Here is a 112741-nt window from a genome sequence, read left to right on the forward strand (position 1 = left end):
GTGATGCTCGGGGACCCGAAGCACAAGATCGCGCCGGGCGACACCGTGCATCTGACGCTGAAGTTCTCGGACGGCGAAACAGTGAGCGCGCCGTTCGCGGTCAAGTCGCCGGGCCAGACCAAGTAAGCGGCAGCCGAGCCGCCGCCGCAGCACGCGCCATCGCCATGAACCTGCTCTACTGGCTCGATCCCTGGGAGTTTTCGCCGACCGTCGTGATCGCGTTGCTGATCCCCGCGATCCTGTTCGTGCGCGGCGCGCGCAAGGCGCGGCTGTCGTTCGCGCGGCGTCTGTCGTTCTGGTTCGGGCTCGTCGCGCTGTATGTCGTGCTGCATACGCGGCTCGATTACTTCTTCGAGCATGAGTTCTTCATGCATCGCTTGCAGCATCTGGTGCTGCATCATCTCGGGCCGTTCTTCATTGCGCTGTCGTATCCGGGCGCGGCGTTGCGGGCGGGGATTCCGTTGCGCTGGCGACAGCGCTTCGTGCGACCCGCGCTGCAAGCAACGCTCGTGCGCCGGGTGCTCGACGTCGTCATGCACCCGGTCGTGGCGGTCACACTCTTCGTCGGGTTGATCTATTTCTGGCTGCTGTCGCCGATTCATTTCGTCGCGATGCTCGACTGGCGGCTTTATCGCGTGATGAACTGGAGCATGGCGATCGACGGCCTGCTGTTCTGGTGGCTCGTGCTCGATCCGCGTCCGGCGCCGCCCGCGCGTCTGTCGCCGGGCAAGCGCGTGCTGGTCGTGATCGCGGCGATTCCGCCGCAGATCGTTCTCGGCGCGTTCATCTTTTTTACGACGCACGAACTGTATCCGATCTACTCGATCTGCGGCCGCGCGTTCACGTGGCTGAGCCCGATGCGCGATCAGCAGATCGGCGGGCTCCTGCTATGGATTCCGGGTTCGATGATGAGCGTGATCGGCGCGCTGATCGCGCTGCGTCATTGGATGCGGCTATCGTCGCGCGGACGCCTGCGCGCCGAGCGGCGCGCCAAAGCGGCGCGCGGGCTCACGCATGCGGCGTCGACGACCACGAACGTGCCCCGCTGATCCGTTCGCGTTCACAGCGAACGCATCCACACATGCGGGATGCCGTCTTCGTCGTGAATCTCCGAGACCGGCCTGAAGCCGAACGCGCCGTAAAAACCTTGCAGATGCGCCTGCGCGTGCAGACGGATCGGCGTATCGGGCCACTGTGCATGGATTTGCGCGAGCGAGCGTTCGAGCATCGCATTGCCGAGACCTATGCCGCGAAACGGCGCGGTCGTCAACACCCGGCCGATGCGCACATCGGCATCCGCCGCATCCGGCAACAACACGCGCAGATAGCCGGCCAAGGGCGGCAGCGCCGTATCGTCACCAGTGCCATACGCGAGCAGATGCCAGGCTTCGATGTCGAGCCCATCGATATCGCCATACACGCAGTTCTGTTCGACGACGAACACCGCGCTGCGGGCGGCCAGCATCTCATAGACTTCGACGCCGGTGAGGTCCACGAACGGCTTCCAGCGCCATTCGAGTCGGGCGAGCCGCGCGGCGGCGGTGTACTGCGAATCAGTCATGGGTAGCTTTCAGGGTCAATGCGCGACAGCGCGGGCAACGATCCGCAATTATGCCGCGCGTGCCCGTCTCGGACTATCGCGCGGGTCGGGTGGCGGATTAGCTGTGTACGGTCGCGAAATCCACGCACGCGCTTAGAACATCGCTTGCACGGGTCGCGTGAGACAGTCGGGCAGATTGCCGGGGCCGCACAGATGCAGCGCGCCGACGACCACCAGCGTGCGCTCGCGCGCGTCCGGCAATTCGTTCAGCCGCGCGGCCCACGCGCGGTTGCGCACGTCGAGGATCGCCTGACGGATGCCGGGCAGATTGAACATCGGCGATTCGACGGCGATTTGCTGTATCGCGTATAGATCGCCGTCCAGCCACGCCGCGTGCATCCGTTCGAGCGTGCGCTGCGGCTCGCCGCGGTCGGCCATCAGCATGTCGAGCGCAGCGGCGATGGCTTCGAGCGGAATCGATTCGAGCGCGACCGCCACGTCCTGCGCGGATTCGAGATAGCGATACGGCTTCGCCTGCGCGATCGCCGAGCGCAGCATGCGCGGCTCGACACCCTCGCCGACCTGCTGCAACAGCGTCGGCGCGACGATCAGCGCGGCCCACGGACGCAGTGTTTCAAGCGGCGCGAGCAGATCATCGGTCGGCCAGAGCGCCTGCAACTGCGTCCAGGCTTCGTCGCGCATCAGGGGCCGCAATTGCGCGGCGTCAGGATGCGCGTCGGCTTTGAGAAACGGCAGGATTGTCGCTGCGTCGGACTCGAATACGAGCGCGTCGGCCCAGTCATAAGCTTCGGCGACCCATGGCGGCGTTCGACGGCTCGTTGCGGGAAACAGATGCATCGAGCCGAGCAGGCGGACCCGGGTGCCGGTGAGTTGGAAATACATGCGGCTTGAATGAAAACAGGCGATGACGATGCAGCGATTCTATCGCCCGATCTGGATGCGTCGCGCCGGCGCGCGTTGGGCATGTCATCTGCTCGTGCCGGACGCACCGTTCATCCGAATGCGCTGTGCTCCCGCGCGAGCCAAAATCAACAGCGACAAATAACGATAGAGCAATAAATGCGGCGACATCTCACACGTTTGAATGCCGATTATTGGCCGCCTTTTTTGAACGACTCGAGTCCGGTCGTATAGCGCTCGTTTCTCACACCATTGCTGCCGTAATACTCTTCCACTGATTTCGCGCAACGCCCGACTTCCGGCACATACCAGAACGCCTTGTACGTGCGTCCGGTCGCTTGAACAGGGCCGATTTTCTGCGCATGCGTGATCATCGCGGTGTCGCCCTGCTCGACCTGCGTGGCTTGCGTGACCATCTGCCGCGGCTCGAGCTGCGCGACCCAGTCGCCTTCGGATTCGATCTTGATCGCCTGGAATTTGCCGGCGGGCACTTCGACGGTTTCCGTTCCGAGCACCCGATACTGCGAGTTCCACTTCTGCGAAGCGAATACCCGGTTCGGATGCTGCTCGGAGTATTCGACGTTCCAGGTCTTGCCCGGCGACAACGGAAACGCGAACGGCCGGTTCACGACCGTACCGGTGCCATTCACGCTGCGCTCGCGGCTCCAGTCCGCCTCAGCAATCACCTCGCGCGGCGCTTGCGTCGAGCCCGCAGCCTTTGATTCGAAATAGATGTGCGACGACGTCGCGCGCAGCACTGTCACCTGCTCGTGCGTCTGGTTCCAGCCCGACGGTCCTCTTTCGCTCGTCGACGTGTATGTCCACGTGTCCCCGGCCTTGACCTCGGGGGCCGGCGCCGATTGCGCGATCGCCGACAACGGCAAACCGAGACTCAGCAGAATGGCGGCGGCTCTGATTTTTTGATAGGTCGAATATAGGTTTTATGTGCAACGAACAACATCGCCGACCACTTTACATCAACGTCGCTGGAACGGTGCCATCCCACGGCGAATTGACCGCACTGGTAATCACAATGCAAATTCGAAAGAAAACAAAATGCTACTGAAAGACAACAAAAAACGAATGATAACCAGACCTGCCATTCGGGCGGCATCGAGCGCGTTGATATCGTCCGCATGCGGCGGAGGGTTCTTCCAGCAATTTTGCGATTGACGGCAAGCACGTCGAGTCTAAGCGATGCGCACAGAAACGATGACAGCTTTGCGCTCACGTCGAACGGTGGACTGCATTGTGTCGAGGGAAGCTCTCGTTCAACGCGAATTCGGCGGGCGCTCTGTCGGTCAGCTCGAGCAGCACCTGTGACCACCGTCGGACGAAAAAAGGTACGGAAAAAGAAAAGCCCCGACGAGTCGGGGCTTTTACTTTACATCAAAGACTGGAGGCGCGAGCCGGAGTCGAACCGGCCTAAACGGCTTTGCAGGCCGCTGCATAACCGCTTTGCTATCGCGCCGCAAGCGGACTGGAACCTAGACACGGTTCGCAGATTTTCCGGTAGTGACCAGAAGAACCAAAGCTCTGGAAAGTTCAGAACGACCGGCCTTCCAAACAAAAAGGGAAGCGCTGCTTCCCCTGATGGATGGAGCGGGAGACGAGGCTCGAACTCGCGACCTCAACCTTGGCAAGGTTGCGCTCTACCAACTGAGCTACTCCCGCATTGAACTGCTTCACACCCCGCTGTGTTTTTACTTCGCCAAACAACGCGATGCTTCGAAAACTGGAGCGGGAAACGAGGCTCGAACTCGCGACCTCAACCTTGGCAAGGTTGCGCTCTACCAACTGAGCTATTCCCGCGTTGCAGTGCATTTACTGCCACTGCTTTACTGCGTCTCCGGTGTTTCGCGTTGCGTGCATCGGAGAAACGAGATTATGGAGAAGCGACTGAAACGTGTCAACCCCATTTGCCCACCTGTTTTAAAGAAAATATTTCTCTCGTAGTTGCATGGGGTTCGAACATACTTTTGCGCCAACGCGCCCTTCCTTTCACCGTCACGCAATGCCGCTGCGCTCGCGAATCTGCGGCCACGCGAGCTTCATGTAGTACAGCATCGACCAGATCGTCAGGAACGCGGCCAGATAGATCAGCCACAGGCCCCATACGCGCGTATCGACCGTCAGGCCGCCACCGAGCGGCAGCGGGCCATAGAAAAGGAGCATCGGAATTGCGACCATCTGGCACGCGGTCTTGAATTTGCCGAGCGAGTTCACCGCGACGCTCTTCGACGCGCCGATCTGCGCCATCCATTCGCGCAGCGCAGAGATCGCGATTTCGCGTCCGACGATTACGAGCGCGATCGCCGAATCGATCCGCGTGAGCTGCACGAGCACGAGCAGCGCCGCGGTCACCATCAGCTTGTCGGCGACCGGATCGAGAAACGCGCCGAATGCCGAGGTCTGATTCCATTTGCGGGCCAGAAAACCGTCGAACCAGTCGGTGAGCGCCGCCAGGATGAAGATCGTCGCGGCCGCGAGATTGCGGTGCGCGGGGCTCATCATCATGTCAGGCAAATAGAACACACCGACGACGAGCGGAATCAGCACGATCCGCAGCCAGGTCAGGAATATCGGAAAATTAAACGGCATGGGGCAGGCGCAGCGTCTGACGAGTGAGTTGCAATTGTGCCGTGTCACAAGGCCTGCCACAAGCAAGCGGGCGCGAGCATGGCCGTGCGCGGCGACAAGCGGACCGCGCCCGGCGCGTGATTCGCGCGGCCGACGCATCCGCAGTGCGACGCCTTAGGTCCGGCGAGCCGTCATTCCGAAAACAGCGCGGTTCGGCCCGCAAATTCAATGCAGTTGCCGGTAGATCTGCTCGGCGAGCGCCTGGGAAATGCCTTCGACGCTCGCGAGATCCTCGACGCTCGCGGCCACCACGCCGCGTAAGCCGCCAAAGCGCGCGAGCAGGCGCTGACGCCGCTTCGCCCCCACGCCTTCAAGTTCTTCGAGCCGCGAGGTCTGGCGCGTCTTGCCGCGTTTGGCGCGCATGCCGGTGATCGCGAAGCGGTGCGCTTCGTCACGGATCTGCGCGACCAGCATCAGCGCGGCGCTTTCCTTGCCGAGTTCGAGCGGCGTGCGGCCGTCCGCGAAAATCAGCGTCTCGAGACCCACTTTGCGCCCCTCGCCCTTCGCGACGCCGACCAGCATGCCGGTATCCAGCCCCAGTTCCGTGAACACCTGCCGCGCGATTTCCACCTGCCCCTTGCCGCCGTCGATCAGCACGATGGTCGGCAGCACGCCGCCGGCCGCGGCCGGCTCGGCGGCATCGGCGGCGAGCGACGGATCGGCGGCCGCGTCGCTTTGCGATTCGGCGGCTTCGTCGCTCGCATTCGCGGCGGCTTGCGCGACCATCTTCTCATAGCGGCGCGTGAGCACCTGGCGCATCGCCGCGTAATCGTCGCCGGGCGTGATACCGGTGATGTTGTAGCGCCGATACTCGGACGACTGCATCTTGTGATGGTGATAAACGACGCACGACGCCTGCGTCGCCTCGCCCATCGTGTGACTGATGTCGAAGCATTCGATGCGCAGATGCGCCAGGTCGTCGCACTCCATGCCGAGCGTGTCGGTCAGCGCGCGCGTGCGCGCCTGCTGCGAGCCCTGCTCGGAGAGCAGGCGCGCGAGCGCGAGCCGCGCGTTCTGCTCGGCCATCGCGAGCCACGCGCGCCGCTGCCCTTGCGGTTGACGCAGCACCGTCACCTTGTGGCCCGCCTGCTCGCTAAGCACATCGACGAGTTCGCGCGCGGGCGCATGGCTAACCACGAGCACCGACGGCACCCGATTGCCGAGGTAATGCTGCGCGATGAACGCTTCGAGCACTTCGGATTCGATGCCGCCGGGCGCGCGGCCCTGGCGGCGCTGCGTAGCAAAGGCCGATTCTGCGTTGCCGTCGGCGCCTTCGTCGCTGAGTCCGTCCGCGCTCGCTTCGGCAGCTTCGTCACTGGTGTCGGCGTCTTCGTCTTCCGCTGGCATGTCCCGCGCGATCGCAAGCGCATCGGCCGAGGCACTGGCCGCTTCGGCCGACGGCGCGGCTACCGGTGCATCCGCCGAAGCGGCATTCTGATCGCCGTCTTCTTCGAGCCCGCCTTCGTCCGCCGTCAACGCGCTCTCCACGTGCGCGGGAAAGTACGCCTTGTCGCCGAGATGCCGCCCGCCACGCACCATCGCGAGATTCACGCAAACGCGGCCGCCCAGCGCGACCACCGCGAGAATGTCGACGTCGCTATCGCTGCCGACTTCGATCGCCTGCTGATGCAGCACCGTCGACAGCGAGCTCATCTGATTGCGCACCGCGGCGGCCTGCTCGAACTTCAGCTCGCTCGCGAACGCATGCATCTTCTGCTCGAGCTCCTTCATCACCTCGCCCTGACGGCCAAGCAGAAAGCGCGATGCGTTGGCGACGTCGCGCGCGTAATCCTCTTCGCTGATGTTCGCGACGCACGGCGCCGTGCAGCGGCCGATCTGATGCAGCAGACACGGCCGCGTGCGGTTGTTGAACACCGAGTCTTCGCAAGTGCGCAGCTGGAACACGCGCTGCAGGATCTGGATGCTCTCGCGCACCGCCCACGCGCTCGGGAACGGGCCGAAGTACTGGTTCTTGCGATCGACCGAGCCGCGGTAATAGGCCATCCGCGGAAACTTGTGGCCAGTCAGCTTCAGATACGGGTACGACTTGTCGTCGCGAAACAGGATGTTATAACGCGGCGTGAGCGCCTTGATCAGGTTGTTTTCGAGCAGCAGCGCCTCGGCCTCGGAACGCGTGACCGTCGTCTCGACGCGCGCGATGCGCGTGACCATCATCGCGATGCGCGGCGACAGCTGCGTCTTCGTGAAGTAGCTCGATACGCGCTTCTTCAGATCGCGCGCCTTGCCGACGTAGAGCACCGCGCCGCTCGTGTCGTAATAACGGTAGACGCCGGGCAGATGCGGCAGTTGGACGAGCACTTTTTTCGGCTCGAAAGTGTCGGGGGCGTCGGCTGCTTCGGGTTCGGTCATGCGGGGTCGATTGGGGTGGGACGGTCTCGCGCTGCCTCGCCGCTTGCACCGATCGCACCGATCGCACCGATTGCGCCGGCTGGTGGCCGGCATCGTGCACCGGAGGTCGTGTCGCGCGTCGCGCCATGCTGCCGCGTGTGGGGCAAACGGCGCGCGCGATCGCGAGCGAGGCTTTAGAATCGCCAGTTTAGAACATTCCGCGTTGGTTCGAAGCCGCTCCGCGTCGCCGGAGTCACCGAGCCAGCCGAGCCGCCATGTCCTCCGTCGCGCCCGACCCCGGATCACCCGCCGCCCCTGCCAACCTGATCGCCTGCGATATCTTCTGCGCGGTGATCGACAACTACGGCGACGTCGGCGTGTGCTGGCGCCTCGCGCGCCAACTCGCGCGCGAGCACGGCTGGCAGGTGCGCGTGTTCGTCGACGATCTGCATGCGTTCAAGCGGCTGTGCCCGTCGCTCGCGCTGGAGCGTTCGCGGCAGACGCTCGACGGCATCGTCATCGAGCATTGGCACGAGCCGTCCGATGCGGGCGATACGCTCGAAGTCGCCGACGTCGTGATCGAGGCGTTCGCCTGCGAGCTGCCGCCCGTCTATATCGCGGCGATGGCTGAATGCGCGCGCGCGCCGCTGTGGATCAACCTCGAATATCTGAGCGCCGAGGACTGGATCGCCGATTTTCACTTGCGGCCGTCGCCGCACCCGCGCCACGCGCTCAGCAAGACCTTCTTTTTCCCCGGACTCGGCCCCGGCACCGGTGGCGTCCTGAAGGAGCGCGATCTTGACGCGGCACGAGCCGCGTTCGAAAGCTCGCCAGCCGCCCGCACCGACTGGTGGCGCAACGCCACCGGCCACGCGCCGCCGCCCACCGACGCGACCGTCGTGTCGCTGTTCGCTTACGAAAACCCGGCCATCGACAGCCTGCTCGACCAATGGCGCGACAGCGCAAGCCCGATCGTACTGCTGGTGCCCGAAGGTCGCATTTCCGGCGCAATCGCGCGCTTTTTCGGTTTAGCGTCGTTTGCAGCGGGCACCCATGCGACGCGCGGCAACCTCAGCGCGCACGCGCTCGCGTTCACCGAACAGCCGGGCTACGACGCACTGCTCTGGGCGAGCGACGTCAATTTCGTGCGCGGCGAGGACTCGTTCGTACGCGCTCAGTGGGCCGTGAAGCCGTTCGTCTGGCACATCTATCCGCAGGCCGATGACGCCCATCTGCCAAAGCTCGACGCCGCGCTCGCGCACTACTCTCGCACGCTGCCCGCAAACGCGCGCGCCGCGCTCGAACGTTTCTGGCACGCCTGGAACGGCGCGGGTCAGCCGAACTGGGCGGAATTTGTGTGCCACTATGCGACGCTGAAGCGGCGCGCCGCGGCCTGGGCGGTCGAACTCGCGCAAGTTGGCGATCTCGCCGGAAATCTGACCTCGTTCGCAAAAACTCAGTTAAAATAAGCGGTTATCCAACGGCCGACGACGCAAGCGCGGCCCGATTCGAGCAACAACCGCGTGGTCAGCCCGTCTGACCGGTCCCCTCGAAAAATACAGCACGCTTCCCAATCTTCTGGCCGGGCACGCGAATGTCAAAAAAGGGACGTATGTAGTGGTGTTGCAGATCGGCGCCACTCGTGTACACGCCCGAGCAGGGTAAAAATCAGGTAACGGACAGGTGGAAACGCCGGGGCATCACGCCACGGGTCTTCGCCGCGAGCCGGTCCCGTTTCACGCATCCGGACTGCGGCCGCTTCACGCGGCGCGCGGCAGGCGGTGGGCGAAACGCCGAAGCTGCTTGCGCCGTATGCCGTCGAGCAACAGTTAAGCTATTTATCTCGTACAGGACAGTTTTATGAAGACCGCACAGGAACTCCGCACCGGCAACGTCGTGATGATCGGCGCAGACGCAATGGTCGTGCAAAAGGCCGAATACAACAAATCGGGCCGTAACTCCGCCGTCGTCAAGATGAAGTTCAAGAACCTGCTGACCGGTGCAGGCATGGAAACCGTGTACAAGGCGGACGACAAGTTCGACGTTGTCGTGCTCGAGCGCAAGGAAGTGACGTACTCGTACTTCGCCGACCCGATGTACGTGTTCATGGACGCGGACTACAACCAGTACGAAGTCGAAGCCGAAATGATGGGCGACGCGATGCACTACCTCGAAGACGGCATGGCTTGCGAAGTCGTGTTTTACAACGACAAGGCGATCTCGGTCGAACTGCCGACCACGCTGGTTCGCGAAATCATCTACACGGAACCGGCTGTTAAGGGCGATACGTCGTCGGGCAAGGTGCTGAAGAACGCCAAGCTGAATACCGGCTTCGAACTGCAAGTACCGCTGTTCTGCAACATCGGCGACAAGATTGAAATTGACACGCGTACGCACGAGTACCGCAGCCGCGCCTAACCGCCCGTCTGCCTCCCCGTTGGCCGGCGCCCGCCGGCCTGCACAAAAAGCGCTCAATTTTTGGGCGCTTTTTCTTTTCTGTCGCGCCGTGTATGGTTTAGGAAAACTTTACCGGCAACTTTCTCAAAATTGCCATCGCGACATCCTGTTTTTGCGTCGCGCGCACGGCAAGCCCTTGATCCATTTCATCAAAGTCTTTTGGCACGATCACTGCTAGGTGGAGAGTTACGCGAGTAGCGCTGATTTTCCAACCTGGAGGGAGGCACCATGAACAACGACATCGCAGAGGGCAAATGGCGACAGATGATCGGCAAGGCGAAGGCCGCATGGGGCGAACTGACGGACGACGAGTTGACCAAGGCTGAAGGCCGGGCCGACAAGCTCGCTGGTCTGATTCAGGAACGCTATGGCAAAACCCGTGAACAGGCGGAACTCGAAGTGCGCCGGTTTTTCGATAGCAACCGGGATTTCTGACAGGACCAGTGAAGGAGCTACAGGCGCCGGCACCGGGCGACTCAAGGCGCGGTGCCGGCGGCTGTCGTTTCTTCGCCGCCCCAGGACCGTTTGGATAGACCTGTCATCGAGCCCACCAGAGCCCGCGGTGCGCCATCAGCGTTGGCGGCGCGCCGGGCATTTAACCCATTCATAAAGTTGCGCTCGCCATGCCACACGCCCTGATTGTTGAAGACGATCCCAACAGCCTGTCCGGTCTGTCGGCAATCCTCGCCGCCGACGGCTTTTCCGTCGACACCGCGACCACGCTCGCCGAGGCCCGCGCCGCATTGACGCGCTTCATTCCAGACGTCGTGCTCGTCGACCTGAATCTGCCGGACGGCAGCGGCCTCGATCTGTTGCAGCATCTGCCCGCGCATCCGCCGGGCGGCGCAGTTCCTGTGATCGTGATGACTGGCAATGCGACGGTCGAGAGTGCGATCGAGGGATTGCGGCACGGCATCTGGGATTATCTGCTGAAGCCGGTCAACATCCCGCGTTTACGCAGCCTGCTCGCGCGCATTCCGCGGCCTTATGAGCTGACCGAGGAAGTGCAGGCGCTGCGCGCGTCGCTGCGTCAGCTTGGGCGCTTCGGCTCGATGCTTGGCCGCAGCAGCGCCATTCAGCACGTGTACGACACGATCGAGCGTCTCGCGCCGACCGAAGCCGCAGTGCTGATCTCCGGCGAGGCCGGGACGGGCAAGCGGATCGCCGCGCGCACGCTGCACGACATGAGCCGCCGCCGCAAAGGCCCGTTCGTCACGTTCGATTGCCGCGGCGCGGCCGCCGGCGGCCTCGATCGCTCGCTCGACAGCATGCTGTTCGGCCATGAACGTGGCGCGTTCGGTGGCGCCGAGCAGCGCGAGCCGGGCCTGTTCGAACAGGCGAGCGGCGGCACGCTGTTCATCGACGAAATCACCGAGTTGCCGCGCACGCAGCAGGAAGCGCTGTTGCGCGCGCTCGATTCGCAGACCTTCATGCGCGTGGGTGGTAGCAATCAGATCGTGACCGACTTCCGGCTGATCGCGTCGACGCGCAAGCCGCCGCGCGCGGCGGTCGCGGACGGCTCTCTGCATCAGGACCTCGCGCTGCGCCTCGAAGCCGCCGCCGTCATGTTGCCGCCACTGCGCGAGCGCGGCGAAGATCCGGTGCTGATCGCGCAGGCAGTCGTCGACGCACTGAATATGGAACAGACCGCGCGCGGCACGTCCGAGGTCGCGAAGCAGGCGGGGCCGAACTTCCTGCGCGAATGCCTCGCTTACGACTGGCCGGGCAACCTGCGAGAGCTGCAGGAACGCGTGCGGCGCGCGTATCAGGCATCGGGCGACGTGGTCGAGTCGTTGCGCGCCGACGAGGCAGGCACGGCGAACGGCCGCGATCTGAACGGCAGCCGCGTGCAGGTGACGGTCGGCACGCCGCTCGCGGACGTCGAAGAAATGCTGATTCGCGCGACGCTCGACGCGGTCGGCGGCACCCGGCATCGCGCGGCATCGTTGCTAGGAATCAGCCCGAAGACGCTATACAACAAGTTGCAGCGCATGCGCTTGAACTGAGCGCTCGGGTCGCGCGTGCCGCGAATGCCTGGCAAAGCTCAACGGAGGCTCGCACCGTTCGAAGCTGATAAAAAATGGCGCCTTGAATGGCTTCAAGGCGTCATTTCCGTTTATGCAAATGCGCTGCGCAACAGCCTCTGCGCTTCGGCGTAGCGTGGCTCGGCCATCAGCTTACCCCAGGTGAGCGCCTTGCCGCGCGGCCGCATGCGCTTCAGACGCCGCCGCGATTCCTTCGACGGCGTGACGCGCAGCGCGTCGAGCACCTTCTCCGCTTCGTGCGGCTGGTTGCAGATCAGCACCATGTCGCAGCCGGCCTCGAGGGCTGCCGCCGCGCCTTCGGCCAGCGTGCCGCCCTGGCGCGCGGCTTCCATCGACAGATCGTCGCTGAAAATCGCGCCTTCGAAACCAAGCTTGCCGCGCAGGATGTCCTGCAGCCAGATGCGCGAGAAGCCGGCCGGTTTTGCATCGACCCGCGGATAGACGACGTGCGCGGGGAGCACTGCGCCAAGCGACAGACCGAGCCAGTCGTACGGCGCGACGTCGTTGCCGAGGATCTCGTCGAGCGGGCGTTCGTCGACCGGCATCGCGACGTGCGAGTCCGCCTGCGCGAAGCCATGCCCCGGGAAATGCTTGCCGCAGTTGCTCATGCCCGCGAGTGCAAGGCCGTGGTTCAAACTCTTCGCGAGCAGCGCGACCACGCGCGGATCGCGGTGAAACGCGCGATCGCCGATGACCTGCGAGTACCCGTAATCGAGGTCGAGCACCGGCGTGAAACTCATGTCGATACCGCACGCGCGCAGCTCCGCGGCGAGGATGTAGCCGACCGCGGTCGTCACCTTGGTCGCGTGCAGCACATCCTGGTCCCACAGCGCGCCGAGCTTGCCCATCGATGGCAGCACCGTGAAACCGTCGGTGCGAAAGCGCTGCACGCGGCCGCCTTCGTGATCGACGGCGATCAGCAGATCCGGGCGAATCGCGCGGATTGCAGCGGTCAGCGCGATCAGTTGCGCGCGGCTCTCGTAGTGGCGCGCGAACAGGATCACGCCGCCGGTCATCGGGTGAGCGAGACGCCTTTTGTCATCGCGGTTCAGCGTTTTGCCGACTACGTCGAGCATCACCGGTCCGGGTGTGGTTTTCATCGAATTCCGCTGGAAAGGAGACTGAGGCAAGACTAACGCGACCGGCAGCGGCCGCGTTCACGTTTTTATTCGGTGTCGGAGTGCGCAGCGCAAGCCCGTGACGCCGGCGCTTCAGCCGGGGCTTGCGTCCCGCCCGGCCGCTGCGTCTCGGCGATCACGAACGACACCGCGTAATCACGCTCGTCACTGATCGTCACGCGCGCCGTGATGCCGCGCGCGTCGAGCCAGTCGGCCAGCTCGCCGGAGGCGACCACCATCGGCTCGCCGCTTGGCCGGTTCAGCGTCTGCAACGCGCGCCAAGTCATCGGCCAGTGCATGCCGAGGCCGATTGCCTTCGAGAACGCCTCTTTCGCCGAGAAGCGCGTCGCGAGAAACGCGAGACCGCGCGCCGCCGAACGGGTGTGGCGCGCGTGGTACACGCGTAATTCGTCGGGACCGAGCACTTTCTCCGCGAATCGGCCATTGGTGCGAGTCATCACCGCTGCTACGCGGCTCACCTGAACGATGTCGGTGCCGATGCCGTAGATTGCCATGCGTGCGTCCGTCGCCAGGTTGCGTCACGCGCGCGCGCCGAGACGCGCGGCGACCATGATCGCCTTCATCTCGCGCACCGCGTTGTCCCAGCCCGCGAAGATCGCGTGCGCGACGATCGCATGGCCGATGTTGAGTTCGACGATGCCATCGATCGCCGCGATCTGCTGCACGTTCGTGTAGTGCAGGCCGTGGCCGGCGTTCACTTTGAGGCCGAGCGTCGCGCCGAATTCGACCGCGCGCACGATGCGCTCGTATTCGCGCTGCTGTTCGACGGGATCGTGCGCTTCCGCATAACGGCCGGTGTGCAGTTCGATCACCGGCGCCCCGGCTTCGTGCGCGGCGCGAATCTGCGTTTGCTCGGGGTCGATGAACAGCGAGACGCGCGAGTTCGCGTCCGCGAGTTGCTTGCACGCGGCGCGCACCGCCTCGAACTGCCCGGCGACATCGAGGCCGCCTTCTGTCGTCAGTTCCTCGCGCTTTTCCGGCACCAGGCACACGTCGTGCGGTTGCACCTGGCACGCGATGTCGAGCATTTCCGGCGTGACCGCGCATTCGAGATTCATGCGGGTTTTCAGCAGCGGACGCAGCTTGTGAACGTCCGCATCGACGATGTGCCGCCGGTCTTCACGCAGATGCAGCGTGATCGCGTCGGCGCCGGCTTCTTCGGCCATCAGCGCGGCGCGGATCGGATCGGGATAGGACGTGCCGCGCGCGTTGCGCAGCGTGGCGACGTGGTCGATGTTCACGCCAAGGTCGATCACAGTCGGCGAAGTCAGGAAGAAGCTCATAAGTTCTGCAGGTCGATCAGGATCTGGCGGGTGGCAAGCGGCGCGCCGCCGAGATAGGTGTTGAGCAGGAAGCGCATCAGCGTTTTGCTTTGCGCGACGGTCTGCGCTCGATGGTAATCGTCCTTTTCCATATCGAGCAAGGTTTGTCCCGACACCACCGGCCACTGCGCGGGCCATTCGTCCGATGCCTCGCGCACGCCGCGCTCGGGATCGAATACGTAGCGGCCGTCGGCGAGCACCGCTTTGCGCGCGACCGTGCGGTCGAGGGCCATCGCGTAACCGGTCTCGCGTAGCAGCACGCGTTCGAACGAGCGCAGCACCTGCACTGGCGGCTCATCGTGCGCGAGTCGCGTCAGCGTGACGACGTAGTGATGGAACAACTGAGGATGCGGGTCTTCGCGCGCGCAAAAGCGCACCAGCAGTTCATTGACGTAGAAACCACACAACAGCGCGTCGCCGGTCAGCGGCAGCATGCCGCCGACCCATTCGGCGCCGGTCAGCGTGCGCATTTCGGACTTGCCCGACCACGCGAGCGACAGCGGCTGGAAGGTTTGCAGCACGCCGCGCAACGCGGAGTGCGGGCGCTTTGCGCCCTTCGCGACAAGCGCGAGACGGCCGTGATCGCGCGACAGCACGTCGATGATCAGGCTGGTCTCGCGATACGGGTAGCTATGCAGCACGAACGCGGGCTGTTCGGTGATCCGGTATTCGGATGCGGACGTGCGCGGCGCGCGACGCGCCGGCGTTTTGCGCGGCTCGCCGTCGTCGGCGGGTGCGCTTTTCACGCTTTTTGGGCTTTTCGCGCTTGTTGCGCTTGTTGCGCTTTTTGATTCAGTCGACGATTCCCTCGCGCTACGCGCGGGCCGCGACGGCTCGTGCTCCGGGTCGTCCGGAGCCGAGTCCGAATTCAGCGTCATCCACCCGTCATTCGTACCCATACGCACGAAGCCCGGCTTCGTTGTCGGCCCAGCCGCTCTTCACCTTGACGAAGGTTTCGAGGTACACCGGCCCGTCGAACAGCTTTGCCATGTCGAGACGCGCCTCGGTGCTGATCTGCTTCAGCTTCGCGCCTTTCTGGCCGATGATCATCGCCTTGTGCGTGTCGCGATCGACGAGGATCGTCGCGAAGATACGGCGCAGCCGCCCTTCGGTCTCGAACTTGTCGATCAGAACAGTGCTCGTGTATGGCAGTTCGTCGCCGGTCCAGCGGAAAACTTTCTCGCGCAGGATTTCGGCGGCAAGGAAGCGCTCGCTGCGATCGGTCAGGTCGTCCTCTCCGTAGATCGGCTCGCCTTCGGGCAGGAACGGCTTGACGGTCGCCATCAGACGCTTGATATCGTCAGGATTTTTTGCCGACAGCGGCACGATCTCGTTGAACTCGCGTAGCGTGCTCATCTGCTGCATGAACGGGAACAGCGAGTCCTTGTCCGACACGCGATCGAGCTTGTTCGCGATCAGCAGCGTCGGCGCCTTCGCCGGGATCAGATCGAGCACCCTCTGGTCGTCGGGGCCAAAGCGGCCCGCTTCGATGACGAACAGGATGGCGTCGACCGAGCTCAGCGTCGACGTGACAGCGCGATTCAGCGACCGGTTCAGCGCGCCGCTATGTTTGGTCTGGAAACCCGGCGTATCGACGAAGATGTACTGCGCGTCTTCGAGCGTGTGGATGCCGGTGATGCGATGGCGCGTGGTCTGTGCCTTGCGCGACGTGATACTGACTTTCTGGCCGACCAGCGCGTTCATCAGCGTGGACTTGCCGACGTTCGGACGGCCGACGATCGCGACCATGCCGCAGCGAAAACCAGTGGAAGTGGGAGCGTTCATATTCGGACTACGGCAGGTTCAGTTCGGCGCGCGCGACACGCACGCCGATGGCAATCAATGGCCCGCATCGGCGACGCGCGTTTGCACCGCGTCGGCAATGCCGGGTTCGTGTTCGGCAGGTGCCGGGGCCGCCGACACAACCGGTACGGGCGCGGCGGTAACGCTCGATGCGGCAGTGCCCGTTGTGGTTTCGCGGCTGCGCTGACGATCTGCGCTGCGAGCGTGCGACGGTGCGTCGGCTTTGAGGTCGGGTGTTTTGTCCGCGACGGACTTTTCGGCCGGCTTGTCGGCAGGTTTCTCGCCTGTGTGGATCGAAACCTTGTCGGCCCTCTCGGACTTGTCGGCGCGCTCCGGCTTGTCCTGTGCGCTGTACTCCACATGCGCGGCACGGATCACGGCCAGCGGCGCACCGGCCGCACCCGGCGCGGCACGCTCGGCTGCAGGTCTTTCAACCGCTGACTTTTCCGCGACAGGCTTGTCGGCATGGGCTTCCACCGCGGCAGCGACGCGCCCTTCACCGCGCGCGCTCTTGCGATCCGGTGTGCGCAGATCCAGTGCGGCCTGCACGCCGGTCACGCCCGGCACGATTTCCTGCTCGGCGTTTTTTGCTGCGCGCGCGCCCTTCGAGCGCTTCGACTTCGCGACCACGGCTGGCGCCGCGGCCATCACTTCGTCGAGCGCCTTCTTTGCGGCCGCCTGCTCCGCCGCGCGACGGCTCGCACCCGAGCCGGACACCTTGACGTCCAGCTTCGGCACCGTGCATTCGACTTCGAACTGCTGATTGTGCGCTGCACCATGGGTGGCGACGACCGTATAGGTAGGCAACGCAATCTTGTGGCCCTGCAGATACTCCTGCAGCAGCGTCTTTGCGTCCTTGCCGAGCGTGCGCGGGTCGATATGGTCGAGGATCGGCACGTAAAGGCGCTTGATGACCGTCTGGGCAGCCTCGAAGCCGCCGTCAAGAAAGATCGCCCCGAGCACTGCCTCGAGGGTATCGGCGAGGATCGACGGCCGGCGGAAGCCGCCGCTGCGCAACTCGCCCTCGCCGAGCCGCAGGCCCTCCGAAATATTGAGTGCCTGAGCGATCTCATAGAGCGACTGCTGTTTCACCAGATTGGCGCGCACGCGCGACAGGTCGCCTTCGTCGAGTTTGCCGAAACGTTGGAACAAAAGCGCAGCCACCGCGCAATTCAGAACGGAGTCGCCGAGAAATTCGAGCCGTTCGTTATGCGTGGAGCTATGACTGCGGTGGGTTAAAGCCTGGCGCAGCAATTCCGCATTGCGAAATTCGTAGCGCAAACGGCTTTCCAACGGAGATAGGGGCATGGGCAGAGTATAACGCGGGCGCCTGACCCGGCGGAAACGCGGGGCGCCAGCGGAAAAAGCGTAGTGAAGCGACGTTACCGCGACTTCTTAAAGTAGCATGACAACACGCCGCGACCGGGATAACCGGATGCCGATTATTCGCGCGGCGTGTGAGAAGCGATCAACAAGCGACAATGCACGCGACTCACTGGAAAGAGCCGATGCGCCGCAGATCGCTGAAGTTCATCCAGATGAAAAATGCGCGGCCAACGATATTGTGTTCAGGCGCAAAACCCCAGTACCGGCTATCCGCGCTGTTGTCACGGTTATCGCCCATCATGAAGAAACTGTCCGGCGGCACTTTGCAGATCACGCCACGCGCGTTGTACTGGCAGTTGTCGCGATACGGATAGTCTTCCGCACCGACAATGAACGGCGGCACCGCCGGATTATTCAGAATCGCATTCTTGCGGCCGTCGATATCTTCCTGGAACTGCTTCGCATAACCGAGTCGCTCTTCGTCGAGATAATCGGGCAGCGGCGTTTCGGGCACCGGCTTGCCGTTGATCGTCAGCTTCTTGTCCTGATACTCGATCACGTCGCCCGGCAGTCCAATCACGCGTTTGATGTAGTCAACCGATTCGTCCTTCGGATAACGGAACACCACAACATCGCCACGCTGGACCGGGCGGCCCTGCGTGACCTTCGTGTTGATGATCGGCAAACGAAGACCGTATTCGAATTTATTGACGAGGATGAAGTCGCCGACCAGCAGCGTCGGCACCATGGAGCCCGATGGGATCTTGAACGGCTCGACCACGAACGAGCGCACGACGAACACCACCAGAATCACCGGAAAAAAACTCGCCGTATATTCGAGCCACCACGGCTGGCGCAACTTGTCGTCGCGCAGACGCGCGCGCGTTTGCGCGGCATTTTCATCTGCGAAACGCTCGCCGATGCGCGCCTGCTGACGATCGAATTCGGCGACCGCGGCTTCCGCCTCGCGGCGCCGTTTCGGCAGAAAAACCAGCTTGTCCGCGACCCATGCGACACCCGTCAAAACGACGAGCACAAAAAGAATCAGCGCAAAATTCATAGCGTTCCGTTATTCAACTTATTTGTCTTCGACACGCAGGATAGCGAGGAAAGCCTCTTGCGGGATTTCAACCGAGCCCACCTGCTTCATCCGCTTCTTGCCTGCCTTCTGCTTTTCGAGCAGCTTCTTCTTACGCGTAATATCGCCGCCGTAGCATTTTGCCAGCACGTTCTTACGCAACGCTTTGATGTTTTCGCGCGCAATAATGTTCGAACCGATCGTGGCCTGAATCGCTACGTCGTACATCTGACGGGGAATCAACTCGCGCATTTTCGCTGCCACTTCGCGGCCGCGGTACTGGCTTTGCGAGCGATGCACGATAACCGACAGCGCATCGACCTTGTCGCCGTTGATCAGCATGTCGACCTTCACGACGTCGGAGGCGCGGTATTCCTTGAACTCGTAATCCATCGACGCATAACCGCGCGAAATCGACTTCAGACGATCAAAGAAGTCGAGCACGACTTCACCCATCGGAATTTCGTACGTGAGTTGGACCTGACGGCCGTGATACTGCATGTTGATCTGGTTGCCGCGCTTCTGCGTACACAACGTGATCACCGCGCCGACGTACTCTTGCGGCATGTACAGGTTCACGGTGACGATCGGCTCGCGCACTTCCTCGATCTTGGATGGCTCTGGCATCTTGGCGGGGTTCTCGACCATCAGGGTCGTGCCATCGCGCTGCAGGACTTCGTAGACCACGGTCGGCGCCGTCGTGATCAGGTCCATGTCGAACTCGCGTTCCAGACGTTCCTGCACGATTTCCATGTGCAACAGACCGAGGAAGCCGCATCGGAAACCGAAACCGAGCGCCTGCGACACTTCCGGCTCGTACTGCAGCGACGCGTCGTTCAGCTTCAGCTTTTCGAGCGAGTCGCGCAGCGCATCGTACTGGTTCGCTTCGACCGGATAGAGACCCGCGAACACCTGCGGCTTCACTTCCTTGAAGCCCGGCAGCGGCTCGGCCGCCGGCTGGTTCACGAGCGTTACCGTGTCGCCGACCTTCGCCGCCGCGAGTTCCTTGATACCGGCGATGATGAAGCCCACCTGCCCCGCCGACAGCGATTCGAGATTCTTCGACTTCGGCGTGAACACGCCGATATGTTCAACTGGAAACTGCGCGCCGGTTGCCATCAGCCGGATCTTGTCCTTCGGACGCAGCGTGCCATTGACGATGCGTACGAGCATCACGACGCCGACGTAGTTGTCGAACCACGAGTCGATGATCAGCGCCTGCAGCGGCGCTTCCAAACCGCCCTTCGGCGGCGGCACTTTTGCGATCAACGCTTCGAGCACGTCTTCGACGCCGAGACCCGTCTTCGCGCTGCAATGCGTCGCGTCGGTCGCGTCGATGCCGATCACGTCCTCGATCTCGGCGATCGCGTTTTCGGGGTTCGCCGCCGGCAGATCGATCTTGTTCAACACCGGAACCACTTCGACGCCGAGTTCGATGGCCGTGTAACAGTTGGCGACGGTTTGCGCCTCCACGCCCTGGCTCGCGTCGACGACGAGCAGCGCGCCTTCGCACGCGGACAGCGAGCGGCTGACCTCGTACGAGAAGTCGACGTGCCCCGGTGTATCGATCATGTTCAGGTTGTAGACCTGCCCGTCACGCGCGCGATACGACAACGCGGCGGTTTGCGCCTTGATGGTAATGCCGCGCTCGCGCTCGAGATCCATCGAGTCGAGCACCTGTGCTTCCATCTCGCGGTCGGACAGACCGCCACAAATCTGGATGATGCGATCGGCGAGCGTCGACTTGCCATGGTCGATGTGCGCAATGATCGAGAAGTTACGAATATGATCCATTCAGTGCCGATCAAGCGAAAAGGCGCGCCCGGACAATAGCGGAGCACGCCTTGTAAGTAGGTGAAAAACCTATCTATTTTAGCCGAAAAGCCCATCGGCCGGCGCATCTTGCAGAGCGCGGGCCGCAAGACGGCGTAGAAGATGCGGGAAATTTACCGCGGGCATCGCGGTGAGCCGGGGCAAAACGCCCACGGATCGCGCGAATCACAATGCCGTGCACGCGTATCAGGATGCCGCCGCGACACGCGACGCATGCGCGACCAATGCCGCCCGCACGCGCGCTTCGTCGAGATGATAGTGGCACAGTTCGACGCCATCGCAAACCAGCACCGGCACCCGCTCGTCGTAACGCGCCTCGAGCAGCGGATCGCTGTCGACGTCGATCACCTTCAACTGCGCGCCGAACTCCGCCAGCAACGGCTCGAGCGCGGCGCACATGTCCTCGCACAGATGGCACCACGTGCGCCCATAGAGCGACAGCGATGCCGTCTTGGTCATTTCTGCGCGCTGCGCGGGCGGACCGGCACAAACTGCGTGTTGTCGCCACGACGAACCAGCAACGCGACCATCTTCTGCGAATCGAGGTGCGAGGTCAGATCGTCGAACTGCTTCGCGCTCGTCACGTCCGTGTCGCCGACCCGCAAGATGATGTCACCCTTTTGCAGGCCGACACGCGCGGCCGGACCATCGACCGCGTCGACCTGCACGCCGTTCTGAATCTTCAGCGCTTTCTGCTGGTCGGCGGGGATGTCGCTGACGGCGATGCCAAGCGCGTTCGTCGCGCGCTGCTTCGGCGCCGGCGGCTTCTTCTGATCCGCCTTCGCGACCTTGTCCGGCTGCATTTCTGCGATCGTGATCGACAGGTCGCGCGTTTGACCCTTGCGCCAGATCGTGATCGACGTCTTCGTGCCCGGCTTCGTATCGCCGACCATGCGCGGCAGGTCCGTCGCGGTGTCGACCGAATGGCCGTTGAACTTCAGAATGATGTCGCCCGGCTGCACGCCGGCCTTCTCGGCCGGGCCACCCGGCTCGACGCTACTGACGAGCGCGCCCTGCGCCTTCGGCAGCCCGAGCGAATCGGCGACGTCCTTCGTCACTTCACCGATCGCCACCGCGATGCGGCCGCGCACCACTTTGCCCGAACTCTTCAGCTGATCGGCCACGCGCATCGCTTCGTCGATCGGAATCGCAAACGAAATGCCCATGAAACCGCCGGTGCGGCTATAGATCTGCGAGTTGATGCCGATCACCTCGCCCTGCATGTTGATGAGCGGACCGCCCGAGTTACCCGGATTGACGGCCACGTCGGTCTGGATGAACGGCAGGTAATCGCCGGTGTCGCGCCCCTTCGCGCTGACGATACCGGCCGTCACCGTGTTTTCGAGACCGAACGGTGAACCGATCGCGACGACCCATTCGCCCACGCGCACCTTGTTCGAATCGCCGATCGTGATAGTCGGCAGGTTCGACGCGTTGATCTTCACGACCGCGACGTCGGTGCGGTCATCGACGCCGATCAGCTTCGCCTTGAATTCGCGCTTGTCGGTCAACGTCACGTAGATCGTGTCCGCGTCGTCGACGACGTGCGCATTGGTCATCACGTAACCGTCCGTCGACAGGATGAAGCCCGAGCCAACCCCGCTGTTCTGTTCGGAATCGGCGTTGTCCGGCGCATCCGGGCTGCCGCCGCTACCGCCGCCTCCACCACCGTTATCGCCCCCGTGCGGTGATTTCGGCGACTGCGGCAACGGAATCCCGAAAAAGCGACGGAAGAACTCCGACATGTCACCGTCGTCCATACCCGGCGGCAGGCCACCGCGGGACGTGCCGTTCGACACGCGCGTTGTCGTACGAATGTTGACGACCGCCGGGCCGACCTTGTCGACGAGGTCAGTGAAGTCGGGCAGATTGGCAGCGGGAGCCGCCGATGCCATGTGCGGCACAAGTGGCAAACACGCCGCCAGCACTACGGCCGCGAGGAATTTGCGCACCGAGAAAGTCGTCATATCTTAGCAAGCCGAGGGATTTCAGGATTCGGAAGGGTTACTTCGGAGCTTTGTATTCTATGGCAGACGCGAACTGCTGCAATGTGGTTTGAGGCACTTCCCCGAGCAGGGTAATCCAGAAGTCGCCCTGACGCTTGACCAGTACGTGTGTCGCGCCGCTATCGCCCGTTCCCTCCTTGCGCGTATTGTTCTCGACCGGCTCGACGAACACCGAAATCGCCGCCAAGCCATCGGAAAACACGGCCTGATCGACGGGAATCGGCGGCTGCCCCGCCTCGCGCGACGCCATTGGACGGCGCAGCTGGCGGATCACGTGAAAGCCCGGCACCGACGGCGTGATCTGCCAACCCTGCGCGACCATGTCGACCGGCTCGACTGGCGGACGCACTACTGTCCAGCCCGCGAGATTGCGAATCCCGTTGACGATGCCCGCCTTGTCGACCGGCACGCCGATGCGGACCTGCGAAAACGACAGCTGCTCGAGCACCTGGCCGCTCGGGTCGAGCGTCTGCGCGCGCAGCAGAAGACCGGTCTTTTTGTCAGCCCATAGCTTGTACGCGAAGCGATACGCGTCTTTCGGATCGAGTTCCATCACGAGGCTGTCGACGCCCGCGACGCGGTCGTCGCCAAGCATCTTCGGCTCGTAGACGGACAGCACCTGCTCGCCATTCACGGACAGCAGCGCGGGGAACGAGTCCTTGTTCTGCCGCTTTTCGAGAACGACGATACGCCGCTCCGGCACGAACGTGTACATGTCGTCGTTATGCCGCAGCATTTTGCGCGGTTTGCCGTCGAGGCTTTCGAGTTGCTCGAACTCGCCGTCAGTATGGGTGGAGTAATGCGCGATGCGCGACGTCTGCACGAAATTGCCGCGCTGATAGACGAACGCACCCTCGTAGTTCTGCTGCTGGGCGGCCTGATGGATGCGGTCGAGCAGTTCCGCCGCCGTGTGACGGGCGACGGCCGGCCCGTCTTGTGCGAAGACCCGCGGTGTGGCGGACAACAATACGGCTGCGCAGAACAGAAATGCTGGCAGCCGCCCCCAGATCGTCGTTTTATTGAACCGCGGAGTCTGCATCAAACTATTGGCCCTGCGTGGAGACTGAGGCAGCGCGAAGCACCGGCATCGAGCCTGCCATCACCGGTTGTTGCGCGAATTGCTGATGAGCTTCGAGGTATTGATCAAGGCTCGCGTCGCGAATGATGTTGGAGTCCTGCGGCGCGGGCACCGCTGCCATGGCGACTCGCTGCACCGCGTCGCCGTGCGATTGGAGCGAAGCGAGCTGGGCCCCCGGACCACCCGGCACTCCCTGCAATTGCGGCACGACGATCCAGGTCAAGGTAGCGGCGGCGGCGGCGACGGCAAAAGCGGGCACGACCCGGCGGCGGAGCCCGAGCAGGCGGCGCGTGACCGACGCGGACGCGGCGGCTGGCGCCAGCACATGCGGCTCGCTTTCGAGACGCGCGGCAAAGCCGCTCAGAAATGCGCTGCTCCTTGCGGGGCTGACCGCGAGATCGTCGGAACGCAGCGCGTCGCCGATCAGGTGGTAGCTAGACCAGGCGGTGCGATCATCGCCGTCTAGCTCCGCAACAAATTTGCCCAGATTCAGATGCGCTTCGCCGAACAGCTCGCCGTCGACGAAAGCGGATAGACGCTCGCCGTGCGAGCCCGCTTGCGATTGCATCGAGACAGACCCCATGATGCTCCCCATCTTCCAAATACCCCGTAGTGACACCACTATTCCAGATATTGCACCGCCGCCCCGCCAGGCCGGGTGGACGTTCAGACATGTCTACCAGCGCTTGCCTTCGGGTGTGTCAAGCAACGGTCGCAATTTTGCCGCAATGGCTTCGCGAGCGCGGAAAATTCGTGATCTGACTGTGCCAATCGGGCAACCCATCATCTCGGCGATTTCCTCGTAACTCAAACCCTCAATTTCTCGAAGAGTAATGGCGGTGCGCAATTCTTCCGGTAAAACCGCCATCGCAGCATTGACCGTCTCGGCGATCTGCTTGCTCATCAACATCGACTCAGGCGTGTTGATATCCCTTAGTTGGTCAGCGTCGGAGAAAGTTTCAGCTTCTTCAGCATCCGCTTCGGTCGAGGTCGGCGCGCGCCGACCTTGGGTGGCAAGGTAGTTCTTCGCGGTATTGACCGCAATCCGGTACAACCACGTATAAAACGCCGACTCGCCGCGAAACTGCGGCAACGCGCGGTACGCCTTGATAAAAGCGTCCTGCGCGACGTCTTCGACTTCGGCGGGGTCCCGCACGAGACGCGAGATCAGCCGGAGAATCTTGCGGTGGTATTTGGAGACCAGAAGCTCGAACGCGGCCTTGTCGCCCTTCTGGACGCGCTCGACCAGCACCTGATCTATTTCTTTTTCGCTCACCTGATAAATCCGTAATCTATGGGGCGCATGGCGGGGGACCATTGTAGCGTCCCCCTCGTGAGGGCACGTTACTACGGTAACAGCGGTTACAGTCGTTACAGTCAAGCGCCGGCCGCGCGCCGGCCTAGCACGGAAAGTTCGCGGAAAACCGTGGGCGGCAGCGCGTCGGCGGCGAGCAGCAGGGAGCGCACGCGGCCGGTCGGCGCACGCATCAGGCCGCGCCTTCGACCACCCTTGGGTTCGAGCGCAAGCACCAGCAAGCGGCCGCTCCACTGCACGCAACCGACTACGCGGCCTCGCGCGAGCAGCACGCCCGCGCGGTTCCAGGCGGAAATTTCATCCATCGCGATATGCAGCGCGACGGGCTGCGCCGCGTCATGCCTCGCCGCGCACAGCCCGAGCAGCGCTGCCACCGCGAGCGTCAACGAAGCGGCCTGCCACGCGCCCAACCGGGGCGCGACGCAGGTATAGATGGCTAACGTCACGGTCAGCACGAACGCCCCTAATGCGGCACGCATTGCGACCGAGCGACGCAGCGCAATTCGCTGCGTCGCTCTGCCCGACGTTGCCGGTGCGGGGACAAGCGCCGGCGAAGCCGGCGTCGTGGACGGACGCGTCACCCGTGCTCAGGCGATCAGGCGCGCTTGAACACCAGCGTGCCGTTCGTGCCGCCGAACCCGAACGAGTTCTTCAGCGCAACGTCGATCTTCATGTCCCGCGCGGTGTTCGCGCAGTAATCGAGATCGCAGTCCGGGTCCTGGTCGAAGATGTTGATGGTCGGAGGTGAGACCTGGTGATGCACGGCGAGCACCGTGAACACAGACTCCAGACCGCCGGCGCCGCCCAGCAGGTGGCCTGTCATCGACTTGGTCGAATTGACGACTATGCCCTTCGCGTGGTCGCCGAACGCCCGCTTGATGCCGGTCGTCTCCGCCAGATCGCCGAGCGGCGTGGACGTGCCGTGCGCGTTCAGGTAGTTCACCTGATCGCCGTTGATGCCCGCGTTCTTCAGCGCGGCGAGCATGCAGCGGCGTGCGCCGTCGCCGTCTTCGAGCGGCGCGGTCATGTGATACGCGTCGCCGCTCATGCCGTAGCCGCCGATTTCCGCGTAGATCTTCGCCCCGCGCGCCTTCGCGTGCTCGTACTCTTCGAGCACCATCACGCCCGCGCCTTCGCCGAGCACGAAGCCGTCACGGTCCTTGTCCCACGGACGGCTCGCGGTCGCCGGATCGTCATTGCGCTGCGACAGCGCGCGTGCCGCCGCGAAGCCGCCGATACCGAGCGGCGATACGGTCGATTCCGCGCCACCGGCGAGCATCACGTCGGCGTCGCCGTACTCGATCAGGCGCGATGCCTCGCCGATGCAGTGCAGACCGGTCGTACACGCGGTGACGATCGACAGATTCGGGCCCTTGATGCCGAACTTGATCGACAAGTGGCCGGAGATCATGTTGATGATCGAAGCCGGCACGAAGAACGGCGAAATGCGACGCGGGCCGCGATTGAGCAATTCGGTTTGGGTGATTTCGATCATCGGTAGACCGCCGATGCCCGAACCGACCACCACGCCAATGCGCTCCGAATTCTCGTCGGTGACTTCGAGGCCGCTGTCCTGCATCGCCTGGATGCCTGCAGCCACGCCGTAATGGATGAAGGTATCCATGTGGCGCGCCTCCTTACCGGGGATGTAGTCCTCGATATTGAAGCCCTTCACCTCGCCGGCGAAACGGGTCGAGAAGTTCGACGCATCGAACTTGGTGATACTGGCAATCCCAGACTTGCCGGCGACCAGATTGGCCCAGCCATCGGCAACATTATTGCCAACAGGCGAAATCAGCCCCAGGCCTGTAACAACAACACGACGGCGGCTCACGGTAACCCCTTTTTTCATAGATGACAAACGCAAAAGCCACAGCGGCCACAGGAATCGCCCTGTGTGCCCTGTGGCTGTTTAAGTCGGCAATCGCGCGGAAAGTTGCGCTGTCAACATCGCTGGCTCCTGCGTGGCAAGCGGCGCGGCGCAGGGTGTGCCAATGATGGACACGCCCAATAGCGCAGACCCTGCTGGCACCGGCAGGCGGCACGGCAGGTCGTCATGCGCGGCCCGTGCAGGAACGCAGGCGCGAATGACCTTAGGCCTTGACGTTCGCGCGAGCGTAGTCGATCGCTTGCTGAACGGTGGTGATCTTCTCGGCTTCTTCATCGGGAATTTCCATGCCGAATTCGTCTTCGAGGGCCATCACGAGCTCAACGGTGTCGAGCGAGTCGGCGCCGAGATCGTTCACGAACGACGCTTCGTTCTTGATTTCCGCTTCCGCAACGCCCAGTTGTTCCGCGACGATCTTCTTGACGCGCTGTTCGATATTGTCCATTACCCCTCCAAGGGAAAAGAAGTTCAAAAATACAGGTGCGCGCATTTTATCAGGTTTGACCCGGCAAAAAAGCGGCGCATCGGGTTCCTGTCAGCGCATGCGCCTCGTGCTTTTCGCAAACGCATCAAGGCGCGGATAGTAACCGAAATTGGTCACTGCATATACATGCCGCCGTTCACGTGCAGCGTCGTGCCGGTGATGTAGCCCGCTTGCGGCGACGCGAGGAACGCGACCGCATGCGCGATGTCTTCCGGGCTGCCGAGACGGCCGAGCGGAATCTGCGTTTTCAGCACGGTCTGCTGCTCTTCGGGCAGCGCCTTCGTCATGTCGGTATCGATGAAACCAGGCGCGACGCAATTGACTGTGATGCCGCGGCTGCCGATCTCGCGTGCGAGCGCGCGCGTCATGCCCGCGACGCCGGCCTTCGCGGCCGCGTAGTTGATCTGCCCCGGGTTGCCCGCCGAGCCAACCACCGACGTGATGTTGATGATGCGACCGCCCTTCGCCTTCATCATCGGGCGCAGCACCGCACGCGACAGACGGAACACCGACTTCAGGTTGGTGTCGACCACCGCGTCCCAGTCGTCGTCCTTCATGCGCATCGCCAGTTGATCCTGCGTGATGCCAGCGTTGTTCACGAGTATGTTGAGCACGCCGAATTCCTTGACCGTGCGGTCGATCAGCGCTTCGGCCGCGGCCGCGTCGTTGACGTCGAGAACGGCGCCGCGGCCGTTAACGCCGGCCGCCTTGAACGCTTCGGTGATCGCAGCCGCGCCGCTTTCGCTCGTCGCGGTGCCGATGACCGTCGCGCCCTGACGCGCGAGTTCCATCGCTATCGCACGGCCGATGCCGCGCGATGCGCCCGTCACGATTGCGATCTGCTTGTCGAGAGTCTTTTGCATCTGTCAGTCCGGATGCCCTTCAAATAGGGCTCATTGATTCTTGTTGATTCGTCTGTCGAGGGATGCCGCGCTAGCGCGGCACTGCTCTGTCGATACCCGTTCGCGAATGCGGTCTCAGCCTGCCGTCACGAGTTTCAGCGTTTCTTCGAGCGACGCCGGATCGAACACCGACGCGCCAACAAGATTACCGTCGATGCGCCTGGTCAAACCCGCAAGGACCTTGCCCGGACCGCATTCGATCACATGCGTGACGCCCTGCGCGGCCATTGCCTGCACGCACTCGACCCAGCGCACCGCACCAGCCGCCTGGCGCACCAGCGCGTCCTTGATTCTGGACGGCTCGTTGACCACGGCGACGTCGACGTTGTTGATGACCGGGATCGACGGCACCTGCACGTCGATGCTCGCCAGGTATTCGCGCAGTTGATCCGACGCGGGCTTGAGCAGAGACGAGTGAAACGGCGCCGACACCGGCAGCGGCAGTGCGCGCTTCGCGCCCTTCGCCTTCGCGACTTCGCAGGCTTTCTCGACTGCGGCCTTGTGGCCCGCGATCACGACTTGCGCCGGCGCGTTGAAATTGACCGCCTCGACGACGCGCGCCCCCGACGCTTCCGCGCAGACCGCGCGCACCGTATCGTCGTCGAGGCCGAGAATCGCGGCCATTCCGCCTTCACCCACCGGCACCGCGGTTTGCATCGCCTGCGCGCGGAAACGCACGAGCGGCACTGCGTCGCGGAACGCGAGTGCGCCGGCCGCGACGAGCGCCGTGTATTCGCCAAGGCTATGTCCGGCGACGATCGCCGGCGCCGGGCCGCCCGCCTGCTGCCACGCGCGATAGGTAGCGTAGGCCGCGGTCAGCATGACCGGCTGGGTGTTGGTGGTGAGATTGAGATCTTCGGCGGGGCCTTCGGCGATCAGCTTGCCGAGGTCCTGGTTGAGTACGTCGGAGGCTTCCTGAACCGTCTCACGCACGATTGCCTGATCGACGAATCCGTTAAGCATGCCGACTGCCTGCGAACCCTGCCCAGGAAAAACGAACGCGAATTTCATATCGTCCCCAAAATCGGTTTAATCGGATTGGCGGCCGGCCGCGGCTGCCAAATGGCGCGCGGTATTACTCCGGCCGCATGGGGCGCCGTCAGCGGCGCCCAGCGATGCGTCGTCGCTCTCAGTAGCGAATGACCGACGCGCCCCACGTGAAGCCGCCGCCGACGCCTTCGATCAGCACGTTCTGGCCGCGCTTGATGCGGCCGTCGCGCACCGCGACGTCGAGTGCGAGCGGAATGGACGCCGCCGAAGTATTGCCGTGCTCGCCCACCGTGACGACCATGCGCTCCTGCGGCAGGCCAAGCTTGCGGCAAGTGCTCTGCATGATGCGGATATTCGCCTGATGCGGAATCAACCAGTCGACCTGCTCCGGCTTCAGATTCGCTTTTTCCAATGCTTCGATCGCGACTTTCTCGAGCACGTTGACGGCGAGTTTGAACACCGCCTGACCGTCCATGTGCAGGAACGCGCTGCCGGCGACTATGCCGCCATTCACGTTGCCCGGCGTGCAGAGAATACTCGAATGGCTGCCGTCCGCGTGCAGTGCGCTTGCCAGCACGCCCGGTTCGTCGGACGCCTGCAGGATCACAGCGCCGGCGCCGTCGCCGAACAGCACGCAGGTGGTGCGGTCGTTGAAATCGAGAATGCGCGAGAAGGTTTCCGCGCCGATCACGAGCGCCGTGCGATGCTGGCCGCTGCGAATCAGGCTGTCCACCGTCGCGACTGCATACGCGAAGCCGGAGCAGACCGCCTGCACGTCGAACGCCGCACCGTGGTTCCTGATGCCGAGCTTGTTCTGCAGCAGGCAGGCAGTGCTCGGGAACACGAAGTCGGGCGTGGAGGTGGCGACCACGATAAGGTCGATGGACTGCGGATCGATGTCCGCCGCTTCGATCGCGCGCTGCGAGGCGATCAACGCGAGGTCGCTGGTCGTGACGTCCGGTTCGGCGAAGTGACGCGCATGGATGCCCGTGCGCGCGACGATCCATTCGTCGCTCGTCTCGACACCTTGCCTGGCGAGACGCTCAGCCAGATCCTGATTAGTGACGCGGTTGGGCGGCAGACAGCTGCCGGTGCCCAGCACGCGGGAGTAGATTGTGGATTGAGCCATTATGCCTTCGAGGATTGCGCAGCGTAGGGCTCGGCCGGCTGGCCTGCGATCGGGCTTGCGTGACCCGCACCGCTTGCGTCGCGCGCCGCCTGTTCGAGAGAACCCGCGTTCTCTTCCATCGCTCGCGCAAGGCGTTCCAGCACGCCGTTTTTGACGGCATCATACCCGCGTTTGATAGCCCACTCAAACGCATAGGCATCGGCGGAACCGTGGCTTTTGATCACGAGCCCGCGCAAGCCGAGCAGCGCGGCGCCGTTGTATTGCCGATGATCGACGCGTTTCTTGAAACGCATCAATACCGGCAGCGCGAGCACCGCCATCACCTTGGTCAGCCACGAACGGCCGAACTCTTCCTTGATGATGTTGGACAGCATTTGCGCGAGACCTTCGGACGTCTTCAGCGCGACATTGCCGACAAAGCCATCGCAGACGATCACGTCGACGGTGCCCTTGTAGATGTCGTCGCCTTCGACATTGCCGTGAAAGTTCAGTGTACTCGCACGCAGCAGTTCGCCGGCGCGCTTGATGATGTCGTTGCCCTTGATGACTTCTTCGCCGATGTTGAGCAGCCCGATGGTGGGCCGGTCTTTCCCTTCGAGCGCGGACACGAGCGCGTGCCCCATCTCGGCGAACTGCAGCAGATGCTGCGGCTCGCAGTCGACGTTGGCGCCCAGGTCGAGCATCATCGTATAGCCGGCGGGATTGGGCAGAGCAAACGCGATGGCCGGGCGCTCGATGCCCGACAGCGTTTTCAGCACATAACGCGAGACCGCCATCAGTGCGCCGGTATTGCCAGCGGAAATGCAGGCTTGCGCCTCGCCTTCCTTGACGCGGTTCAGCGCCACGCGCATCGACGAATCTTTTTTCTTGCGCAGCGCGACCTCGACCGGATCGTCCATCGCGACGACCTCGGTAGCAGGCACGACGGTCAGCGCCGGCAGATCCTGAGCCTTGAGCTTCTTCAACTGCGCACGAATCGCACTTTCAATGCCGACGAGCAGCAACTGCGCGTCGGGACGCGACCGAACGAAGTTGACGGCAGCGGGAACGGTCACGGACGGGCCGTGGTCGCCTCCCATGCAATCTATCGTGAGCTTTACAGTCATGGAGTGCGACGAAATTCAGACGCTCGGCTTTGGGTCGCGGCAAGCGCTAAAGCGCCAACTGCGATCGACACAAAAAAGCGGCAGTTGAATGCCGCCTTTTTGCCGAACCAGGAAAATGTCAAGCGATCCGATCGCTACGCGAAACGCCGCAGGGCGCATCGCAGTCAACGATTAGTCGTTCTTCGTCTTGACGACTTTCTTGCCGCGATAGTAGCCGTTCGGGCTAACGTGGTGACGCAGATGCACTTCGCCCGTGCTCGGCTCAACGGCCAGCGGCGCTGCCGCCAGGAAATCGTGCGAACGGTGCATGCCGCGCTTCGACGGCGACTTCTTGTTTTGTTGAACTGCCATGACTAACTCCAAAAAATTTTCCGAATTCTAACACAGCCCGATACGGTCTTAACCACTAGCCAAACGGCCAATGCGCCCGCATCACACCCCCTGCAACTGTTCAGCGCTTCTTGCCACCCGGCTCGTCACGCTTCAGTCTTTCGAGCGCCGCGAACGGATGGCGCCGCTCGTTGGACTGTTCCGGCCCGCTGGCATCGCCAGCTTCGTCTTGCGCGGCTTCGTCGCCGTCCGCGCCCGAGACAAGGCTCTCGTGCACTTCAGGGCAGACCTCATGTTTTGGCACAAGCGGCAAGGAAAGCAGCAACTCTTCTTCGATCAAGTCGATGAGATCGAACTGGCGCGAACCCACGATCACCTCGACTTCATCCTCGTCGAGCGGAAATTCTTCGGTTTCCGCCTCCGTACTGACGATCCGGTAGGTTGCATCGACGTTGAACGCCTGCGAATACGGCGTCAAGCACCGCTGGCATTCGAGCCACGCGGCACCGTGAATCGCCAGCCGCAGATAAGGCTGGGGACCTTCGGTGCCATCGTCCTGCAATTCCGGCTGCGTCGTCCCTTCGGCCTGCCATGTAAACGCGGTGTCGCGATCTGGCGCTTCCGCCGGGACTTCGTTTAACATGCGCGGCAGTTGCGAGACGCGCACGACACCCGCGGCCTGACGCCCGCTTCGCGCAAATTCGAACAGATCGAGCTCATGCGGGTCGGACAGACCTGCAGGTTTGCCAGGATGTTGAGTCATGTGCGCTCCTGCTTCGGCAAGCATGTTGCCGGGGTGATTCGCGAAGGACGATCAGATCCGCCGCGAAGATAATCCGGTTTGCCAGCCGGCGGGGCCCGGCCGTTGCGTTCAACCCTTCAAGCGCAAGCATACCGTGAAAAGCCCGAGATCATATCCGTTTTGTCTTTTTGAGTCAAACACTTAAGCTCATACGCGCGCGAACCTCGCGCGAACCAGTACGACCAGTCTCTTCCGCTGCCAGCAAACCATGCCTGATTCCCTCAAACGCCCGCCACGCCTGATTCTGGCGTCGAGCTCGCGGTATCGCCGCGAGTTGCTCGAACGCCTGCATGTGCCGTTCGACGTCATCGTACCCGCGATCGACGAAATCCCACTCGCCAATGAAACGCCCCAAGCAACTGCGCTGCGGCTCGCCGAAGCTAAAGCGCGTGCGGCTGCCCGAGGCCTTGCCGCCGACGAACGCGCGCTCGTAATCGGCTCCGACCAGGTCGCCACCTACGACGGCCTGCAGATCGGCAAACCGGGCACGCACGACAAGGCGCTCGCGCAACTACAGGCGATGCGCGGCCGCGACGTGCTGTTCCATAGCGCGCTGTGCCTGTTCGACAGCGCGACGGACAGCGCGCAAACCGTGGACGTGATCACCCGCGTGCGCTTCCGCAACTTGCCAGACACGGCACTCGACGCCTACCTGCACGCCGAAACACCGTACGACGTCGCCGGCAGCGCTAAGTCCGAAGGTCTCGGCATCGCGCTGCTGGAAGCCATTCATTCCGACGACCCGACCGCGCTCGTCGGCCTGCCGCTGATCGCGCTGTCGCATATGCTGCTCGCGGCCAACTACCCGCTTCTGGGGGAACAATGACCGGCACCCTCTACCTGGTTCCGAACACGCTCGGCGAAGGTGACGCGAGCGCGCTCGATCTGGTGCTACCCGCGCCGGTGCGCGCCCGCGCGGCGTCGCTGCACTATTACATTGGCGAAAACGCTAAAACCACGCGCGCCTTCCTGAAGAAAGTCGGCACCGAGCGGCCGATTCAGGAAATCGAGATCCGCGAATTGAACGTCAATACGCCGGCCGGCGAGGTCGACAAGCTGCTCGCGCCGCTGCTCTCGGGCACCGACGCCGGCCTCGTCTCCGAGGCCGGCTGCCCGGCAGTCGCGGACCCGGGCGCGCTGCTCGTGCGACGCGCGCACGAGCGCGGCGTGAAGGTCGTGCCGCTGGTCGGGCCGAGTTCGATTCTGCTTGCGCTGATGGCGTCGGGGCTGAATGGCCAAAGCTTCGCGTTTCACGGCTACCTGCCCGTCGACGCTGCCGAACGCGCCAAACGACTGCGCGATCTCGAACAACACTCGCGCAAGAGCAAGCAAACGCAGATCTTCATCGAAACGCCCTACCGGAATCGCGCGCTGCTCGATACGCTGCTCGCGACCTGTGCGCCGTCGACGCTCGTCTGCGTCGCGGTCGACCTGACTCTGCCGAGCGAAAAGATCGCAAGCCGGAGCGTCGCCGACTGGAAGAAGAAGCCTGACATCGACCTGCATAAGCGGCCGGCGATTTTTTTGATTCTGGCGGCCTGAGAACACGCACCGAAATCCCGCGCCAAAGACAAAGCCCGCGCGATCGGCCGAGTCGACCGCGCGGGCTTTACCTGCGAATTCACCGCAAATTCATTTTCGTGCCCAGCGCCATTGCCCGGACCGCGCCGGCGCCAACCGCCGCGCCGAACTTGCGCGCAACACGGTCCGTAATGCTCTCTTTTACCGTGTAGTCGATAATATCCGGCGCCTTGAAGATCTCGCGCGCGACGTAATCCGCATCGCCAAAGCCGTCCACCAGGCCCAGTTCGACGCTTTTCTGCCCTGTCCAGAACAAACCGGAGAACATGTCCGGGGTTTCATGCAGGCGCTTGCCGCGCCCCTGACGCACCGCATCGATGAACTGCGAGTGGATCTGATCGAGCATATCCTGCGCATGTTCGTCCATCTTCGGCGTTTCAGGCGAGAACGGATCAAAAAAGCCCTTGTTCGCACCGGACGTGCGCAGCCGTCGCTGAATGCCCAGCTTGTCCATCAGGCCGGTGAAACCGAAGCTGTCCATCAGCACGCCGATGGAACCAACGATGCTAGCCTTGTCGACATAGATCTTTTCCGCCGCCGCGGCCGCGTAGTATCCACCCGATGCACACATATCGCCGACCACGACGTACAGCGGTATAGATGGATATTTGGCGCGCAAGCGCCGGACTTCGCTGTTGATAATGCCGGCCTGTACCGGACTGCCGCCCGGACTGTTGCAATAAAGGATTACGCCCGCGGTATCGGAATCCTCGAATGCGGAGTCGAGTGCAGTGTTGATATCTTCGGCGTTCGCTCTCGTATCGGTCGCGATCTCGCCATCAATCGAAACCATCGCCGTATGACGGCCAGCCGTGGCGACCCGCTCGCCCGAGAAATTCAGCGCACCCCACGCTGCCAGGGCGAGCACAGCGAGGAAGACGAAACGGAAGAAAATCCGCCAGCGCCGCGCGGCGCGTTGCTCGTTGATCGCGGCGAGCGCGATTCGCTCGAGAGCGGCCCGCTCCCAGCCCGGCTCGTCGGCGGGGCGGACGGGAGCGGCCGCCCGAGGCGGGGTCCTTTTCGGGGGTCGAGTTGTCTGACATGCGGAAAGTGAAAAGATAGAAAGGAAATCAGCGCGCAACTGGCAGCAATTCGCCGTCAGGCAACCAGAATACCGCCCGGCCCGCGGACGTATCGCGTTCTTCCACCTGCAGCGGACGCAACCTGCCTCCGCGACACGGACCACCGACGCATTTGCCGGTATCCGGCGCGTAAATCGCGCCATGCGTCGCGCACATCAAGTATAAACGGGACGATTCGAAGAACTGCCCCTCTTGCCAGTCGAGTTCCATCGGCACATGAGCGCAGCGATTCAGATAGCCGTACGCGCAGCCATCATATCGGACGAAAAACACCACGACATCCTGCCCGCCGAGCCGCGCGACGCGCCGGATGCCGTCGCCGCCGTCGACCAGCTCGTCGGCCGCGCAAATCCGCACTCCCTGCGCGACCGCGGCAGCAGCGGTGTCCACGCCGTCGTCGCTCATGCGTGCTCCCGCAGCCAGCCGGACAGATCGCTGACGTTCGATGCGACGAACTTCGGTGACATCGCATTCAGCGAATTCGCCGGATGCGCGCCGTAAGTCACGCCGATGCCCGCCACGCCGGCGTTGAGCGCCATTTGCAGATCGTGCGTCGTATCGCCGATCATGACGGTGCGCGCCACATCCTGCCCCAATTCTCGCGTGAGCTCATGCAGCATTGCCGGATGCGGCTTCGAAAAGGTTTCGTCTGCGCAGCGGGTACCGTCGAACAGACTCGTCACGCGCGCCTGATCGAGCGCGCGATTCAGCCCAACGCGGCTCTTTCCTGTCGCGACCGCGAGCAGATAGCCGACATCGCGCAACTCCTGAAGCATCTCGCGCACGCCGGGGAAAAGCTCAGTGGTCTGGTCTTCCATCAGAAAATGAAAGCGGTAGCGCTCAGAAAGCCGCGGATAGTCGGCCGGATCGAGCGTCGGCGCGGCAATCTGCAGTGCGTCGCGCAGGCCGAGGCCGATTACGTAGCTCGCGGCTTCGTCGGCGGGCACCGGCAGGCCGAGGTCGCGACATGCCGCCTGGATGCTGCGCGTGATATGCACGGTCGAATCCATCAGCGTGCCATCCCAGTCAAACACGATCAGGTCAAATTGCTCTCTAGCCATGCAAGGTCGTCTCCGGGTTGGACCCCGTGCGTAGTTCGTTGAGTTGTTCGATAAAGCCGCGGCAGTCGGCCGGCAGCGGCGCGTCCAGCTGTAGAGGCGCACCGGTGGCCGGATGCGTGAGCTTGAGCCGGTAAGCGTGCAGAAACATACGTTTGATGCCCGGCTTCGCGTTGGCGCGCGCGAGCGCCTTGTTCAAGGCGAAATCGCCGTATTTGGCGTCGCCCACGATCGGGAGTGCCAGATGTTGCAGATGCACCCGGATCTGGTGCGTGCGCCCCGTCTTCAGCTCGGCCTCCAGCAGCGCGTAGTCTTGCCAGCGGTCGACCAGGCTGAAGATCGTGTGGGAAGCGAGGCCATCGGCCTGCACGCGCACTCGGCGTTCGCCGTCGGCGGTCAGGTACTTGTGCAGCGGCTCCTTCACAGCGCGCCGGCGGCCCCAGTCGCTCGCCCATTCACCGTGCACGCACACGTAGTAGCGTTTGTCCATCCGGTTGTCGCGGATCTGCTCGTGCAGATTGACGAGCGCCGCGCGCTTCTTCGCGAGCATCAGGATGCCCGAGGTCTCGCGATCCAGCCGGTGCACGAGTTCAAGGAATTTCGCCTGCGGCCGCATCCCGCGCATCTGCTCGATCACGCCGAACGCGACACCGCTGCCACCGTGGACCGCGACGCCGGCCGGCTTGTCGATCACGAGCAGATGCTCGTCTTCGAACAGGATGGGAAAGCCGGCCACGGGCACGGGTACATGGACTGCAGCCTGATTCGGCTGCGCGACGCGGATTGGCGGCACCCGCACCAGATCGCCCAACTCGAGCCGGTATTGCGCATCGATGCGACCCTTGTTGACCCGCACTTCACCGCTACGCAGGATGCGATAAATATGGCTTTTCGGCACGCCCTTGCAGACGCGCAGCAAGAAATTGTCGATCCGCTGACCGGCCGAGCTGTCATCGATTTCAATCAGCGAAACCTGATCGCTCGAAACCGGGGCTTCGACCGCACCTGCAACCGATCTCTGGGATGTTTTGCCTAACTCTTTCATTCTGAATATAATTTGCCCAGCAGTCCGCGATAGTCGGCGCAGTGTTCGCACAGCGTCCGGAATGCGGGTGGTTGCGCGAGCGCAAGCGATAAACCGTTATTTTACTTGCGCCGGGGTCTGGTTGCTCGCCCTGAAAATGAGATGCAACAAGTTGCACGCACGAAGTCAGCACCCGGCAGGGACGGCGCCCGCAGGCGCGTTCGGTCAAGGTCGGCTTCGACGGTAACGGAATTTTGGTAAAAAAGAATTTAACTTTCAGCTTCGCGTTTTCCGGGCGGTATGACGCCCTGCTGGACGAAGCTGCAAGTCGCGAAAATACGGCGTGCGCCCGAGGCGTCTTGTAGAAAGTACAAGACTTGGCGACGTCAAAAGAAGGCGAGACACCCCCAGCAGGAAAAGACGCGCCGCCTGCGCGAACTTCCCGTTGCGGCATGACCGCGGACTTCGGCCCTTCGCTCGCGCGCCCATTTGGCGCGCCGGCTTCAGAGGGCGAAGACTTATGAAGGTCTGCTGGCTAAACGCGGCGTGTCAGGCCATGATTTGAAGCCGTGTTCGCATGTGCCCTGCGGCACCGTGCCCGTTTTTTTAACCGGGCTGGGCCCTCTCAGGCAATTCTCCCGCCATCTTTCCCGCTCCAGCGTGTTTGTGAAAAACACAATAGACGCGGCACGCCTACTCTCCCCGCTCTCGCGACTGACAACCGCGCGGCTGGGCTGGCGAGGCCGCTCTGGAGCCGTTCAATGAAACGAATGTTGTTCAATGCGACGCAGCAGGAAGAGCTGCGCGTCGCCATCGTCGATGGACAAAAACTCATCGACATCGATATCGAAACCGCCGGCCGCGAACAGCGCAAAGGCAATATTTACAAGGGCATCATCACGCGCATCGAGCCGTCGCTCGAGGCCTGTTTCGTCAACTACGGCGAAGACCGTCACGGCTTCCTGCCGTTCAAGGAAGTCGCCCGCCAGTACTTCCGCGATGGCGTCGACATGCGTTCCGCACGCATCCAGGACGCACTGAAGGAAGGTCAGGAACTGATCGTCCAGGTCGAAAAGGAAGAACGCGGCAACAAGGGTGCAGCCCTGACCACGTTCATCTCGCTGGCCGGCCGCTATCTGGTTCTGATGCCAAATAACCCGCGAGGCGGCGGCGTGTCGCGCCGGATCGAAGGCGACGACCGTCAGGAACTGCGCGAAACCATGGCGCAGCTGCAACTGCCGGAAGGCATGAGCATCATCGCGCGCACGGCGGGCATCGGCCGCAGCGCCGAAGAGCTGCAGTGGGACCTGAATTACCTGATGCAACTCTGGCGCGCGATCGAAGCCGCGTCGCAAAGCGGCACGGCCGGCCAGCCGATGCTGATCTATCTCGAATCGAGCCTCGTGATCCGCGCGATCCGCGATTACTTCCAGCCGGATATCGGCGAAATCCTGATCGACACGACCGAAATCCATGACCAGGCGCGCGCCTTCATGGACATCGTGATGCCGGACAACGTCGGCAAGGTGAAGCGCTACCACGACGACGTGCCGCTCTTCTCGCGCTTCCAGATCGAGCACCAGATCGAAACCGCGTACTCGCGCACCGTGCCGCTGCCGTCGGGCGGTGCGATCGTCATCGATCACACTGAAGCGCTCGTCGCGATCGACGTGAACTCGGCGCGCGCCACCAAAGGCGCGGACATCGAGGAAACGGCCGCGCGCACGAACCTCGAAGCCGCCGATGAAGTCGCCCGCCAGTTGCGTCTGCGCGACCTGGGCGGCCTGATCGTGATCGACTTCATCGACATGGAATCGGCCAAGAGCCAGCGCGAAGTCGAACAGCGCCTGAAAGACGCGCTGAAACACGACCGCGCCCGCGTGCAGATGGGCAAGATCTCGCGCTTCGGCCTGATGGAGCTGTCGCGTCAGCGTCTGCGTCCGGCCCTGTCGGAAGGCAGCCACGTCACGTGTCCGCGCTGTAACGGCACGGGCCACATCCGCGATACCGAATCGTCCGCGCTACAAGTGCTGCGGATCATTCAGGAAGAAGCGATGAAGGAAAACACCGCGGCGATCCACTGCCAGGTGCCGGTCGAAGTGACCGCCTTCCTGTTGAACGAAAAGCGCGCCGAAATCAACAAGATCGAGTCGCGCTTCAAGGTCAACGTCGTACTGATCCCGAACAAGCACCTCGACACGCCGCACTACAAGCTCGAGCGTCTGCGTCACGACGACGCGCGCCTCGATGAGCCGCGCGCATCGTGGAAGATGGCCGAAGAAGCGGCCCGCGAGCTCGAATCGGAAACTGGCTACAGCAAGCGCGCCGAGGAAGTCAAGCCGAAGCAGGAAGCGGCGGTCAAGGGCATCACGCCCGAGAAGCCGGCTCCGAGCGCGCCGGTTCGCCCGGCTGCAACCCCTGCTCCGGTCGCGGTAGCGCCGGCCAGCGGCGGTTTCATCGGCTGGCTGAAGAATCTGTTCGGCATGCAGCCGGCTGCTCCGGCGCCCGCCGCGCCGGCCACGACCGACAAGCAGGCTCGTCCGCAACGCGGCGAGCGCGGTGAGCGCACGGGCGAGCGTGGCGGCGATCGCAATCGCAACCGCCGTAGCGGCGCAAGCGGCCGCGACGCGGCAGCGCGCGGCGAAGGCGTGAGCGGCGGCCGTCAGGCGCAAGGTCAGCAGCGTCGCGAGGAACGCGAAGGCCGTGAGGCACGCGAAGGCCGCGAACCGCGCGCGCCGCGTGAACAGCGCGAACCGCGTGAGGCCCGTGAAGGCCGCGAACCGCGTGAAGCACGTGAAGCACGTGAACCGCGCGAGAGTCGCGAACGCGACACCCGCGGCGTCGAGCGTGCGGAAGCCATCGAAGGCACGGCACGCGCCGAGCGTCAGGAACGCGGTGAGCGCCGCGAGCGTCGCAAGCCGCAAACGGAAGCCGCCGCGGCACTGACGCAACCCGACACGCAAGCCACCGACGAACTGACGCGCGACCGCGCCGCAGCGGGTGAAAACGGCGTGCCGGTCGATCAGGAAACCGTCGCACGTGACGGCGAAGAGCGTCGTCGTCGCCGTCGCGGTCGTCGTGGTGGCCGTCGCGAGCGGGAAGAGGACGTGAATGGCAACCTCGCGGCGGACGTCGCGGAAGCAGAAGGCGACAATGTTGCGGCCAGCGACGAAGCGCCGGTGCGCACCGGGCAGCCGGTCGAGCACACACGCGAAGTCAGCGAAGCCAAGAGCAGCGTGACGCCGGTCGAAGTCGTGGTCGCCGCTGTCGCAACGGAGAGCGCCGTCGTGACTGAACTGCATGCGGCAGCCGAAACGCCGGCTCTCGCGGCAGAAAATGCTGCGAAGACCGAAAAGGTCGTGCCGGTCGAAGAGGCTCCGGCGGCATCGATCGAACCTGTGGAACCGGCCGTGGAAGCGCCGGCCCAAGCAGAGCAAGCCACGCAGGCCGCGAGCGAACCGGTCGCGCCGGTTGCGCCGGTCGAACCGGCCGCGCAGGCCGAATCACCGGCTGTCGAGCCGGCCGCGGCACTGCAGCCGGCCGTTCCGACCGAACCGCAAGCCGCTCCGGCGGCGCTCGACATCGCGGCTCCGGCAACGACCGTCGAGGCGCCGGCAGTCGAGCCGGCAACGCAAGCCGAGATCGTCGAGCCGCAACCGGTCGTCGCAACGGAACCGGCCGTGGTCGAAGCGGCGCCCGTCGCCGCGGCCCCGCAGCCGGCTGCCGTGCGCAGCGTCGCGCCCGCCGCATCGGCCGACGCATTGCAGCCGATCCTCGAGCAGGCTGGCCTGATCTGGGTCAACACCGACGCCGAGAAGCTGCGCGCCGCGCAGGAAGCGGCGGCGCAGACAGCCAAGCCGCCGCGCGTGGTCCGTGAGCGCAAGGCGCTGCCGGCGGTCGACACCACGCCGATGCAACAGGTCGAAACGATTAAGCATCCGCAGTAAGCCGCGTCGTTGTCCGTGAGAAAGCCCGCCCGTTCCGGCGGGCTTTTTCTTTTGGCGACTATTTGTGGGCGCGAGCCGCGTCATGCCGCTCCCCGTATACCCCGACAACGTGCGTCGCCCACCTGCCGCCACGGGCATTTCCGATAGAATTAATCATTCGCTGTCCGTCCACGCACCTGACAAAGCACTTCATGTCCCGACGCATCATCCCCGTTGCCGATCTCAGCGCGGCGCCGGTCATCACCGGCCCGGCGCAGACGCCTAGCGGCGTGCTGCACGATGCGCTCGCGCGTCCGCTGCGCGATCTGCGCATCTCGGTGACCGACCGTTGCAACTTCCGCTGCGTCTACTGCATGCCGCGCGCGGTATTCGACAAGGACTATGCGTTCCTGCCGCACAGCGCGCTGTTGAGCTTCGAAGAGATCGAGCGGCTCGCGCAGTTGTTCGTCGCCCATGGCGTCGAGAAAATTCGTCTGACCGGCGGCGAGCCGCTGCTGCGCAAGAACCTCGAATTCCTGATCGACCGGCTCGCCCGCTTGACCACGCCCACGGGCCGTCCGCTCGATCTCACGCTGACCACCAACGGGTCGCTGCTCGCGCGCAAGGCGCGCAGCCTGAAGGACGCCGGCCTCACGCGCGTGACCGTCAGCCTCGACGCGCTCGACGACGCCCTGTTCCGCCGCATGAACGACGCCGACTTCGCGGTCGCCGACGTGCTCGACGGCATCGCCGCCGCGCACGCGGTCGGGCTCGCGCCGCTGAAAGTGAACATGGTCGTCAAACGCGGCACCAACGACGGCGAAATCGTGCCCATGGCGCGTCATTTCAAAGGCACGGACGCGGTGCTGCGTTTCATCGAATACATGGACGTCGGCACCTCGAACGGCTGGAACATGACCGAAGTGCTGCCTTCCGCCGACGTCGTCACGCGCATCGCCGAGCATTTCCCGCTCGTGCCGCTCGAAGCGCACAGTGCCGCCGAAACCGCCCAGCGCTGGGGCTATGTCGACGGCGGCGAGATCGGCGTCATTTCGAGCGTCACGCGCGCGTTCTGTGGCAACTGCACGCGCGCGCGTTTGTCGACCGAGGGCAAGCTGTATCTGTGCCTGTTCGCATCGACCGGTCACGATCTGCGCGCGCTGCTGCGCGGCGGCGCGAGCGACGCCGAGATCGCCACCGCTATCGCCGAGATCTGGCAAGGCCGCGGCGACCGTTATTCGCAGTTGCGCAGCAGCCAGCCGGCCGATTCGGGCGAGCCTGCCGGGCGTCGCGTCGAAATGTCCTACATCGGCGGCTGAACGGCCGACGCATGTCCATCACCCGCGAACAGATCACCGGCCTCGTGCTCGCGGGCGGGCGCGGCACGCGCATGGGCGGCGTCGACAAGGGGCTGCAGCCGCTGCACGGCGAAGCGCTCGCCGCTCACGTGCTGCGGCGCCTCGCGCCGCAGACCGGCCCGCTGATGATCAGCGCGAACCGCCATCCCCACACCTATGCGGCGCTCGGCTTGCCGTATCGCGCGACGCTCGTCGCCGACACCCTCCCCGACTTCCCCGGCCCGCTTGCCGGCATGCTCTCCGGACTGCGCGCCACCGGCACCGCGTACCTGCTGAGCGCGCCCTGCGATTCGCCGTGGCTGCCGGCCGACCTCGCCGCGCGCCTCGCGCACGCGCTCGATGCGAACGACGCCGACATCGCCACCGTCACCACCGTCGACAGCCGTGGCGAAACCTCGCTGCACCCGGTATTCGCGCTGATGCGCACCGCCGTCGCGGACGACCTGGCAGCGTTTCTGGCCGCCGGCGAGCGCAAGGTCCGCGCGTGGTACGCGCGCCACAGGACGGTCGAAGTCGTCTTTACCGACGAGCGCGCGTTCTACAATGCCAACTCGTTACAAGAACTCGCCGACCTCGAACGTAATCGAGGCCCCGGCTGACATCCGCTCCGGCCGCACGGCAACAGCCGCGCCCGTCTCCGGTCGCGACGCCCAGCCATTCATGACCACGCTCAACGACTTTTCACGCTGCGTCGCGCAGTACGATCCTCACGCGCTACCCGTCCCGGCCGCTCAGGCGATTGTCCGGCAGTGGGCGACGCCGGTCGCGGCCATCGAGCGCGTGGCGTTGCGTGATTCGCTCGAGCGCGTGCTCGCCGCCGACATCGTGTCGCCGATCGACGTACCCGCGCACGACAACTCCGCGATGGACGGCTACGCGTTCAATCACGCGGCGCTCGCGGGTGGTATGCGAGGCGACGCGAGCCGTGTCGAGCTGACGGTCGCCGGCAAGGCGCTCGCCGGCCATCCGTTTGCGGGCCGGGTCGCGGCGAACCAGTGCGTGCGCGTGATGACGGGCGCCTGCATGCCCACCGGCTGCGACACCGTCGTGCCGCAGGAACGGGTGGAGCGCGACAGCGCGGATTCCCCGTCGATCCGCTTCGCGGCCAGCGCGGTCACGGCGGGCGCGAACCGCCGCCGCGCCGGCGAGGATCTCGCGCGCGGCCACCTCGCGCTGCACGCCGGACGCATCGTGCGCGCGTCGGACCTCGGTCTGCTCGCGTCGCTCGGGATCGGCGAAGTCAGCGTGCGGCGGCGTCTGCGCGTCGCGTTCTTGTCGACCGGCGACGAACTGCGCTCGCTCGGCGAACCGCTCGACGCTGGCTCGGTCTACGACAGCAACCGCTACACGCTGTTTGCGATGCTGCGGCGCCTGAACGTCGACACGCTCGATCTCGGCGTCGTGCGCGACGAGCCGGACACGCTCGAAGCCGCGCTGCGCAGTGCCGCGGCCAACGCCGACGTGGTGCTGACCTCGGGCGGCGTGTCGGTCGGCGAAGCGGACTTCACGAAGCAACTGCTGCAGACCTTCGGGGACGTCGCCTTCTGGAGTCTCGCGATGCGCCCCGGCCGGCCGCTCGCGTTCGGCCGCCTGTGGTCCGGCGCGCAGGCGGGGCTCGGCAATCCTGCGCTATTCTTCGGCCTGCCCGGCAATCCGGTCGCCGTGATGGTGACGTTCTATCAGATCGTGCGCGAAGCGCTGCTGCTGATGGCCGGCGCGACGCCGCGGCCGCTGCCGGTGATTCACGCGACGACCCGTGTGGCGCTGGGCAAGCGCGCGGGGCGCACCGAATTCCAGCGCGGCATCGCCGAACAGGACGCGCACGGACACTGGCACGTGCACCCGACCGGGTCGCAAAGCTCGGGCGTGCTGAGTTCGATGAGCGAAGCGAACTGCTTCATCGTGCTCGGCCACGACGAGGGCGACATCGACGTCGGCGAGCGCGTGTCGATCATGCTGTTCGACGGTCTCATCTGAGCTCTCGCGCGGCGCATCTATCGCATAACACCGGCATCACGGCGGCACCTGATCGACACTCCACCCACTATCACTACTACGACACACTGGGGTTTGACTTACATGAAAAAACAGATCTCGTTCATCGCACCGGGACAGACGGCCAAAGCGCTGATTCTCGTGTATCTGACGTTCTCGGTGCCGATCGTGCTGCTCGGCGTGCTGGTCGCGTTCGTGCGCTATGGCTCGGTGGAGCTGAGCACGGTGTTCAGTGCGCTGCTGTTGAACGCGATCCTCGGTTTCGTGCTGTTGTGGATCGCGTGTCACGCATACAACTGGGTCGCGTCGCGCTTCGGTGGCATCGAAATCCATCTGGCCGACGCACCGGAAGAAGCGTAACGCCCGCGACGATCCGCGCCGCCACGACCGGCCTGAATTCCAGCGCCTCGTCCGTCATTGCTCATCAGGCTCTGCACCCGACAACGCGTCGCCGAGCAACTCACTCGCCTCGTCGCCCGGTAACGCCTCGACGTCGCGCAGCTTGCGGTTCATCATGCGCGTGCGCGTTTCCGCGGCCTCGATCGAACGCGTGACGGTTTCGAGCTGTGCCTTGGTCTTCGCGAGCACGTCGCCGAATTTACCGAACTCCGTCTTCACTGCGCCGAGCACCTGCCAGACCTCGCTCGAACGCTTTTCGATCGCGAGCGTGCGGAAACCCATCTGCAGGCTATTGAGCAACGCGGTCAACGTGGTCGGCCCCGCAATCGTCACGCGATAGTCGCGCTGTAGCAGATCCGAGAGCCCCGGCCGGCGCAGTACCTCCGCGTATAGCCCTTCGGTCGGCAGGAACAGTAGCGCGAAGTCGGTCGTATGCGGCGGCGCCACGTACTTCTCCGCGATGGTGCGCGCCTCCGCGCGAATTCGCGCTTCGAGCGCGCGCGATGCTTCCTCGACCGCGGCCGGATCGGCGCGCTCCTGCGCTTCGATCAGCCGCTCGTAATCCTCGCGCGGGAATTTGGCGTCGATCGGTAGCCAGACCGGCGTATTCGCGCCGCTGGGCTCCGGCCGCCCCGGCAGCCGAATCGCGAACTCCACGCGATCGGCGCTCTTCGGCACCGTCGCGACGTTCTTCGCGTATTGATCGGGCGTCAGCAGCTGTTCGAGCAAGGCTTCGAGCTGCACTTCGCCCCACGTGCCGCGCGTCTTCACGTTGGTCAGCACGCGCTTCAGATCGCCGACGCCGGCCGCCAGCGTCTGCATTTCGCCGAGGCCGCGATGCACCTGTTCGAGTCGGTCGGACACGAGCTTGAACGATTCGCCCAGACGCTGTTCGAGCGTCGCATGCAGTTTTTCGTCGACGGTGCGGCGCATCTCCTCGAGCCGCGCTGCGTTGTTCGCCTCGATGTCCTTCAGACGCTGCTCGATCGTCGCGCGCACTTCGGCGAAGCGCCGATCGTTCGCCTCGGTCAGTTGCCCGAGTTGCAGGCTCAGCGTGTCGCCGAACTGCTTCAGTGAACGCCCTTGCTCTTCGCGCGCCTGCTGCGCCTGTGCCTGCAGGCTGTGACGCACGGCGTCGAGCTGCCTGCGCAAAGCCGTCGATCTTCCCGCCCTGCACCGTCGTCATGCTGCTGAATTGCGCGGCGAGCGTCTGCTGAAAATGCGCGAAGCCGCTGCTTTGCTCGGTGCGCGACACACGCGCGGTCTCGGCGATGTCGTTGCGCAGTTGCCGCTCGAGCCGCTCGGCGGTATGCGCCTGGGCGTCGACGACGGCATCGACGCGTTCGTTAAGCATCTCAAACTGCTCGTGCTGCTCCGTGCGATCGTGACCGCGCAGCAGCAACGCGAGTGCGATCACAAGGGCTACCGCCAGCACCGCGACGGCCGCCACCAGCATCATCGTCATGAACGCGCTCGGCCGATCACGTCGGGGTTGATCGGATTCGGCGGCTGACCGGCGCGCGGTCCTGCGCCGAGGCCGGCGATCAGGTTGTCCGCGGCGAGATTCGCCATCGCGCGGCGGGTGGCTTCGGTCGCGCTCGCGATGTGCGGCGTCAGCACGACGTTCGGCACGTTGAGCAGCGCCGGGTGCAGTTGCGGCTCGCCTTCGAACACGTCGAGACCGGCCGCCGCGATGCGCCTGTCACGCAGCGCATCGGCCAATGCCGCATCGTCGACGATACCGCCGCGCGCGATGTTCGTCAGCGTCGCGCTCGGCTTCATCAGCGCGAGTTCGGCCGCGCCGATCGTGTGATGATTGTCTTTCGTGTACGGCAGCACCAGCACGACGTGGTCGGCGCGCCGCAGCAAATCCTGCTTCGACACGTACTCCGCGTTCAGTTCGGCCTCGATTTGCGACGCGACGCGCGAACGGTTGTGATAGATGACCCGCATGTTGAAGCCCCGCGCGCGCCGCGCGAGCGCCTGGCCGATGCGGCCCATGCCGATCACGCCGAGCGTCGAGCCGTACAGGTCGCTGCCGAGGAAGCCGTCGTAGCTCCACTTCTGCCAATGCCCGGCGCGCAACCAGTGCTCCGCTTCGGCGATGCGGCGCGCGGCGGCCATCATCAGCGCCCAGCCGAAGTCGGCGGTCGATTCGTTCAGCACGTCCGGCGTATTGGTGCCGAGTACGTTCGCCGCGTTGAACGCGGCCATGTCGAAGTTGTTGTAGCCGACCGCCATGTTCGACGCGACGCGCAAACGCGGCGCCGCGGCGAGCACGCCCGCGTCGATCATGTCGCCGGCCGTCAGCGCGCCGTCCTTGTCCGCGAGACGGCGCTTCAGCTCGTCGGCGGGCAACACGTCGCCGTCGTTCCAGTCGACATCGAAGTAGTGCTTCAGCCGATCGATCACGTCGGGAAAGATCGGACGGGCAACGAGGATTTTCTGCATTGCAAGTCTCCGTATCGCACGTCGAGGAATTGCCTCGGCGTTGCAGAGTCAGCGTCCAAAAAAGAGCCAGCCGGTCAGCGCGAATAGCGGCAGCAACACGGCGCCGGACCAGCCCAGATACGCGAAAAAACTCGGCATGCGCACACCGCGCGATTGCGCCATGGCCTTCACCATGAAGTTAGGCGCGTTGCCAATATAGGTGTTCGCGCCCATGAACACGGCGCCGGCCGAAACCGCCGCGAGCGTGGTCGCTCCGGTGCTCATCAATGCCTGCGCGTCGCCGCCGGCCAGGTTGAAGAACACGAGGTAGGTCGGCGCGTTGTCGAGAAACGAAGATAGCAGGCCGGTGGCCCAGAAGTACATGATGTCGCGCGGCTCTCCTGACGGATCGTTGACCAGATGGACGATGCCCGCGAATGCGCCGGCCTCTCCCGCGCGCAGGATCATGATGACCGGCACGATCGTCACGAAGATGCCGGCGAACAGTTTGGCCACTTCCTCGATCGGCGCCCAGTTGAAGTCGTTGCCCGCGCGGGCCGCGCGCGGCGTCAAGGCGAGCGACAGCAGCGTGACGACGATCAGCGCTGCGTCGCGCACGATGTTTTGCAACGCGACGTGCGTGCCGAACACGTCGAACGCGATTTGCGGGCGCCACAATCCGCTCATCAGCACGAGCGCGATCACCGCGGCGAGCAGCACAAAATTGATCTTGCCGTCGATGCCGAGCGGCGCGCCATCGGGCGTCGGATCGAGGAACGCTGAACGCACCTCCTCGCGCTGGTGAAAGTAATACGAGTCGAGCGCATAGAACGCGGCGAGCAGCATGCCGCTCACGAACAGCATTGGCCGCGCGAGATGCGTGGTGGTCCAGAAAAAGCTCACGCCTTCGAGGAAGCCGAGGAACAGCGGCGGATCGCCGAGCGGCGACAGCGCGCCCCCAACGTTCGCGACGAGGAAGATGAAGAACACGACCACGTGGGTCACGTGGCGGCGATTGTCGTTTGCGCGCAGCAACGGGCGGATCAGCAGCATCGCCGCGCCGGTCGTACCCATCACGCTCGCGAGCAAGGTGCCGAGCGCGAGAATCGCGGTGTTCAGGCGCGGCGTGCCATGCAGATTGCCGCGCACGCAGATTCCGCCCGCGACGGTATACAGCGCGGTCAGCAGGATGATGAACGGGATGTACTCGTCGAGCATGGCATGCGCGAGCGCGCCGAGCGCCGCGTTGGCGCCGAAGCTCACGGCAAACGGCGCGACGAACGCGAGCGCCCATGCCGCCGCGATCTTGCCGAAGTGGTGATGCCAGAGGGCTGGCGCGATCAGCGGAAAGATCGCGATCGATAGCAGCACGCCCGCGAAGGGCAAGCCCCATAGCGCCGACAAGCGCGCGCCGTCGAGCGTCGCGGCCTGCACCGACGGCGAGCACAGCGCGACCATCGAAGCAACGGCGAGCCACAGGCCCACGCGTCCGGCCTGCGAATTCATCGCGATACAGGCCACGCGACGGTTTGCAACCGCGCGCACGACAGATACCGCGTTTGTTGCGTATGCGTTGGCACGCCGCCGCGAGACGCGTTCAAGCATCCTGGACGACGATCGCATGCACCCGGTAAGGGCCGTGCGCGCCCAGCACGATGGTCTGCTCGATGTCGCCGGTGCGCGATGGCCCCGACACAAAATTGACCGCGCGCGGCAGCTCGCCGCGCTCCTTGCGGATCAGGTCGAACGCCTCTTCATGACCCGCGACGATGCGCGAGCCCGGCACGATCGCGATGTGCGTCTCCGGCAGCAGCCCGGCCGACGCATACGTCTCGGGACCGGACAGCAACACGAGCGTGCCCGTCTCCGCGGTCGCGCAGAAGCAGCCGGTGAGGCCGACCACGTCATTGTCTTGCGGCTTGCGAAATTCGACGGCAAGGCCGGCTTCGGCCCACGGCAGATCGCGCAGCGTTTGCCACGCGATGGCCTGCAACGGCAAGCCGTGTTCCGTCAGATAGCGATGCGCGGCGGCGGGTACATCGGCCAAGGTTTGAACGGTGTCGACGGTGGTCGCCATTTTCTGCGCTTCGTCGATGAAACGCGCACGCAGATCGGCGGGCATGTCCGGACGCGGACCGGTTGGATGACGCGCGAGATAGTCCGCCGCGGCTTCGCGCTCGGCGGCGCTCGGCTCGGGCTCGCGCCCTTGCGCGGCGCGGATGCGCGCCAGGATGTTGCGGCGGGCAATCGATGTGTCCATGGGCGAAATCCTCGTGTCGACAGCCGTGCGATATGGCGCGGATTATACCGGCCGCCGTCCACGCGAACAGCCTGGCCGAACGGCATATTGCAGCCTGTCGATAGCGCGGCGACACTGTTCGCCACGCCACCCCGAACGCGAGCAGATCACGAACAGGCGATAAACCGAAAAGCAGGCCCCGAAACGCACTACTTCGCCGCCTCTTCTTCCGGCTGCGCGATACCGAACACCTGCCGCAGATACGCGAGATATGCCTTGTCCTCGCACATGTTCTTGCCCGGCGAGTCCGACAATTTCGCGACCGGTTGACCGTTGCAACGAACCATCTTGATCACGATCTGCAGCGGGTTGTAGCCGAGGTCGTTGGTCAGATTGGTGCCCACGCCGAACGCGAGCTTGCAGCGGCCGCGAAAGCGCTCGTACAGCTGCAGCACCTTCGGGATGTCGAGCGCGTCGGAGAACACGAGGACCTTCGTGCGCGGGTCGCAGCGATTCGCCTCGTAATGCTCGAGCAGGCGCTCGCCCCAGTCGAATGGATCGCCGGAATCGTGGCGAGCGCCGTCGAACAGCTTGCAGAAGTACATGTCGAAGTCGCGCAGGAACGCCTGCATCCCGTAGACGTCGGAGAGCGCAATCCCGAGGTCGCCGCGATACTCCTTCGCCCACATCTCGAAGCCGAAGATCTGCGAGTCGCGCAACCGCGGACCGAGCGCCTGACAGGCCTGCAGGTACTCGTGGGCCATCGTGCCGAGCGGCGTCAGGCTGTGCTTCATTGCGTAGAAGACATTGCTCGTGCCGGCGAACTGCTCGCCGAGGCCGTCCTTCAGCGTGAGGATCACCTCCTCATGCCATTGTTTCGAGAAGCGACGGCGCGTGCCGTAATCGGCGATTTTGCAGTCGGCGAATTCCGGACGGGCGCCAAGCAATTGGATCTTGTCGAGGAGACGGCCGCGGCCTACGTGATAGTCGGGCGTTTGCTGGGTGTTGCGGAAATAGACTTCGTTGACGATCGCGAGCACCGGGATTTCGAAGAGGATCGTATGCAGCCACGGCCCCTTGATGTCGATGTCGATTTCGCCATTGCCCTTCGGCGACGGCGCGATCGAAATGTACTTCTCGTTCAGATGGATCAGCGCGAGGAACTCGATGAAGTCGCCCTTGATGAAGCGCATGCGCCGCAGGTAGTCGAGTTCGTCGTCGGTGAAACGCAGTTCGCAAAGCTTGCGCACTTCGTCGCGAATCTCGTCGATGTACGGCACCAGATCGACGTTCGGTGTGCGGCAGCGGAAGCGGTACTCCACGTTGGCGGCGGGGAAGTGATGCAACACCACCTGCATCATCGTGAACTTGTACAGATCGGTATCGAGCAGCGAAGTAATAATCATGATGGTACGAACTGGACCGCTGAAAAAGCGAAAAGGGCTCACAGCACCCTTGCAACGGACGCGCTGAGCCGAGCGGCGCGCCAACCTGACGCATGTTACCCGAATGCATCCGCATCCATCGTGCCACCGGCCCTTCGCCGGCTGTCCACGGCCGCTCGCAGCACCCCATAAACTAATCACAAAAACATATAAAACGCATGGCCCGATGCTTTATCCGGCTCTTGACGTTACGTTACAATAACTCTTTTGGCGTCCGCGCCTTCCCCGATTCCGCATGCAGGAGCTGCCTGAATGACTCACGTTGTGACCGAAAGCTGCATCAAGTGCCGCTATACCGACTGTGTCGATGTGTGCCCGGTGGACTGCTTTCGCGAAGGTCCCAACTTCCTCGCGATCGACCCCGATGAATGCATCGACTGCGCCGTGTGCGTGGCCGAGTGCCCGGTGAACGCCATTTATGCCGAAGAAGACGTGCCGGGCGACCAGCAGGACTTCATCCCGCTGAACGCCGACCTGGCGAAAGCGTGGCCGAGCATCACGAAGACCAAGGCGCCGCTGCCGGAAGCCGACGAATTCAAGGATGTGAAGGAAAAGCTCGCGCTGCTCGCGCGCTGAGCGCGGCCTCCTGTCGCCTGAGTTGGCCGTTCAGATTTAATATCGAGGTGAACGCAGAGGTATTGACAGACGTTTAAGCTGCCCCTACAATTTCGCTTCTCTGCTGTTGTTTTTCTGTTCCTCGATAGCTCAGTCGGTAGAGCGCCGGACTGTTAATCCGTAGGTCCCTGGTTCGAGCCCAGGTCGAGGAGCCAAGAATTGCAAAAGCCCGTTAACCAAGACGGGCTTTTTTATGTAGATCGAGTTGTATTGCTGTTCCTCGATAGCTCAGTCGGTAGAGCGCCGGACTGTTAATCCGTAGGTCCCTGGTTCGAGCCCAGGTCGAGGAGCCAAGAATTTGAAAGGCCCGCATCCGTGCGGGCCTTTTTGTTTTTGCGGCCTGATCGATAGCCTCCCGCGCGCGGTGCGCCGTTATACGATGGCGGATTTACGGCGCACGTTTCCCCCGTTCTAGCGCCGGCCCACTCCCGACACTTAAACCGGCACGCTCATGAAATCCACCTCGCTACGCATCGCGCTCGCGACCGTCGGTGCACTGCTGCTCTATTCGGCGCATGGCGAAGAAATCGCCAGCGTCAACACGAATTTTCACGTTACCGGCTCCGACCGCGTGGTCGTCGAGGCGTACGACGATCCCGTCGTGCAAGGGATCACCTGCTACGTGTCGCGCGCACGCACCGGCGGCGTCAAAGGCACGCTCGGCATCGCCGAAGATCCGACCGAGGCGTCGATCGCGTGTCGCCAGGTCGGGGGGCTGCATTTCACCGGCCCCGTCAAGCGGAAGGACGATGTGTTTTCGGTCAGCATGTCGCTGATCTTCAAGTCGCTGCACGTGGTGCGCGTGGTCGACACGAAGCGCAACGCCCTCGTCTATCTGACCTACAGCGACCGCGTGGTCAGCGGCAGCGCGAAAAACAGCGTGAGCGCCGTGCCGATGCCTGCCGGCACGACGATTCCGGTCAAATAAGAGCAAGGACGGCCACATGACGGCGCGAGCGGCGCGCGGGCGCACCCGCCGCCGTCCCCGATAACGACGCGCTAAACTGACCGGTCCAGCTGAACCTTCGTCATGACCGCCACCCCTCGTTTCCGCGATTCCGCCCGTTATTGGCGCACGCCGCTGCTGCCCGGCGCGGATCTGCTCACCGCCGAATATCACGACCACGAGTTCGCGCCGCATTGGCACGACGCCTACACGATCCCGGTCATCGTCGCGGGCGCGGAATGCTACCGGTATCGCGGCGAGAACCATGTCGCCGAAGCGGGCAGCGTGCCGGTCATCAATCCCGGGGAGTTGCACACGGGGTCGAAGGCGGTCGAGGCCGGCTGGCGGTATCGCGTGATGTATGCGCCGGTCGAGTTCCTCCGCGCGCTTGCCGACGAAGTCGCCGGCAAGCCGCAGGCGTTGCCCTGGTTCGCACCCGGTGTGATCCGCGATGCCGATCTCGCGACGCGGCTCGCGCACGCCCATCGTCTGCTCGAAGCCGGCGACGACGCGCTCGCCGCCGAAGCCGCGATGCTCGACGCACTGTCCACGTTGCTGGTCCGCTACGCGCAGACGCGCCCCGCTTGCGCGCGCGTCGCCGCCGACGACACCCGCGTCGCACTGATGCAGGAGCGTCTGACCGGCGATCTCGTCGAACCGGTGACGCTGGCCGAGGTCGCGAGGGCGGCGGGTCTATCGCCGTTCCATGCGGCGCGGCTGTTCGCGCAATCGACGGGCCTGCCGCCTCACGCGTGGCGCAATCAGGTGCGCCTGCAGCGCGCGCTCGCGCCGTTGCGCGCCGGCGTCCCCGTAACGCACGTCGCCGCCGCGAGCGGCTTCACCGATCAGAGCCATTTCACGCGGCATTTCCGGCGCATGTTCGGCGTGCCGCCAGGTCAATGGCAAGGCACGCAACGGGGCTCGTAACGCGATGCGGCACCACCGACGCTCGCACGGCGCGCCATCAGCGTCTCACTGCGACCCCTGAGCCTCGACCCTCCATCCACCAGCAACCCCGCCGCAAGAACGTACAAGTTCGAACGCCCGTCAGCCGCTATGCTTCCGGAATCAAGGAGGCGTAGATTGACCGATCCCACCCAAGGCCAGCCTACCCGGGCCGGCCATCTCAAAGAATTCGCCGCCGGCGCGCGCGACATCATCCCGATGATGGTCGGCGCCGCCCCGTTCGGCGTCATTTTCGGCACACTCGTGACGTCCGGCCCGCTGCACCTGTGGCACGGCCAGTTGATGTCGCTCGTCGTCTTCGCGGGCTCCGCGCAGTTCATCGCGCTCGGCCTCATCGCCGGGCATGCGAGCTTCGCCGTGATCTGGGCGACCACGTTCGTCGTCAACCTGCGTCATGTGTTGTATAGCGCCACGCTCGCGCCGCACGTCGCGCATCTGCCGAAGCGCTGGCGTTGGGCGCTCGGCGCGCTGTTGACCGACGAGGTCTTCGCGGTCGCGTGGGAGCACTACCGGCACCGCGAGCCCGGCACGGTCGGCCCGTACTATTTCTTCGGCGCCGGCGTCGCGATGTATCTGAACTGGCAGCTGTGGACCGTCGCCGGCCTGCTGTTCGGCGCGGCCTTCCCGGGCCTGCAATCGCTCGGTCTCGACTTCGCGATGGTCGCGACGTTCATCGCGATCGTCGTGCCGCAACTGGTCGCGCTGCGCTATATCGCAGCGGCCGCCACCGCCGGCACGCTGGCGTTTTTCTGGCAGGCCTGGCCGTACAAGCTCGGTCTGCTCGGCGCGGTATTCGCGGGAGTCGCGGTCGGCGTGCTGCTGTCGATGTCGCGTCTGAACCTGCGCGGCGCGCGCCGTACCGTGGAGGCCACACGATGAACTACGTCGTTCTGATCGTCGGCATGGCCGCGATTACATGGTTGATCCGCGCGACCGTGTTCGTGCTCGGCGACCGGCTCGTGTTCCCGCCGCTTCTGCGCACCGCGCTTAGCTTCGTGCCGGTTACGGTGCTGACCGCGATCATCGTCCCGATGGCCGTGTCGCCGCACGGCAACGACGCCGAGTTGAGCTGGCGCAATCCGCAACTGGTCGGCGCGCTCGCCGCGATCGTCGTCAGTGCGCTGACGCGCCGGCCGCTGCTGACGATCGCTGTCGGTCTGGCCGTGTTCTTCGTGTGGCAGTGCGCGGTGCTGAAGTAAGCGCGCCTTCTCTGCGCTGAACAACTCGTCAGCGGTCCGTCGACAGCTCGCTCCGCTGCGGGCCGCGGTGCCGCGGCCCGCGAGCGCTCGAATCTTCCCTCCAAAGCGCCCGCGCGTCGCCGGGCCGCCCTCAAGTTTCCCGCCACCCCGCCGATATGCAGTCGAGGTCCGCTCATCGGGAGTCGTCCCGCTGGTTATGCGGCTAAAGGTATGAATCAAGCGCGTCGGCAGCCGGCGTCGCGTCGCCCGGTCCGCGAGTGGCTGGGCGATCTTGCGACGCCGCGCCGCGCGTGGCCGCATTAAACGGGATAACACATGGGTCAAATCACCCTGAAGCTCAAGGACGAGACCGTCGCGTCGCTGCGCAAGGACTTCGATGCCTTCTTGCGGGTCTCGCTGAAGCTCGATCCGCAGTTCGCGACGCCGTCGTTCGAGGATTTCTTGCGCGCGAAGCTGCTCGACAACATGGTGCCGCTAACCGAGCACGCGGTGCAGCGGATGCTGCAGGGCGGTCAGTACGCGTGGGCCAAACGCACGCTCGACAAGGAGTTTCCGGACGTCGTGTCGATCCTGATGCGGCAGGCGAGCGAATTTGGCTTCGGTTTCGCGGCGCGCTCGGAATGGACGCCCGAGGAGCTGACCAAGCAATGCCGCGACTGGGCGGCCGCGATCGTCAAGGAAGCGGAAGGCGACGCGACGCTGGTCGACCCGCTCGCCTCGCAGATCAAGAGCACGGTGCAGGACATCCAGGCGCTGGAGGAAGTGATGCAGACGCCGGCGTGGCGGCTCGTCGAATCGCTGCGTCAACGCGTCTACGAGGCGAAGGTCGCGTGCGAGACGAGCGTGGGCAGCACCGCTCGCGAGAAGCTCGGCGAACTGCGCGGGCTGTTGCGGCTCGGCATTTCGCACGGCACGTTCCAGAAGCAGGAAGCGCAGCAGATCATGGAGTATCTGCGGCTCCTGAAGCCGGAGATTTTCGTCGAGGAGCCGTACGACGTGTTCTCGCGACTCGCGGCATGGCTGCGCAATTTCTTCGTGCCGCCTGCTCCGGTCGCGCAGCAACAGCAGCGGCAGTCGCGCTGAGCGTGTATCGACGCGCATCCGCGCACCCGCGCATCAACCGCAACGCGGCGCTACCCGCTCAATCCCACATCTTCCTGAGCTTCGCCGCAATCTCGATCTTCGCCTGCGCGGCCGCGGCTAGCCCCGCCGCGCCAGGCGCGCTCGCCACGGGCACGCGCGGCCATGCGTAGGCATCGAACAGCGGCAGCATCGGCGTGGCGATGAAGCGCGTGCGCGACGCCCACACGTGCCGGTCGCCCAGATGCGTCTGGTTGTGCACGTAAAAGCGCTGCGGCACGACGATATGCAGGTCTTCCTTCGCGCGCGTCATCGCCACGTAGAGCAGGCGCCGCTCCTCGTCGATTTCGTCGTCGCTGCCGGTGCCGAGATCCGACGGAATGCAGCCGTCGACGCCGTTCAGCACGAACACGTTGCGCCACTCCTGGCCCTTCGCCGAATGAATCGTCGACAGGATCAGGTAGTCCTCGTCGATCAGCGGCACGCCGGATTCGTCGCTGGTGGCATCGGGCGGGTCGAGCGTCAGCTCGGTCAGGAAACGCTCGCGCGACGGATACGTGCCCGCGATGCTTTCCATTTGCAGCAGGTCCGCGTGGCGGATCGCGGCGTCTTCGTGATTGCGCTCGAGATGCGGCTCGTACCAGCGCCGCACCATTTCGAACTCGGCGGGCCACGGCGTTTTCCGCCCGTACACGCCCGACATCAGCCGGACGAACGGATGCCAGTCTTCCTGCGCGCGAGCGGGCGCCGCAAACGCGGCCAGTACGCCGCCGGCGGTCGCGACTGGATCGCCGCCATCCGCGCGCGCGGCGATGTCGTCGAGCACCTTCGCCGCGGTACCCGGGCCGACACCCGGCAGCAGCTGCACGACCCGAAACCCGGCGACGCGGTCGCGCGGATTCTCGGCCCAGCGCAGCACCGCGAGCACGTCCTTCACGTGCACCGAGTCGAGAAATTTCAGCCCGCCGAACTTGACGAACGGGATATTGCGGCGCGTGAGTTCGATCTCGAGCGCGGCGCTGTGATGCGCGGCGCGAAACAGCACCGCCTGCGACTTCAGCTTCACGCCCTGCTCGCGCGCTTCGAGCACCTGCTCGACGATGTAGCGGGCTTGCGCGGCATCGTCAGCGACCGTGACGAGGCGCGGGCGCTGCGCCGACGCCTTGTCGGTCCACAGATTCTTCGTGTAGCGCTCGCTCGCGAGCTCGATCACCGCGTTCGACGCGGCAAGAATCGGCTCGGTCGAGCGATAGTTGTGCTCGAGCGTGACCTGCCTCGCCGGCGGCTCGAACTGGGCGGGGAAGTCGAGGATATTGCGCACTGTCGCGCCGCGAAACGAATAGATGGACTGGGCGTCGTCACCAACCACGGTCAGCCCGCGGCCGTCCGGCTTCAGCGCGAGCAGGATAGACGCCTGCAGGCGGTTGGTGTCCTGATATTCGTCGACCAGCACGTGATCGAAGCGCGCCGACAGATCGGCCGCGATGGCGGGCTCGCCGGCCATGTGCGACCAGTAGAGCAGCAGATCGTCGTAGTCGAGCACACTCTGCTTCTGTTTCGCGTCGACGTAGGCGGCGAACAGCCGGCGCAGATCCTCCTCCCACTCGCGACACCACGGAAACGGGCGCTCCAGCACCTGGCCGAGCGATGCGCCGGTGTTGACGACGCGCGAGTAGATCGCGAAGCAGGTGCCCTTCGCCGGAAAGCGCCGCTCCTTGGCGGACAGCCCGAGCTCGTGACGCACGAGGTTCATCAGGTCGGCGGAGTCTTCGCGGTCGTTGATCGTGAACGCGGGCGCGAGACCGATCAGATCCGCGTATTCGCGCAACAGCCGTGCGCCGACGCTATGAAACGTGCCCGCCCACGTCAGCCCTTGCGCGAGCGCGGCGCGAGCCCCGGCGGTGGTGGCCGCGGCGGCCGTGATGCGCGTCACACGGCGGGTCATTTCGAGCGCCGCGCGGCGCGAGAAGGTCAACAGCAGGATGCGCTGCGGATCGGCGCCCTTCACCACCAGATTGGCGACGCGGTGCGCCAGCGTGTTGGTCTTGCCGGAGCCGGCGCCCGCGATCACGAGCAGCGCGCCGGGCAGCGCGTCTGGCGTGTCGGTCCCGTATTCGACGGCTTCGCGTTGGGCGTCGTTGAGCTTCGCGAGCCAGGAGGTGGTATCGAACGACGGAGCGGATTCGGCGACGGTGGACACGGATAGGCTTTGCGTGCTGGATGGATTTCAGGATGCGACGCACACTGTATATCCATACAACCCCACGCGACAAGCGCCCTTTTTCCGGGCGCCCATCTGCGGGGGCCAGACGTCGGCAGGCGGGTGGCCTGACGCACAACCCGTTAAGCGAGAGTCGTCGGCGGCGCGCGAGCCTCGCAACGCCACGCGCCGCCGCATCCAGCAGGGCTTAATGCTTGACGTCCGCGCCATCGGCCTGCGCGGCAGCCTGCCCTTCCATGTTCATCTTCATTTCGTTATCGGCGGTCTGCCTGTCCGCCTTCTGGTTCAGCTTCGCGCCGCGCACCTGGTCCTTGTACTGGTCCTTTGCGGCCTTCTGCTGCGCCTTCAATTCCGCTTTCGAGGACTTTTTCGCCGCGCGATACTCGGCGTTGGCCTTGGCGTCGGCGTCGCGCTTCTGCACGAGCGGGTCGGTCGAGCCCGACGCCGTCAAACGGGCCGGCGGCGGCGCCTCGACGCCCTGCGCGGCGGGCGCGCCGGGGACTTGCTGCATGCCTTGCGCCGAAGGCGGCGCCTGCAAGCCCTGTGCGCCAGCAGCGGACGGCGGCACCATGTCGGCGGCGCCCTGGGTCTGGATTTGCGCGTGACCGCCAATGCCTGCTGCCGGTGCTGTCTGCGCGACAGCGGCCGTCGCGGCAAAAGCGGTGAGGGCGGTACCGATCAGGAGCGAACGAATCTGGGTCATGGCTTTCCTCTCTAAAGTTGTCGTGACTCGGGCGGACTTTCCGGCATCGCGATGACGGTATGTCCCGCGCGCCTCACCCGGTCTGGACGTCGCTGGATGGGTGGCCGGGGAGCGATCCCGGAAATGCCAGCGGGCTTTGCTGCTGAACTGCACTTTAGGAGTGAAATCCGTCCGACGCGACCGGCGTTACGGAACGTTTCAGTTTCCGATAACTGAATAACATCTGCTTTCATTTGCTTGCCGGGGCGCGTTTCGGAGGAATCCTGCGCAGGTCGAACGGCCCGCGCCGCCGCGGCGCATGCACTTGCTTTATGATGCGAACCCCGAACGCGACCCGTGCCCCAAGGTGCAAATGCGATGCCCAACCTCAATTTCACGCTGACCGGCGAATACGTCGAACTGCACAATCTGCTGAAAATCACGGGCCTCGCGGATAGCGGCGGCTCAGCGAAGATGATGGTTGCCGACGGCGCCGTGATGGTCGACGGCCGCGTCGAGACGCGCAAGACCTGCAAGATCCGCGCGGGCCAAGTCGTGCTGCTCGGCGATACGCGGATCGCTGTCCACGAAGGCTGACGGCAGTCCGGAAATTCGCGGGACGCCGCGCACCAGGATTGTGCGTTGTCCATCGACATCGGCCGGGCGAGGCAATAAGCTGTCGGTTTCGACAGGTATACGACGGACCGCGCCACGCGCGCGTAGTCGGCTGACCGGCTCGCCGCCGCGCCCCCGCCGCCGGAACGCGCAGCGCGAGGTACGCGCCCCCGCTTGCGCCGGTCCCGCGCTGCTGCCAGCGCCGTCGCCATCGCTGTCGCCACCTTTCGCCGCCAGGCATTCGATGACTCAACCCAGCTTCGCCCGAGCGGCCAGCCGGCCGCCGACCCTATCCCGCCACGCGGCCGACACCGCGCGGCTCGCCGCGCCGCTCGCGATCGCGCAACTGTCGCAGATGGCGATGAGCGTCACCGACACGATCCTGCTCGGTTCGCTCGGCCCCGATGCGCTCGCCGCCGGCGGCCTCGGCGCCAACCTCTTTTTCGTCGTCGTCACGTTGCTGCAGGGCGTGCTGACCTCGGTCAGCGTCAGCGTCGCCCACGCGCGCGGCGCGCAGGACGACGGCCGCGTGCCGCATATCTACTGGACCGGTTTCGTGCTGTCGGTGCTGCTGTCGGTGCCGGCATTCAGCCTGCTGTCGTTCGCGTCGCACATCCTGCTCGCGTTCGGCGAGCCGGGCCTGCTCGCGCACAACGTCGGCCAATACGCGGCGGTACTGCGCTGGGGCGCGCCCGCGAGCCTGATCGGCGTCGGCCTGATGCGCTCGTTCCTGCCGGCGATCGGCGCGGCACGGCGCCTGTTGTGGGTGTCGATCGTGAGCGTCGGCGTGAACGGCTTCCTGAACTACGGCTTGATTCACGGCGCCTACGGGCTGCCGCGGCTCGGTTTTCTCGGCTCGGCGGCCGCGACCACGATCACCGTATGGCTGACCGCGCTCGTGCTGATGGCGCTGCTGCATCTGCGGCCGCGCTTCCGTCATTTCGTCGTCGCGACGCGGCCGAAACTGCCATTGATGGGCGAATTGTTCGGCATCGGCTGGCCGGTCGCGATCACCTACGGCGTCGAGTCGACGCTGTTCCTTGCCACTGGCCTGATGGTCGGCCTGCTCGGCGAATCGCAACTGGCCGCGCATCAGATCGCGCTGAACGTCGCGTCGGTCGCGTTCATGGTCCCGTTGTCGATCGGCCAGGCGGCCAACGTGCGGGTCGGCTACTGGGCCGGCGCCGGTCAGCCGCTCGCGGCGCGCCACGCGGGCTTCGTCGCGCTCGCGCTCGGCGTCGGCTTCATGTCGATGTCGGGCCTCGTGCTGGTCACCGCGCCGCACTGGATCGTCGGCCTGTATCTGCATCTCGACGACCCGGCCAACGCGCCGACCATCGCGCTGGCCAGTTCGCTGCTCGGCGTGGCGGCGATTTTCCAGATCGTCGACGGTATGCAGGCGGTGGGCTCCGGTTGTCTGCGCGGCCTGAAGGACACGCGCGTGCCGATGATCGCGGCCGCGTTCGGCTACTGGGTGATCGGGTTTCCGACCGGCTATCTTCTCGCGTTTCACGCCGGCCTCGGCGCGCGCGGCTTGTGGTGGGGGCTCGCGGCAGGGCTCGCGAGCGTCGCGCTGTTGATGACGCTGCGCTTTCATCGGCTGAGCCGGCGGCAGACGCCGGTGGAACGATCGGTCACGCCGCCGGCGCGGTCGGTCCGAGCGAAGTAGCGGTATGCCCCACTGCTGAAGCGTGATGATCTCTGTCGCGCGCGGCGACGCCGCGCTGTCGGCGCGGAGCAACGACGAACACGCGCCCCAATTCCCTTAGAATGGTTTTCTCGACAGCATGTGCAGGCCTTCGCTGTCGTCACGCGAAAAAACTTGCAAAACAAGGGGAAAACAGCGTGCAGGGCCAATTCGAACAACATCGGCGGGCCGCGCGCCGCCGCTTCCTATTCAGCACAACGAGAGAATTTTTCCTGCTCTGTTGCGCCGCAGCAGTTTTGACCGCCTGCGCGACGAAGCCGCCCGCCACCGCGTTCGACCGCAAGGTCACGCACGCGCTGCCCGCCACCGCCGATACGCCGCTGCGCGAAGCGCTCGCGCCGCTCGAGGCGAAGCATCCGCGGCAATCGGGGTTTCGCGTGCTGGCGAAGGGCAGCGACGCGCTGCAGGTGCGCATCGCGCTCGCGCGCGCCGCAACCAGAACCCTCGACATGCAGTACTACATCGCCAAGGAGGACGCCACCGGCAAGCTGCTGCTCGGCGCCGCGCTGTACGCGGCCGATCACGGCGTGCGCGTGCGCATGCTGGTCGACGATCTGAACTTCAAGGACATCGACCGCATCATGGCGGGGCTGAACTCGCACGACAACATCGAGATTCGCGTGTTCAATCCGTTCGGCAGCCCGCAGCAAGGCATGTTCGAGCGCACCACGAACCTGTTCACTCAGATCGGCCACTTCACGCGCCGCATGCACAACAAGGCGATGATCGCGGACAACCAGCTCGCGATCGTCGGCGGGCGCAATCTGAGCGACGAGTATTTCAGCGCGAGCGAAACCCTGCAGTTCCGCGACCTCGACGTACTCGCGGCGGAACCGATCGTCGCCGACGTCTCCGCGAGCTTCGACGACTACTGGAACAGCGACCTCGCCTATCCGCTGCGCGCGCTGAACAAGCAGAAATTCGACCAGAAGGAACTCGACCAGACGCGCGACGACTTGCGCCAGCACTGGCGCAGCAACGCCGATCCGTACAACGCGAAACCGCTGAATGCGACGCCGCTCGCCGCACAGATCACGAGCGAGCGACTCGGCATCACGTGGGCAAGCGCGGAATTCAGCGCGGACGCGCCGGAGAAGATCGAACATCCGTCGCCCGACTACGTGAGCCCGCCGCTCGCGCGGCTGCGCGAACTGATGCGCGACGCGCACCACGACTTCCTGATCGTGTCGCCCTACTTCGTGCCGCACGCGTCGGGCGTGCAGGCGGCCAGCGGGCTCACGCATCGCGGCATCCGCATCGCAGTGCTGAACAACTCGCTCGCGGCCACCGACGCGGTCGCCGTGCAGGCCGGCTACAGCCCTTTCCGCGTGCCGCTGCTCAAGGCGGGCGTCGAACTGTACGAGTTCAGGCCGCACCAGGACACGCCGAACGTGGGGCTGGTCGGCTCGCGGTCGCGCGCGAGCTTGCATGCGAAGGCTTATGTGATCGACCATCAGATTCTCGTGATCGGCTCGATGAACCTCGACCCGCGCTCGGCCAATCTGAACACTGAGCTCGCGCTCGTGATCCACAGCCCCGAACTCGCGAATCAGGTCGCCAGGATCTTCGAGCGTGCCACCCAGCCCGATCAGAGCTACCACGTGACGCTCGCCGACGCGACCCAGCTCGCCTATCTGCGCTCGATCGGCGCGCCGCTGTCGCCGCTCGTCTGGACCGACGTCGAGAACGGCCAGACACGCACCTACATTTTCGATCCGCAGGCCGGCTTCTACCGGAATGCGCTAACCGGTCTATTCTCCTTATTGCCGGTCAACCCGGAACTTTGAGAAGCGGAGTCAACCATGACTGAAGACGTACGGATGGAGCGCGACACGTTCGGCGAAATCGCGGTGCCGAACGCCCGCCTGTGGGGCGCGCAGACGCAGCGCTCGCTGCAGAACTTCAAGATCTCGACCGAGAAGCAGTCGCCCGAACTGATCGCCGCGCTCGCGGTGATCAAACGCGCGGCGGCCGAAGTCAACCTCGGCCTCGGCGAACTCGACGAGCAGAAGGCCCGCGCGGTCATGCAGGCGGCCGACGAGATCATCGACGGCAAGCATCCGGACGAATTTCCGCTCGCGGTCTGGCAGACCGGCTCGGGCACGCAGACCAACATGAACCTGAACGAGGTGATCGCGAATCGCGCGAGCGAGTTGCTCGGCGGCGAGCGCGGCGAAGCGCGCAAGGTGCATCCGAACGACGACGTGAATCGCGGGCAGTCGTCGAACGACGTGTTTCCGACCGCGATGCACGTGGCCGCCGCGAGCGCCATCGTCACGCATCTGCTGCCCGCGCTGAAAACGTTGCGCGATACGCTGGACAGCAAGGCGAAAGCGTTCGCCGACGTCGTCAAGATCGGCCGCACGCACCTGCAGGACGCGACGCCGCTCACGCTCGGCCAGGAATTCTCAGGCTATGTCGCGCAGCTCGAGCAAGGCATCCGGCACGTCGAGTCGGCGCTGCCACACCTGTACGAGCTTGCGCAGGGCGGCACTGCGGTCGGCACGGGACTGAACGCGCATCCGAAGTTCGCCGACAGCGTCGCCGCCGCAATCGGCAAGCTGACCGGTCTGCCGTTCGTGTCGGCGCCGAACAAGTTCGAGGTGATGGCGGCCGCCGACGCGCTGGTGTTCGCGCACGGCGCGCTCAAAACGGTGGCCGCGAGCCTGAACAAGATCGCCAACGACATCCGCTGGCTCGCGAGCGGCCCACGCTGCGGTCTCGGCGAGCTGTCGATCCCCGAAAACGAGCCGGGCAGCTCGATCATGCCGGGCAAGGTCAATCCGACCCAGTCCGAAGCGTTGACGATGCTGTGCGCGCAGGTGTTCGGCAACGACGTCGCGGTGAACATCGGCGGCGCGAGCGGCAACTTCGAGTTGAACGTGTTCCGTCCGATGATCGCGCACAACGTGCTGCAGTCGCTGCGCCTGCTCGCCGACGGCGCGCATAGCTTCAACGAGAACTGCGCGGTGGGCATCGAGCCGAATCACGAGCGCATCGATACCTTGCTCAATGAATCGCTGATGCTGGTGACCGCGCTCAATCCCCACATCGGCTACGACAAGGCCGCGCAGATCGCAAAGAAAGCGCACAAGGAAGGCACGACGCTGAAGGCTTCGGCGCTGGCGCTCGGCTATGTCACCGAGCAGCAGTTCGACGAATGGGTGCAACCGAAAGATATGGTCGGGCGCACGGCATGACGATGCGCGACGCGGCCCGAGAAATGGCGCGCAAAGGGGCGCGCCGTTCGGGGCTCCGACGCGCTTAAATCTTTCCCTGCGCGACTTCTTCCGGCTTCAGCTCGACGATCGCGTCGAGCGCTTCCTTCACGTCCATCGCGTACCTGGCGAGGCGTTTCTGCTCCTCCGTTTGCGGCTCGAAGGCGGGCACCGGCACCGGATGGCCGTTCTCGTTGACGGCGACCATCACGACGAGACAGTCGGTGGTCTGCAGCAGCTCGCCGCCCTTCGGATCGCCCGCCTGCACCGACACGTGAATGTGCATGCTGGTGCGGCCCGTCGCGACGACGCGCGCACGCAGTTCGACCAGATTGCCGACGAGGATCGGCCGGCGGAAACGGATATTGCCGACGCTGACCGTCACGCAATAACGCCCCGACCACACTGCCGCGCATGCATAGGCGGTCTCGTCGATCCACTTCATCAGCGCGCCGCCGTGCACCTTGCCGCCGAAGTTGACCGAGGTCGGCTCGGCGAGAAAGCGGAAGGTGGTTTCCGAACGGTCCAGCGGTGCGGCGGGCACAGTGCTCATCTTGACTCCGGTCAATCGGATGCATTGAAAGGAGGCGATTATACGAGCGCAATATTGCGCGCGGCGCTGCGTCGATTGGGGACGCGGCGCGAGGCGCGAGGATGGCCGAAGCTCGGGCCTAGTTGTGGACGCTGACGCCTTCGTCGATGGTGCCGTACATGCTGATGCTGCCGCTGCCGGCCGAGCCGGAGCCGGCTCCGCCCCCCGCGCAGGCGCTGAACAGCAGAACCGCCGCGGCGACGGCCAGAAGAGTTTTCATTGCATCGTGTTCCTGCAAGACAGGCTTCGATTCTAGCCTGGCCACACCAGACAACGCGGGAACGCGGGCTGGCAGGACACAACGCCGCATTCATTGTTCACGCAAGGCTGAAACATCGAATACCCGATGCGCGTAGAGTAGGAATCGTGGCGGCGCGCTTTGCCATTCGGCCACACTGGCCTTCGCCGCCCATTCAGGAGACGTGAGATGACGGCCCCCGTTGCAGACGACCAGAACCACTTCCCCGGCCTGAGCCGGATCGGCGCGCTGCTCGCGGACCCAGGTCGCGCCGCGATGCTGTGGGCGCTAATGGACGGCAGCGCCCGCCCCGCCGGCGAACTGACGATGATCGCGGGGCTGTCGCCATCGGCGGCGAGCGCCCATCTCGGACGGCTCACCGACGGCGGGCTGCTCGCGCTCGAAGTGCGCGGCCGGCATCGCTATTTCCGCATCGCGTCGCCGGACATCGCCGCGTCGATCGAAGCGCTCGCGAACGTCGCGCAGGTCAGCGCGGCGCAGCGCCCCGTGCCGCGTCAGGCCCGCACCGTGCCGCTCGAGATGCGCTTCGCGCGCACCTGCTACGACCACATGGCCGGTGAGCTGTCGGTGCGGCTGTTCGAGCGCATGCTCGAGCGCGGGCTGCTGACGCAAAACGGCACATCGCTCGAAGCGACCGCGCAGGGCGCCGCCCGCTTCGCCGACTGGGGCATCGACCTCGCCGCGCACAAGACTCGCCGCCGCTTCGCATGCACATGCCTCGACTGGAGCATGCGCCGGCCGCATCTGGGCGGCGCGCTCGGCGCGGCGCTGCTCGACGCGTGGTCGTCGCACGGCTGGGTCGAGCGGACCGTGCGGCCGCGCGTGCTGCGGGTTACGCCGGCCGGCCAGCAGCATTTCGATGCGTTTCTGGCCGGATAGACGGTTGCGTTACTCGCGGCGCGATGGCGCGATGGCGCGAGACGCGACGCCGTGAGACCTTTTGTTACACGCCCGCGAATCCACCTTACAAATGAGCGGGCCTTGAAACATGGCCGACAGCTACAGTGACTGAACGGACCCGGCCCATCGCCGCGTCCGCCGGAGATCAGTCATGACACACGCCAAGCAGCCCGTGCAGCAAGCCGGGACCCAACGCCGGATGAGCGGCTATACGCTGATCGCGGCCGCCGTCGTCGCGCTCGCCGTGCAGAGCGCCCTGGCGCAGCAAGCGCCAGCCGCGCCGCAAACCGCGGCGGCCGTCGCGTCGGGCGGCGACCCGTCGGGCGGCGACCCGTCGGGCGGCGATCCGCCGGGGCGCATCGCGCGTCTGAATTACACGGCCGGCGCCGTGACCACCGAGCCCGCCGGCGCGACCGACTGGTCCTACGCGCAGATCAACCGGCCGCTGACGACCGGCGACCAGCTTTGGAACGACCAGAACGCGCGCTCCGAGTTGCACATCGGCTCGACCGCGGTGCGCCTGGGTCAGAACACGAGCCTCGACGTGCTCAACCTCGACGACACGAGCGCGCAACTGAAAGTCGCGCAAGGCACGCTGTCGACGCGCGTGCGCGAGCTCGCGCCGGGATCGTCGTATGAAATCGACACGCCGAACCTTGCGCTCGGCGTGAACGGTCCCGGCGACTACCGCGTCGACGTCGCGCCCGACGGCAGCAGCACGACCGTCACCGTGCGCAGCGGCAGCGCGATCGCGTACGGCGACGGCGGCCAGGCGCCGATCGCGGCGGGTCAGCAGCTCCGCTTTGCCGGCACCACCCTGCAGCAGCTCGCCGACAATCGCGCGCCCGCTCTCGACGAGCTCGACCAGTGGGCCGCCAGCCGCGACGCCACCGAAGACCGCTCGCTGTCGGCACGCTACGTGTCGCGCGACGTCCCCGGTTACGAAGACCTCGATGCCAACGGCACGTGGCGCGAGACGCCGCAGTACGGTGAAGTGTGGGTACCGAACGCGACGCCGGCCGGCTGGGCGCCCTATCACGACGGCCACTGGGTCTGGCAGGCGCCGTGGGGTTGGACGTGGGTCGACGACGAACCCTGGGGCTTCGCGCCGTACCACTACGGCCGCTGGGCCCAGGTCGACGGCACATGGGCCTGGGTACCCGGTCCGCTCGAAGCGGACGCGGCGCCGGTCTATGCGCCGGCGCTGGTCGCGTTCGTCGGCGATAACGAGGGCGGCGTCGACTGGGGTGTGAATCTGGCGGTCGGCGGCGTCATCGCGGCAGGCGTCGCGTGGTTTCCGCTCGGGCCGGGCGAGCGGTGGCATCCGCATTGGCGCGATCACGACCGCTGGAGCGCCGGGTACTACGACCGCGTGAATCGCCCGACGATCGTCAACGATTTCCACCGCAACGTGAACGTCCACAACACGTACGTCAACTATCGCGTGCCGGGCTGCGTGACGGCCGTGCCGGCGACCGCGTTCGTGCACGGTCAGCCGGTCGGACGCTTCTCGCAGAAGATCGATCCCGCGCAGTGGCGCCACGCGCGGATCAACCCTGGCGCACCGGGGATAGCACCGGTGCGCGAGAGTTTCGGGTCGGATCTGCGGCGCGCGAATTATCGGCCGCCTGCGAGCGTGGCCGCGCGGCCGGTCGTTGCGACACGCAACCCCGTGATACCGGCTGCGTACCATGACGAGCTCGCGCAGCGCTTCGCGCAAAGCGGCGGTCGGGTGCCAGGTGGCGGTCAGCCGGTCGTGCACACCTCGGTGCCTGCGCATATGACCGGCGCACCGAGCGCGCTGCCGATGGCGAACGTGCGAGTCGTACGATCGCATGTGCCGGGTCGTCCGCCGGGGATGGCGGCCGGTGCCCCCGCTGCGCCTGGCGCGGCTGGCGGCATCGCGCCGCGTGGCGTCGAGCAGGCGGGCCAGCGGCCCGGTGAAGCGGCCGCCGTGGGGCCGCATGCCGAAGCGCCGCAAGCGCGTCCGGGCATGCCGCCGCAGATGGTCGGCAACCCGCATCCGCCGCAGCCTGGGCTCGCGGGCAATGCGGGCCATCCGTCGAACGGGGTGCCGCGGCCGCCGCAAGCAGGCGGCGTCAATCCAGCCAACCCAGCCTACGCACGGCAGCACGGCGCGCCGCAGGAATGGGGCGCGGTCGGCAGGTCGCAGCCGACATGGACGCAGCCACATACGCCGATGGCGCAGCAGGCACCACGAGTCGAGCAGCCGGGCGGACCGCAGCAACCGAGGTTCGCGCCGCAGTCCGGGGTGCCGCGTCCGCCGGAAAATCCGGCCGCACGGCAACAGGCGCGTGGGCCCGAAGGGCATCCGCCGGCGATGCAACCGGCACCGCGCGCGGAGCCGCCGCAGCAACCGCGTCCTGAACCACGGATGCAGCAGGCGCAGCAACCGCGTGTCGAGCCCCGTCCGCAGCCGATGCCGCAAGCGCGGCCCGAGCCGCAGTTCCAGCAGGCGCAGCAGCCGCGGGTCGAACCGCGTCCGCCGATGCAGATGCAGCAGCCGCGCCCCGAACCGCGCCCGCCGATGCAGATGCAGCAACCGCGCCCCGAACCGCGTCCGCCGATGCAGATGCAACAGTCGCGCCCCGAACCGCGGCCTCAGCAGGTGCAGCAGCCGCGTGCGCAACCCCAGCCGCAACCGCAACACGCCGAGCAGCACCAGGGCGGCGGCAATCGCGACGAGCATCACAAGAGCTGAGCAGGACGGCTGCCGTCCCGACGACAAAAAGCCCCGCGACGCAAATCGTCGCGGGGCCTTTTATGTTTGACGAGCCCGAGCGCTACTGCCTCGCTTGCACCGCCATCAAATCGCCATCGGCGCCGTCAGTGGCTCGTGATGCCGATAGCCGACCAGCGAGAAATCCGCCGGCTCAATTTTCTCGAGCCACTCCGGCTCGTACACGCCGGTCTTCGCGTAGTCGGGCACACGATCCGAAATCGCCAGCCGCGGACTTTCGTACGGCTCGCGCCCGAGTTGCTGGTGCAGCATGTCGAGCTGATTCTCGTAAATATGCGCATCGCCGATGAAATAGCTGAACCAGCGCGGCGTATAGCCCGTCAGCCGACCGGCCAGATGCAGCAGCGCGCCGCCCTCGGTCAGATTGAACGGCGTGCCGAGCCCGACGTCGTTGCTACGGATATACAGGCACAGCGATATTTCGCGGCGCGTGACGTTCGGCAGGAACTGGTACAACAGATGGCAGGCCGGCAGTGCGATCTGATCGAGCACGGCCGGATTCCAGGCATGGAAAAGAATCCGTCGATCGGCGGGATTCTGCATGATCGTGTCGAGACACTGGCGGAGCTGATCGATCGACTTGTAAAGCAGTACCTTCGAGCGGCCTTCTTCGTCGAACTGCGTGATCACGCGGAAACCGCGCGCCTGCGCGTCGGCGAGCTGTGCGCTCGCGCTGGCGTCGAGAACCTTGTAGGCCGGCCACTTGCGCCATTGCACGCCATACACATCGCCGAGATCATCCGGGCCCTCGCGATACGGATTGGCGAGCCACTGCGCGTTCTGATTCGCGTTACCGTCCCACACCTTGCACCCGAGTTCGCGGAAGTCCGCGGCGCTGCGCGAAGCACGCAGAAACCCGACCAGCTCGCCGATCGCCGACCTGAACGCGAGCTTCTTCGTCGTGACCGCCGGAAAGCCCTGCTGCAGATCGAAGCGCAGCATCGCGCCGGGCATGCTGATGGTGCGGATGCCGGTGCGGTTTTCCTGCCACGTGCCGGTGTCGAGAATCGTGCGGACGAGTTCCAGGTATTGTTTCATGCGGTTTCCTTCGACGCGGCGCGAACCCGACCAGGCGCGCTCACGGAATTGAGCAAAGCCTGATTCTAACAAGCGCAACCGGGCGACGCCGGGGCACGGCGCGCCGCATGGGAAGTATCGAGGGGGAAATCAGACGGAAAGGAAAAGCCCGTGGAACGCGAAATACGAGCGGCCAACACGCGCACGCACGCACACGCGACAGCGCTTCGACGCCTGGCCGGTGGACCCGCGGCGACGCGCCAGACCTTCGCATGCCACGTCGCCAGCCTCGCCGCTCGCCCGCCGCCTTATAGATGCTGCACCGTCGCCGGCAAATCGCCGTGCGGCGTCGACATCGGTTCGCCTTCCATGTGACGCATGCCATGCGAGCACAGCAACCGGTACAGCGTCACCCGCGAGATGCCGAGTTCCTGCGCCGCATCGCCGAGCCGGCCGCGATGCCGCAGCAACGCAAGCTCGATCGCCTGACGTTCGGCCGCTTCGCGCGCCTGCGCAAGCGAGACCGGCACGATCTCCACGTATTCGGCCAGTTCGAGATCGCGCGCGGTGATCGCGCGTCCCTCCGACATGACGATCGCGCGGCGCACCCGGTTGATCAGCTCGCGCACGTTGCCCGGCCAGCCGTAGTTATGGAGCGCGGCAATCGCATCGGGCGCGAAGCCGCGTAGCCGACGGCTGGCATCCTTCTTGAAACGTTCGAGCATGTGCCGCGCGAGCAGTTCGATGTCCTTGCCGCGCGCGCGCAGCGGCGGCTCGTCGATCTGCAGCACGCAGAGGCGGTGATACAGGTCTGAGCGGAAGCGCCCTTCGATCATCGCCGCGGTCATGTCCACGTGGGTGGCCGAAATGATCCGCACGTCGACGTCGATCGCGCTATGTCCGCCGAGCCGCTCGACCTTGCGCTCCTGCAGGAAGCGCAACAGGCTCGCCTGACTTTCGAGCGGCAGATCGCCGATTTCGTCGAGAAACAGCGTGCCGCCGTTGGCCGCTTCGACCCGGCCGATCTTGCGCTGGTTCGCGCCGGTGAACGCGCCGCGCTCGTAGCCGAATAGTTCCGATTGCAGAAGATGCGGCGGGATCGCACCGCAATTGATCGGCACGAACGGCGCGTTGCGCCGCGCCGAGCGTTCGTGAATCGCAACCGCCGTCAGCTCCTTGCCGGTGCCCGATTCGCCGGAGATGAACACCGGCGCGTCGGTCATCGCGACCTTGCGGATCGAGCGGAACAGCGCAAGCATCGCGTCGCACGAGCCGACCATCTCGCCTTCGGCGCCCTGCGAGCCGTCGTTCGACGCGGTCTCGCTCAACGAGATCATGCCGTAGGCATGACCAACAGAATCGACGATACGGTCGCCCGAATACGGCACCGTCACGTAATCGAAACAGTAGTCGCGCACGAGCCGGCGCAATGCGGCGTCCTGCAGTTGGCCAGGCGTGGTGGCGGCGACCCAGCCGACGTTCGGCATGGTCAAACAGGTTTCAAAAGCGGCGATTTCGTGCGGCTGGAAATCGCTGGACAGATCGAGCAGGCCGCCAGCTGCCGAGCCGGTGCGCACTGCCCGGCGCGCATCGCGCGCCGATCCCACGACTTCGACATGCCAGCCGCGCTGCAGAAAACGCGTATTCAGTTCCGCGCTAGGGTCGCGCGAAACGTAAATCAGTTGCCGCGTTGCGGGTTCCATTATTCAGATCCTCTCGTCAACGAACGTTTAGGACGACGCATGCACCTGAAACTGCAGTTCAGACACGCTGACTCGTTCGGGATTCGCGAATCGCAAAACCCGAACGGCCATTCCATTCCGTGCGGACAGCTGATCCCCAAGAAAGCGGCGTGTGTGTTTGAGACGGCCTGATATGGGCCTTTTTTAAACTTTGAGCTGTTGTTCGAGAGCTTACTATACGTGCGCCGCTTCGAAAACAATTATGCGAATTTAATCAGTAGACCCCTTGCCCATCAAGGCTTAGCGGCCGATCGTGGATGATTAAGCCGACAAATAAAACATTAGTGGAAGCGCTTTTCGTGGCGTTCCCGCGACAGTAGTTCGTACTTCACGGATTAACGAATTATAGGTATTTTCTGCTGCTCCGTTTCAGCACTGCAACGTTTTTCCCCGATTTGGAACGCATTAGCTCTGTTTCTGCCGGTTGACGCCAGACGCATCAATGGATTGCGAGCGATGGCATAGGTTTCGCTAAATGGCGAGCACAGGGAGACACATCATGCGACTTGCATTCTGCATCGATCTGATAAGCCGCCGCGCAGTTGACTTCGCAATTTGCGCAGCCCTTGCCCTCAGCGCTCCGCCAGCGAGTGCCGGCACCCCGACGGCGCAAGCCGCCCCCGCTCGATCCGCCACGCTGGCGGATTCCAACGATGCCGCCGACCCTGCCTCCGCCAGCCTGCAAGCCACGACGCCGGTTCCCGCGGAAGACGACAGCCAGAGCGCCGCCAACGCGTGGAACCCGGCTGCCGATGCTGCATCGATGAACGACATTTCGCTCGACGACCAGATGCTGTCGCGCCAACGCGGCGGCGCGGTCGGCATGTTGATGGTCGCCGCGACACCGCAACTGATGCAAAACAGCGGCAACCAGGTGACGTTGTGGGACGAGATTGCCCCGCCCTCGCCGCTGCCGGTGCCCGTCGATGCCGCGCGCGCCGCCCAGGGCAACGTCGCGACTTACCAGTGCAAGTAGCAGGACGTAGCACCGAACAGACAGCGAATCACCAGGTAATGCAGGACCGGTGGCCGCGCGCAACGCAGCGCGCGCCACGACGGCGGGACACAAGTTACAACAGAGAAGGGGCCAGGATATGGCTACGAATCACCAGACGCCGCACGCCTTCGGGCTGCCGTCGGCGTCGTTCGACAACGCTCCCGTCTTGCCACGCGCCGCTTGCGCCCGCGCCGCCCTCCTCGCCAGCGTCCTCGTCACCGCCTGCTTCGCGAGCCACGCGTATGCCGAGCAGGTCGCCAATCCGGGCGACATCATCGTCGAGCGCAGCATCACGCCGCGCGACGCATTCGTCCCCGTGCCGCGCGACCAGGACCCGGTCGCGGTGCGCGCCACCACGTTCCCGGCCAACTCGTTCGATCCGACGATCGCGACGCTCGTCGGCGATACCGATCTGACGAACGCGCACGGCTCGAACGGCGTCGCCGACGGCGGCGTGCTCGGCGGTACCGGCATGCAGGCCGTCACGCAGATGCTGAGCGGCAAGGCGACCCGTAACACGATCCCGCTGAACTCGGGCGGCATCGGCGGACCGGCGGTGGGCATCGGCGGCACGATCAGCTCGTCGGTGACGGGCGCGCTCGCGCCGCTATCGAACGTGCTCGGCGGCGCGCTCGGAGGTCTGAAATGAGCACGCTCCTGCGCCCCTCGCTGCAATCGCTGCAATCGCTGCAAGTCGCTTCGGCGCGCCCGGCGCTGCGCGTCTGCGCGTGCCTGTGCATGGGCGTCGCTGCGCTCGTCGCGAATGACGCCCACGCGCAGTCGCAAGCGGTGCCAGTCGTCGGCGCGACCGCGACGATCGGCGCCGCCGCGGGCATGGGCGTGACGGGCGCGCTCGCGGTCAACGAAACGGCTGGCCTCGACAACGCGCAGGTCAACCAGATCACGGTGACGAACGGCACCGCGCTCCGCAACGCGAACGCGAGCGTGCAAAGCACGGCCGTGGTCGCGAACGTGCCGCGCGCGCAAGCGTCGATCGAAGCCAACGCGTTTTCGAACACATCCGGCGCGGTGCTGGTGAACCAGTCGGCCGGAGCAGGGAATCTGCAGCGCAACAGCACCCAGCTCGGGACTGCCGCGCTCGGAGTCGAGACCGTCCCGGATGGGGAGCTATCCGCAGCGGCCGCGAAAAACGGCAGCCTGGGGCAATCCAACGCGCTTCACGGCGTGCGCGAGGCAAGCATCTCCAGTGATGCGTTGCGCAACGCAAGCGGAATCGTGCAGATCAACCAGGCAGCCGGCGCCGGTAATGCCACGGCAAACAGTTTTGTGCTCCGTCCCCCGGCGGGCACTTTTTTTAACTGACCACACTTAAGTATCGGAGCGAATCATGAAGCGCACTCTTATTGCCACGGCCGTTCTCGTTGCCGCATCCGGCAGCGTGCTTGCCGCGCCGCAGAAGGCCTACCTGTTCAATACGACGGTCGTCGGCGAGATGGTCGGCGTCGAAGGTCTGGTCGGACTGTTTGGCTGCGTGCATGTCTCCAGCACGGCTAACGCGGTGATCAACAACAATCAGACCGTCAACGTGAATGCGATGCTCGATCCACAGGCGCAGACCTACACCAGCGGCAACGTGACCACGACCCTGAACAACAGCAGAACGTCGGTCAGAGGCGGCGGCTCGGCATTCGCGTTCACGACGCAAAACCATACGTCGTCGAGCTCGGGCTCGCAGGGCTTCAAAGCCTCCGGCGGCTATGCGTACGGCAGCCAGAGCGCGAGCGTGACGAGCGGCGGCTATGAAACCAGCCAGCAGGCAGCCGGCATCGCGGGCAGCTTCTCGCACATAAGTCAGAACTCTGGCGGCCATCTGTCTGCCGGCGGCTCGATCGGCGGCAGCTACAACTATCAGGACCACAACACGTTCTCGCACGGCAGCGGCTCGTTCAGCGCTCGCGGCGGCTTGCAGGCCGGTTATCGTGAATCGAGCTACTCGAACTCGTCGGGCGTCGCCGGCGGCTTCGAAGCCACCGAAGCGTCCGGACAAGGCCGTGCATGGGGCTTCACCGCAAGCGAAGGCTCCGGCCATGCGATGGTCGGCGAGCAATCGTCGGGCTACTCGCGCAGCCGCTCGTCGTCGACGAATTCGTACGGCGCCGCATGGGGCATCGACGAAGGCATGGCGACCACCGACGTGACGACGCGCGGCTCGATCACGCAGCACATCAACAACGAAGCGGCCGGCACGCTGAACGCGACCACCGGCACCAACGCGGCCAGCAACGTGTCGGGCAATCTCGGCATCAACGTCGCGGAAGGCATCGACAACGCGCAGAGCAATGACGTGTCGCTTGCCTCGGTCGATGTCGGCAACGTGTTCGGCAACGCGCAGGACTTCAACGTGCAATCCTCGGGCGGCAACGCAACGATCCACAACTTCAATCTGAACGCGTCGATCGGCAACGGGTCGCTGTCGGGTGTGACGGGCAACGTCGGCGTGAACATCGCTTCCGGTATCGGCAACGCCCAGGACAACGCGCTTGCCGGCGCGGTGACCACGACCGATCCGGGCAAGGCGCTGACCACCGCGATGGATGCCACGGATGACAACTCGCAATCCGCCACCATGATGGTTCACGGGCAATTCCAGGGCACCGCAAGTCTGGGTGCCGATACGCTGAAAGGCGCGTCCGGCAACATCGGCGTGAACATCGCCGGCGGCGCGGGCAATCTGCAGCACAACGGCCTTGCCATCGCGGCGCTGAACAGCGGCAAGTAAGCTGACGACGCAACGAGCGCAGGCAAGCAGAAGAAGCACAAAGGAAGCACAAAGCAGTCGGAAGGGCGCGCCGGCAGCCATAGAAGCTGCCGGCGCTGATCGGGTAGGAGACCAGCATGACCGGGTTCAAGGGGTTCCCGGCGCTACCGTTCGCCGTAGCGCTGGCAGGCTGCGTGCTGTGCGCGGATCACGCCGCGGCACAGTCGAGCATCGACACAGCCACGTTCGTCGGCGTGCCGTTGACGAAGACGGTCCGTTCGATGAAGGACCTGCGCAATAACCACATCGTCAACCAGCAGTTCGATTACAGCTGCGGCGCGGCGGCGCTCGCCACCCTCCTGAAGTACGGCTACGGCATCGATATTCCGGAAACCGAACTGATCCGCCGGATGATGGTCTTCTCGACGCCCGAAGTCGTCGTCAAGAACGGCTTCTCGATGCTCGACATGAAGCACTTCGTCGAGACCATCGGACTGCGCGGCCGCGGCTTTCGCGTCAACGTCGAAGCGCTCCACCAACTGCAGATCCCCGTGATGGTCCTGATGAACATCGACGGCTACGAGCATTTCGTGATCGTCAAGCATGCGCAGGACGGCCGCGTGTTCATCGCGGACCCGGCGCTCGGCAATCGCATCGTGCTCGAAGAGGACTTCGCGAAGACCTGGAACGGTCTCGTGTTCGCGGTCCTCGGCAAACCCTTCAGGGAGGATTCACCGCTGTTGCAAGACAACGAGTCGCTCGCGCTGAAGCTGCGCGCCGCTGCGCTCGCAGCCGGCACCGCCGCGACTCCCTTTTTCGAGTACGGCTTGAACAAGGCAGACATGTTCTGATCCCGCCATGAAGTCACCCTTCTCACAGCTTGGGGTCGTGCTATGCGCCATCGCATGCGGCGCTAGCGGCCTCGCCCAGGCTTCGGAGGGCGCCGCCCCGCCACCGGCCCCCGAACTTTCGATAGCGCCCGAGCCCGGCGCCGCGCCCCTGCGGGTGCAGCTCGTCGGCGACGACGTGCTCGCGACCCAGACCGGCAAATACGCGGGCGCGACGATGATCTCCGGCTTCGTGCTGAACGTCATTTCGCAGTGGCAGATGCCCAACGGCGCGAGCGCGCTCGCCCAGGGGTCGCTGAGCGCGGTGCACAACGACAGCGGTCAGCTCACGAGTTCCGTCAGCACGTTCGCGCGCGTGAGCGGCGGCGCGCATGGCCATGCAGGCGATTCGGGCGCCGATCCGAGCGCCCAGGCGCGCGGCGGCCAGAACATCGGCGTCAACGGCGTGTCGCAGGTCACCCAGGTCGCGGGCGATCGCAACAGCGGCATCAACTCAGCGCTGATCGACTTCAACAACAGCGCCGTGACGCTGACGACGGGCTCCGCCAACGCGCCGTCGGCGTCGGCCAGCAATTCGACCGGCTCCGTGAAAGCCGGCATTTCGTTCGGCGGCAACGGCGTGAGCGTCGCGCTGCAGACACCCGCTGGGCTCGCCACCCAGACCATCGCGCCGAGCAACGGGCAGATCGCCCAGTTGCTGCAGATTGCAGGCAATAACCAGCAAGTCGCCAACGCCCTGCAACTGCATCTGCAAACCCAGCAGATGCCGGCTTCGATGCTTCGTCAGTTAGGCGTATTACAGGCTCTGCAAAACAGAAGATAGCGCGGCGGGCCGCCGCCCGCCAGCTGCAGCACAAGCAGTAAAAAAACGGCCGCGCAGTCAGCACCGCGCGGCCGGAACACCGGGGGAGCAAAAAATGAAAAAAGTGTCATCGACCAGGGCGCCGCGCATGGCTCTCGCGGCCATTCCGGCTGCCGCCATGCTATGGGCTCTTTCGCAATCGGCGAGCGCGCAGGCGCTCACCGGTCAATCCGTGGAGGACCGTCTGAACACGCTGCTGCGCGTCGTCGACGAGCAGCAGCGGCAGATCCATTCGCTCGAACGCCAGGTCACCGAACTCGAGATGGCGCAACGCGGACGCGGCGTGCCGGGCACCGGCGCCCCCGTCGGCAGCGAAGCGGTGGCCGAGCAGCCCGGCGCCGACGGCCTGCCGGTGCCGCTGCCGCCGCTCGCGCAGATCGCGCCAGGCGCGCCCGCGCCGACGGGCACCACCGGCACCGCGACCGGCGTGCCGGTCAAGCCGCCGACGCCGGACGGCGGCAATGCAGGCAGCGCCAGCGCCGGCGGCCTGCCCGCCGCCACCGACGGCAGCGGCGCGGTCGGCCAGACCCAGCGCGCGAACGAGCCGGTGCGCACCCAGGCCGAGCAGGCGGTCGTGCAGCGCGAGCATGCGCCGCTCTTCGACCACAAACTGACGATGGACTTCGGCATCAGCGACACCTACTACGACCGTCGCCAGTTGCAGTTGTCGGGCTTCCTCGCGCTCGACGCGATTTTCCTCGGCAACATCAACCTCGGCCAGACCAAGTCGCACCAGGTGATGGCGGACCTCGACACGCGCTACGGCGTGTCCGACCGCATCAACATCGACGTCGACGTGCCGTACGTGTACCGGCGCAGCACCTTCATCGTCGGCGGCGCGGGCGGCGCGGCGAGCACGCTGTCGGACGCGACGGTGTCGAGTCACGACATCGGCGACGTGAACTTCGGCATCTACTACCAGTTCGTCAGGGAAACCAACGCGATGCCGGATGTGGTCGGCAGTCTGCGCGTGAAGGCGCCGACCGGCAGCTCGCCGTTCGGCGAAAAAGTCGTGCAGGTCGACGCGAACAACACCAACCTGGTCGCGCCGACCAGACTGCCGACCGGCACCGGTTTCTGGAACATCACGGCGGGTCTGTCGGTGCTGAAGACCTACGACCCGGTCGTGCTGTTCGGCAGCGTTTCCTATACCTACAACCTCGCGCGTTCGTTCGCGGACATCTCGTCGGTGCAGGGCCAAACCGAACCGGCGACGGTCAAGCTCGGCGACATCGTGCAGTTCGGCGGCGGCGTCGCGCTTGCGTTCTCCGACAAGGATTCGGCGAGCGTGTCGTTCACGATGGCGCTCGAACCCGAGTCGCAGACCAAGGCGCCGGGCGGCACCTATCAGAAAGTGCCGGGCAGCGAAACCACGGCCGCGGCAATGAATTTTGGCCTGAATCACGTTGTGAACAAGCGCCTGACCATCAATGGCTCGGTCTCGATCGGACTGACACCCGACGCGCCGAACTTCGTGGTCGGCGTGCGCTTTCCGTACACCTTCTGACGTGCCAACGATGCGAGGTCGAACGTGCGTGAATCACCTCATCTGACCCAAGTGGCTTCCGTCGCGGCAGCGGGACCGCATCTGTCGCTCGCGATGCCCAGGCAGCGCGCCGCCGCGGTGCGCGGCGTCGAGCGACAACTGCTGTACCTCGCACGCAGGCCCGACGAAACGCTGATCGCGCATCTGAAAAGTCGCGGCTGGCAGGTCGCGGCCGCGCGCTCGGCGCACGAACTCGGGCGGCTCGTGAAGCCCGACATCGCGGGCGCGGGCATCGTCGATCTGGCGAGCTTCGCGCCGCGCGACATCGGCGGGCTCGAGGCGAGCCTGCGTCAGCAGCAGGTCGGCTGGATCGCGCTCGCGACCAGCGAGCGGCTCGACGACCCGCTCGTGCGACGACTCGTGCGCCACTACTGCTTCGACTTCGTGAAGCCGCCCGTCGCGCACGCGACGATCGACTATCTGGCCGGCCACGCGTTCGGCATGGTCACGCTGTGCGACCCGGAACTACCGCCGCCCGCCAGCGAAGCGGGCGACGAGGAAATGGTCGGCACCTGCGAGGCGATGCAGCAGCTCTTTCGCACGATCCGCAAGGTCGCGAACACCGACGCGAGCGTGTTCATCGCGGGCGAATCGGGCACCGGCAAGGAGCTCACCGCGCTTGCGATCCACGAGCGCTCGCCACGCCGCAAGGCGCCCTTCATGCCGATCAACTGCGGCGCGATTCCGCATCACCTGCTGCAATCCGAATTGTTCGGCTACGAGCGCGGCGCATTTACCGGCGCGAATCAGCGCAAGATCGGCCGTGTCGAGGCGGCCGACGGCGGCACGCTGTTTCTCGACGAGATCGGCGACCTGCCGCTCGAGAGCCAGGCGAGCCTGCTGCGCTTTCTGCAGGAAGACAAGATCGAGCGGCTCGGCGGGCGCGAATCGATTCCCGTCGACGTGCGCATCGTCTCGGCGACCCACGTCGATCTCGACAGCGCCATGCGCGAAGGCCAGTTCCGCGCCGACCTGTTTCATCGCCTGTGCGTGCTGCGCGTCGACGAGCCGCCGCTGCGCGCGCGTGGCCGGGACATCGAGATTCTCGCGTATCACATCCTGCACAAGTTCAAGACCGACAACGCGCGCAAGATTCGCGGCTTCACGCCGTCGGCGATCGAGGCGCTCTACAACTACAACTGGCCCGGCAACGTGCGCGAGCTGATCAACCGCGTGCGCCGCGCGATCGTGATGGCCGAAAACAAGCTGATCTCAGCCGACGACCTCGACCTCGCGAACTACGCCGGGCAGCAGACCATGACGCTCACCCAGGCGCGCGAGGCCGCCGAGAAGCGCGCGATCGAGGGCGCGCTGCTGCGGCATCGGCACCGGTTGAACGAGGCGGCGGTGGATCTGAATATTTCGCGCGTGACGTTGTATCGGCTGATGGGCGTGCATGGCTTGCGCGAACCGGGTGGCGCCGACAAAGGGGCTTTCGCGGCGGACGGGCCGGCGCCGGGATAAGCGGCGGGCGCGCATCGGTGGGCATCGGCGCATCGGCGCGTCGGGTAGAATCGCCCGGTTACCCTCCTCTTTCCATTCGATGACGACGCTCACCCTGATCGTCGCTCGCGCCAGCAACGGCGTGATCGGCCGCGACAACCAGTTGCCCTGGCGACTGCCCGAAGACCTCAAATTCTTCAAGCGCACGACGATGGGCGCGCCCATCATCATGGGCCGCAAGACTCACGAATCGATCGGCCGGCCGCTGCCGGGACGCCGCAACATCGTCGTCACGCGAGATGCCGCGCGGCGCTTTCAGGGCTGCGACACCGCGACCAATCTCGACGACGCGCTCGCGCTGGCCGCGCAGGACCAGGCGCCGCAGGCTTTCCTGATCGGCGGCGCGCAGCTGTACGACGAAGGGCTGCGCCACGCGGACAAGCTGATGGTCACCGAAATCGCCGCCGACTTCGACGGCGATGTGACCTTCCCCGCGATCGACCCGCATGTGTGGGAAGAAATCGCGCGCGAGGCGCATCACTCGAACGCGCCGAACGACTTCGATTACGCATTCGTCACGTATCAGCGCAAGGACGTCTGAAGGCTCGCGCAACGCACCCGAAAAAAAACGCCACGCAACGTTTCGTTGCGTGGCGTTTTCGTTTGCTCCACGGCGGCGTTGGATCAGGCCGCGCCGCTCACTGTCCCGCGATCGTCATCCGCTCGATCAGCACCGAGCCGGTCCGCTTGGTGCCGCGCGTGATCGTATCCGCGCCGATCGCGACGATATGGCGGAACATCTCCTGCAGCGTGCTCGCGACGGTGATCTCCTCGACCGGATACTGGATCTTGCCGTTCTCGACCCAGAAGCCCGACGCGCCGCGCGAATAGTCGCCCGTCACGTAGTTGACGCCCTGCCCCATCAGTTCGGTCAGCAGCAGACCGGTGCCGAGCTTTTTCAGCATGGCCTCGAAGTCGTCCTCGGGGCGCGTGTTCGAACTGAGCAGCGACAGATTGTGCGAGCCGCCCGCGTTGCCGGTGGTCTTCATGCCGAGCTTGCGCGCCGAGTAGGTGGACAGGAAATAGCCCTCGACGACACCGTCCTTCACGACCGAGCGCTGGCGTGTGCGCACGCCTTCCTCGTCGAACGGCGCGCTGCCCATCGCGCGCGCGACGTGCGGATCTTCGACCACCTGCACGTGCGGCGCGAACACCGGCTTGCCGAGGCTGTCGACCAGAAACGAGGTCTTGCGATACAGCGCGCCGCCGCTCGTCGCCTGCACGAACGCGCCGAGCAGGCCCGCCGCGAGGGGCGCCTCGAACAGCACCGGCACCTTACGTGTGTCGAGGCCGCGTGCGCCGATCCGCGCGAGCGCGCGCTGCGCCGCGTAACGGCCGACCGCTTCGGGATCGGCGAGTTCGTCGGCGCTGCGCGTCGACGTGTACCAGTCGTCGCGCTGCATGTTGCGGCCGCTGCCGGCGATCGGCGCGCACGCGATGTAGTGGCGCGAATACGGATAGCCGGCGAGGAAGCCGCGCGAGGTCGCCAGCACGAACTGCGAGTGCTGTGCCGACACGCTCGCGCCCTCGGAGTTCTTGATCTGCGGGTCGGTCGCGAAGGCGGCGTCTTCGGCGCGGCGCGCGATTTCGACCGCTTCGTCGGCCGACAGATTCCACGGGTGATACAGATCGAGGTCGCGCGGCGCGGTTTCGAGCAGCTCGGCTTCGGCGAGGCCCGCGCAATCGTCTTCAGCGGTGAAGCGCGCGATGTTGTAGGCGGCCGCGACCGTGTCCTTCAATGCCTGCGGCGAGAAGTCCGAGGTGCTGGCATTGCCGCGTTTGTTGCCGATGAACACCGTCACGCCGACCATCTTGTCGCGGTTGTGCTCGATCGTCTCGACTTCGCCACGCCGCACGGAGACGGACAGGCCGTCGCCCTCGGAGATTTCGGTCGCGGCGTCGGTGCCGCCGAGCGCTTTCGCGTGACGGAGGATGTCCGAGGCGATTTCCTTCAGCTCATCCTGGGTATGCGGAAAAAAGCGCTGCTTGACGTCCATGTCTGCTGCCATTGTGGTTGCCGTCCTGTTGGGGCCGCGCGGCCCTGATATGCGCGCCGTAGTCGGCGCGGGCGCGCGGGTGCGGATAAATGCATCCCGCGATCATAGCAAGGTACGAGCCGCCGCGGGTCGGGCCCGCGCGGCAAGTTACAATACCGGCATGACACGCAAAACCCGCATTCAACCGATCGAATCCGTCGTCACGGAAGTCGACGAAAACGGCTACGATCGTCCGAGCAAGTCCCAGCTCAAGCGCGACATGCAAGCGCTGCAGGATCTGGGCGCGGCGCTCGTCGCGCTGCCGAAAGACGCGCTCAAACGCATGCCGATGACCGAAAAGCTCGACGATGCCGTGCGCGAAGCGCGCCGCATCACCGACCACGAAGGCAAGCGCCGCCAGATCCAGTACGTCGGCCGCGTGATGCGCTCGCTGCTCGACACCGAAACCGCCGCGCTGCGCACCGCGCTCGACACCTACAACGGCGTCAACAAGAGCGAGACCGCGAAGCTCCATTGGATCGAGCGCACCCGCGAAAAGCTGCTTGCCGACGACGCCGCGCTGACCGAGTTCATCCGCCAGCACCCGAGCGCGGACCCGCAACAGGGCCGCACGCTGATCCGCAACGCGCGCAAGGAAGCGGAGCAGAGCAAGCCGCCGCGCTACTTCCGCGAGCTGTTCCAGTGGATCAAGAACGCAGCCGGCACGGACGACGAAGCCGAAGCCGAAGACGCGCACCACGCCGACCTCGCTGCCGAAGACGACGATGACGACCGCGACGCCTGATCAACGCAAGCACCCCGACGAAATCGTGATCGGCCTTGTGTCGATCAGCGACCGCGCGTCGACGGGGGTCTACGAGGACAAGGGCATTCCCGCGCTCCAGGAGTGGCTCGGCGCGGCCTTGACGTCACCGTGGCAGGTCGTCACGCGGCTGATCGCCGACGACGCACCGACCATCTCGGCGACGCTGATCGAACTGGTCGACGCAGTGGGCTGCGATCTGGTGCTCACGACCGGCGGCACCGGCCCATCGCGCCGCGACGTGACGCCGGAGGCGACGCTCGCGGTCGCGACGAAGCAGATGCCAGGCTTCGGCGAGCAGATGCGGCAAATCAGCCTGAATTTCGTGCCGACCGCGATCCTGTCGCGCCAGCTCGCGGTGATCCGCGAAACCGAACGACACGCCGCGCTGATCATCAACCTGCCCGGCCAGCCGAAATCGATCAGGGAAACGCTGGAAGGCCTGCGCGATGACGGTGTCGTGAAGGTGCCGGGGATTTTCGCGGCGGTCCCTTACTGCATCGACCTGATCGGCGGGCCTTACGTGCAAACCAACGCCGACGTGATCAAGGCGTTCCGGCCGAAGAGCGCGCAACGCGCACCGCGGCAGGACTGAGGTTCGAGGTTCGGGGCCTGCGCGTTTATTCAGCGCTCGCGGCGGCATCCGGCGCCGACGGCACGAGGAAATGCTGGCGGTAGTACTTCAGTTCGTCGATCGACTCGTGGATATCGGCCAGCGCCGTGTGCATCGCGCGCTTCTGGAAACCCTTGTAGATGACCGGCTGCCAGCGCCGGCAGAGCTCCTTCAGTGTACTCACGTCGAGGTTGCGGTAGTGGAAGAAGCTCTCCAGTTCCGGCATCCAGCGTGCCATGAAGCGGCGGTCCTGACAGATCGAGTTGCCGCACATCGGCGACTTGCCCGGCGGCACGTACTGGCCGAGGAACTCGCGGATCTGCGCGGTCGCGTCGGCCTCGCTGACCGTCGACGCCTTTACGCGATCGATCAGCCCCGAGCGGCCATGCGTGTTCTGGTTCCACTCGTCCATCTTCGCGAGCGTTTCATCGCTCTGATGAATCGCGAGCACCGGACCTTCGACCATCCTGTCGAGCGTCGAATTCGTCACCACCACCGCGATCTCGATGATGCGGTCGGTGTCGGGCTCGAGCCCGGTCATTTCCATGTCCAGCCAGACGAGATTCATGTCGCTGCGCACGAGCGGCGGCTGTTCGGTGGATGCGAGGATGTCAGTCATGAAGGCAGCCCTGAGGGCCGCGCGGCGGGCTTCGCTCGAAACCCGCGCGGCGCGGCTGTGTTCGTTTGAAATCAGTTCGCGCGGTTCGAGCCGGGCCGGCCGCGCTGAAGCGCCGCCTGGAACCACTGCGCTGAACCACTGCGTTGAACCGTATCTCCGCCGAGAGGCGGGAAGAAACATATAATTCTCGCATAGATACCACGGAATCCCCGGATGCCAACCCTGTACTTCACCACCCTGTTCGTCATCGCCGTCATTGCGATGGTCGGCACCAAACTCTGGCTCGCGTCGCGGCAGATCCGCTTCGTCGTCGCGCATCGCGAACAGGTTCCGAGCCAGTTCGCGAACACGATCGCGCTCACCGCGCATCAGCGCGCGGCCGACTACACGGTCGAGCGCACGCGGCTCGCGATGGTCGAGATCGTTGTCGGCGCGGCCGTGCTGATCTGGCTCACGCTGCTCGGCGGCGTGCAGACGCTCGATCTCGCGATCTCCGACTGGCTCGGCCGCGGCTATGTCGGGCAGATCGCGCTGGTTGCCGCAGTGATCGCGATCACCAGCGCGATCGACCTGCCGTTCGATTACTACCGGCAGTTCGTCGTCGAGCAGCGCTTCGGCTTCAATCGCATGAGCAAAAGCCTGTTCTTCTTCGACCGCTTGAAGGGCGCGCTGCTCGGCATTGCGTTCGGTCTGCCACTGCTGTTCGTCGTGCTGTGGCTGATGAACCGTGCCGGCAACCTGTGGTGGCTGTGGGCGTGGATCGTGTGGGTCGCGTTCCAGATGTTCGGCCTGCTGATTTTCCCGACCTTCATCGCGCCGCTCTTCAACAAGTTCGAACCGCTGAAGGATGAAGCGCTCGTGGCCCGCATCGAGGCGCTGATGCGACGCTGCGGCTTCGCCGCGAAGGGCCTGTTCGTGATGGACGGCAGCCGCCGTTCGGCGCACGGCAACGCGTATTTCACCGGCTTCGGGGCAACCAAGCGCATCGTGTTTTTCGACACGCTGCTCGCGCGCCTGTCGGGCCGCGAGATCGAAGCGGTGCTCGCGCACGAGCTCGGGCATTTCAAGCGTCGTCACGTTATGAAGCGCATGCTGGTCACGTTCGCGATCAGCCTCGCGATGCTCGCGCTGCTCGGCTGGCTGACGCAATGCGTGTGGTTCTACGAAGGGCTCGGCGTGCGGCCGTCGCTCGTCGGCGGCAATAGCGGACTCGCGCTCGTGCTGTTCTTCCTCGCGCTGCCGGTGTTCATGTTCTTCGTCACGCCGCTTGGCAGTCTCAGTTCGCGCAAGCACGAGTTCGAAGCCGACGCGTTCGCGGCGACGCAAACCGACGCGCACGATCTCGTCAATGCGCTCGTCAAGCTGTACGAGGACAACGCATCGACGCTGACGCCCGATCCGCTCTACACCGCGTTCTACTACTCGCATCCGCCGGCCTCGCAGCGGATCGACCGACTGCTGCGGCACGCATGAGCGGCCGCACTCCGAAGAAGGCGTCGCGCGGCGCACACGCCGCCGGGTCCGGCAGGCACGGCGCGCGCATGGGTGGCCTCGTCGTCGCCGCGCACGGCCGCCACTATCTGGTCGCTCCCGAAGACGGCGGCGCGCTGCTGCAATGCTTTCCGCGCGGCAAGCGCAGCGAGGTCGCGGTCGGCGATCGCGTGATCTACGAGCCGACCTCGGCGGATCAAGGCGTGATCGTCGAAATCGGCGAGCGGCGCAATCTGCTGTATCGCTCGGATCAGTACAAGTCGAAGCTGTTCGCCGCGAACCTCGACCAGTTGCTGATCGTGCTCGCGACCGAGCCGCATTTCAGCGAAGACCTGCTCGGCCGCGCGCTCGTGGCCGCCGAGGAGAACGAGTTGAAGCCGCTGATCGTGCTGAACAAGATCGACCTCACCGATGCTCTGGACAGCGCGCGCAAGCGGCTCGAACCGTATCGCGCGCTCGGCTATCCGGTGCTCGAAGTATCGATCCGCATGCAGCCCGACGCGGCACGCGCGACGTTGACCGAACATCTGCACGCTCACGCGACGCTGCTGCTCGGCCAGTCCGGCATGGGCAAATCGACGCTCGTGAACCTGCTGATTCCCGATGCCGAAGTCGCGACGCGCGAAATCTCGACCGCATTGAACAGCGGACGCCATACTACGACGTTCACGCGTCTGTATCCGCTGGCGCAGTCGCAAGGTACGGCCGGCGTGACTGACGTCAACGGCGCGGCCGGCGCGCTGATCGACTCGCCGGGCTTCCAGGAATTCGGCCTGCACCACCTGACCGAGGGCCGGCTCGAACGCGCGTTCCCCGAGTTCCGGCCGCTGCTGCCGAATTGCCGCTTCTACAACTGCCATCATCTGCACGAGCCCGGTTGCGCGATCCTCGAAGCGGTCGCCGACGGCCGCATCCGCCGCGAACGGCATGCGCTTTATGCGCAGCTCGTGCACGAGGCGAGCCAGATCGTCCGCTGACATGAAACTGATGCGCGCGCCGAACCTGATCATCGGGCAACATTGGGTCAACGTGCTGGAGACCGCGGGCATCGCGTGCGAGTTGCATAACCGCTATCTGAACGGCGCGCTCGGCGAGATTCCGGCCGATCAGTGCGCGCCTGAGCTATGGCTAGTCGATGAACGCGATGAGGCGGTCGCGCGGCGGCTGATCGAAGCGGCGTCGCGAGGACCGGCGCCGGGTGCGCCGCCATGGCAATGTCAGCAGTGCGGCGAGATGCTGGAGGCGCAGTTCACCGTGTGCTGGCAATGCGGGACCGTGCGCGATCCGTTGAAGGGATGAAGCGCAGTCGGGAATTGAAAAAGCCGGGCAATGACCGGCTCTTGTCCGCTGTTGCTCTGACCGCGTGGCCGCGTCACGCGAGCCAAACTGCGATAGTCAGCATCAACAGCAGGATCATCCACAGCACGACCGCGCGCCACACGAGCCCCACCGCCGACTGCAGCGTGCGCGGCGTGCAGTCGTCGCCGACCTGCATCGGACCGCCGTCGCCAGTGGCGAGCGCGTCGAGGCTCGACGGCTCCGCGAGCGGCCCGGCCAGGCGCGCGCCGAGCGCCCCGCTGCCCGCGGCGAGCAACACCCCGTCGTTCGTATCGGGCCACTGCCGCGCATGGTTGCGCCACGCGTAAATCGCATCCTCGAAATTGCCGACGATCGCAAAGCCGAGCGACGTCAGCCGCGCCGGTACCCAGTCGATCACGAAGAACGCGCGCTGCGCGAAGCTCGAAAACGCAATGGTGCGGTCGTCGGCCGGCCGCGCCCATGCGCGCGCGAGGTATTCCGCGCAACGGTACAACACCGCGCCGGCGGGACCGACCGGAATCAGGAACCAGAAGAACACGCCGAACACATGACGATGCGACGCGACCACGGCATGGATCAGCGTGTGACGCGCGATCTCGCTGACCGGCATGTCGACGGTCTCGAGCCCGGTCCATTCGTTCAGGATTTCGCGCGCGCGCGGCACGTCGTCGTTGTTCAACGCGAGATGGATGTCGGTGAAGTAATGGCTGAACTGACGGAAGCCGAGCGTGAAGTACAGCACCACGACGTTCCACAGGAACGCGAGCATGAAATGAATCTGATACAGCACGTAGTAGACGAGCGCGACGGCGAGCGTCCAGGGCACCACCACGACGAGCCACGCGAGCAGACCGTGGCGTTGCTTGCCGGCATCGAATCCGTGCGCCGCCGACTCCGCATGGTATTGAAGCAACGCGGACACCGGATTGTTCGGCGATAGCGCGCGTACCTGTTCAATGATCAGAGCCAGCAATACGGAGAAAAAAGTCATGCGATGCGCCGTGCTTTTTAAGTTTTTACGATTGTTTTATAACGATAGCACAGGGTCGGATGAGTCTGAGCGGGGAAGCTGACAAAGCGCCGACGAGTGCGTCGTTCGCGCAACTACGCATCGTCGACGCGTCGATGCGAGTCGTGTTACTCATGCGGCAAGAAATCGGTACAGGTTGCGCAGCATGGCGGCGGTTGCGCCCCAGATGAAATGATGGCCGCCTTGCCCGGCTGCCGGCGTGGCTGTTTGCGTGCGTTGCGCGCCGCGCTGCTCGACGGCTTCCGGAGCCACCGTCAATTCGCCGCGCGGATACGGCATCGCAAAGAAGCGGCGCTCTCCGCCCTCGTAGCGCAACAGGCGCTCTTCATGGTTGGCCGGGTCCATTAGAAACGCGAGCGGCACTTCGAAGACCTCGGCCACTTCGAGCGTGTCGATCTCCAGCGAGAATGGGGGATGCACGAGAGCGATGATGGCTGATACGCGAAAGCCGGTGCCAGTCAGATAGTCGGGCAATGCGCCGAGAACCTCGACGCGCGACGCGTCGAGGCCAACCTCTTCGCGCGCTTCGCGCAGCGCCGTCGCAGTCGCATCGGCGTCGAACGGTTCCTGGCGGCCGCCGGGGAAACTCACCTGACCCGCGTGATCGTTCAGATGGTCCGCGCGCTGCGTGAGCAACACGGTAAGGCCCCGCGCGCGTACGACAAGCGGCACCAGCACCGCGGCCACGCGCGGATCGAGGTCGGTATTGCGCCACGGCGCATCGGCGATTTTCTCTGGCGTCCAGGCAAGCTGCCGTTCGAAACGCGCTCGCAGTGCATCGGGCGTCAGACACTCGCCCGCGACCGGTGGCAGATCGGCGCCCGTCGCGATGACAGGCAGGCTTTCGGGCTCAAAGACGGGGCGGATCAACGGGTCTCTCTGATGAGCGGGGACATGCCGCTATTTTGACCTGGCCAACAAAAAAGCACCCGCGAGGGGTGCTTTTTCTTACAGCATTTACGCTTCGGAAGAAGCGCGGCCTTTGGAGACCAGCTTTTCCTTGATTCGAGCCGACTTGCCCGAACGCTCGCGCAGATAGTACAGCTTCGCACGACGCACATCGCCACGACGCTTGACGACGATGCTTGCCAGCAGCGGCGAATACGTCTGGAACGTACGCTCGACGCCTTCGCCCGACGAAATCTTGCGGACGATGAACGACGAATTCAGACCACGGTTACGCTTGGCGATCACGACGCCTTCGTAAGCCTGCACACGCTTACGCGTGCCTTCAACCACGTTCACGCTGACGATGACCGTATCGCCCGGACCAAAATCCGGAATGGTCTTTTCGCCGAGAACGCGCGCGATTTCTTCCTGCTCGAGTTTTGCAATCAGATTCATCACTGACTCCTGGATCCATCTTGTCGGCGTTCGTACCTGCTTTACGCGACTACTGCGTTCGGCTACGGCCCCGATAGAGGATGGGTTCACATCTGGCACCGCACACGCATGGACGGCACCGCCTTGTGTCCGCTCGAAAGACCAAGGCCTCAGGCCTCTGGCTCTTCCTTCGCGAGACTTGCGAGCCACGCCTCGTCGGCACGGCTCAGCATTCTGTTCTTTCTGGCCTTCACGATCAGATCCGGCCGTTTGTTCAACGTGTTGCGCAATGCTTCGCGCCGCCGCCACGCTTCGATTTCCGCGTGATGGCCGCCGAGCAGCACATCAGGCACCCGTACGCCCTCGTATTCCTCGGGACGCGTGTAGTGCGGACAATCGAGCACCACGTCGGCGAAACTATCCTGCACTGCCGACTGCGAGTCGTTCAGCACGCCGGGCAACTGACGCACGACCGCATCCATCAATGCCATCGCGGGCAACTCGCCGCCCGACAGCACGAAGTCGCCGAGGCTGACTTCGTCGTCGACGACACGGTCGAGCAAACGCTGGTCAATCGCTTCGTAACGCCCGCACAACAGGATCAGACCGGGTTCGGCCGCGAATTTCATCACGCGCTCGTGATTCAGCGTGGCGCCTTGCGGTGACATCATCACGACCCGCGACGCGCCGATGCCCTGCTCCAACTGCGCCGCTTTCGCTGCACTGATCGCGTCTTCCAACGGCCGGGCCAACATGACCATGCCGGGGCCGCCGCCGTACGGGCGATCGTCGATTGTGCGGTAGTTGTCGGTCGTGAAATCGCGCGGATTCCATGTACGCAACTCATAGCGCTGCTGCTTCGCGGCCCGACTGGTGATGCCCCAGTCAGTCAGCGCGCGGAACATTTCTGGAAAGAGCGTCACGACATCGAACTGCATCGCTCTCCCCATTCAACGAAAGATTTCAATAGTCAGCTTCCCAGTCGACGACGATCTGCTTTGCCGCCTGGTCCACCGTTTTGACAAAGACGCCGACGAACGGGATCAAGCGCTCGCCTGCGACCGGTTTGCCGTTTTTATCGGTAGCCGGATACTCGACGCGCAGCACCGATTGCGCGCCGTTGTCGATCATGCTGGCGACCTTGCCAAGGTTGAGCCCGGCGACAGTCACCACTTCCAGGCCGATCAGATCGACCCAGTAGAATTCGTCGGCTTCTAGCGCCGGAAATTCACTACGGCTTACGTACACGCGAGAGCCTCGCAAAGCCAGCGCAACATCGCGGTCAGCGATGCCACCCAAACGGGCGACCACGCTGTCGGTGTGCGTTTTGGCCTGCAAGGACGGCGCCGATTTGCGCTCCTGGCCTTTCAGCAGCCACCAGCGCTTCGCGCTCAGCAAGGCGTCGCCGCCCTGCCCGGCATCCGCGTGCGCGGCTACCTTGACCCAGCCTTTGAGACCATAAGCGTCGACGATTGCGCCGACCTCGACCGCATCGGCCGGCCAGCTTGCCGCCGTTTCGATGCGCATTTCTGCAGCTTCGGACCCGGCGTTCGCGGCATTGACTTCCGCCTCTTTCGCCTCGCCGTCGGTACGTTCGGCCGACTTGCGGACGAAGGCGCCGAACGACGCCTGACCAGACGCCTTTGCGCGGGAAGCTGCCTTGGCGCGACCAGAACCGTCGGAATCACGCTCAGACATCGAATAACCTCGACAACAACTTCGCAGCCTGCCTTGGCGTCTGCTTCAGTAAAACAACTTGCGCATCGGACTGCTCACACGAGTTGCGTGAGCCGCCGGCCGAACCGACGACGATACACATGCGGGCCGCCATATCAAGCAGCCGGCTGCGCCGCTTGCGCTTCCTTCACGAGACGTGCGACGGTCGGCGACAGTTGCGCGCCAACGCCTTGCCAGTACGTCAGGCGATCCTGAGCAATACGCAGGGACTCGCCCTTCGTAGCGACCGGGTTGTAGAAACCGACGCGCTCGATGAAGCGGCCGTCACGACGGCTGCGCGAGTCGGTGGCGACGATGTTGTAGAACGGGCGCTTCTTGGAGCCGCCACGAGCCAAGCGGATGATGACCATACTAGAATCCTTGAAAACCGGGGTTCGGAACGACTGAAACACGCGATTATAGCGGGAAACTGACGCCATAACAAACACTTACCGGGATAAACTGCGGAACGGGGCTACGCCGACCTTCCACGAGAGGTGCACGAACCCGCCCAAACGCCCGCATTACCTGAAGGAGCGCGTGTGCAACGCCAGCCGAACCTCCCATTTCTGTCCGTTCTTTATGTGTTTTTCCGGCGCTTTGCCGGACTTGGCCGCCCGGCGCAGAGCCGGATTCTACGCGTGGCAGCGGCCGCGTTGCTCGCTGCACCGGCGTTGACGGCAAACGCTGCGCTGCCCACCGAGAAAATCAGGCTGCCGCCGAGCTTTCACATCGAGGTGCTGTCGGATGACGTGCCGGGCGCGCGTGCGATGACGCTGTCGCCCAAAGGCATTCTTTATGTCGGCAGCCTGGATGGGCACGTCTATGCGCTCGAGCTGCACAGCGGCCGCGCGACGGGCCGCCACGTGATCGGGTCCGGGCTGGAGACGCCAGCCGGTGTCGCGTGGCGCGACGGCGCACTGTATGTGTCGGCCGTGTCGAAAATCGTGCGCTTCGATGCGATCGACGCGCACCTGAACGATCCGCCCAAACCCATCATCGTCACCGACAAGCTGCCGACGCAGACGCATCACGGCTTGAAATTCATCGCATTCGGCCCGGATGGCAAGCTGTATGTGCCGCAAGGCGCGCCATGCAACATTTGCCAGAAAGATCCGGACCGCTTTGCGCTGATTGGCCGCATGGACCCGGACGGTAGTCACTACGAGGTCGTCGCGCGCGGCATCCGCAATTCGGTCGGCTTCGCGTGGCATCCAGTCACGCACGAACTGTGGTTCACCGACAACGGTCGCGATCTGCTCGGCGACGATATTCCGAGCGACAAGCTCGACCGCGCGCCGCGGGTCGGCATGAATTTCGGCTTTCCGTACTGTCACGGCGGCGACACGCTCGATCCCGAATTCGGCAAGGATCATTCGTGCAGCGAATTCACACCGCCGGTGGCCAAGCTTGGCGCACACGTGGCGGCGCTTGGCATGCGCTTCTACGACGGCCCGATGTTTCCGGCCGACTACCGCAACAACATCTTCATCGCCGAGCACGGCTCGTGGAACCGCAGCAAGAAAGTCGGCTACCGGGTCGTGCGCGTGATCACCGACCCGGACGGCAACCACGCGCGCCAGCAAGTCTTTGCCGAAGGCTGGCTACAACCCGGCGAATCAGTCTGGGGGCGCCCCGCCGACGTGCTGCCGCTGCCAGACGGTTCACTACTGATCAGCGACGATACTGGCGGCGCGATCTATCGCGTCACGTACTCGGCGCCGTAGCGTGCGGATGCATGCATATCCGGCTGAATCTCTGGATTCGCTGCGAATCGAGTCTGACGCGTCCCGCCGCGCCGTTTTCAGCTCGGGCGTCCGCCCTCCATGTGACCGCGCGCCCGCCACAGGCGTAGAATGCGCGTCGGTCCGCGCCCCACGGCGCGCCTTTCGACCGCCTGCCACACTGCCCACGCGCTCATGTCCACCATTGCCTCGACTTCCCCGCGCTTCAGATCGAAGACGCTCACCGCCGCGCTGGCGCTCCTGTTCGGCAGCCTCGGCGCGCACCGCTTCTATCTGTACGGCACGCGGGACATCTACGGCTGGGCGCATCTGGTCGGCACGCTGATCGGCGTTCCTGGCGTGATGCTGCTGATCGCGACCGAGCGCGCGTCGATCCTCGGCTGGGTGCTCGCGTCGATTGGCGCGGTCTCCCTGTTTGCCGCTTTTCTGGCGGCGCTCGTCTACGGCCTGCGTCCGGATCAGAAATGGGATGCGCAATTCAACGCCTACACGCAACGCAAAAGCCGCTCCGGCTGGGCGGTGATTTTCGTCGTGATCTTTTCGCTGCTGATCGGTGCGTTTCTGCTGATGACCGGTCTCGCGCTCGCGTTCCAGACCTACTTCGAAAGCCAGATCGAAGCTGCCAAGGCGATTTCGCAGTAAACCCCCGTCACGGGACCAGCAGGCGTTCCCGCGCACTAGAAAAGCCTCAGTTGTGAATTGCCGCGCGCCTGTGCGCTCACCTGCTCCGGGTGCGGCGGCTCGATCCGGCGGAACTGCGACATGTCGAGAATGCCGCGCTCGCGTCCATTCAGCCCCAAACGGCGCACCGCCTTGTGAAAGCGCTGCCGGAGCAGATCCGCCCATATGCCCTCTCCCTTCATGCGGGTCGAGAACGACGAGTCGTAATCCTTGCCGCCCCGCATGTCGCGCACGCGGCTCATCACGCGCTCGGCCCGATCCGGGAAATGTGCGCTCAGCCAATCCTTGAACAGCGGCGCGACCTCCCATGGCAGCCGCAGCACGATATAGCTCGCGCTGGTGGCGCCCGCTTCCGCGCACGTTTCGAGCACGCGTTCCATGTCCGGCTCGGTGACGAACGGGATCACCGGCGCGATGCTGACGCCGACCGGAATGCCCGCCTCGCTCAGCGTACGGATCGTTCGCAGCCGGCGCGACGGCGTGGCCGCGCGCGGTTCGAGCGTGCGCGCGATGTCGGCGTCCAGCGTGGTAATGGTGATCGCCGCCATGAATTGCCCGCGCTCCGCCATCGGCGCGAGCAGGTCGATGTCGCGCTCGATCAGCGACGATTTGGTGATCGCCGCGAACGGGTGGTTTCGCTCGCTGAGCACCTCGATCACGCGACGCGTAAGACGGAGGTCACGTTCGGCCGGTTGCCACGCGTCGGTCGCGACGCCGAGTGCGATCGGCTCCGGCACATAGGATTTCTTCGACAGCTCCCGCATGAGCAGTTCCGGCGCGTTGATCTTCGCGTAGATACGGCTCTCGAAATCGAGCCCCGGTGACAAGCCCAGATAGCTGTGCGTGGGCCGCGCGAAGCAATAGATGCAGCCGTGCTCGCAGCCGCGATACGGATTCAGCGAAACATTAAACGGAATGTCCGGCGACGCGTTGCGCGTGAGGATCGTTTTCGCCCGTTCCTCGAACACCTGTGTGCGCAGGACCTTCAGCTCGCCGTCTTCGTCGGCCGTCTGCCAGCCGTCGTCGACGGCCTCGCGCTGGTCGACTTCGTAGCGGCCTTGCAGGTTCGTGACCGCTCCGCGCCCCTTGCGAGGCGCTGGTGGCGCGATCGGAAATTCGGGAATGTCAGAGGTGTCGGGGTCATTCACGGCGGGCCACGCAAGCAAACGCAAACAGGAAGCGCCAAAAGAAGCGGCGAGAAACGGCGCGAAATACCTGTATAAATATACAGTATTTACGCGGTTTGTCGAGCACCTGTTTGCTCGCGGGATGCGCGGATCAGCCCTGCCAGTGAATAGGCGCTTACTCGGCCACCGGGATCATCAGCGTCTCCTTGACTTCCTCCATCACCACATAGCTCTTCGACTGCACCGCGCCGGGCAGCTGTAGCAGGATGTCGCCGAGCAATTTGCGGTAGTCGGCCATTTCGCCGATGCGCGCCTTGATCAGATAGTCGAAATCGCCCGACACGAGGTGGCACTCGAGCACCTCGGGGATCTTCTGCACCTCGCGCCGGAACTGGTCGAACATGTTGCCGCTCTTGTGATCGAGCGTGATCTCGACGAACACGAGCAACGCCGCGCCCAACTCCGCCGGGTTCACGCGCGCGTAGTAGCCGATGATCACGCCGTCGCGCTCCATCCGCTTGACGCGTTCGATGCACGGCGTCACCGACAGTCCGACCCGCTCCGCCAGGTCCTTCATCGCCATACGGCCGTCCTGCTGCAGCAGCCGCAGGATCTTGTGATCTAGCTTGTCGAGAGCCCGCACGGGCTGGCGCTGGATACGCATGGTGTTTTTTCTAAAAGCGATGAAAATACGATAACAAAAACTGCCTGACTGTTAATAGTATAGCGGTTATCACTGGGCAAACGGCATTTCACCTTCGGTTGCAGCTCGTTGAATCGAATCAGATCGAAGCCTGCGACGAATTCCTTGCCCTCACTCAATTCTGGAATACCTGGAGCAGCTATGCGAGTCGTCGTTTTGGGCAGTGGCGTCGTCGGCGTGACGAGTGCGTATTACCTCGCGCGCGCCGGTCACGAAGTGACCGTCATCGATCGCGAGGCTGGCCCAGCGCTGGAAACCAGCTTCGCCAACGCGGGCCAGATCTCGCCCGGCTATGCGTCGCCGTGGGCCGCGCCCGGCGTGCCGCTGAAGGCGCTCAAGTGGATGTTCCAGAAGCACGCGCCGCTCGCAATCCGCCTTGACGGCACCGCGTTCCAGTTGCAATGGATGTGGCAGATGCTGCAGAACTGCACCGCATCGCGCTATGCGGTGAACAAGGGCCGCATGGTGCGGCTCGCCGAATACAGCCGCGACTGCCTGCAGGCGCTGCGCGCCGACACCGGCATCCAGTACGAGGGCCGCACCGGCGGCACGTTGCAGGTGTTCCGCACGCAGCAGCAGTTCGACGGCGCCGCGAAAGACATCGCCGTGCTTCAGGAAGCCAACGTGCGATACGAGCTGCTGACGGCCGATGAACTCGCGAGGGCCGAGCCGGCGCTCGGCGCGGTGTCGCACAAGCTGACCGGTGGCCTGCGCCTGCCCGGCGACGAAACCGGCGACTGCCAGATGTTCACGACGCGCCTCGCGGCGCTCGTCGAGGAGCTGGGCGTCAAGTTCCGCTACAACACGTCGATCGACGCGCTCGCGATGGCGGGCGGCCGCATCGCCGGCGTGCAGTGCGGCGGCGAGCTGGTGCGCGCGGATTCGTTCGTGGTCGCGCTCGGTTCGTATTCGACGCGCTTCCTCGATGGCATCGTGAAGATCCCGGTCTATCCGCTGAAGGGCTATTCGATTACCGCACCGATCGTCAACGCGGCTGCCGCGCCGGTGTCCACCGTGCTCGACGAGACGTACAAGATTGCAATTACGCGCTTCGACGACCGGATTCGCGTCGGCGGCATGGCTGAAATCGTCGGCGTCGACAAGTCGCTGCGCCAGGCGCGCCGCGAGACGCTTGAGCTTTCTGTGAACGACCTTTTCCCGGGCGGCGGCGACACGGCCAACGCGACGTTCTGGACCGGTCTGCGACCGATGACGCCGGACGGCACGCCGATCGTCGGCCGCACGCCGGTGCCGAACCTGTTCCTGAACACCGGCCACGGCACGCTCGGCTGGACGATGTCGTGCGGCTCCGGTCAACTGCTCGCCGACCTGATGTCGGGCAGGCAGCCGGCGATTCGCGCGGACGACCTGTCGGTGCATCGCTATCTTGGCGAAACCGTGGGCGAGCATCGGCCGGCCTATGCGTGAGTTCGTGTACGTACGCTGACGCGGCCTCAGCCACAGCGCAGCCCGCAACAAACTGCAGCAGCAAAAAGCCAACGGCGCCTCGCGAGGCGCCGTTGGCTTTTCAACGTGCTACCGCGATCGCGGCCGGCATCGACGCATGCTCAGAACTGATCTTCCGACAATGCCAGCACGCCCTCGCCTCCCCTCGCGCTGACGATCGCCACTTCGAGCGCCGCCGCCTGCGGCAGCACATGTTCGGCGTAAAACCGCGCGGTCGCGATCTTGGCATCGTGAAACGCGGGATCCTCGTCGCGCCTGGTCGCCGCGGCAAGCTGCGCACGCGCCATCTGCCAGCCGCCTAACACGATGCCCGCGAGCTTCAGATAGGGCACGCTGCCCGCGAACACCGCATTGGGATCGCCCTTCGCATTCGCGACGACGAAATCGACGACCGCGCCGAGCGCGCGCTGGCCCTGCGCGAGTTGCATCTGCATCGACGCGAATGCCGCGCCCTGCTGCGCGCCAAGCGCTTCCACCGTTTCGGCGATGCCAGCAAGCAGCTCCCTCGCGACCTTGCCGCCGTCGCGCAGCGTCTTGCGACCGATCAAGTCGTTGGCCTGAATCGCGGTCGTGCCTTCGTAGATCGGCAGAATGCGCGCGTCGCGGTAGTACTGCGCGGCGCCGGTTTCCTCGATGAAGCCCATGCCGCCATGCACCTGCACGCCGAGGCTCGCGACATCGACCGACAGTTCCGTGCTCCAGCCCTTGACGATCGGCACCAGGTATTCGTAGATCGACTGATGCTTCGCACGCGTCGCCTCGTCCGGATGCCGATGCGCGACGTCGCAATGCGAGGCCGCGACGTACGCGAGCGCGCGCGACGCCTCGGTGAGGCTGCGCATCGTCGCGAGCATGCGGCGCACGTCCGGGTGCTGGATGATCGCCACAGACTGTTTCGCGGAGCCATCCACCGGACGGCTCTGCACGCGATCTTTCGCGTAGGCAACCGCCTTCTGGTAAGCGCGATCCGATATGCCGACGCCCTGCATCCCCACCGCGAAACGCGCCGCGTTCATCATGATGAACATGTATTCGAGGCCGCGATTTTCTTCGCCGATCAGCTGACCGAGCGCGCCGCCGTGATCGCCGAACTGCAGCACGGCGGTCGGGCTAGCCTTGATGCCGAGCTTGTGTTCGATCGACACGCAATGCACGTCGTTGCGCTCACCTAGCGAGCCGTTCTCGTTGACGAGAAACTTCGGCACCAGAAACAGCGAGATGCCCTTCACGCCTTCGGGCGCGTTCGGCGTACGCGCGAGTACCAGATGGACGATGTTCTTCGCCATGTCGTGCTCGCCCCACGTAATGAATATCTTCGTGCCGAACAGCTTGAACGAACCGTCGCCCTGCGGCTCGGCGCGCGTGCGCACCATCGCGAGATCGGAGCCGGCCTGCGGCTCGGTCAGGTTCATCGTGCCGGTCCAAACGCCTGAGATCAGCTTCGGCACGAAGGTCTGTTTCTGCGTTTCGCTGCCGGCGGTCAATAGCGCTTCGATCGCGCCGTCGGTCAGTAATGGACACAACGCGAACGACAGATTCGACGCGTTGAGCATTTCGACGCACGGCGTCCCGATCAGCTTCGGCAGTCCCTGCCCTTCATAGTCGAGCGGATGCTGCACGCCCTGCCAGCCGCCCTCGGCGAACTGGCGGAACGCGTCCCTGAAACCGGGCGTCGCGGTGACGACGCCATCCTTCCAGCTGCTCGGATTGCGATCGCCGTCGACGTTCAGCGGCGCGAGCACTTCGCCGCACAGTTTCGCGGATTCGTCGAGCACGGCCCGCGCCGTGTCGATGCTCGCGTCTTCGAAGCCGGGCAGCTTCGCGATGTCTTCGAGTCCGGCCAGTTCTTTCATCACGAACAGCATGTCCTTGATGGGCGCCGTATAGCTCATTTCGGTTCTCCTCCCTTGATATGAAAAAAGGGCGCGGGACTCGGTCGGTCCTGCGCCCTTCGCTTGCTGTCGGCGACTTGTGACAGTCGTGACAGTCGCCGCGGCGCTTAGCCGAGTTCGCTCACGAGCTCCGGCACGACGGCGAACAGATCGCCAACGAGACCGTAATCGGCGACGCTGAAAATCGGCGCTTCTTCGTCCTTGTTGATCGCGACGATGACCTTCGAGTCCTTCATGCCCGCGAGGTGCTGGATCGCACCCGAGATGCCGACCGCGACGTACAGTTGCGGCGCGACGATCTTGCCCGTCTGGCCGACCTGATAGTCGTTCGGCACGAAGCCCGCGTCGACGGCCGCGCGCGAGGCGCCGAGCGCCGCGCCGAGCCTGTCGGCCAGCGGTTCCAGCACCTTCGTGTAGTTCTCGCCGCTGCCCAGACCCCGGCCACCCGACACGATGATCTTCGCGCTCGTCAGTTCCGGACGATCGAGCTTCGTCACTTCGCGGCTCACGAACTGCGAGATGCCGGCGTCGGCTGCCGCTTCGATCTTCTCGACCGCTGCGCTGCCGCCAACGGCGGCGACCGCGTCGAAGCCCGTCGAGCGCACGGTGATGACCTTGACCGGATCTTGAGACTGAACCGTCGCGATCGCGTTGCCCGCGTAGATCGGACGCTCGAACGTGTCGGCGCTATCCACGGCCGTGATGTCGCTGATCTGCGCGACGTCGAGCTTCGCGGCGATACGCGGCGCGATATTCTTGCCGTAGGCGCTGGCCGGCGCGAGGATGTGCGTGTAGTGCTTCGCCGCATCTTGCACCAGCGTCAGCACCGTTGCTTCGACGTTTTCCGCGAGGCCCGCGGCGAGTTGCGGCGCGTCGGCAAGCAGCACCTTCGAAACGCCTGCGATCTGCGCTGCGGCGTCGGCCGCCGCCTGCGCGTTGTGACCCGCGACCAGCACGTGAATATCACCGCCGATCTTCTGTGCCGCGGCGATAGTGTTCAGCGTCGCGGCCTTGATCGACGCATTGTCGTGTTCTGCAATTACCAGGTTCGTCATTTCTTGGGTCTCCTCACAGCACCTTGGCTTCGCTCTTCAGCTTCTCGACCAGCGTCTTCACGTCCGGCACCTTCACACCGGCGGAGCGCTTCGGCGGCTCGGCGACTTTCAGCGTCTTCAGACGCGGCGTGACATCGACGCCGAGCTCCTCGGGCTTGAGCGTTTCCAGCGGCTTCTTTTTCGCCTTCATGATGTTCGGCAGCGTCACGTAGCGCGGCTCGTTCAGGCGCAGATCGGTGGTAACCACAGCGGGCAGCGTCAGCGACAGTGTTTCCGCGCCGCCGTCCACTTCACGCGACACCATTGCCTTGCCGTCCGCGACGACCACCTTCGACGCGAACGTCGCCTGCGGCAGATTCGCGAGCGCGGCGAGCATCTGGCCGGTCTGGTTGGAGTCGTCGTCGATGGCCTGCTTGCCGAGGATCACCAGCTGCGGCTGCTCCCTGTCGACCAGTGCCTTGAGCAGCTTCGCGACTGCAAGCGGCTGCAGGTCTTCGTTCGATTCGATCAGGATCGCGCGGTCCGCGCCGATCGCAAGCGCGGTGCGCAGCGTTTCCTGCGCCTGCGTCACACCGGCCGACACGGCGATCACCTCGGTCGCGACGCCCGCTTCCTTCAGGCGCACGGCTTCTTCCACCGCGATTTCGTCGAACGGGTTCATCGACATTTTCACGTTCGCAATGTCGACGCCCGTCCCGTCCGATTTCACGCGGACTTTGACGTTGTAGTCGACCACTCTTTTCACTGGCACCAGAATTTTCATGCACACGCTCCAAAGTTACGAATACGTCAACCAGACGAACATTATAGCGACTGCCCTTACGACAACCGTGTCGCGGGCGCTTTGCGCGAGGATATCGCTCCTCAGCGGCGTGACGGCAATATCGAACGATCGTTCTATTTTAATCTCCAAAAAACCCGGGAGACAACCCCGGGTTCCGACTCGGACCTCTAATTTCGCATTGCCGTCGTGTCCTGCGAGGTTCGTTGACGGTTACATCACCAGGAGGTGATCACCGAGCCGCCGAATTTGCTGTCAACGAACTGCTTCACTTGCGGCGAGTGGTACGCCGCGACGAGCTTCGCGACCCACGGCTTGTTCTTGTCCGCGTCACGAATCGCGATCACGTTCACGTACGGACCCTTCGGGTCTTCGATTGCGATGGCGTCCTGCTTCGGCTTGAGGCCCGCTTCCATCGCGAAGTTGGTATTGATCGCGGCGGCGTCGACATCGCCCAGCGAACGCGGAATCTGTGCCGCGTCGAGTTCGACGATCTTCAGTTTCTTCGGATTGTCGACGACATCCAGCGGCGTCGCCCTCAGCCCCGCATCGGCGCGAAGCTTCAGCACACCCTGCTTCTGCAGCAACAGAAGCGCGCGGGCACCATTGGTCGGGTCGTTCGGCACCGCGATCTTCGCGCCCCGTTGCAGTTCGGTGAGCGACTTGATCTTCTTCGAGTAGATCCCCATCGGGTAGGTGACCGTATCGGCGATACGGATCAGCTTGTAGCCACGATCTTTCACCTGCGCCTGCAAGTATGGGGCGTGCTGGTAGCTGTTCGCGTCCAGATCGCCGCTCGCAAGCGCCGCGTTCGGCTGCACGTAATCGGAAAATTCGACGATCTTGATGTTCAGGCCATTCTTCGCGGCGACCGTCTTCACGACGTCCATGATCTGCGCGTGCGGGCCGCCGGTGACGCCGACCTTGATCGTGTCTTCGGCATGCGCCCCGGCGGTGGCGAACAGCGTTGCCGCGCCGATCACGGCGGCCAGCTTGAGAATGAAGCGACGTTGCATGATGGACCTTTTTGCGAATCTCTATTGGCGGGCTTCAGAACGCCCTTGTTTATTTGTGGCTCAAACGACGCACGAGCCAGTCCCCAAACGACTGCACGAGTTGCACGAACACGATCAGAATCAGCACGACCGCGAGCATCACTTGTGGCAGGAAGCGCTGATAGCCGTAGCGGATGCCGAAGTCGCCAAGACCGCCGCCGCCGATCGCGCCGGCCATCGCCGAATAGCCGACCAGCGACACGAAGGTGATCGTCAAACCGGCGACCACGCCCGGCAGCGATTCCGGCAGCAGCACCTTGAAGACGATCTGGCGGGTGGTCGCGCCCATCGCCTGGGCCGCCTCGATGAGCCCGCGATCAACCTCGCGCAGCGCCGTTTCGACCAGGCGCGCGATGAACGGCGCCGCGGCGATCGTCAGCGGCACGATCGCGGCCGCGGTGCCGATCGACGAACCGACGACCAGCCGCGTAAACGGAATGACGGCGACCAGCAGAATGATGAACGGCGTCGAGCGCACCGCATTGACGACCACGCCCATCACGCGATTCAACGCGACGTTTTCGAGCACGCCCTGGCGGTCGGTCAGATACAGCAGCACGCCGAGCGGCACGCCGACCACAGCGCCGATCAGTCCGGAGATGCCCACCATGATGAGCGTCTCCCAGAACGACTGGACGAACATATCGAACATTTCACTCAACATGCGAGAGCTCCTCCACTACGACACCCTGCTCGCGCAGAAACGTGATCGCCTGCGCGACCTTGGCCGGATCGCCGCCCGCGAGCACCGCCAGCGAGCCGAACGCCTGCCCCTGGATCTCGTCGATCTGGCCGTGCAAGATGTTGAAGTCGAGCTCGTAGCGGCGAATCGTCTCCGACAGAATCGGCTGATCGACGCCCGAACCGGTGAACGCGAGGCGCAGCAGATGGCCGCTGCCGGTCTTCAGCCGCTGCGCGACGCGCGCCTTCATTGCGGGCGGCAGCTCCTGCGCGATCACGTCGCCGATCAGCGCGCGCGTGACTTCATGGCGCGGCTGCAGGAACACGTCGATCACCTTACCCTCTTCGACGACACGGCCCGCGTCGAGCACCGCGACGCGATCGCAGACCTGCTTGATGACGTCCATCTGGTGCGTGATCAGCACGATCGTCAGGTTCAGTTCGCGATTGATGCGCTTGAGCAGATCGAGGATCGCGCGGGTGGTCTCGGGGTCGAGCGCGGAGGTCGCCTCGTCCGACAGCAACACCTTCGGCTTGCTCGCGAGCGCACGCGCGATACCCACGCGCTGCTTCTGGCCGCCGCTGATCTGCGCCGGATAGCGGTCCTTCTGAGCCGACAGACCGACGAGGTCGAGCAGCGGCAGCACGTTCGCCTCGATTTCGTCGCGCTTCATGCCGGCCAACTCGAGCGGCAATGCGACGTTCTGATACACGGTGCGCGACGACAACAGATTGAAGTGCTGGAAGATCATGCCGATTTCGCGACGCGCGTCGCGCAATTGCGCGGCCGGCAACGTCGTCAAATCGCGGCCGTTGACGAGGATGTTGCCCTCGGATGGGCGCGTCAGCAGATTGAGGGTGCGCACGAGCGTGCTCTTGCCCGCGCCGCTGCGGCCGATGATGCCGAACACCTCGCCCGCTGGAATCGTCAGATTGACGTTGTGCAGCGCCTCGACCCAGCCCCGGGGCCCGACAAACCGCTGAGAAACATTGCGTATTTCGATCATGGACAAACGAAAACGGCGGAGGCTGCCGGCGAGCACGGTGCTCCCGGCAAGCGGCCGCCGTTTCTATTATTGGGATTTGAGGTCGCCATTCTACCGCAGGGACGTCATACCCTTTAATAATCAATTCCGGTCTTTTCATAACTTCAGGGCATTAGAGCCGCGCTTTACTACACGGCACGCGCGCCCCGAGCCACTCCGACTATGATCGGTCCATCTCCTTCAGCGCAGGCCGCCGCTATGCAGACTTCCCCGAGCCACACCGTGCGCGCGAGCGCCGGCAGTCTCAATAAAGACGCGCCGCAGCGCGCGTCGGTCATGACCGGCGACGGCATCGCGTTGCCGCTATACCGCTGGCAGCCGAGCGGACCGACACGCGCGACGGTCGCGCTGCTGCACGGTCTCGCCGAACATGCCGGCCGTTACGCCGCCGTCGCGGGCCGGCTGAACGCGTCGGGCATCGAGCTCGTCGCGATCGATCTGCGCGGTCACGGCCACGCGCCCGGTAAGCGCGCCTATGTGAAACGCTTCGACGACTACCTGCTCGATGCGCAGGCGCTGCTCGACGCCGCCGCGCAAAGCTGCGCGCCGTTATTCCTGATGGGTCACAGCATGGGTGGCGCGGTGGCGGCGCTGTATGCGATCGAGCGCCTCGACGCGAGCGGCCGGCGGCTGAGTGGCCTGATCCTGTCGAGCCCCGCCCTCGCGCCGGGACGCGACGTCCCCAAGTGGATGCTCGCGCTAAGCCAGCTGATCAGCCGGGCCTACCCGGGATTCCCGGCGATGAAGATCGACCCCGCGCTGCTGTCGCGCCTTCAGCCGGTGGTCAATGCCAACCGCAATGATCCGCTTGTGCATCACGACGCGATTCCGGCGCGCACGGGCGCCGAGCTGCTGCTCGCGATGGCGCGCATCGAACGCGGTCGCGCGGGGCTGCGCATGCCGCTGCTCGTGTTTCACGGCACCGACGACAAACTGACCGAGCCTGACGGCAGCCGCGCGTTCGGCGAACACGCTGGCTCGCCCGACAAGACGCTCGCGCTCTACGAGGGCAGCTATCACGAGACGATGAACGATCTCGATCGCGATCGGGTGATCGAGGCGTTGGTCGAGTGGATCGAAATGCGGGCGGCGGGACGGCGTTGAGCAGATGCAGCGCTGGCAGTCGTCGACTAGCGCTTCCACTGCGGCGCGCGTTTGTCGATGAACGCCTGCACGCCTTCGAGCGCCGATTCGTCCATCATGTTGCACGCCATCGTCTGCCCGGCGAGCTGGTACGCGGCTTCGATGCCCATTTCAAGCTGCCGGTAGAACAGGTCCTTGCCCGCGCTGACCGCTTCGACCGGCTTCGCGCAGATGCTCGCGGCGAGCCGCGCGACTTCGTCGTCGAGCGCATCGGCTGGGGCGAGGCGGTTCACGAGCCCCTGTTTGCGCGCTTCGGCGGCGTCGATGAAATCGCCGGTCAGCAGCATTTCGAGCGCGGCCTTGCGCGACAGGTTGCGCGACAGCGGCACCGATGGCGTCGCACAGAACAATCCGAGGTTCACGCCCGACACGGCGAACCGCGCGGTATCCGCAGCGACCGCGAGATCGCACATTGCGACGAGCTGGCAGCCGGCCGCGGTCGCGATGCCGTGCACGCGCGCGATCACCGGCTGCGGCATGCGCTGGATCGTCATCATCAGCTTCGTGCAGCGCGCGAACAGCTGCTGGTAGTACGCGAGCGACGGCGCCGCGCGCATCTCCTTGAGGTCGTGCCCCGCGCAGAACGCGCGGCCCGCGCCGGCGATCACGACCACGCGGGCATCGGTCTTCGCGATCCCCGTCAGCGTCTGCTGCAGTTCGTCGAACAGCGCTTCGGACAGCGCGTTGAACGCTTCGGGCCGGTTCATCGTCACGCACACGACGCCCGCCACGCGATAAGCGTCGGGTTCGATCGTGACCAGCGACGCGTCGCCGGTGTTGGCAGGGCTGGCGTTCATGGCTCGCTCCTCGGTGCGTGAATGTCGATCTTCGCTCGCTGGCTTTCGGGCCGCTCAAATCTCCGCCAGCGACCGCACGTGCGCGACCACACTGCGTCCGAGCGCCGACAGGTTATAGCCGCCCTCCAGACAACTAACGATGCGCCCGCGTGCGTAGCGCCTCGCGATTTCGCGCACCTGGTCGGTGATCCACGCGTAATCGTCTTCGACGAGGCCCATGTTGCCGAGGTCGTCCTCGCGATGCGCGTCGAAGCCGGCCGAGATGAACAGCATCTCCGGCCTGAACTCGTGCAGGCGCGGCAACCACAGCATGTCGACCGCTTCGCGCACGGCCATGCCGTTCGAGCGCGCCGGCATCGGCACGTTGCACATGTTGGACGCCTGGTTGTCGGCGCCAGTGAACGGATAGAACGGGTGCTGGAAGATGCTGCACATCAGTACCCGCGGGTCGCCCGAGAACGCGGCCTCGGTACCGTTGCCGTGATGCACGTCGAAGTCGATGATGGCGACGCGCGCGAGGCCATGCACGTCGAGCGCGTGGCGCGCGGCGATCGCGACGTTGTTGAAGAAGCAGAAGCCCATCGCGCGCGCCGGCTCGGCGTGATGACCCGGCGGCCGTACGCTGCAGAACGCGTTGTCGTAACGGCCTTCGATCACCGCGTCGGTGGCGGCAACGGCCGCGCCCGCCGCGCGCAGCGCGGCCTGCCAGGTGTGCGGGTTCATCGCCGTGTCGGGATCGATTTCGGCGATGCCTTCGACGGGCGCGCGGCCACGGATGTAGTCGACGTGCGCCCGCGTGTGCACGCGCAGCAGCGCGGCCTCGTCGACGAGCGGCGGCGACACGCGCTCGATCAGCGCGTCAATGCGGCTCGCGATCAGTTGATCCTCGATCGCCTGCAGGCGCGCGGGACACTCTGGATGCCACTGCCCCATGTCGTGCAGCAGACAGTCGGCGTGGGAATAGAAGCCTGTTGCCATAGTTTGTGTTGTGCGTCTCTTCTACGGCGCGGCGCATGGACTGTGCGCGCGGCGTGTCTCCGTCGAGCGGCGCGCGCTCCCGCGCGCCTGGATTCGTCAAGTTACCACACGACGCCGCTGTCGCTGAATCGGCACGGTTTTGCGAAAGCCGTCGGGTATACTTCCCCGACCCGTTATTCGCCGTTTCGTTCCTGCCGCTTTCCGACTGCTTCCAGCCTTTCACGCATCGCGCCCACTGCTCACCATGACCGTCAAGCTTGCTCTGTCCGCACGATCCCCACGCAACCGGCTTCGCCTCGGCACCCTCGCCGCCTCACTGAGCGTCGCATCGTGCATGTTCATCGCAGCAAGTCCCGCAAGCGCGCAACGCGCCACGAAGAAAGCGCCGGTGCAGGTCGCGCAGAGCCAGCCGCAGCAGCCGGTACCACAAGGGCAAACGTTCGAGGAAGAGATCATTCCGCAGCGCTATGCGCACAACGCGAACGTCGATGCGTTCATCAACGAGATGGTCGCGCGCTACGATTTCGACGAAGCATCGCTGCACGCGCTGTTCACCGGCGTCAGCTACTCGGCGACCGCGGTGAAGCTCGTCACCCCGTCACCGACGCCTTCGATCAAGAACTGGCGCGCGTATCAGGCGCGCTTCCTCGACCCGGTGCGCGTCAATGCCGGCGTGCAGTTCTGGAGCGAGAACCGGGCCACGCTGCAGCGCGCTTATCAGGAGTTCGGCGTGCCGCCCGAGATGATCGTCGGCATCATCGGCGTCGAGACGATCTACGGTCGCTACATGGGTAACTTTCGCGTGCTCGATGCGCTCACCACGCTGAGCTTCGATTATCCGAACACCGCGAATCGCGCGGACCGCCAGGCGACCTTCCGCAAGAATCTCGAAGACTACCTGGTGTGGACGCGCGACTCGCAGATCGACCCGAACACGGTGCTCGGCTCGTACACGGGCGCGATCGGCATTCCGCAGTTCCTGCCGAGCAGCATCGTCCAGTACGCGGTCGACTACGAGGGCAACAAGCGCATCGATCTGCGCACGAGCGATGCCGATGCGATCGGCAGCGTCGCGAATTATCTGCGTCAGAACGGCTGGGAAAACGGCCGGCCGGTGGTGTGGCGAATCGGCTCGGACGCGGGCAGCCTGGGTGTTGCGCAGGCGGCCGCCAATGGTCAGCCGGAGCCGCACTGGCCGCTCGATCAGTTGCTGCGCGCCGGGCTGGTGCTGAACGAGCCGAACATCGACACTGCTTCCGAAGCGGGCACGCCGGTCACGGTGGTCGATCTGCCGAGCCCGGGGCGTGGCACCGAGTTCGTGCTCGGCCTGAAGAACTTTTACGTGCTCACGCGCTACAACCGCAGCTTCTTCTATGCGCTCGCGGTGTATCAGCTGGGTCAGAAGGTCAAGGCGCAGATTGATGCGATCGACGCGGCGAATGCCGCGAAAGCGGCCAACAACGGCAACGCGTCGCAAGGTCAGGCGGATCAGTCGAACGCTGCTTCGCAGTGAGTCTCGCCGCGAGTCGCCGTGCGCGTCTCGCGTTGAAGGACGTAAAAAAAGCGCCGGCTCGACCGGCGCTTTTTATTGGCTCGCGCGCCCGCGAAGGCGCCCGGCGACCCGCCTACGCGGGAAACACCCCCGTGGACAGATAGCGGTCGCCGCGATCGCAGACGATGAACACGATCGTCGCGTTTTCGACCTGACGTGCGATGCGCAGCGCCACTTCGCACGCGCCGCCCGACGAAATGCCCGCGAAAATGCCTTCGACCGACGCCATCCGGCGCGCCATCGCCTCGGCTGCGGCTTGACTGACGTTCTCCACGCGGTCGACGCGGCTGCGGTCGAAAATCTTCGGCAGATAAGCTTCCTGCCATTTGCGAATGCCTGGAATACGGGAGCCTTCTTCCGGCTGCGCGCCGATGATTTCTATCTGCTGGTTCTGCGTTTTCAGATACGTGGAGACGCCCATGATCGTGCCCGTCGTGCCCATCGACGATACGAAGTGCGTGATGCGCCCTTCCGTGTCGCGCCAGATTTCCGGGCCCGTGCCTTCAATATGCGAGGCTGGATTGTCCGGGTTCGCGAACTGATCGAGGATGATGCCCTTGCCTTCGCGCTGCATCTGCTCGGCGAGATCGCGCGCGTACTCCATGCCGCCTTTGACCGGCGTCAGAATGATTTCCGCGCCGTAGGCGGCCATGCTCTGACGGCGCTCGACCGACAGATCTTCCGGCATGACCAGCACCATCCTGTAGCCGCGGACCGCGGCGGCCATCGCGAGCGCGATGCCGGTGTTGCCGCTCGTCGATTCGATCAGTGTGTCGCCCGGCTTGATGCGTCCGCGTGCCTCCGCCTTCCTGATCATCGACAGCGCCGGTCGGTCCTTCACCGACCCCGCCGGATTGTTGCCCTCCAGCTTCGCAAGGACCACGTTGTTGCGGCTGCGGATCTCGTCGTCGGGAAGCCGGACGAGTTGGACGAGCGGCGTATTGCCGATCGTGTCTTCGATTGTTTTGTATGCCATATGGGGTCTAGCGATCGATGCGCGCGAAAGAGTGTCTTCAATGCATCGATTCTAAACCACGATCTTCGACGCCGCCCTGCAGCCCTGGTGTCCGCATGGATGCATGCCGGTTGCTAAGCCGAACGCCCGCGGCTGCGAGCCGCGGGAGATCGTGTATACCAATCGACGGAACGGGACGTTCGCGAACCCCTGCGTTGCAAGCCGCCCGTCAGCATGGCACGCGCAAGGCTCGCGACCGCTTACTTCTTCACCGCCACGGCGGCGGCGCCCTTCTGCGCGGCGCCGGGAGCGGCCGCAGCGGCCGGCTCCTTACCCGTTGCAGCTGCCGCAACCTGCGTGCTAGCAGCCGCGCCAGCCGGTCCGACAGCGAGACCCTCCGCCTGCAGGCGCTCGATGGTGTGCCCGCCCATGCCCTTGACGCGCTTGCCGAGATCGGCCGCGTCCTTGAATGGGCCGTGCGCATTGCGTTCGTCGAGAATCGCTTTGACTTTTGACGGACCGAGGCCCTTGATGCCGCGCAGCGCGTCTTCGTTAGCCGTGTTGACGTCGACCGCCGCATACGCGTGGCCGAAGGCGGCGAGCATCGCCGCGGTAACCAGTACTTTTCGAAACATATTGGAATCTCCCTGTTGCCACTGGCCGGAGACCATCACCGGTCAGGAGATTCCAGTTTAAAGAGGATGCCGTACGAATCACACCTGGCCGAACAGCCAACGCACGTAACGATCGACACCTTCCTGCACGCTCAGAAATGGCGCGTCGTAGCCGGCCGCGCGCAGCTTCGACTGATCGGCCTGTGTGAAGCACTGATACTTGCCGCGCAGCGCGTCGGGAAACGGAATGTATTCGATCAGCCCGCGTTGCACCTGATCCGCGAGCGACAGCGCCGGCTCGTTGTTCAGCGCGCGCAGCGTGTTCACCACGGTGCCCGCGATGTCGTTGAACGGCTGCGCGCGGCCGGTGCCGAGATTGAAAATGCCCGACTTCTCCGGATGATCGAAGAAGAACAGGTTGACCTTGACGACGTCTTCGACCGAGATGAAATCGCGCGTCTGCTCACCGGCCGCATAGCCGTTGTATTCGCCGAACAGCTTGACCTTGCCCTCGGCGCGGAACTGGTTGAAGTTGTGAAACGCGACCGACGCCATGCGCGCCTTGTGCGTTTCGCGCGGACCGTACACGTTGAAATAACGGAAGCCCGTAATCTGGCTTTTTGCCGTGGGCAGCACGCGGCGGATCACCTGGTCGAACAAAAACTTCGAATAGCCGTATACATTCAGCGGCTGTTCGACCTCGCGCTCTTCGACGAAGCGGCTCGAGCCGCCATACGTCGCCGCCGACGACGCGTATAGAAACTGGATGTTCTGCGCGAGGCAGACGTCGAGCACGTCGCGGCTATAGCGATAATTGTTGTCCATCATGTAGCGGCCGTCGGTTTCCATCGTGTCCGAGCAGGCGCCTTCATGGAAAATTGCGCGCACCTTGCCGAAGTCGCCGCGCCTGAAGCGCTCGACGAATTCGGTTTTGTCGAGATAGTCGTCGATTTCGCAGTCGACCAGATTCCTGAACTTGTCCGCGCGCGTAAGGTTATCGACGGCGATGATGCGTTGTTCGCCGCGCTCGTTGAGCGCCTTGACGAGATTGCTGCCGATAAAACCGGCCGCGCCGGTGACGATTACAGTCATGATGATCCTGCGGTAGTGAGCTTCGTTCAGTCAACGCCGCGCGGGGTGCGCTGGCCCGTCAGGACGACGGGGCCCCGCGAGCTGCATCAGGAAAAGAGTTCGTCGTAGTCGACGGTGGCGGTGCCGAGTTTGCCGACCACGATGCCGGCCGCGCGATTCGCGAGCCCGACCGCGTCGACCAGCGAAAGACCCGCGCCGAGCATCGCGGCGAGCGTCGCAATCACGGTGTCGCCGGCGCCCGACACATCATACACTTCGCGCGCAACGGCCGACGCGTGCAGGATGCCATCGTCGGAGAACAGCGTCATGCCCTCCTCCGAGCGCGTCAGCAGCAGCGCCTTGAACTGGAGCTCGGCGCGCAGCTTCGTGACGCGGGTGATCAGATCTTCCTCGGACTTCCATTGTCCGACGACCTCGCGCAACTCCGCGCGATTCGGCGTGATCAGCGTTGCGCCACGATAGCGCTCCCAGTCGTCGCCTTTCGGATCGACGAGCACCGGTTTGCCAGCCGCGTGCGCCTTCGCGATCATTTGCGTCACGTGCGTGAGGCCGCCCTTCGCGTAGTCGGACATCAGGATCACGTCGTATGACGGCAGCAGCTCGTCGAAACGCGCGAGGCCCGCGAGCAGCACCTCGTGTGCCGGCGAGTTTTCGAAATCGACGCGCAGCAACTGTTGCTGACGCGACAGCACGCGCAGCTTGATCGTCGTCAGCAAGGCCGGATCGCGTTCTAGATGCGGCGTCACGCCGCTTTCGCCGAGCAGTTGCACGATGCGCTCGCCGGGCTCGTCATGACCCACCACGCACAAAAGACCCGCCTGCGCGCTGAGCGCGATCGCGTTGCGCGCGACGTTCGCCGCGCCGCCCAGCCGATCTTCCTGGCGCTGCACGTGCACGACCGGCACGGGCGCCTCCGGAGAAATGCGGTTCACGTCACCGAACCAGTAACGGTCGAGCATCACGTCGCCGACCACCAGCACGCGCGCTGCGTTGAGCTGCGCGCGCGGCACGGTCGGGAGCTTCTGCGGCGTCGTGGACGCGGGCGCCGCGGGCATGGACTCAGGCATCGACCGGAAGTTCAGAGGGTTGGGCATAGGGGCGTCCAATAGCGTGGTAGTCGATACCGAGCTCGGTCATCGCGTCCGGTTCGTATAGATTGCGGCCGTCGAAAATCAGCGGTGTCTTCAGCACCGATTTCAGATGCACGAAATCAGGACTCTTGAACTCCTTCCATTCGGTCACGATGACGAGCGCGTCGGCGCCGATCAGCGTTTCGTCCTGAGTGCTCGTGAACGTGAGGCGCGCCAGCTGCTCCGGCGCAGCGTGCAGATCCATCGCGAATACGCGACGCGCCTCGGCCACCGCGACCGGATCGTACGCGCGTACGCTCGCGCCGCGCGCGAGCAATTCGCCGATCACGCGGCGGCTCGGCGCCTCGCGCATGTCGTCGGTATTCGGCTTGAACGCGAGACCCCACACCGCGAGCGCGCGGCCGCTCAAATCCTCGCCGAGCTTCGCGGTGATCTTGTTCACGAGCACGTCCTTCTGCTGGTAGTTCACTTCCTCGACCGCCTCGAGAATGCGCAGGTTGTGACCGCTCTCGCTCGCGGTGCGAATCAACGCCTGCACGTCCTTGGGGAAGCACGAGCCGCCATATCCGCAGCCCGCATACAGGAAGTGATAGCCGATACGCGGATCGGAACCGATGCCGCGACGCACCGCTTCGATGTCGGCGCCGACCTTGTCCGCGAGATTCGACATCTCGTTCATGAACGAGATGCGCGTCGCGAGCATTGCGTTGGCCGCGTACTTCGTGAATTCGGCCGAGCGCACGTCCATGTATAGCGTGCGCTCGTGATTGCGGTTGAACGGCGCGTAAAGACGCTTCATCATTTCGCGCGCGCGCACGCCCGGTTCGTCTTCGTCGATACCGATCACGATGCGATCGGGGCGCATGAAGTCGTCGACGGCGGCGCCTTCCTTCAGGAACTCGGGGTTCGACACGACCGAGAAGCGATGCTGCACGCTGCCGGCAAGCCCGCGCTTCGCGAGTTCTTCGTCGATCACCACGCGCACGCGCTGCGCGGTGCCGACCGGCACCGTCGATTTGTCGACGATCACCTTGAAACCGTTCATCGTGCGGCCGATGTTGCGCGCGGCCTCGAGCACGTATTGCAGGTCGGCGGAGCCGTCTTCGTCGGGCGGCGTGCCGACCGCGATGAACTGCACGTCGCCGTGCGCGACGCTCGCCGCGACGTCGGTCGAGAACGTGATGCGGCCGGCCGCGCGCGTGCGCGCAATCATCTCCTGCAAGCCCGGTTCGTGAATCGGCACGCCGCCCTTGTTGAGAATGTCGATCTTGCGCTGATCGACGTCCAGACAGAAGACGTCGTTGCCGATTTCGGCGAGACACGCGCCGGTGACAAGGCCCACATAGCCGGTGCCGATAA

The 112741-nt window shown here is 64.7% G+C and carries 107 protein-coding genes, 5 tRNA genes and 2 pseudogenes (2 of these 114 cut by a window edge); 46 read left to right on the plus strand and 68 right to left on the minus strand.

The window, feature by feature from the left end:
• Both OKW43_RS26940 and OKW43_RS26945 read left to right on the plus strand, forming a co-directional pair.
• A protein-coding gene (locus OKW43_RS26940; RefSeq protein ID WP_429450795.1) for a copper chaperone PCu(A)C crosses the window boundary here: on the plus strand, positions 1-126 show its final stretch. The gene continues 336 nt to the left of window position 1, outside the view; 126 of the gene's 462 nt are visible here — the last part of the coding sequence; the start codon falls outside the window, past its left edge; its stop codon occupies positions 124-126.
• 38 nt (positions 127-164) lie between these two features.
• Positions 165-1049 (plus strand): cytochrome c oxidase assembly protein, encoded by an 885-nt coding sequence (locus tag OKW43_RS26945; RefSeq protein ID WP_187634826.1) that lies wholly within the window; start codon positions 165-167, stop codon positions 1047-1049.
• Between the two features lie 11 nt (positions 1050-1060).
• Here the strand turns inward: OKW43_RS26945 and OKW43_RS26950 are convergent, their stop codons facing one another.
• The 8 genes from OKW43_RS26950 to uvrC form a co-directional block, all read right to left on the minus strand.
• Complete coding sequence (locus OKW43_RS26950; protein WP_429450797.1) at positions 1061-1561, minus strand: GNAT family N-acetyltransferase; 501 nt, start codon at positions 1559-1561, stop codon at positions 1061-1063.
• A gap of 132 nt (positions 1562-1693) precedes the next feature.
• Positions 1694-2443 (minus strand): TraB/GumN family protein, encoded by a 750-nt coding sequence (locus OKW43_RS26955; RefSeq protein WP_187634824.1) that lies wholly within the window; start codon positions 2441-2443, stop codon positions 1694-1696.
• 209 nt (positions 2444-2652) lie between these two features.
• Positions 2653-3345: a hypothetical protein gene (locus OKW43_RS26960; RefSeq protein WP_246530095.1), complete on the minus strand. Its 693-nt coding sequence runs from the start codon at positions 3343-3345 to the stop codon at positions 2653-2655.
• A 513-nt stretch (positions 3346-3858) separates the two neighbouring features.
• Positions 3859-3932, minus strand: a tRNA-Cys gene (locus OKW43_RS26965).
• Positions 3933-4059: 127 nt separating this feature from the next.
• Positions 4060-4135: transfer RNA gene (locus OKW43_RS26970), tRNA-Gly, on the minus strand.
• A gap of 62 nt (positions 4136-4197) precedes the next feature.
• Positions 4198-4273, minus strand: a tRNA-Gly gene (locus tag OKW43_RS26975).
• A 195-nt stretch (positions 4274-4468) separates the two neighbouring features.
• Positions 4469-5062 carry a CDP-diacylglycerol--glycerol-3-phosphate 3-phosphatidyltransferase gene (gene pgsA, locus OKW43_RS26980; protein ID WP_187634823.1) on the minus strand — a complete coding sequence of 198 codons (594 nt, stop codon included), beginning with the start codon at positions 5060-5062 and terminating at the stop codon, positions 4469-4471.
• A 204-nt stretch (positions 5063-5266) separates the two neighbouring features.
• On the minus strand, positions 5267-7471 hold the full coding sequence (gene uvrC, locus OKW43_RS26985) for an excinuclease ABC subunit UvrC (protein WP_429450801.1): 2205 nt from the start codon (positions 7469-7471) through the stop codon (positions 5267-5269).
• A 254-nt stretch (positions 7472-7725) separates the two neighbouring features.
• On the opposite strand from uvrC, the gene earP reads away from it, so the two are divergent.
• From earP to OKW43_RS27005, 4 genes are all read left to right on the plus strand, one after another.
• Positions 7726-8919 (plus strand): elongation factor P maturation arginine rhamnosyltransferase EarP, encoded by a 1194-nt coding sequence (gene earP / locus OKW43_RS26990; RefSeq protein ID WP_429450803.1) that lies wholly within the window; start codon positions 7726-7728, stop codon positions 8917-8919.
• Positions 8920-9310: 391 nt separating this feature from the next.
• On the plus strand, positions 9311-9868 hold the full coding sequence (gene efp, locus OKW43_RS26995; RefSeq protein ID WP_187634820.1) for an elongation factor P: 558 nt from the start codon (positions 9311-9313) through the stop codon (positions 9866-9868).
• A 267-nt stretch (positions 9869-10135) separates the two neighbouring features.
• Entirely contained in the window at positions 10136-10342 is a 207-nt protein-coding gene (locus OKW43_RS27000; protein ID WP_187634819.1) for a CsbD family protein, read from the plus strand.
• A 188-nt stretch (positions 10343-10530) separates the two neighbouring features.
• A complete protein-coding gene (locus tag OKW43_RS27005; protein ID WP_187634818.1) occupies positions 10531-11913 on the plus strand; it encodes a sigma-54-dependent transcriptional regulator in 1383 nt (460 codons plus the stop codon).
• 110 nt (positions 11914-12023) lie between these two features.
• Here the strand turns inward: OKW43_RS27005 and nagZ are convergent, their stop codons facing one another.
• From nagZ to OKW43_RS27115, 22 genes are all read right to left on the minus strand, one after another.
• Entirely contained in the window at positions 12024-13052 is a 1029-nt protein-coding gene (gene nagZ, locus OKW43_RS27010; protein ID WP_187634817.1) for a beta-N-acetylhexosaminidase, read from the minus strand.
• A gap of 65 nt (positions 13053-13117) precedes the next feature.
• Positions 13118-13585 carry a holo-ACP synthase gene (gene acpS, locus OKW43_RS27015; RefSeq protein ID WP_429450806.1) on the minus strand — a complete coding sequence of 156 codons (468 nt, stop codon included), beginning with the start codon at positions 13583-13585 and terminating at the stop codon, positions 13118-13120.
• Between the two features lie 24 nt (positions 13586-13609).
• Positions 13610-14374, minus strand: a complete 765-nt coding sequence (pdxJ, locus tag OKW43_RS27020) for a pyridoxine 5'-phosphate synthase (RefSeq protein WP_429450808.1) — start codon at positions 14372-14374, stop codon at positions 13610-13612.
• Positions 14371-15312: a DNA repair protein RecO gene (recO, locus tag OKW43_RS27025; RefSeq protein WP_429450810.1), complete on the minus strand. Its 942-nt coding sequence runs from the start codon at positions 15310-15312 to the stop codon at positions 14371-14373. The genes pdxJ and recO overlap by 4 nt, the downstream gene beginning before the upstream one ends.
• Positions 15299-16198: a GTPase Era gene (era, locus tag OKW43_RS27030; protein WP_187634813.1), complete on the minus strand. Its 900-nt coding sequence runs from the start codon at positions 16196-16198 to the stop codon at positions 15299-15301. Before era ends, recO begins: the two co-directional genes overlap by 14 nt.
• Before the next feature lie 54 nt (positions 16199-16252).
• Positions 16253-17524, minus strand: coding sequence for a ribonuclease III (rnc, locus tag OKW43_RS27035; protein ID WP_429450812.1), 1272 nt, complete (start codon positions 17522-17524; stop codon positions 16253-16255).
• Between the two features lie 184 nt (positions 17525-17708).
• Positions 17709-18602, minus strand: a complete 894-nt coding sequence (gene lepB, locus OKW43_RS27040; protein ID WP_187634811.1) for a signal peptidase I — start codon at positions 18600-18602, stop codon at positions 17709-17711.
• Between the two features lie 18 nt (positions 18603-18620).
• Positions 18621-20414, minus strand: a complete 1794-nt coding sequence (lepA, locus tag OKW43_RS27045; protein ID WP_187634810.1) for a translation elongation factor 4 — start codon at positions 20412-20414, stop codon at positions 18621-18623.
• Between the two features lie 225 nt (positions 20415-20639).
• Positions 20640-20912: a glutaredoxin family protein gene (locus OKW43_RS27050; protein WP_187634808.1), complete on the minus strand. Its 273-nt coding sequence runs from the start codon at positions 20910-20912 to the stop codon at positions 20640-20642.
• Complete coding sequence (locus OKW43_RS27055; RefSeq protein ID WP_187634807.1) at positions 20909-22420, minus strand: DegQ family serine endoprotease; 1512 nt, start codon at positions 22418-22420, stop codon at positions 20909-20911. Before OKW43_RS27055 ends, OKW43_RS27050 begins: the two co-directional genes overlap by 4 nt.
• A gap of 37 nt (positions 22421-22457) precedes the next feature.
• Entirely contained in the window at positions 22458-23498 is a 1041-nt protein-coding gene (locus OKW43_RS27060; RefSeq protein ID WP_429450816.1) for a MucB/RseB C-terminal domain-containing protein, read from the minus strand.
• 4 nt (positions 23499-23502) lie between these two features.
• Positions 23503-24120: a sigma-E factor negative regulatory protein gene (locus tag OKW43_RS27065; protein ID WP_187634805.1), complete on the minus strand. Its 618-nt coding sequence runs from the start codon at positions 24118-24120 to the stop codon at positions 23503-23505.
• A gap of 93 nt (positions 24121-24213) precedes the next feature.
• On the minus strand, positions 24214-24813 hold the full coding sequence (gene rpoE / locus OKW43_RS27070; protein WP_006051939.1) for an RNA polymerase sigma factor RpoE: 600 nt from the start codon (positions 24811-24813) through the stop codon (positions 24214-24216).
• A 101-nt stretch (positions 24814-24914) separates the two neighbouring features.
• The gene (locus OKW43_RS27075) at positions 24915-25331 is read right to left on the minus strand and encodes a hypothetical protein (protein WP_187634956.1); all 417 of its coding nucleotides are present in this window, start codon (positions 25329-25331) and stop codon (positions 24915-24917) included.
• A gap of 116 nt (positions 25332-25447) precedes the next feature.
• The gene (gene fabF / locus OKW43_RS27080; protein WP_187634804.1) at positions 25448-26686 is read right to left on the minus strand and encodes a beta-ketoacyl-ACP synthase II; all 1239 of its coding nucleotides are present in this window, start codon (positions 26684-26686) and stop codon (positions 25448-25450) included.
• A 259-nt stretch (positions 26687-26945) separates the two neighbouring features.
• Positions 26946-27185, minus strand: coding sequence for an acyl carrier protein (gene acpP, locus OKW43_RS27085; RefSeq protein ID WP_004197638.1), 240 nt, complete (start codon positions 27183-27185; stop codon positions 26946-26948).
• A gap of 152 nt (positions 27186-27337) precedes the next feature.
• Complete coding sequence (gene fabG, locus OKW43_RS27090) at positions 27338-28087, minus strand: 3-oxoacyl-ACP reductase FabG (RefSeq protein ID WP_187634803.1); 750 nt, start codon at positions 28085-28087, stop codon at positions 27338-27340.
• A 114-nt stretch (positions 28088-28201) separates the two neighbouring features.
• Positions 28202-29137, minus strand: a complete 936-nt coding sequence (fabD, locus tag OKW43_RS27095) for an ACP S-malonyltransferase (protein WP_429450819.1) — start codon at positions 29135-29137, stop codon at positions 28202-28204.
• A 118-nt stretch (positions 29138-29255) separates the two neighbouring features.
• Positions 29256-30245: a beta-ketoacyl-ACP synthase III gene (locus tag OKW43_RS27100; protein ID WP_429450821.1), complete on the minus strand. Its 990-nt coding sequence runs from the start codon at positions 30243-30245 to the stop codon at positions 29256-29258.
• On the minus strand, positions 30245-31351 hold the full coding sequence (plsX, locus tag OKW43_RS27105) for a phosphate acyltransferase PlsX (RefSeq protein ID WP_187634800.1): 1107 nt from the start codon (positions 31349-31351) through the stop codon (positions 30245-30247). The genes OKW43_RS27100 and plsX overlap by 1 nt, the downstream gene beginning before the upstream one ends.
• A 171-nt stretch (positions 31352-31522) precedes the next feature.
• Positions 31523-31702 (minus strand): 50S ribosomal protein L32, encoded by a 180-nt coding sequence (rpmF, locus tag OKW43_RS27110; RefSeq protein WP_429450824.1) that lies wholly within the window; start codon positions 31700-31702, stop codon positions 31523-31525.
• A 100-nt stretch (positions 31703-31802) separates the two neighbouring features.
• On the minus strand, positions 31803-32444 hold the full coding sequence (locus OKW43_RS27115; RefSeq protein ID WP_187634799.1) for a DUF177 domain-containing protein: 642 nt from the start codon (positions 32442-32444) through the stop codon (positions 31803-31805).
• A 247-nt stretch (positions 32445-32691) separates the two neighbouring features.
• Here OKW43_RS27115 and OKW43_RS27120 point away from each other — a divergent pair, with 247 nt between their 5' ends.
• Together OKW43_RS27120 and OKW43_RS27125 are read left to right on the plus strand one after the other, a co-directional pair.
• Complete coding sequence (locus OKW43_RS27120) at positions 32692-33309, plus strand: Maf-like protein (protein WP_429450826.1); 618 nt, start codon at positions 32692-32694, stop codon at positions 33307-33309.
• Positions 33306-34025, plus strand: a complete 720-nt coding sequence (locus OKW43_RS27125; protein WP_429450828.1) for an SAM-dependent methyltransferase — start codon at positions 33306-33308, stop codon at positions 34023-34025. The genes OKW43_RS27120 and OKW43_RS27125 overlap by 4 nt, the downstream gene beginning before the upstream one ends.
• A gap of 79 nt (positions 34026-34104) precedes the next feature.
• On the opposite strand, the pseudogene OKW43_RS27130 reads toward OKW43_RS27125, so the two are convergent.
• The 4 genes and pseudogenes from OKW43_RS27130 to OKW43_RS27145 form a co-directional block, all read right to left on the minus strand.
• Positions 34105-35107 (minus strand): annotated as a pseudogene (locus OKW43_RS27130) (S49 family peptidase).
• Between the two features lie 27 nt (positions 35108-35134).
• Positions 35135-35551 (minus strand): Rieske (2Fe-2S) protein, encoded by a 417-nt coding sequence (locus OKW43_RS27135; protein WP_429450830.1) that lies wholly within the window; start codon positions 35549-35551, stop codon positions 35135-35137.
• Positions 35548-36207, minus strand: a complete 660-nt coding sequence (locus OKW43_RS27140; RefSeq protein WP_429450832.1) for an HAD-IA family hydrolase — start codon at positions 36205-36207, stop codon at positions 35548-35550. Before OKW43_RS27140 ends, OKW43_RS27135 begins: the two co-directional genes overlap by 4 nt.
• Positions 36200-37249, minus strand: coding sequence for an RluA family pseudouridine synthase (locus OKW43_RS27145; RefSeq protein WP_429450834.1), 1050 nt, complete (start codon positions 37247-37249; stop codon positions 36200-36202). Before OKW43_RS27145 ends, OKW43_RS27140 begins: the two co-directional genes overlap by 8 nt.
• Before the next feature lie 740 nt (positions 37250-37989).
• Here OKW43_RS27145 and OKW43_RS27150 point away from each other — a divergent pair.
• The 5 genes from OKW43_RS27150 (at position 37990) to OKW43_RS27170 (ending at position 44867) form a co-directional block, all read left to right on the plus strand.
• Complete coding sequence (locus tag OKW43_RS27150; RefSeq protein ID WP_187634792.1) at positions 37990-41175, plus strand: Rne/Rng family ribonuclease; 3186 nt, start codon at positions 37990-37992, stop codon at positions 41173-41175.
• Between the two features lie 191 nt (positions 41176-41366).
• Positions 41367-42473 carry a GTP 3',8-cyclase MoaA gene (gene moaA, locus OKW43_RS27155; RefSeq protein ID WP_187634791.1) on the plus strand — a complete coding sequence of 369 codons (1107 nt, stop codon included), beginning with the start codon at positions 41367-41369 and terminating at the stop codon, positions 42471-42473.
• Between the two features lie 11 nt (positions 42474-42484).
• Positions 42485-43111 carry a molybdenum cofactor guanylyltransferase MobA gene (mobA, locus tag OKW43_RS27160; RefSeq protein ID WP_429450836.1) on the plus strand — a complete coding sequence of 209 codons (627 nt, stop codon included), beginning with the start codon at positions 42485-42487 and terminating at the stop codon, positions 43109-43111.
• Positions 43112-43172: 61 nt separating this feature from the next.
• Positions 43173-44489: a molybdopterin molybdotransferase MoeA gene (moeA, locus tag OKW43_RS27165; RefSeq protein ID WP_429450838.1), complete on the plus strand. Its 1317-nt coding sequence runs from the start codon at positions 43173-43175 to the stop codon at positions 44487-44489.
• Between the two features lie 102 nt (positions 44490-44591).
• A complete protein-coding gene (locus OKW43_RS27170) occupies positions 44592-44867 on the plus strand; it encodes a hypothetical protein (protein WP_094782810.1) in 276 nt (91 codons plus the stop codon).
• A 54-nt stretch (positions 44868-44921) separates the two neighbouring features.
• On the opposite strand, the pseudogene OKW43_RS27175 reads toward OKW43_RS27170, so the two are convergent.
• From OKW43_RS27175 to pncB, 5 genes and pseudogenes are all read right to left on the minus strand, one after another.
• Positions 44922-46371, minus strand: a pseudogene (locus OKW43_RS27175) (DNA recombination protein RmuC).
• A complete protein-coding gene (locus OKW43_RS27180) occupies positions 46368-47357 on the minus strand; it encodes a 2-hydroxyacid dehydrogenase (RefSeq protein ID WP_429450840.1) in 990 nt (329 codons plus the stop codon). Before OKW43_RS27180 ends, OKW43_RS27175 begins: the two are co-directional and overlap by 4 nt.
• A gap of 48 nt (positions 47358-47405) precedes the next feature.
• On the minus strand, positions 47406-48842 hold the full coding sequence (locus OKW43_RS27185) for a sodium:proton antiporter (RefSeq protein WP_187634787.1): 1437 nt from the start codon (positions 48840-48842) through the stop codon (positions 47406-47408).
• A 91-nt stretch (positions 48843-48933) separates the two neighbouring features.
• Complete coding sequence (locus OKW43_RS27190; protein ID WP_429450842.1) at positions 48934-49596, minus strand: LutC/YkgG family protein; 663 nt, start codon at positions 49594-49596, stop codon at positions 48934-48936.
• A gap of 188 nt (positions 49597-49784) precedes the next feature.
• On the minus strand, positions 49785-50981 hold the full coding sequence (gene pncB, locus OKW43_RS27195; RefSeq protein ID WP_187634785.1) for a nicotinate phosphoribosyltransferase: 1197 nt from the start codon (positions 50979-50981) through the stop codon (positions 49785-49787).
• 291 nt (positions 50982-51272) lie between these two features.
• On the opposite strand from pncB, the gene fdxA reads away from it, so the two are divergent.
• From fdxA to OKW43_RS27235, 8 genes are all read left to right on the plus strand, one after another.
• Positions 51273-51596, plus strand: coding sequence for a ferredoxin FdxA (fdxA, locus tag OKW43_RS27200; RefSeq protein WP_187634784.1), 324 nt, complete (start codon positions 51273-51275; stop codon positions 51594-51596).
• A gap of 118 nt (positions 51597-51714) precedes the next feature.
• Positions 51715-51790, plus strand: a tRNA-Asn gene (locus OKW43_RS27205).
• Positions 51791-51852: 62 nt separating this feature from the next.
• Positions 51853-51928 (plus strand) — tRNA-Asn (locus OKW43_RS27210).
• A 158-nt stretch (positions 51929-52086) separates the two neighbouring features.
• Positions 52087-52563, plus strand: a complete 477-nt coding sequence (locus OKW43_RS27215) for a CreA family protein (RefSeq protein ID WP_187634783.1) — start codon at positions 52087-52089, stop codon at positions 52561-52563.
• Between the two features lie 102 nt (positions 52564-52665).
• On the plus strand, positions 52666-53508 hold the full coding sequence (locus tag OKW43_RS27220) for a helix-turn-helix transcriptional regulator (protein WP_187634782.1): 843 nt from the start codon (positions 52666-52668) through the stop codon (positions 53506-53508).
• A 156-nt stretch (positions 53509-53664) separates the two neighbouring features.
• Entirely contained in the window at positions 53665-54426 is a 762-nt protein-coding gene (locus OKW43_RS27225) for an AzlC family ABC transporter permease (RefSeq protein ID WP_187634781.1), read from the plus strand.
• Complete coding sequence (locus OKW43_RS27230; protein WP_187634780.1) at positions 54423-54746, plus strand: AzlD domain-containing protein; 324 nt, start codon at positions 54423-54425, stop codon at positions 54744-54746. The genes OKW43_RS27225 and OKW43_RS27230 overlap by 4 nt, the downstream gene beginning before the upstream one ends.
• 315 nt (positions 54747-55061) lie before the next feature.
• Complete coding sequence (locus OKW43_RS27235) at positions 55062-55829, plus strand: DUF4088 family protein (RefSeq protein WP_429450846.1); 768 nt, start codon at positions 55062-55064, stop codon at positions 55827-55829.
• Positions 55830-55887: 58 nt separating this feature from the next.
• On the opposite strand, the gene OKW43_RS27240 is transcribed toward OKW43_RS27235, so the two are convergent.
• Together OKW43_RS27240 and OKW43_RS27245 are read right to left on the minus strand one after the other, a co-directional pair.
• A complete protein-coding gene (locus OKW43_RS27240) occupies positions 55888-58026 on the minus strand; it encodes an ATP-dependent helicase (protein ID WP_429450848.1) in 2139 nt (712 codons plus the stop codon).
• 208 nt (positions 58027-58234) lie between these two features.
• Positions 58235-58750 carry a hypothetical protein gene (locus OKW43_RS27245; protein ID WP_187634777.1) on the minus strand — a complete coding sequence of 172 codons (516 nt, stop codon included), beginning with the start codon at positions 58748-58750 and terminating at the stop codon, positions 58235-58237.
• Between the two features lie 357 nt (positions 58751-59107).
• Between OKW43_RS27245 and OKW43_RS27250 the strand changes: the two genes are divergently transcribed.
• The 4 genes from OKW43_RS27250 to fumC all read left to right on the plus strand — a co-directional run bounded on the left by OKW43_RS27250 (position 59108) and on the right by fumC (position 64252).
• Entirely contained in the window at positions 59108-59326 is a 219-nt protein-coding gene (locus OKW43_RS27250) for an RNA-binding S4 domain-containing protein (protein WP_013090085.1), read from the plus strand.
• 262 nt (positions 59327-59588) lie between these two features.
• Positions 59589-61013: an MATE family efflux transporter gene (locus OKW43_RS27255; RefSeq protein ID WP_429450850.1), complete on the plus strand. Its 1425-nt coding sequence runs from the start codon at positions 59589-59591 to the stop codon at positions 61011-61013.
• 101 nt (positions 61014-61114) lie between these two features.
• Entirely contained in the window at positions 61115-62839 is a 1725-nt protein-coding gene (locus OKW43_RS27260) for a phospholipase D family protein (protein WP_246530094.1), read from the plus strand.
• A 15-nt stretch (positions 62840-62854) separates the two neighbouring features.
• Positions 62855-64252, plus strand: a complete 1398-nt coding sequence (gene fumC / locus OKW43_RS27265) for a class II fumarate hydratase (protein WP_429450853.1) — start codon at positions 62855-62857, stop codon at positions 64250-64252.
• Between the two features lie 64 nt (positions 64253-64316).
• On the opposite strand, the gene OKW43_RS27270 is transcribed toward fumC, so the two are convergent.
• Together OKW43_RS27270 and OKW43_RS27275 are read right to left on the minus strand one after the other, a co-directional pair.
• Positions 64317-64823: an acyl-CoA thioesterase gene (locus OKW43_RS27270; protein ID WP_429450855.1), complete on the minus strand. Its 507-nt coding sequence runs from the start codon at positions 64821-64823 to the stop codon at positions 64317-64319.
• A gap of 118 nt (positions 64824-64941) precedes the next feature.
• Positions 64942-65082 (minus strand): hypothetical protein, encoded by a 141-nt coding sequence (locus OKW43_RS27275; RefSeq protein WP_187634772.1) that lies wholly within the window; start codon positions 65080-65082, stop codon positions 64942-64944.
• A gap of 207 nt (positions 65083-65289) precedes the next feature.
• On the opposite strand from OKW43_RS27275, the gene OKW43_RS27280 reads away from it, so the two are divergent.
• Together OKW43_RS27280 and OKW43_RS27285 are read left to right on the plus strand one after the other, a co-directional pair.
• Entirely contained in the window at positions 65290-66000 is a 711-nt protein-coding gene (locus tag OKW43_RS27280; protein WP_429450857.1) for an ArsR/SmtB family transcription factor, read from the plus strand.
• Between the two features lie 172 nt (positions 66001-66172).
• Positions 66173-68743 carry a DUF6600 domain-containing protein gene (locus OKW43_RS27285; RefSeq protein ID WP_429450859.1) on the plus strand — a complete coding sequence of 857 codons (2571 nt, stop codon included), beginning with the start codon at positions 66173-66175 and terminating at the stop codon, positions 68741-68743.
• A gap of 105 nt (positions 68744-68848) precedes the next feature.
• Here OKW43_RS27285 and OKW43_RS27290 read toward each other — a convergent pair whose 3' ends face one another.
• Together OKW43_RS27290 and OKW43_RS27295 are read right to left on the minus strand one after the other, a co-directional pair.
• Positions 68849-69820, minus strand: coding sequence for a thymidylate synthase (locus tag OKW43_RS27290; protein WP_187634769.1), 972 nt, complete (start codon positions 69818-69820; stop codon positions 68849-68851).
• Positions 69821-70107: 287 nt separating this feature from the next.
• Entirely contained in the window at positions 70108-71502 is a 1395-nt protein-coding gene (locus tag OKW43_RS27295; RefSeq protein ID WP_187634768.1) for a sigma-54 dependent transcriptional regulator, read from the minus strand.
• 538 nt (positions 71503-72040) lie between these two features.
• On the opposite strand from OKW43_RS27295, the gene OKW43_RS27300 reads away from it, so the two are divergent.
• The 9 genes from OKW43_RS27300 to OKW43_RS27340 all read left to right on the plus strand — a co-directional run bounded on the left by OKW43_RS27300 (position 72041) and on the right by OKW43_RS27340 (position 80557).
• Positions 72041-72517, plus strand: coding sequence for a hypothetical protein (locus OKW43_RS27300; protein ID WP_429450862.1), 477 nt, complete (start codon positions 72041-72043; stop codon positions 72515-72517).
• A 118-nt stretch (positions 72518-72635) separates the two neighbouring features.
• Positions 72636-73187 carry a hypothetical protein gene (locus tag OKW43_RS27305; RefSeq protein WP_429450864.1) on the plus strand — a complete coding sequence of 184 codons (552 nt, stop codon included), beginning with the start codon at positions 72636-72638 and terminating at the stop codon, positions 73185-73187.
• Positions 73184-73861: a hypothetical protein gene (locus OKW43_RS27310; RefSeq protein ID WP_187634765.1), complete on the plus strand. Its 678-nt coding sequence runs from the start codon at positions 73184-73186 to the stop codon at positions 73859-73861. The genes OKW43_RS27305 and OKW43_RS27310 overlap by 4 nt, the downstream gene beginning before the upstream one ends.
• Positions 73862-73886: 25 nt before the next feature.
• On the plus strand, positions 73887-75278 hold the full coding sequence (locus OKW43_RS27315) for a hypothetical protein (protein ID WP_429450866.1): 1392 nt from the start codon (positions 73887-73889) through the stop codon (positions 75276-75278).
• A gap of 116 nt (positions 75279-75394) precedes the next feature.
• A complete protein-coding gene (locus OKW43_RS27320; RefSeq protein ID WP_429450868.1) occupies positions 75395-76108 on the plus strand; it encodes a C39 family peptidase in 714 nt (237 codons plus the stop codon).
• A gap of 7 nt (positions 76109-76115) precedes the next feature.
• Positions 76116-76928 carry a peptidase C39 gene (locus OKW43_RS27325; RefSeq protein ID WP_429450870.1) on the plus strand — a complete coding sequence of 271 codons (813 nt, stop codon included), beginning with the start codon at positions 76116-76118 and terminating at the stop codon, positions 76926-76928.
• A gap of 94 nt (positions 76929-77022) precedes the next feature.
• Positions 77023-78474, plus strand: coding sequence for a hypothetical protein (locus OKW43_RS27330; RefSeq protein ID WP_429450872.1), 1452 nt, complete (start codon positions 77023-77025; stop codon positions 78472-78474).
• A 24-nt stretch (positions 78475-78498) separates the two neighbouring features.
• Positions 78499-79977 (plus strand): sigma 54-interacting transcriptional regulator, encoded by a 1479-nt coding sequence (locus tag OKW43_RS27335; protein WP_429450874.1) that lies wholly within the window; start codon positions 78499-78501, stop codon positions 79975-79977.
• Positions 79978-80056: 79 nt separating this feature from the next.
• Positions 80057-80557, plus strand: coding sequence for a dihydrofolate reductase (locus OKW43_RS27340; protein WP_187634759.1), 501 nt, complete (start codon positions 80057-80059; stop codon positions 80555-80557).
• 97 nt (positions 80558-80654) lie between these two features.
• Here OKW43_RS27340 and pmbA read toward each other — a convergent pair whose 3' ends face one another.
• Positions 80655-82025, minus strand: a complete 1371-nt coding sequence (pmbA, locus tag OKW43_RS27345) for a metalloprotease PmbA (protein ID WP_187634758.1) — start codon at positions 82023-82025, stop codon at positions 80655-80657.
• Positions 82026-82173: 148 nt separating this feature from the next.
• Between pmbA and yjgA the strand changes: the two genes are divergently transcribed.
• Positions 82174-82797, plus strand: a complete 624-nt coding sequence (gene yjgA, locus OKW43_RS27350) for a ribosome biogenesis factor YjgA (RefSeq protein ID WP_429450877.1) — start codon at positions 82174-82176, stop codon at positions 82795-82797.
• On the plus strand, positions 82778-83410 hold the full coding sequence (mog, locus tag OKW43_RS27355) for a molybdopterin adenylyltransferase (RefSeq protein WP_429450879.1): 633 nt from the start codon (positions 82778-82780) through the stop codon (positions 83408-83410). Before yjgA ends, mog begins: the two co-directional genes overlap by 20 nt.
• A gap of 25 nt (positions 83411-83435) precedes the next feature.
• On the opposite strand, the gene orn is transcribed toward mog, so the two are convergent.
• Positions 83436-84047 (minus strand): oligoribonuclease, encoded by a 612-nt coding sequence (gene orn / locus OKW43_RS27360; protein ID WP_429450881.1) that lies wholly within the window; start codon positions 84045-84047, stop codon positions 83436-83438.
• Positions 84048-84260: 213 nt separating this feature from the next.
• Here orn and OKW43_RS27365 point away from each other — a divergent pair, with 213 nt between their 5' ends.
• Genes OKW43_RS27365 through OKW43_RS27375 form a run of 3 tightly spaced genes read left to right on the plus strand, consistent with a single transcriptional unit; the run spans position 84261 to position 86837 of the window.
• Positions 84261-85520 (plus strand): M48 family metallopeptidase, encoded by a 1260-nt coding sequence (locus OKW43_RS27365; protein ID WP_187634754.1) that lies wholly within the window; start codon positions 84261-84263, stop codon positions 85518-85520.
• Positions 85517-86515 (plus strand): ribosome small subunit-dependent GTPase A, encoded by a 999-nt coding sequence (gene rsgA / locus OKW43_RS27370; RefSeq protein WP_429450883.1) that lies wholly within the window; start codon positions 85517-85519, stop codon positions 86513-86515. The genes OKW43_RS27365 and rsgA overlap by 4 nt, the downstream gene beginning before the upstream one ends.
• A gap of 1 nt (position 86516) precedes the next feature.
• Positions 86517-86837, plus strand: coding sequence for a DUF2007 domain-containing protein (locus tag OKW43_RS27375; RefSeq protein WP_187634752.1), 321 nt, complete (start codon positions 86517-86519; stop codon positions 86835-86837).
• Between the two features lie 73 nt (positions 86838-86910).
• Here the strand turns inward: OKW43_RS27375 and OKW43_RS27380 are convergent, their stop codons facing one another.
• From OKW43_RS27380 to rpsP, 6 genes are all read right to left on the minus strand, one after another.
• Positions 86911-87849, minus strand: coding sequence for a CobD/CbiB family protein (locus tag OKW43_RS27380; protein WP_187634751.1), 939 nt, complete (start codon positions 87847-87849; stop codon positions 86911-86913).
• A 150-nt stretch (positions 87850-87999) separates the two neighbouring features.
• A complete protein-coding gene (locus OKW43_RS27385) occupies positions 88000-88758 on the minus strand; it encodes an NUDIX hydrolase (protein ID WP_187634750.1) in 759 nt (252 codons plus the stop codon).
• Between the two features lie 87 nt (positions 88759-88845).
• Positions 88846-89232, minus strand: a complete 387-nt coding sequence (gene rplS, locus OKW43_RS27390) for a 50S ribosomal protein L19 (protein WP_187634749.1) — start codon at positions 89230-89232, stop codon at positions 88846-88848.
• A 149-nt stretch (positions 89233-89381) separates the two neighbouring features.
• Complete coding sequence (trmD, locus tag OKW43_RS27395) at positions 89382-90149, minus strand: tRNA (guanosine(37)-N1)-methyltransferase TrmD (RefSeq protein ID WP_187634748.1); 768 nt, start codon at positions 90147-90149, stop codon at positions 89382-89384.
• A 25-nt stretch (positions 90150-90174) separates the two neighbouring features.
• Complete coding sequence (gene rimM, locus OKW43_RS27400) at positions 90175-90909, minus strand: ribosome maturation factor RimM (protein WP_187634747.1); 735 nt, start codon at positions 90907-90909, stop codon at positions 90175-90177.
• A gap of 134 nt (positions 90910-91043) precedes the next feature.
• The gene (rpsP, locus tag OKW43_RS27405; RefSeq protein WP_187634746.1) at positions 91044-91298 is read right to left on the minus strand and encodes a 30S ribosomal protein S16; all 255 of its coding nucleotides are present in this window, start codon (positions 91296-91298) and stop codon (positions 91044-91046) included.
• Between the two features lie 171 nt (positions 91299-91469).
• On the opposite strand from rpsP, the gene OKW43_RS27410 reads away from it, so the two are divergent.
• Both OKW43_RS27410 and OKW43_RS27415 read left to right on the plus strand, forming a co-directional pair.
• Positions 91470-92654: a PQQ-dependent sugar dehydrogenase gene (locus OKW43_RS27410; RefSeq protein ID WP_187634745.1), complete on the plus strand. Its 1185-nt coding sequence runs from the start codon at positions 91470-91472 to the stop codon at positions 92652-92654.
• A gap of 192 nt (positions 92655-92846) precedes the next feature.
• Positions 92847-93314 (plus strand): NINE protein, encoded by a 468-nt coding sequence (locus OKW43_RS27415; protein ID WP_187634744.1) that lies wholly within the window; start codon positions 92847-92849, stop codon positions 93312-93314.
• A gap of 35 nt (positions 93315-93349) precedes the next feature.
• On the opposite strand, the gene OKW43_RS27420 is transcribed toward OKW43_RS27415, so the two are convergent.
• Positions 93350-94501 carry a PA0069 family radical SAM protein gene (locus OKW43_RS27420; protein WP_187634743.1) on the minus strand — a complete coding sequence of 384 codons (1152 nt, stop codon included), beginning with the start codon at positions 94499-94501 and terminating at the stop codon, positions 93350-93352.
• Positions 94502-94655: 154 nt separating this feature from the next.
• On the minus strand, positions 94656-95144 hold the full coding sequence (locus OKW43_RS27425; protein ID WP_187634742.1) for an Lrp/AsnC ligand binding domain-containing protein: 489 nt from the start codon (positions 95142-95144) through the stop codon (positions 94656-94658).
• 180 nt (positions 95145-95324) lie between these two features.
• On the opposite strand from OKW43_RS27425, the gene OKW43_RS27430 reads away from it, so the two are divergent.
• Positions 95325-96611 (plus strand): D-amino acid dehydrogenase, encoded by a 1287-nt coding sequence (locus tag OKW43_RS27430; RefSeq protein ID WP_429450889.1) that lies wholly within the window; start codon positions 95325-95327, stop codon positions 96609-96611.
• A 140-nt stretch (positions 96612-96751) separates the two neighbouring features.
• Here the strand turns inward: OKW43_RS27430 and OKW43_RS27435 are convergent, their stop codons facing one another.
• From OKW43_RS27435 to OKW43_RS27460, 6 genes are all read right to left on the minus strand, one after another.
• Complete coding sequence (locus OKW43_RS27435) at positions 96752-98542, minus strand: acyl-CoA dehydrogenase (protein WP_429450891.1); 1791 nt, start codon at positions 98540-98542, stop codon at positions 96752-96754.
• A 107-nt stretch (positions 98543-98649) separates the two neighbouring features.
• Positions 98650-99597, minus strand: a complete 948-nt coding sequence (locus OKW43_RS27440; protein WP_429450893.1) for an electron transfer flavoprotein subunit alpha/FixB family protein — start codon at positions 99595-99597, stop codon at positions 98650-98652.
• Positions 99598-99610: 13 nt separating this feature from the next.
• On the minus strand, positions 99611-100360 hold the full coding sequence (locus tag OKW43_RS27445; RefSeq protein ID WP_429450895.1) for an electron transfer flavoprotein subunit beta/FixA family protein: 750 nt from the start codon (positions 100358-100360) through the stop codon (positions 99611-99613).
• A 236-nt stretch (positions 100361-100596) separates the two neighbouring features.
• Complete coding sequence (locus OKW43_RS27450) at positions 100597-101394, minus strand: MetQ/NlpA family ABC transporter substrate-binding protein (protein ID WP_429450897.1); 798 nt, start codon at positions 101392-101394, stop codon at positions 100597-100599.
• A gap of 49 nt (positions 101395-101443) precedes the next feature.
• Positions 101444-102097, minus strand: coding sequence for a methionine ABC transporter permease (locus OKW43_RS27455; RefSeq protein ID WP_429450899.1), 654 nt, complete (start codon positions 102095-102097; stop codon positions 101444-101446).
• Positions 102087-103121, minus strand: coding sequence for a methionine ABC transporter ATP-binding protein (locus OKW43_RS27460; RefSeq protein WP_429450901.1), 1035 nt, complete (start codon positions 103119-103121; stop codon positions 102087-102089). Before OKW43_RS27460 ends, OKW43_RS27455 begins: the two co-directional genes overlap by 11 nt.
• Positions 103122-103358: 237 nt before the next feature.
• Between OKW43_RS27460 and OKW43_RS27465 the strand changes: the two genes are divergently transcribed.
• The gene (locus tag OKW43_RS27465) at positions 103359-104264 is read left to right on the plus strand and encodes a lysophospholipase (protein WP_429450903.1); all 906 of its coding nucleotides are present in this window, start codon (positions 103359-103361) and stop codon (positions 104262-104264) included.
• A gap of 26 nt (positions 104265-104290) precedes the next feature.
• Here OKW43_RS27465 and OKW43_RS27470 read toward each other — a convergent pair whose 3' ends face one another.
• Together OKW43_RS27470 and OKW43_RS27475 are read right to left on the minus strand one after the other, a co-directional pair.
• On the minus strand, positions 104291-105100 hold the full coding sequence (locus OKW43_RS27470) for an enoyl-CoA hydratase (RefSeq protein ID WP_429450904.1): 810 nt from the start codon (positions 105098-105100) through the stop codon (positions 104291-104293).
• A gap of 54 nt (positions 105101-105154) precedes the next feature.
• Positions 105155-106078: a histone deacetylase family protein gene (locus OKW43_RS27475; protein WP_187635515.1), complete on the minus strand. Its 924-nt coding sequence runs from the start codon at positions 106076-106078 to the stop codon at positions 105155-105157.
• Between the two features lie 334 nt (positions 106079-106412).
• Between OKW43_RS27475 and mltB the strand changes: the two genes are divergently transcribed.
• Positions 106413-107591: a lytic murein transglycosylase B gene (gene mltB / locus OKW43_RS27480; protein ID WP_187635516.1), complete on the plus strand. Its 1179-nt coding sequence runs from the start codon at positions 106413-106415 to the stop codon at positions 107589-107591.
• Between the two features lie 112 nt (positions 107592-107703).
• Here the strand turns inward: mltB and cysM are convergent, their stop codons facing one another.
• The 5 genes from cysM to OKW43_RS27505 all read right to left on the minus strand — a co-directional run.
• Positions 107704-108606 (minus strand): cysteine synthase CysM, encoded by a 903-nt coding sequence (gene cysM / locus OKW43_RS27485; protein WP_187635517.1) that lies wholly within the window; start codon positions 108604-108606, stop codon positions 107704-107706.
• Between the two features lie 239 nt (positions 108607-108845).
• Positions 108846-109220, minus strand: a complete 375-nt coding sequence (locus OKW43_RS27490) for a ComEA family DNA-binding protein (protein WP_187635518.1) — start codon at positions 109218-109220, stop codon at positions 108846-108848.
• A gap of 78 nt (positions 109221-109298) precedes the next feature.
• Positions 109299-110291 carry an ADP-glyceromanno-heptose 6-epimerase gene (rfaD, locus tag OKW43_RS27495; RefSeq protein ID WP_187635519.1) on the minus strand — a complete coding sequence of 331 codons (993 nt, stop codon included), beginning with the start codon at positions 110289-110291 and terminating at the stop codon, positions 109299-109301.
• Positions 110292-110377: 86 nt separating this feature from the next.
• Positions 110378-111385 (minus strand): D-glycero-beta-D-manno-heptose-7-phosphate kinase, encoded by a 1008-nt coding sequence (gene rfaE1, locus OKW43_RS27500; protein WP_281393989.1) that lies wholly within the window; start codon positions 111383-111385, stop codon positions 110378-110380.
• Positions 111351-112741 carry the 3' portion of a UDP-glucose dehydrogenase family protein gene (locus tag OKW43_RS27505; protein WP_429450908.1) on the minus strand. Its footprint extends 13 nt past the window's final position, so only the last 1391 of its 1404 coding nucleotides appear in the window; the start codon falls outside the window, past its right edge; its stop codon occupies positions 111351-111353. Before OKW43_RS27505 ends, rfaE1 begins: the two co-directional genes overlap by 35 nt.

The sequence above is a fragment of the Paraburkholderia sp. WC7.3g genome (assembly GCF_050436345.1).
In the GTDB taxonomy this organism is placed as follows: domain Bacteria; phylum Pseudomonadota; class Gammaproteobacteria; order Burkholderiales; family Burkholderiaceae; genus Paraburkholderia; species Paraburkholderia podalyriae.

Bases quoted from the DNA above. Each gene is read 5' to 3' on its own strand.
- OKW43_RS26945 (WP_187634826.1), top strand. From the start codon at position 165: ATGAACCTGCTCTACTGGCTCGATCCCTGGGAGTTTTCGCCGACCGTC.
- OKW43_RS26950 (WP_429450797.1), bottom strand. From the start codon at position 1,561: ATGACTGATTCGCAGTACACCGCCGCCGCGCGGCTCGCCCGACTCGAA.
- OKW43_RS26955 (WP_187634824.1), bottom strand. From the start codon at position 2,443: ATGTATTTCCAACTCACCGGCACCCGGGTCCGCCTGCTCGGCTCGATG.
- pgsA (WP_187634823.1), bottom strand. From the start codon at position 5,062: ATGCCGTTTAATTTTCCGATATTCCTGACCTGGCTGCGGATCGTGCTG.
- uvrC (WP_429450801.1), bottom strand. From the start codon at position 7,471: ATGACCGAACCCGAAGCAGCCGACGCCCCCGACACTTTCGAGCCGAAA.
- earP (WP_429450803.1), top strand. From the start codon at position 7,726: ATGTCCTCCGTCGCGCCCGACCCCGGATCACCCGCCGCCCCTGCCAAC.
- efp (WP_187634820.1), top strand. From the start codon at position 9,311: ATGAAGACCGCACAGGAACTCCGCACCGGCAACGTCGTGATGATCGGC.
- OKW43_RS27000 (WP_187634819.1), top strand. From the start codon at position 10,136: ATGAACAACGACATCGCAGAGGGCAAATGGCGACAGATGATCGGCAAG.
- OKW43_RS27005 (WP_187634818.1), top strand. From the start codon at position 10,531: ATGCCACACGCCCTGATTGTTGAAGACGATCCCAACAGCCTGTCCGGT.
- nagZ (WP_187634817.1), bottom strand. From the start codon at position 13,052: ATGAAAACCACACCCGGACCGGTGATGCTCGACGTAGTCGGCAAAACG.
- acpS (WP_429450806.1), bottom strand. From the start codon at position 13,585: ATGGCAATCTACGGCATCGGCACCGACATCGTTCAGGTGAGCCGCGTA.
- pdxJ (WP_429450808.1), bottom strand. From the start codon at position 14,374: ATGAGCTTCTTCCTGACTTCGCCGACTGTGATCGACCTTGGCGTGAAC.
- recO (WP_429450810.1), bottom strand. From the start codon at position 15,312: ATGGGTACGAATGACGGGTGGATGACGCTGAATTCGGACTCGGCTCCG.
- era (WP_187634813.1), bottom strand. From the start codon at position 16,198: ATGAACGCTCCCACTTCCACTGGTTTTCGCTGCGGCATGGTCGCGATC.
- rnc (WP_429450812.1), bottom strand. From the start codon at position 17,524: ATGCCCCTATCTCCGTTGGAAAGCCGTTTGCGCTACGAATTTCGCAAT.
- lepB (WP_187634811.1), bottom strand. From the start codon at position 18,602: ATGAATTTTGCGCTGATTCTTTTTGTGCTCGTCGTTTTGACGGGTGTC.
- lepA (WP_187634810.1), bottom strand. From the start codon at position 20,414: ATGGATCATATTCGTAACTTCTCGATCATTGCGCACATCGACCATGGC.
- OKW43_RS27050 (WP_187634808.1), bottom strand. From the start codon at position 20,912: ATGACCAAGACGGCATCGCTGTCGCTCTATGGGCGCACGTGGTGCCAT.
- OKW43_RS27055 (WP_187634807.1), bottom strand. From the start codon at position 22,420: ATGACGACTTTCTCGGTGCGCAAATTCCTCGCGGCCGTAGTGCTGGCG.
- OKW43_RS27060 (WP_429450816.1), bottom strand. From the start codon at position 23,498: ATGCAGACTCCGCGGTTCAATAAAACGACGATCTGGGGGCGGCTGCCA.
- OKW43_RS27065 (WP_187634805.1), bottom strand. From the start codon at position 24,120: ATGGGGTCTGTCTCGATGCAATCGCAAGCGGGCTCGCACGGCGAGCGT.
- OKW43_RS27075 (WP_187634956.1), bottom strand. From the start codon at position 25,331: ATGCGTGCCGCATTAGGGGCGTTCGTGCTGACCGTGACGTTAGCCATC.
- acpP (WP_004197638.1), bottom strand. From the start codon at position 27,185: ATGGACAATATCGAACAGCGCGTCAAGAAGATCGTCGCGGAACAACTG.
- fabG (WP_187634803.1), bottom strand. From the start codon at position 28,087: ATGCAAAAGACTCTCGACAAGCAGATCGCAATCGTGACGGGCGCATCG.
- fabD (WP_429450819.1), bottom strand. From the start codon at position 29,137: ATGAAATTCGCGTTCGTTTTTCCTGGGCAGGGTTCGCAGGCAGTCGGC.
- OKW43_RS27100 (WP_429450821.1), bottom strand. From the start codon at position 30,245: ATGGCTCAATCCACAATCTACTCCCGCGTGCTGGGCACCGGCAGCTGT.
- plsX (WP_187634800.1), bottom strand. From the start codon at position 31,351: ATGACTGTAAAGCTCACGATAGATTGCATGGGAGGCGACCACGGCCCG.
- rpmF (WP_429450824.1), bottom strand. From the start codon at position 31,702: ATGGCAGTTCAACAAAACAAGAAGTCGCCGTCGAAGCGCGGCATGCAC.
- OKW43_RS27115 (WP_187634799.1), bottom strand. From the start codon at position 32,444: ATGACTCAACATCCTGGCAAACCTGCAGGTCTGTCCGACCCGCATGAG.
- OKW43_RS27120 (WP_429450826.1), top strand. From the start codon at position 32,692: ATGCCTGATTCCCTCAAACGCCCGCCACGCCTGATTCTGGCGTCGAGC.
- OKW43_RS27125 (WP_429450828.1), top strand. From the start codon at position 33,306: ATGACCGGCACCCTCTACCTGGTTCCGAACACGCTCGGCGAAGGTGAC.
- OKW43_RS27135 (WP_429450830.1), bottom strand. From the start codon at position 35,551: ATGAGCGACGACGGCGTGGACACCGCTGCTGCCGCGGTCGCGCAGGGA.
- OKW43_RS27140 (WP_429450832.1), bottom strand. From the start codon at position 36,207: ATGGCTAGAGAGCAATTTGACCTGATCGTGTTTGACTGGGATGGCACG.
- OKW43_RS27145 (WP_429450834.1), bottom strand. From the start codon at position 37,249: ATGAAAGAGTTAGGCAAAACATCCCAGAGATCGGTTGCAGGTGCGGTC.
- OKW43_RS27150 (WP_187634792.1), top strand. From the start codon at position 37,990: ATGAAACGAATGTTGTTCAATGCGACGCAGCAGGAAGAGCTGCGCGTC.
- moaA (WP_187634791.1), top strand. From the start codon at position 41,367: ATGTCCCGACGCATCATCCCCGTTGCCGATCTCAGCGCGGCGCCGGTC.
- mobA (WP_429450836.1), top strand. From the start codon at position 42,485: ATGTCCATCACCCGCGAACAGATCACCGGCCTCGTGCTCGCGGGCGGG.
- moeA (WP_429450838.1), top strand. From the start codon at position 43,173: ATGACCACGCTCAACGACTTTTCACGCTGCGTCGCGCAGTACGATCCT.
- OKW43_RS27170 (WP_094782810.1), top strand. From the start codon at position 44,592: ATGAAAAAACAGATCTCGTTCATCGCACCGGGACAGACGGCCAAAGCG.
- OKW43_RS27180 (WP_429450840.1), bottom strand. From the start codon at position 47,357: ATGCAGAAAATCCTCGTTGCCCGTCCGATCTTTCCCGACGTGATCGAT.
- OKW43_RS27185 (WP_187634787.1), bottom strand. From the start codon at position 48,842: ATGAATTCGCAGGCCGGACGCGTGGGCCTGTGGCTCGCCGTTGCTTCG.
- OKW43_RS27190 (WP_429450842.1), bottom strand. From the start codon at position 49,596: ATGGACACATCGATTGCCCGCCGCAACATCCTGGCGCGCATCCGCGCC.
- pncB (WP_187634785.1), bottom strand. From the start codon at position 50,981: ATGATTATTACTTCGCTGCTCGATACCGATCTGTACAAGTTCACGATG.
- fdxA (WP_187634784.1), top strand. From the start codon at position 51,273: ATGACTCACGTTGTGACCGAAAGCTGCATCAAGTGCCGCTATACCGAC.
- OKW43_RS27215 (WP_187634783.1), top strand. From the start codon at position 52,087: ATGAAATCCACCTCGCTACGCATCGCGCTCGCGACCGTCGGTGCACTG.
- OKW43_RS27220 (WP_187634782.1), top strand. From the start codon at position 52,666: ATGACCGCCACCCCTCGTTTCCGCGATTCCGCCCGTTATTGGCGCACG.
- OKW43_RS27230 (WP_187634780.1), top strand. From the start codon at position 54,423: ATGAACTACGTCGTTCTGATCGTCGGCATGGCCGCGATTACATGGTTG.
- OKW43_RS27235 (WP_429450846.1), top strand. From the start codon at position 55,062: ATGGGTCAAATCACCCTGAAGCTCAAGGACGAGACCGTCGCGTCGCTG.
- OKW43_RS27245 (WP_187634777.1), bottom strand. From the start codon at position 58,750: ATGACCCAGATTCGTTCGCTCCTGATCGGTACCGCCCTCACCGCTTTT.
- OKW43_RS27250 (WP_013090085.1), top strand. From the start codon at position 59,108: ATGCCCAACCTCAATTTCACGCTGACCGGCGAATACGTCGAACTGCAC.
- OKW43_RS27255 (WP_429450850.1), top strand. From the start codon at position 59,589: ATGACTCAACCCAGCTTCGCCCGAGCGGCCAGCCGGCCGCCGACCCTA.
- OKW43_RS27260 (WP_246530094.1), top strand. From the start codon at position 61,115: ATGGTTTTCTCGACAGCATGTGCAGGCCTTCGCTGTCGTCACGCGAAA.
- fumC (WP_429450853.1), top strand. From the start codon at position 62,855: ATGACTGAAGACGTACGGATGGAGCGCGACACGTTCGGCGAAATCGCG.
- OKW43_RS27270 (WP_429450855.1), bottom strand. From the start codon at position 64,823: ATGAGCACTGTGCCCGCCGCACCGCTGGACCGTTCGGAAACCACCTTC.
- OKW43_RS27275 (WP_187634772.1), bottom strand. From the start codon at position 65,082: ATGAAAACTCTTCTGGCCGTCGCCGCGGCGGTTCTGCTGTTCAGCGCC.
- OKW43_RS27280 (WP_429450857.1), top strand. From the start codon at position 65,290: ATGACGGCCCCCGTTGCAGACGACCAGAACCACTTCCCCGGCCTGAGC.
- OKW43_RS27285 (WP_429450859.1), top strand. From the start codon at position 66,173: ATGACACACGCCAAGCAGCCCGTGCAGCAAGCCGGGACCCAACGCCGG.
- OKW43_RS27290 (WP_187634769.1), bottom strand. From the start codon at position 69,820: ATGAAACAATACCTGGAACTCGTCCGCACGATTCTCGACACCGGCACG.
- OKW43_RS27295 (WP_187634768.1), bottom strand. From the start codon at position 71,502: ATGGAACCCGCAACGCGGCAACTGATTTACGTTTCGCGCGACCCTAGC.
- OKW43_RS27300 (WP_429450862.1), top strand. From the start codon at position 72,041: ATGCGACTTGCATTCTGCATCGATCTGATAAGCCGCCGCGCAGTTGAC.
- OKW43_RS27305 (WP_429450864.1), top strand. From the start codon at position 72,636: ATGGCTACGAATCACCAGACGCCGCACGCCTTCGGGCTGCCGTCGGCG.
- OKW43_RS27310 (WP_187634765.1), top strand. From the start codon at position 73,184: ATGAGCACGCTCCTGCGCCCCTCGCTGCAATCGCTGCAATCGCTGCAA.
- OKW43_RS27315 (WP_429450866.1), top strand. From the start codon at position 73,887: ATGAAGCGCACTCTTATTGCCACGGCCGTTCTCGTTGCCGCATCCGGC.
- OKW43_RS27320 (WP_429450868.1), top strand. From the start codon at position 75,395: ATGACCGGGTTCAAGGGGTTCCCGGCGCTACCGTTCGCCGTAGCGCTG.
- OKW43_RS27325 (WP_429450870.1), top strand. From the start codon at position 76,116: ATGAAGTCACCCTTCTCACAGCTTGGGGTCGTGCTATGCGCCATCGCA.
- OKW43_RS27330 (WP_429450872.1), top strand. From the start codon at position 77,023: ATGAAAAAAGTGTCATCGACCAGGGCGCCGCGCATGGCTCTCGCGGCC.
- OKW43_RS27340 (WP_187634759.1), top strand. From the start codon at position 80,057: ATGACGACGCTCACCCTGATCGTCGCTCGCGCCAGCAACGGCGTGATC.
- pmbA (WP_187634758.1), bottom strand. From the start codon at position 82,025: ATGGCAGCAGACATGGACGTCAAGCAGCGCTTTTTTCCGCATACCCAG.
- yjgA (WP_429450877.1), top strand. From the start codon at position 82,174: ATGACACGCAAAACCCGCATTCAACCGATCGAATCCGTCGTCACGGAA.
- mog (WP_429450879.1), top strand. From the start codon at position 82,778: ATGACGACCGCGACGCCTGATCAACGCAAGCACCCCGACGAAATCGTG.
- orn (WP_429450881.1), bottom strand. From the start codon at position 84,047: ATGACTGACATCCTCGCATCCACCGAACAGCCGCCGCTCGTGCGCAGC.
- OKW43_RS27365 (WP_187634754.1), top strand. From the start codon at position 84,261: ATGCCAACCCTGTACTTCACCACCCTGTTCGTCATCGCCGTCATTGCG.
- rsgA (WP_429450883.1), top strand. From the start codon at position 85,517: ATGAGCGGCCGCACTCCGAAGAAGGCGTCGCGCGGCGCACACGCCGCC.
- OKW43_RS27375 (WP_187634752.1), top strand. From the start codon at position 86,517: ATGAAACTGATGCGCGCGCCGAACCTGATCATCGGGCAACATTGGGTC.
- OKW43_RS27380 (WP_187634751.1), bottom strand. From the start codon at position 87,849: ATGACTTTTTTCTCCGTATTGCTGGCTCTGATCATTGAACAGGTACGC.
- rplS (WP_187634749.1), bottom strand. From the start codon at position 89,232: ATGAATCTGATTGCAAAACTCGAGCAGGAAGAAATCGCGCGCGTTCTC.
- trmD (WP_187634748.1), bottom strand. From the start codon at position 90,149: ATGCAGTTCGATGTCGTGACGCTCTTTCCAGAAATGTTCCGCGCGCTG.
- rimM (WP_187634747.1), bottom strand. From the start codon at position 90,909: ATGTCTGAGCGTGATTCCGACGGTTCTGGTCGCGCCAAGGCAGCTTCC.
- rpsP (WP_187634746.1), bottom strand. From the start codon at position 91,298: ATGGTCATCATCCGCTTGGCTCGTGGCGGCTCCAAGAAGCGCCCGTTC.
- OKW43_RS27415 (WP_187634744.1), top strand. From the start codon at position 92,847: ATGTCCACCATTGCCTCGACTTCCCCGCGCTTCAGATCGAAGACGCTC.
- OKW43_RS27425 (WP_187634742.1), bottom strand. From the start codon at position 95,144: ATGCGTATCCAGCGCCAGCCCGTGCGGGCTCTCGACAAGCTAGATCAC.
- OKW43_RS27430 (WP_429450889.1), top strand. From the start codon at position 95,325: ATGCGAGTCGTCGTTTTGGGCAGTGGCGTCGTCGGCGTGACGAGTGCG.
- OKW43_RS27435 (WP_429450891.1), bottom strand. From the start codon at position 98,542: ATGAGCTATACGGCGCCCATCAAGGACATGCTGTTCGTGATGAAAGAA.
- OKW43_RS27440 (WP_429450893.1), bottom strand. From the start codon at position 99,597: ATGACGAACCTGGTAATTGCAGAACACGACAATGCGTCGATCAAGGCC.
- OKW43_RS27445 (WP_429450895.1), bottom strand. From the start codon at position 100,360: ATGAAAATTCTGGTGCCAGTGAAAAGAGTGGTCGACTACAACGTCAAA.
- OKW43_RS27450 (WP_429450897.1), bottom strand. From the start codon at position 101,394: ATGCAACGTCGCTTCATTCTCAAGCTGGCCGCCGTGATCGGCGCGGCA.
- OKW43_RS27455 (WP_429450899.1), bottom strand. From the start codon at position 102,097: ATGTTGAGTGAAATGTTCGATATGTTCGTCCAGTCGTTCTGGGAGACG.
- OKW43_RS27460 (WP_429450901.1), bottom strand. From the start codon at position 103,121: ATGATCGAAATACGCAATGTTTCTCAGCGGTTTGTCGGGCCCCGGGGC.
- OKW43_RS27465 (WP_429450903.1), top strand. From the start codon at position 103,359: ATGCAGACTTCCCCGAGCCACACCGTGCGCGCGAGCGCCGGCAGTCTC.
- OKW43_RS27470 (WP_429450904.1), bottom strand. From the start codon at position 105,100: ATGAACGCCAGCCCTGCCAACACCGGCGACGCGTCGCTGGTCACGATC.
- OKW43_RS27475 (WP_187635515.1), bottom strand. From the start codon at position 106,078: ATGGCAACAGGCTTCTATTCCCACGCCGACTGTCTGCTGCACGACATG.
- mltB (WP_187635516.1), top strand. From the start codon at position 106,413: ATGTTCATCGCAGCAAGTCCCGCAAGCGCGCAACGCGCCACGAAGAAA.
- cysM (WP_187635517.1), bottom strand. From the start codon at position 108,606: ATGGCATACAAAACAATCGAAGACACGATCGGCAATACGCCGCTCGTC.
- OKW43_RS27490 (WP_187635518.1), bottom strand. From the start codon at position 109,220: ATGTTTCGAAAAGTACTGGTTACCGCGGCGATGCTCGCCGCCTTCGGC.
- rfaD (WP_187635519.1), bottom strand. From the start codon at position 110,291: ATGACTGTAATCGTCACCGGCGCGGCCGGTTTTATCGGCAGCAATCTC.
- rfaE1 (WP_281393989.1), bottom strand. From the start codon at position 111,385: ATGCCCAACCCTCTGAACTTCCGGTCGATGCCTGAGTCCATGCCCGCG.